Here is a 115,343-nt window from a genome sequence, read left to right on the forward strand (position 1 = left end):
CGGGTACCGCCCCGGCCGCGCCCGCTGCGCCCGCCAAGGCTTCGAAGCCTCCCGCTAAGCCCGCCGCATCCGAGGAAGCGGCGAAGAAGGCGCCTGCGAAGGCGGCTCGAAACAAGCGCGGAAAGGCGCCGATGCCGTCCTGGGAGGACGTGTTGCTCGGGGTGCGTAGCTCAGGGCACTGAGTTCCGTTGCTGCGCTGCCGGTTCGGGTGCGGGGTGGGCCTGGAGCGATGGAGTTGTCAGCGTCGGGTGGTGGATCGCGTGGTGCCGTGCGAGCCCGACCGACCACACGGCACCGCGCAATCACACCGCACAGCATGATCGCAGGGCGCGGCACGACCGCAAGGCGCAGTCCGATCACCAGCGCGGCACGACCGCATGGCGCGGCACGACCGCATGGCGCGGCACGATCACATGGCGCGGCACGATCACATGGCGCAGCACGATCACATGGCGCAGCACGATCACATGGCGCGGCACAAATCGCAGGGCGCAGCCAGCTCGCACGGCGCAGCCCGACCACACGGCGCGGCCCCGTCTTCCGTAACGGCTGATCCCTCGGCGCCACAGCGCATCCGGCCCGCTTCGGTCGACCGATCAAGATCAGGTGGACATGGTGGTGGGGCTTCTCGGGCGATGCCGCCATGGATTCCACCTGATCTTGATTTTGCGCGGCCAGCTAATTGTTTGCTGCGAATTTCTGGGGGCTGCTGGCGTGTTCGAATGCGGAAGGTGCGACGTTGGCGCGGGAGTGCGGGTAGATTTTTCGGTGTGTCGACGACTTGATAAGTCGACGTCGGGTGGTTCACGGTTGCGGGAGTTGCTAGGGCCGCTGTGGGTTGCTCGAAGTTCGCGGAGCTGTTTGGTGCAACCATCGGGAGGTGCCGGAAATGCTGTCCAAGGCTTCGTCTCTCTGGTACGTCGACGCACAGGATCCGTTGGCGGTACTCCGCGCGAACCACGATCCGGATCCAGAAGCCGCGCTCGCACTGGCGAAACAGCTGTACACAGACCGCGATGTCATGCCGATAATGGTCGGCACGCTGGGCGGTTGCGCCGGACCGGATGCCGACGAGGTGTACATCGGCTGCTATCCCGGAGTCACGGTGGTGTGTTCGGCACAGGCCGCGCGGGCACATCCGACGGCGCTGCCGGAGTTGCTGGTTCGCCCGCTCGCCTCAGAGCACACGTATCTGGTCTCGTTCGACGCGCAGCACGGCTGGGGCGCGTTCGCCCATTGGGAGCGTGGCGAATTCCGGCGCTCGTTCAGCTCGACGCGGGTGAACATCCTGGAAGACGAGGGCCTTCCGCTGGTCTGGGAGCGTTCGTATTGGGCCGGTGATCATCCGGTGCGATGGCAGGCCGGGGAGCTGCCCGACCCGCAGACCCTCCCCTTCGACCCGCCCGATTTCGCCGACGCCGCCAACAACGAATGGCTCGGCTTTCACTACCGCGCCCCCGCCCCCGAAGGCGCCTTGGTGCCAGGCGATATCGCGGTCTGCGGATTCACTCTTTACCCCAAGGGCCAAGCACCCCACCCCGCCGACCTGATCCCACTGGAAGAGCGCAACGGCGACACCAAATCGAGACGAGGTCTGTTGAACTGGCTGCGCGGCAAGGACCGTGTTTCATGATCGAGTGCAGCTGGCTTTGCCACCGCACCACGTAGACCGCGGGCCACGCTCACCGACGACGTCTACGCACGGGCAACTGGCTTTGCCACCGCACCACCTAGATCGCAGACCACACTCACCCACCACCACTCCGCGCACAACCGACTCCGCCACCGCACCACCTAGATCGCAGACCACACTCGCCGACGACGTCTCCTGGATTGCTCTGCGACCCGTCACCCACTCACGCTCTCCCGACACACTGAGATCGCGGTCTCGCGAGCTCTGAGGTCTGCTAGCTCGACAGACCGCCGATGATCAGTACCAGCCAGCCGAGCAACACACCGGCCGCGCCGCCACCGATGACCCAGCGGGTCACGGGGGCGAGGCGCCAGCGCCAGGCCGTGGGTGCGGCGCCGCCGACCGCGACGAGGTTGACCAGGATAGCGAGCAGCGGATGGACATCCGCCAGTGCCGAGCCGAACGCGTACACCGCGACGGCCGTCAACAGCGCGACCATGGTCGCGACGGTGAGTCCGGCGGCCCACGGGGTCGGATCCTGGTACGGCTGGTAGGGCCGGTACGCACCGTTCGGGAAGTAACTCACGACATCCTCCCCCTCATGACGTCCTCACCCGCTCATAGAACGCCATGGCGGCCGCGGTCGCCACATTGAGCGAATCGGTGCCGGGTGCCATCGGGATGCGGGCACGAATATCGGTGGCGCGCATGGCTTCCTCGGTCAATCCGGGGCCTTCCGCGCCGAGCAGCAGCGCCACTCGTTCCCCGGTCATCGCCGTCGCCAAATTCACCGCGGCCGGGTTCGGGGTGAGCGCGATGATCTGGAATCCCTTGCTCCGCAACATATCCAGCCCTTCCGGCCACTTCGGCAGTTGCGCGAACGGCACCCGCAGCACATGCCCCATCGATACCCGCACCGCACGCCGATACAGTGGATCGGCGCACCGATCGCCGAACAGAATCGCCTCGACGCCGAGTCCGGCCGCATTCCGGAACATCGAGCCGAGATTTTCGTGGTCGTTCACGCCCTCCAACACCGCGACCGTGCGGGCACGCTCGATGACATCGTCCACGCTCAACTCCGCGGGCCTGCGCGCCACCGCGAGCACTCCGCGATTGAGATGGAACCCGACCACCTCCGCCATCACCTCGGCGCTCGCCCGGTAATACGGCACATCGATCCGCGCCAGATCCTCGGCGAGTTCCGCCCGCCGCTTCTCCACCCCGAGCAGCGCACTCGGCCGAAACCGCGAACCCAACATCCGCTGGACGACCACCACCCCCTCCGCGATCACCAACCCCTTGCGCCCCGGCAGATCCGGCCGCCGATCCGCCGACTTCAGATCGCGAAAGTCATCGACCCGCGGATCAGCGGAATCGTCGATATCGATCACATCAGCCACGACATCATCCTGCCGCCCCAACCCCGCCCGACCACAATCGGATCCATCATCGGCCGACACTTATCGATGAGATCTCCGAGACCAGAATCACCTGCAGCGTCGACATCTCCGTCTGCGGGCGCGACAGCAACATGAACCGGCTGAACTGAGCCATGTCAGTGCGGCTCATCGATCGCCCGTCCGAGCGAAACGAACTCCGCCGATACCAGCGCGGCGGCGATCCATGGTTCCGGTTGCAGGAATCTGGTCGGTAACGTGCCGAATCGCGCCACGGCCACCGCGAGCGGGAGCAATTCGAGGTGCAGGACGGGAAGGGGCGCGGTCCGCAAGCTCGGTGCGAGAAATTCGAGTGCGGGCGGGTCGGGGGCGTGCGATCGTCGAGGGATGACGCTGATACCCGGCATCACCATTCGGTCGGCCACCGAGGATGACGTGGCGGACATTCAGTTGCTCGGCGATACCTCGTTCGGGATGCGCACCGAACCGGAGTATGCGCAATTGCGGGCGCAGGTCTTTCCGACCGAGGAGGCGATCGTCGCCATCGATGGCGGGCGGGTCGTCGGGCATGCCAGGTCCACTCGGATGACACTGACGGTGCCTGGGGAGCGCACCGTCGATGTCTGCGGAATCGCCGGGGTCGGGGTGGCGCCGACGCACCGACGGCGTGGGATTCTGCGGGCCATCTACACCGAGCAGCATCGGCGCACCGAGGCGGCCGGGCTCGCGTTGACCATCTTCACGGCGAGTCAGGGGGCCATCTACGGCAGGTTCGGGTACGGGCCGACGATTCGGGAGAACGCTGTCTCGATCGATCGGCGGTTCGTCGAATTCCTGCCGTCCACACCGGATCCGGGCGGCGTGGTGCTCAGCACCATGGCCGATGCGGGCGAGGCGGTGCGGGCGATCTACGACCGGTGGCGGCGCCTGGTGCCCGGTGCGCAGGTGCGTCCCGAGGCCCGCTGGCAGATGGACCTCAGTGATTCGCCCGCGTTCCGCGACGGCGGCACCGAACTCTTCGCATTCCTGCACCCGGACGGTTATGTGCTGTATCGCTATCACCGACGCGAACAAGGCAAGTCCGCGGTGGTCGAGGAGATGCGCGCGGTGACCCCGGAGGCGCATATCGCGTTGTGGCGGGCGTTGTTCGGGTTGGAGCTGTGCAGTCACGTGGAGGCGGCGATCACCGATAACGATCCGTTGCCCTATCTGCTCACCGATCTGCGGCTGGTGCGCACGAATGCGCGCTACGACGGACTGTGGCTGCGGCTCATGGATGTTCCCGCCGCACTGACAGCTCGCTCATACCTGCGCGATCTCGATGTCGTTCTCGCAGTGCATGATCCGTTCCGCAACGCGGGCGGCACCTTCGCACTCACCGTGCGCGACGGCATCGCCGAATGCACACCGAGCACCCGCCCACCCGACTTCGAACTCGGCATCGACGTCCTGGCCTCGATGTACCTCGGGGCGTACCCGGCCAAGGTCTTCACCGCCGCCAACCGTCTACAAGCCAAGGACGCTGTCCAACTGCGCGCCCTCGACGAGGCGTTCGGCGCGGAGCGAGATGCGGTGCTCGGCTGGTTCTTCTGAGCCTGCCCGGCCGCCGCGGCCGCACCAAGCGCACCGAGAAGGTGGCCCATCGAAGCCGTCAGAGGCCGACCATTGCGGCGTGCGTTGACGGGCGAGTGAGTGGCCGACTCGGCTTCATCGGCAGGCAAAGGGTGTGATCCACGGGTCTCAGGTCGAGGGCGAGCTCACTCAGCACACGACCACCGATCTGCTGGTGCATGTCGACGGCGACCAGGCCGCGGCCGCGGCGAACTCGCTCGTGCACTACTACCGCGACGGTCAACCGCCGCACCAAACCGGCGGCCTGTGCCTGGCCGCCACGGTGCTGCGAACCCCGATGGGCTGGCGACTGGGCGAGGTGCGGATCATGCTCGCCTGGATGCGCAAGGATTGATCTCTCGTACGCCGACGTGGCCGGATGCGTGCACTGGTCGGGGATATCCCTGAGTCCACCTCGTACTCCGGAGTGATGTCCGGATGCCGAGTGGCTGGCATGCTTGGTTCATGAAGCCGATTCAGCTGGTGCTCAATATCCTGTGGCTCGTATTCGTCGGGTTCTGGATGGCGCTCGGCTACATCGTCGCGGGCATCATCTGCTGCATTTTGATCATCACGATCCCCTGGGGCATCGCCTCGTTCCGGATCGCGACCTATGTGCTCTGGCCATTCGGACGCACCACGGTCGAAAAGCCTTCCGCGGGTGTCGGTTCGATGATCGGCAACATCATCTGGTTCATCGTCGCCGGTTGGTGGCTGGCGCTCGGCCACCTGTTCACCAGCATCCCTCTGTTCATCTCGATCATCGGAATCCCGTTCGGCTGGGCGAATCTCAAACTCATCCCGGTCTCCCTGTTCCCTCTCGGCCGCGAAATCGTCGACAGCGATCAACCATTCGCCGCTCGTTACGCCCCTCGCTAGCTGCCGAACATCCTGGAACCGCATCGGATTCCGGCGATGAGCAGGGCGGTGGCCTCGAACGATGCTGCGGGGCATTCGACCGGTGCGCCGGAGACCAGCACCGGTATTCGCCCAGCACGTTCGGGCGATCCGCCGATGCTAGTCAGAGCGCACCGTCAACGGAATACGAGTTGCCAGCCACGCCGGAGATGATCGAGGCAGGGCGGCGGTGTCGATATCGGCACCCGGGACGGTACCGACGATGCGCAGTGCACCGTCCGCCACTCGCCGGGTCCTTCGGTTACTCCGAGTCGTCGACGAGTTGCTTCATGATGCCGACGGCGCGGGTCAGCACGACCAGTTGCTCATCAGTGAGGGTGGAGAGCTGTTCGGTCATCCAGGCTTCGCGGGCGCTGGTTTCGTCGGCGATCAGTGCGCGGCCCGCATCCGAGAGCGAGACGATGATCTGGCGGCCATCGGTCGGATGCGGTTTGCGCTCCACCAAGTCCAGATCGCTGAGCGAGGCGATCACGCGCGTCATCGAGGGAGGCTGCACGCGCTCCTTGGCGGCCAATGCGCCCGGCGTCATCGCCCCTTCGCGGTGCAGGGTGGCGAGTGCGGAGAGCTGCGTCAGCGAAATCTGCGCGTCGGCTCGCCGTCCCCGCAGATGTCGCGTCAAGCGCACCACCGCGAGCGACAGCTCACCAGCGAGAGCTCGAACATCCGATGGCGTTGTCACAGAGCAGAACGATACGGGACACGCTGGCCGGTGACCGCCTGTTCCCGCAGCTACGCTGTGATCGTGATCGAGCGTAGCGAGAGAACCAAAGACACAGCACCCTTGGTCGCAGCGGAGCCGAGCGCCAGCGAGGCGCAGCTGTGACCGAGAATGTCCCGCAGATCCCGCCGCGCTTCACCGATCCACGGCCGGTCCTAGCGGTCGGCAGCACGCTCTGGCTGATTGCCACCGTCATCGTGTGGACCTGCGACCGCTGGGAATCCGCCCGCCCGGTGTGTCTGATGGGTCTGGCGGTGGGCCTGCTCGGCTATACGATCTTCGCGATCCAGCGCCGGGGCGCCCGCCGCGGCGACAAAGGGGCCCAAACCGGACTTTGACCGCTCAGCTCACTTCGAACTCGTTGGTGGTGCCGGTGAACGGGTGCAGGGTGCCGTCGAGGCTCAGGCTGTCGGCGAAGTGCTGCATGCGGTAGGTGCCGGGGGTGGCGTCGGTGGGGATATCCCAGGTGAAGCGGGCTACGGATTCGGCAAGTCCGCGCTTGCTCCAGTAGAACCGGACGGCCCATTCGCCCTCGTTGGCGACGCGGACCCAGTCGCCGGATGCGTTGCGGCGCTGCACTTCCAGGAAGGTGCCGTTGCGGCGCGGGTTGTGTTTCGGGTGGGCGGAGACGAATTCGGCGGCGGCCTGGGTGCCCGGGGCGTACGACGCAGCGGGCTGGGTCAGGACATCGCCGAATCCACGGCCTACCGGTGTGGCGTCCGGGCCGGGCGCGGGCTGCAAGCTCGGCTGCAGGTTGGATATGTCGCGCGGCGCCGGTCCGCGCGGAACCTGCTGGCGGGCGGCGAAAGCCGTTGCCAGACGGGTGAACTCCTGCTGGTAGGCGGGCAATGTGTAGCGGCCGAAGAGGGTTGAGCCGCCCTCGTATTGCTGGGAGTCGTATTCCTCCGGGGTGGTGACGTATTCGTGATACGCGTTCGCATACCCCTGCATCAGCACCTGCTCCAGTGGGACGCCGAGCGCGGCCGCAACCGACCGACGAACGCGCAGTCCGGCGACGATGGTGAATTCCGCACCGCCGCAGGCCAAGTAGAGCTCGCCGATTCGAACGAGCTGAATCGGAACCACATTCGGCACCCACGGCACCGGCGGCAACAGCCCGAGCGGCGCGATGATCGCCTTGGGCGCCTGCGCATCCGCGAGCCACGACGGTGCGGGCTGACGCGGATCGCCGAGCGCATCGATGAACGGGTTCCGCACACCTTCCGGGATCGGCAGGCCCGGCAGTCCCGGACCGTCCTCGACGCTGCCTGCGATGAGGGAAACACCCGCGGCGGCGGGCGCGGTGTGGCGCGGTTGGCCGTCGGATGTGAATCGGCCGTCGACGGCGGTATCGGCCAGGTCGATATAACAGAGCATCGAATCGACCGGACCGCTGATGGGGTGTGTGCTCGCCAATGCGGTTTTCGATGCGGCGTACTGGCGCTCGCCGATGATGCGGGTGTTGTCGAACTCGTTCTCGGTGGGGCCCGAACCGGGTTGCAGATTCAGATTGGGGGACATATCGCCCGCGTTGGTCTGTGCGAATGCGGCGACGAAATCGGTGCGGCCATCGAGATAGCGCACGCCGTGCTCGGTGTGTTCATAGGAGAACGAGGCATAGCCCTTGTTATCCGCGCTGATCAGTCGGTTCTGGTTGGTCATCGAGGTGTTGTGTGTGGCGAACCAGGTGATGGCGCCGACTTGTTTGCCGCCCTTGACGAATGACAGCGCGGTGACCGCCGGGTCGATGGCATTCGGGAAGTGCTGTTTATCCACATCCGGATTGCGTTCGAAGGCAACTCGCGATCGGTTGACGCTCGCGTCGTGCAGTTCGGCGCGCCCCAGTGAAAGCGTGCCCGGTCCGAGATCGGCATGCGCGGCGGCGATCGCCTCCACAATGCCGTTCACCTCGGCGTCGTATACCTGCTGTTGAAAACCCGGAATCGACAGGTTGTACGCGTAATCGTTGCTGGAGCCGCCACAGGTCGCATGCGAATGCGTCGAGGTGAGCACGACGTTCTGTTCGGTATACAGATCACCGAAGCGGCGGGCGAGTTCGAGCATGACGCCACGATGCACGGACTGGAAAATCATGCCGTTCTCCGCTACCGCGAACACGATTCGGCGTGCACCACTGTCGATGATGAATGCACGAGCACGTGGGCGCAGATGGATGCCCGCCGTCTGCTGCTCGAACTGTGAATAGCCCATCATTCCGCATTCGGCGGCCGGGCCGGTGATATCGGAAAGACCGAGTCCGATGACGTAGCCACGTGATTCGGCGGCCGGTGCGCCGAGCGCCGCTGTCCCACCTGGCATCGTGGCCGCCGCCAACGTGGCCGATCCCACCGCGGTTCGGGCCAGCACTGTTCTGCGCGACACCGGCATACGCGTCTCCCTTCGATCCCGTGCTGAAGCGAACCACACAACTGGACAATCGTCCAGTCAAGATTTTCGGCCCTGCGAATTGACTGTGGCGAAGTTGCGGACTTAACTCCCTTGGGTGTCCTCCCGATTGAGCGTCGAAGAACGACGGGCCCACCTTATCGAGGCAGCCATCGGCCTTGCCGAGAAAAAGGGCGTCGCGGGCGTGACCACGCGCGATGTCGCTCAGGCAGCCGGTGTTTCGCTCGGTGTGGTGCATTACTGTTTCGAAAACAAGGACGCGCTGATGACCGAGCTGGTCAAGGCGTTGTCGATGGAATTGCGCGATTCCGTTGACGCCAACGAAACAGTTTGGCAAGACGTCGGAAGTGGAAAAGAAGCGCTTCAAAAATTGGTGCGCGCCGGACTCGAACTGATGTGGCTCAACATTGAAGCCACACCCGAACGACAACTACTCACCTACGAAACCACGACATATGCGCTACGCGAAGGAGAATCGACTCCCGCAAAACTCGCGATCGCGCGCGAACAGTACGCATTCAACGACACCACCGTCGCCGACATCCTCGACCATGCCCGCGATGCCACCGGTTGCCAGTGGTCCGTGCCGGTGCCGACGCTGAGCCGCTTCACCTTGAACGTGATCGACGGCATCGTCTTGCGCTGGCTGGTCGACAACGACAGCGAAAGCGTCCGCGCCCAACTGGATCTCCTCAGCGAAATGGTCGCCAACTACGCGACCTAGCAACCTCGACGGAACGCCCCTATCCCACCCCCTCGACGCGCGAGCGATCAAGATCAGGTGGAACTGGCGGCGGTGGCTACTCGCGGTTTGCCGCCATGGTTCCACGTGATCATTTGTCCAGCCGGAACCCAGGGGGTTCAGGGTGGGGGGTGGGGGGTTTGGATGTGGGTGGTTGTGTTGTCGTGCCACCAGGGGACGGAGATGGTGGCTTCCAGGGCGCCGGTGAGGTGGATCTGGAGGGTGTCGTGGAGGACCAGGTCACCTTCGGCGGGGAGGGTGAAGAGTTGGCGGAGAACGACTCCCAGTGGTTCGGCGGACCATGTGGTGTGGCGGCCCTGGGTTATCACCTCGGCGGTGATCACGTCGGAGACCATGGGGAGATCGAGCAGAGTCGCGAGGGCGGGTGCGGTGTCGGTATCGCCTGCGACCAGGTGATCCGCGGGAACGGCGAGGCCGAACCAGGGCTGGTCGAGTACCCAGGCATCGTTGGGGTTGACGACTGCCGAGGACAGGGCGCGTACCCGCTCGGGGGGTTCGAGTTCGGTGAGGTCGAGGTGGTTCACGGCGGCGGCGAGGCGGGCGTGGGTTCGGGAAACCACCTCGGGCGTAGGGGTTTTCGATGGGTCGGCGAGGGCGTCCAGTAGTGCGGCGGCAAGGTCCTGGGTAATGGCGTTCGGGTTTGCCAGGACCGCGCGCAAGGCTGCGGAATCCAAGTCGGACAGCTCGAATTCGGGCAGGAGACCGGCAAATTCGGTGTCGGTGGGGTGACGGAACAGGCCGAGGGGGGTGCCGTCGATGCGCGCATGTCTGCGCAACCACCAGGCGGTGTAGCCGTCGGGATCGGTGAGCAGTTCGCGGGTGCGCTGACTGGACGCCAACTGCCGCAACGCCGCTGGCCAGGCTGATTCGTCGACGAGATCCAGGTCGCGGACGGCGGCCAGCTCGGGCGGATCCTCGGGCAGGCCCGACCACCAGCGCTCCTCATCGTCCAGATGGTGGTCGGGGCCGGTGGGATCGGTTTCGACAACGATGCTGAAGTCCCAGCCGACGCCTACCGCACGCAGCGCCTCGGCGCCATAGCGGTCCACCAGATCCGGTGCGACGGTGCCGAACGGCGAATCCGACACCAGCAATGCGCTCAGCGGTGCGTCGGGGAGCAGCAATTCGTCGGCGGGGAGCAATTCTCCGGTGGTGTCGGGTAATTCGAGCAGGCCGAGCCAGGATGGGAGTGCCGACGGATCGGCATGCACGGCGAGCCGCAGCACCGCGTCGGTGGTATCCGGATCGCCCGGCTGGTCCTCCAGTTCCGCGCGTAATCCGGGATCGCTCAACAGATCCTCGGCGGTGGCCGAACGGGCGCCGAGTCGCGCCAGGAGCGGATGAACTGCCTCGGGATGCGCCAAACGCGCCCAGTGCACCGGAATGGCGACATCGAGCTGATCATCCAAAACCACTGTGCGCGGGCCGGTTACCAGTCGACCATCGGCCAGCGGAACGGCGAGCGCTCCGAGCTCCTCAGCGGCGAGCGGGTCGACGACGTACGGCTCCAACGCCGCATACAGCGACTGCCACCACTTCGGGGACCGTTCGAGCCCGCTCGAAAGTTCCGCCAGACGAGCAAGTCCCAGTCTGTGCACGTCCAGTACACCCAGGGCCTCGCTATGTGCTCGCCCTGATAATTCAGGTATCACCAGGGGGCCGACGATGTCATCGAGTAGATCGGCCAATTCCCCACTCAGACCGGTGAATACGCTTGCTCGGGTAGGTACTGCGGTTGCGTCAGGGATTGTCCGCGGAGGCGCGTCGCCGGTAATTTCCGCGGCGGTCCAGTTGTCCTCGATGTCGAGTAGTCCGGCATCGCTCTCAGTGGCCGCTGAAAAAGCTTGACCTGCAACGCCTGTCGACTGTGTGGCAGCTTTGCCAGAGGCTTTCGAGCGAGCGGTGACAACCGGGAGCCACGGGTGGGTCTGTAGTTCGCGAATCAGGGCTTCGCGCAGAATGCCGTCGACCTCACTACGGGCGAATCCCGGGGTGGGAACCAGGACGAGGCGGTCGCGCGGCGGGAGCGCGCGGGCGAAATCGGCGTAGCCCGCAGCGAATTCGGCAAGTCGCGCACCGGGGAGGACGCGTCGCCGGTCCGGCTGCATAGGGATGTCGGCGATCAGCAGCGCCGGTAACGACAGCTCCTCGTCGGAGCGCGTGGGAGCGCGCAACACATCATGCGCGGCGGACACCGGCCTGCCATCCCGAACCGGCAGCAACCAGCGCGCCCGGGCGGTTCGGTACTCCCACCAAACCCGTCGCGCCGATCCGGGGCCATCGATGCGCAGTTCCTGGAGCCCCGCGGAAAAGCGAGCGCTCAGGGTTGGACCTGTGCTGGCGAATTCGGCGTCGAGGGTTTCGTGCGGGTTGATCGGGTCGGCGTGCCTGTCGCTTGGGTGGGCGTGCTCGGGCTCGTGTGGGTGTTCGTTCGGCAGATCGGTGCGGGTGCTGGTGATTTCATCGTCGCCGATTTGGATGCTCTTTAGGGCGGGCAGTTCGAGGAGGAGGTCGACGGCTTCGGCGCGCATGGCGGCGAGTAGGGATTGGGCATCGACGTCGGGGCGCAGACGCAGGACGATCTCGGTGTCTGCTTCAGGTGGCGGGGTCGCTTCGATGGGCCAGGCCAGGCGCAGGACGGGTGGGGTGAAGGTTTCGGCCGAGTCGGGGACGGTGATCGCGTTGTCGCGCAGGGCTTTCCAGGTGAGATCGCGGGAGAACCGTATCGCGCCGGTGGTCGATCGCACCTCGATCTCGTCGCTTACCGTGCGTACGGCGGTGAAGCCGACGCCGAAGCGGCCGACGCTCGCGGTCGGATCCGCCTTACCGGATGCGCGCAGTGCGGTCAGCGCGTGCACGCCCGGAAGATCCAGCGGTGCACCGGTATTCGAGATGTGCACGTCGCGGTCGACAAGACGCACCACCACTCGGCCCGCGACACCAGCCTTGGCCGCCGCATCCGCGGCGTTCTGCGCCAATTCGGTCAGCAGCCGATCCCGATACCCCGCCCGCACCAGATCCGCCTCGGTCGCCGCGTCCTCCCGCAGCCGAGTAGGCGAATCCCGCCACGCGGCAAGAACCCCCGCCCGCAGCCCCGCCGTCCCGAACGGATCCGCGGCCCCGCCCGCCGCACTCACCCCTGCAGCGATGACCCGAACTCCGGCCGAGCCGCAGCCCCAGGCCCACTCCCACGCTCGTTGTCAGCAGGCTCGCCACCGACACCCGCGGCCCCGCCGTCAGCGTCGGCATGCCCACCAGCAGCGTCCGCAGTCGCGCCGCCTGCATCGATCACGGCATCACGAACCGCGGAAGCGCCGCCATCAGCACCCGCATTCGCACTGTCGTCCTCGCCGCGAGCACCTACAGCCTCACCGTCAGCCTGCGCAGCACCACCATCGATGCCCCCACCCGCACTACCTACGTCGACGCCTTCGCCGCGAGCACCTACAGCCTCATCGTCAGCCTGCGCAGCGCCACCATCGATGCCCGCGCTCGCACTATCTGCGCTGGCCGCCACGCCATCAGCACCCGCGGTCGCGCTGTCGGTATCGACAGCGCCACGATCGGTGCCCGCCCCGGTCGCGATATCAGCATCCGATCCGGGCTGCGACACAGCAGCTTCAGCACCCGGCTCGACGGAAGTCGGGACGCCGGTCACCGTGGGCTCAGGGGCCGCCACGCTCTCAGTAGCCGCATCATTCGCCCCGGCCTCGCCACCGGCACCTGTGGCATCGAGATCGTCGCCACCATCGGTACCCGCACGCACGCCGTGAGCGTCGGCCGCCTCGCCATGAACGGCGGAAATCTCGCCACCCGCAACGTCAGCTTCGCCTGCGAAGTCTGCCACCCCACCCGCCGCGTCGGTATCCGATTCCGGCTGCGCCGCAACAACTTCAGTGCTCAGGTCAAGCACTGCGGCGTTAGCTTCAACCGCCCCATTGGCACCCAACTCACCCACGCGGTCGACGCCCGGCGCCACACCAGCAGCCGCCCCGGACACAGCCGCATCGGCACTCGACTCGCTCGCAGCGACGCCACCTTCCACACCGTTGGTCGCCGAGGCTTCGTGAATTGCCGCATCGGCAGCGTCACTCGCAGCGCCCGCCTCAATCGCGACATCAGCATCCGATCCCTGGTGCGACGCAGCAGCTTCAGCGCTCGGCTGCACGGCAGTGGGGGTGCTTGCCAGGCCCGCGGTCGCTGTAGTCTCGGGGCCTGTCACGCTTTCGGTGGTGGCGTTGTTCGGCTCGGACTCGCCACTGGCGGATGGATCCATGGTCGAGTCTGCCGCGCCGCCGATCGGCTCGCGAGCCACATCGGACGCGTCAGCAGCAGATTCGATCACCGTGCTCGGATCGGCGACCACGTCAGCGGCCGAACCGAATGCGGCTGCGGTGCTGGATCTGTCGGCCACGCCCTGGGCGACGGCGTTGGGCTCGCCCGAGGTATCTGTCGCAGCAGAGCCCGACGCCTTGCCCGACTCGTCCGCGCCGGTCGACAGGGGGGCGATATCCGCTGCGGTGGTGCTGTGCTCCGGCGGCTCAGCAGTCCCCGCAGTCCGGGCCGCATCTCTTGCCTCGGTACCGACACTCGGCACCGCAGCGTCCTCGGAACCAGGCTCAGTCGGCGAGGGAGCCGTCAGATCTGCGACAGCCGCATCGCCGGGCTCGCTGACCGCACTCCCCAGGGAAGCATCGTGCGTGGTGACCGTATTCGGTTCAGCCGTATCAGCTTCCGACGAGCTGGGGGCATCCGGCTCTACCGAACTGGCCGACTCGACCCCGACACCCGATATGGCAACGCCCGGCTCCACTGCGGGCGGCTCAACCACCGGAGCAGTCGCGCTCGCGCCGAACCCAAGACTGGGCTCGCTACCTGCACCAGAAGCGGAGACATCCGGCGCGTCGACCGTATTCGACTCAGCCACAACATCGTCCGACGCGGTGGCACTCGGTTCCACCGCGCTGGCCGACTCAGCCATATCGCTCGACGTGTCGGTGCCCGGCGCGACCGAGGTCGGCTCGGCTATATCTTCAGCGGCCGCGGGCTCGCCGGGCAACGAGACGTCGTGGGCAACCGGCTCAGCCGCAACGTCATCCGACACGGCGGCAGCCGACTCCCCCGAGTCGGTCGCGACCTTGCCCGCTGCGTCGCTCGGCTCAGCGGCAGTGTCGGATGTGCGGTCGCTCGGCTCGGCCGTGGCCGCGGCTTCGCTGGTGCCGGTCACCGCATCCGGTGCGGCTTCGGTCGTGGGCTTTCGCAGCGCATCCGCCGGGATCACATCGAACGCGGCGTCGTCATACGCCTCGTACAGCGGCGATCCTCCGCCGGTCGGGACTTCTACGTCCGAGTGCGCGCCGCAGCCGTATTCGGCGTGGACTACGTGGCCGTCGGCGCCCATGGCGTTTCCGCAGACGCCGAAGGCGGAGCGGAGGGCACCGGCTAGCGGGAGGTAGAAGCCGCAGCGGCCGCAGGTGGAGGGGGCGGCCTTGGCCATATCGGTTTCGGGGCCGTATTCGGAGTACCAGCGTTCGGCGGCTTCCTCGCGACCCTCGCGGCTGAGCACCTTGGTGCGACCGAGGCCGATTTCCACCGCGACCTCGTCGACGGCCGGATCGCCGCTGGCGACATAGCCGGGCACCAGCCGCGGATCGTCGGCGGGTGGGGCGAGCAGGTCGCCGGGCGCCAGATCGCCGGGGCGCACGCGCTGCTCCCACGGGACGAACTCGGGTGCGACCAGCGCGTCCGGACCGGGCAGCAGAGCCGATTCGCTCACCGTCGCGTACAGCGCGCCGGGCGGGGCGGCCACCACGACCGCCCACTGCCAGCCGCGGTAACCGGACAGGGTGGCCTCGAACCGGTGGGTCGCCGCGGTCTCGTCCTCGGCGGTGACACCGAGATGCGCGCCGACGCCGGTCGGTTCCAGCTCCAGGAGCGCACGGCGGGCCACGTCGACGGCATCGGCAAGGATCGGCCGCACGCCGGACTGCGAAACAGATACTGCGCTCACGGCCTACATTTTGCCGTATGGAGCGCAATCGGCGTTCGCTGGCCGTCGTTGTCCTGGTCAGCATGCTCGGAATTACCGGCTGTGGGGCCTCGGACGACGATTCGCCGCGACTGCACATCGAGGTGGTCGGCACCCGTCCGCACGATCCGCGGGCGTTTACCGAGGGTCTGGAGGTCGACGGCAATGTGCTCTACGAAGGCACCGGCATGCCGGGCGCGTCGGATGTGCGGGCCACCGATCTGACGACCGGCAACGAACTGACCCGCACCCAACTGCCCGCGCCCTACTTCGGTGAGGGCATCACCAAAGCCGGTGCCACGCTGTGGCAGCTCACCTGGCAGAACCGGGTGGCCATCGCCCGCGATCCGGCGACGCTGGCCGAACGCGGCAGGGCGTCCTACGACGGCGAGGGCTGGGGTCTGTGCACCCGCGCGGACAGATTGGTGATGAGCAACGGCACCGACACCTTGACCTTCCGCGATCCGGTGACCTTCGCGACTACCGGCACCGTCACCCTCACCTCCCGCAACCGCGCCAGGCTCAACGAACTCGATTGCGCCGCAGACGGTTCCGTCTACGCCAATTCCTATCCCACCGATGAGATCCTGCGCATCGATCCCGAAACCGGCCACGTCCTCGCGGTCATCGATGCGCGCGGCCTGCTGCCCGCGACCGTGCGCGCCGGCACCGATGTGCTCAACGGCATCGCCCAACTCCCCGGCACGGATCACTTCCTGATCACCGGCAAATACTGGCCGACCATCTTCGAGGTCCGATTCGTGCCCGACTGAGCGAGCCAGGTCACCTTTCCGGACGGCTTGGAGCGGCAATTGAACCCAACTCGCCGATGTACGACAGAATTGAGGTTGTGACTACTCCCCGCGATCCCTCCGGTTCCGACCGTGGTCCGTGGGATGGCGAGGAGTCCCCACCGATTCAGCGTCACCCCGGTTACGACCGCTACCCGCCACCCCATGCCCCATCGCGTCGGTCCCCCCTTCCGCCTCTACCACCCGAGCCGCCGCAACGCCGAGAACCACCGCCGACAAGGCCGCTCGCGAACCCGGCGGAACCGCCGCCGGAGCCCGAACCCCCGGCCGAGCCGCAGCGCATCCCGCGCAAGCTGACCGTCACCCGCGTCGCCGCCATGCGCGGCCGCGAACTCACCCACCGCGGCGTCGCCAGCTTCCAGCGCGCCGCCAAAGCCGACGGCGCCGACAAATCCGGCCTGACCGCGCTGACCTACGCCACCATGGCGAATTTCGCCCTGGACGCCGCGATCGCGGTGGCCTTGGCCAACACGCTGTTCTTCGCCAGCGCAACCGCCGAGAGCAAGACCAAAGTCGCGCTGTACCTACTGATCACGATCGCCCCTTTCGCGGTGATCGCCCCGCTCATCGGACCGATGCTGGACCGCCTGCAGCGCGGCCGCAGACTCGCACTGGCCACCTCCTTCGCGCTGCGCGCGGTGGTCGCGGTGGTGCTGATCATGGCCTTCGACAGCTGGGCGCTGTACCCGCTCGCCCTGTGCATGATGATCGGCAGCAAATCGTTCTCCGTGCTCAAGAGCGCGGTGACGCCGCGCGTGCTACCACCGGAAATCGATTTGGTGCGCACCAACTCTCGGCTCACCGTATTCGGTCTGGTCGGCGGCACCATCGGCGCGGGCGCGGTCGCCGCACTCGCCGCCGCGATCGCCGGTTCCAATGGCGCACTTGTGCTGGCCGCCGCGATCGCGATCGCGGGCACCTTCCTGAGCCTGCGCATCCCGCGTTGGGTCGAGGTCACCGAGGGCGAGGTCCCGGCGACCCTCAGCTATCACGCGAAAACCGAATTGTTCAGTCCGGCAACCGAAGCCACGGTGCCACCGCGCAAGCGCAGGCAGCCGCTCGGGCGCGCGGTGGTGACCGGCCTGTGGGGCAATAGCGCCATTCGCGTATTGACCGGCTTCCTGACCTTCTATGTGGCCTTCGTCGCCAAGGCGACCGAGCACGGCGGCTGGCAGCAGGCCGCCATGCTCGGCGTGGTCGGCGTCGCCGCGGCGGTCGGCAATTTCGTCGGCAATGCGACCGGGGCCAGGATCAAACTGGGCAAGCCGTCACTGATCGTGCTCGGCTGCACCGCCGCCTGCTGCGTGGTCGCCCTGCTCGCGGTCTTCCTGAACAATCTGCTCGGCGCCGCGGTGGCCACCCTGGTCGCGTCGGGTGCGAGCGCGCTGGCGAAGGTCTCGCTCGACGCCTCCATCCAGGACGATCTGCCGCCGGAATCGATCGCGTCCGGCTTCGGCCGGTCCGAGACCGTACTGCAGCTCAGCTGGGTCCTCGGCGGTGCGGCGGGCGTGCTGATGCCGACCACCTACTGGCAGGGTTTCGCGTTCATCTCCGCGGTCCTGCTGTTCGGGCTGCTGCAGACTTTCATCAGCGACCGCGGCCATTCCCTGCTGCCCGGTCTGGGTGGACATCGCCCAGAACATGCGGAGCAGGAAGTCGCGACTTCCCGACACGCCGACGCCGACCGAGCCGCGCAACGCGGCAAGGAGCGCGGTGGCGACACTGAACACATGCAACGAGGCACAGGAGACCCGATCTGGTGAGCAAGCCAAGTACCCGCACCGTCGTCGCGCTATGCGTGGCGGCCCTACTGGTGTTCACCGTCGCCTTCGTCGGCGTGTTGACGGTGCTGGTCCGCAATGCGGACCACCCCGACCCGACCGTTACCGCATACGCCCACGGCAAGACCGTCACGGTGTCCCCATTCCTGTACTGCACAGTGAAAATGGAGGACTGCAAATACGGCGAGACGGTCACCCTCGACGTCCCCGCCGGATATCCGCTGCAGCTGTCCCTGCCGAAGAAGATCGCCGACGCGCCCTGGCTGGCGCAGCTGGTCTACGCCATGCCCACCGGCGAGAAGGTGGATCGGGTGGTGAGCCGCAACGACTTTCCGGCAGGCGCGCGCGCCGTCACCATCGACTCGAAGCCGGAGCCCGAATTGCGGCTCGTCGGTGTCGAATTGCAGCTGCCGATCCTCGCGCGTGACGAGACCGGCCGGGAATTCTACGTCCCGCACGCGGCCTGGTCGATCAGCACCTCGTCGTAGCGACACTTGCGGGTCGCTCGCAAGGGTCGGCAGCGACTGCTTGCAGGTCGCTCGAAACGGTCCGAAAACGCTTCGCGCGCTGCCCAGTAAGCCGGGCAGCGCGCGAAATGCGTTCTCCGCGAACGTCAGTGATCGAGTTCGCGCGCGACCGCCCGCACCACTTCGGAAATGCGCTGCGCGGTCTTGCGATCCGGGTACTTACCCTTGCGCAGATCCGGCTGCACCTTGGCCTCGAGCAGGGTGATCATGTCCTCGACCATCCCGTGCAGTTCGTCCGGCGTGTGCTTGCGCGCGGCCGGTTCCTTGTGCGCTCCGCGATCGCGGTCCTGGCCCTGACGGACGGAAGGCGGCGATTCGAGCACCTTCAGACTCAGTGCCTGCGGCCCACGACGACCGGCGGCCATCCCGAATTCGACGCGCTGACCGGGCTTGAGCCCATCGACGCCAGCGGGCAGCGCGGACGAACGGACATAGACATCCTCACCCTCGTCCTGGGAAAGGAAGCCGAAGCCCTTTTCGACGTCGTACCACTTCACCCTGCCGGTCGGCACTGCACTCACCCGTTCGTCATCGAAACCCGGACCCCAGCGGCCCGAGCACATCCGTCTGCCCAGGTGCTGGTCCGGCATACCGCCTCGGACAGCGCCTGTCAGTTTGCGAAAAGAACGCGCCCCACAGCTATGCAGGACGCGATAGACACCGAGTCTACCCCGGTGCGAATAACGCAAGCACATCAGTTTTACGGTCGAGCAGTGACGAACCCATCCGCGCCACCGCCCCCGAGCCGCTCACCGCGCCGCGTCGGCGACCGGTTGCTGTACGTGGCACTCGGTCTGTTCGCGATCGGCTTACTCGCGATCGTCGCCATCTTCCTGACACCGGTGCTGAGCGATTCCGACCCCGGTCTGTGGCTATATCTGCTGGCGATGTTGGCGCCGCTCGGTTTCCTCTGCGCGATCGTCTTCGCACTGTGGTCCGGCCGACGTTCGCGGTAAACCGGTTACCCGTGCTAATCGTTACCGAACCATCAGTGTGATCCTCGTCACATAACAGCGCGGTAACGGAGCGGCAGCCGCCCGCGACCGGCCCGTCCGCACCGTGTCTCAGCTGCGCGGAAGCTTCTCCGCCGCAACCGATACCGGTCCGAGACCCGCGCGGACCCGCCGGTTACCAAATAGTGATTTTTCCCGCGGATCGTCGTACGGTCTTACCCAGCCGGGACAACCGGCAACCACCGGCCCGCCGCATCAGCCTCACCCCGCGGGTACCGGACCCCAACGGAAGCAGGGGTGAGGGCGGGACGGACGACCTCTCAGTCCGGACCACTTGCAGATGCGTACGAGAGGCAGAAGAACCCGATATGAGTGGACGCCATCGCAAGCCAACCTCCACCGGGCGCACCGTAGCCAAGGTCGCCGTCACCGGCGCGATCATCGGCACCGCTGGTGTGGCTCTCGCTGGAAACGCCAGCGCGGCACCCGACCAGGATTGGGATCGCCTCGCGCAGTGCGAGGCCGGCGGCAACTGGGGCATCAACACCGGCAACGGTTTCCAGGGCGGACTGCAGTTCTCCCCCTCCACGTGGAATGCTCATGGAGGCGGCGAATACGCCGCGACCGCCAACCAGGCCACCCGCGAACAGCAGATCGCAGTCGGCGAGAAGGTGCTCGCCAGCCAGGGCTGGGGCGCCTGGCCCGCCTGCTCCTCCTCGCTCGGCCTGAGCAGCGGATCCACCCCGCGCACCGCCCCCTCCTCCACCGAGACCCCCCGCTGGAACGCGGCCCCCGCGCCCGAGCAGGCCGTCGCCGACTCGAGCCAGCAGGTGTTCGACGCGATCGACCGTGCCGTCGCCGTCGTCCAGGGCCAGGGCGTGCAGATCCCGCAGGAAGCCCTCGACTTCTTCAATGCCGCCAAGGGCACTCAGCTCGACCCGTCAGTCGTGAACTTCTACGAGGCGAACAAGAGCCTGCTGCCCTCCTGAGTCCGCACGCAGACCATACGAAGAAGGTCCCCGCATCCATGTGATGCGGGGACCTTCTTCGTATCCGCGGGTTTTCCGTCCGGTTGCCGAGCGATTCGCCGCTCAGCGGTTGATCACCGTGTTCGGGTGCATGTAGGGCAGCTGATCGGCCGGGACCGGAAACTCGGTGTCCTCACCGAACGGCGAGAGCCCACCGGAACGAGTCGACGACAGTTCGGTGACCGCGTGGCCACCGTCCTCGAGCGAGGGCCAGCCATTGTCGACATAGGGTTTCTTCGATTTGTTCACCACGACCACATTGTGGCACGCGAGCGACCCGCCAGCACCCTGCCCCTCCGTCGCTGCCCACGCCCCGCGACAGCTGAACGACATCTACTAGGCTGACAGAATCGACAATTTTCGGACTGCGACGCAACGATTGATCTCGAGAGCACATGGGTAACTCGTCGGGGACGCCCAAAGCCGGACCGGGCACACGACCGCAGGCCAGCGACGGCACTAACGCGGCACTCACAACCGGCAAAGGGCCCGGGAAGCCCGCGACCGAATCCCTGGCCGGGTGGCTCGCGGCCCGCAGCGATGCGCAGCTGGTGGCGCTGCTCGAACTCCGGCCCGATCTGGCCGTGCCACTTCCCTCCTCCATGGCCGTGCTCGCTGGCCGCGCCGAGCAGCGCGCGTCGGTCCTGCGTGCCACCGATGACCTGGACACACTCGAGTTCGCGATCGTGGAAACCCTTGCGGTGCATCGGGCGACGGGCTCGGGCGGGACGCCGATGAGTCGCAAGGCATTGCGCGTGCAGTTGAAAGATCGGGTGAGGGTCGCGGCGATCGATGCCGCGCTGACCAGTCTGTCCGATCGTGCGCTGGTCTGGAACGACGGTGACGACCTACATCTGATTCCGGCCACCGCCGAGGCGCTGCCGTGGCCGATCGGCAGCACCACCGAACTTCCGGATGCGCTGACCGAGCCCGAGGTGGTCGCGGCACTGGCGGCGGTCTCCCCGGCCGAACGCGCGCTGCTCGACAAGCTGGCCAGCACCGGCCCGCGCGGACGCACCAGGGACGCCGCACCGGGCACACCGGCCGACCGCCCGATCCAGCAACTGCTCGGCCGCCGATTACTGCACTGGATCGACGAGGAGACGGTCGAACTACCGATCACCGTCGGCCAGGTGCTGCGCCGGGAACCGGTGACCCATCCGCACGCGCTGAAACCACCGGAGCCGACACCGACCGAGTACACCCCCGCTGAAGTGAATGCGGTCGCGGCGGGCGAAGTCGGTGAGCTACTACGGCACTGTGCCGACATCCTGGAGGCACTCGGCCAAGCGCCCGCGCCCGCATTGCGCGCGGGTGGGCTCGGCGTGCGGGAATTGCGCCGCATCGCCAAACAGACCGGTATCGATGAACCACGTGCAGGACTGCTCGTCGAACTGCTCGCCGCGGCCAAACTCATCGAGAAGGGTATGCCGGACCCGCCACCGGAATTCGACTCCACCGACGACTTCTGGGCGCCGACCCCGGCCGCCGACGGCTGGCGCGACGCTCCGCCCGCGCGGCGCTGGGTTGCGCTGGCCCAGGCCTGGCTGGACCTGGACCGCATGCCGTGGATGATCGGCATGCGCGACGCCAATGACAAACCGCTGGCGGCATTGTCGATCGAACTGCGCACCCCGCACGCGCCACGCGACCGGCGCGCCATGCTGAATCTGCTCGCCGAATATCCGACCGGCACCGCATTCGACCCCACCGATATCGGCCGACTGCTGGCCTGGCGGCAACCGCGGTGGCGCAGGCACTTTCGGGCCGAGGCGGTCGAGCACACGCTGCACGAAGCCGCGACGCTCGGCTTCATCGGACGCGGTGCGCTCGCCGCACCGGCGCGGGCGCTGCTGCACGCCTCGCCGACCAGCGCCTCCGATGCCGAGGCCGAAATGGAATCGGCACTGCCAGAGCCGATCGACCATGTGCTGGTCCAGGCGGATCTGACGGTCATCGCGCCCGGTCCGCTGACCCCGGAGCTACAGAGCCGGGTGGCACTCGTGGCCGATATCGAATCCGCGGGTGCGGCAACGGTTTATCGGATCAGCGACACATCGGTGCGGCGCGCGTTGGATGCCGGGATGACCGCGGCCGAGCTGCATACGCTGTTCACCACGCATTCCCGCACGCCGATCCCGCAGTCGCTGACCTACCTCATCGATGACGTCGCGCGCCGACACGGCCAGCTGCGGGCCGGTATGGCGCAGTCGTTCGTCCGCAGTGACGATCCGGCACTGCTCGCGCAGGTGCTGAGTTCGCCGGTGGCGAGCGAACTTGCGCTGCGGGCCATCGCACCCACCGTCGCGATCGCCCAGGCCCCGCTCGGCGAATTGCTCGAGCGGTTGCGCGCGGCCGGATTCGCCCCGGCCGGTGAGGATTCCGCGGGCACCATTGTCGATCTACGCCCACGCGGCGCCCGGATCGCGGTGCGCCCGCATGCCAGGCAGCCGTATCGCCCGACGCCGCCGAGCACCGAACAGCTGACATTGCTCGTCGCGGAGCTGCGCGCGGGTGAGCGGGCCGCCAGCGCCCGCAATGGCCAGTCGGTGCGTCCCGACGGCACCAGAACCAGTACCGCCGCAACCCTGGCGCTGCTGCAATTGGCGGCGCGGGTGCGGCGGTCGGTCAATATCGGTTATGTGGACGCCCAGGGCGTCGCGTCACAGCGCGTGGTCGAACCGCTCAAGGTCGGCAACGGCCAGCTCGACGCACTGGACCCGGTCACCGGCACGATCCGGCATTTCACCCTGCACCGGATCGCGTCGGTCGCCCTACTCGAATAATCAGCCCTTGGCAGCGCCGAGGCAGAAGGTGACCTTCGGGTCCGGAACGGTCACGAAGCTGGTCGCGTCGGCGCCACACTGCAATTCGTCGGCCTGGCCGTCGATGCGCTGCACCACCTTGAAGGTGGCTTCGGAGGAGGAGCAGTCTACGTACTTGTACGGGTTGGTGCCGACATCGGCGTAGCAGCTGCCCTGCTTGAAGTTCGGCGCGAGACACATGTAGGCCTGGCCGCCACTGACCAGGTCCTCGGTGTAGGTGGTGTACTCGGCCGCGCATTCGAGCTTCTGGTCCGCGGTCTTGAATACCTTGTAGACCGCCTTCGGCGACGAGCAGTCCTCCGGTTCGGATTTGGTGGCCGATGACGAACTGTCGGTGACATTGATGCAGTCACCGACCTTCGCCTTGGCGGTGTCGGACTTGCTTGCATTGTCGAGCGCCGAACAACCGGTCACCGCGGCCACCAATGCGCCCACCGCCAGGAGGGCGAGCACAATGCGTGCCAGCAGCCTCATTCCTGGGAACTTCAACGTGAAACCCTCTCTCACCGAACGTGTTCACAGCAGTTGTGAACGCGGTGAGAATACCGTTCCGGTCGCCCGAACCGCATCAGCGGTTCGGACGACCGACCAACAGGAGGCGCGGCTCAGTACTGCGCGAGCAGCCCACTCAGTCCAAGCAGTACGAGGCCTACGTATTTCGGGATCAGGGTAGCGATGACCGTGAGTCCGGAACTGTTCACTATCAATGCCTTTCGCATTACAAACACGTGGACTTTTGTCCAGTATGTGCACTCTGTCGCTGGCGGAGACCCGGCCGTTACGCTTGGCACGTATGAGGCTCGAAGAGGTCGCCGTCGACTTGTACGGACTCGACCCTGGTGAGTTCGTCGCCGCCAGGGCGGCACGCGTGGCCGAGGCCAAGAATGCGGGCGATAAGGAACTCGCGGTCGCCATCGGCAAACTGCGCAAGCCGACGGTCGTCGCCTGGACGGTGAATCTGCTGGCCCGCGCGGCGCCCGATGATGTCGATGCGCTGCTACAGCTCGGATCCGCACTGCGCAAGGCGCAACGGGAATTGTCCGGCGAGCAGTTGCGCGCACTGACCACGCAGCGCCAGCAGGTCGTCAATGCCCTTGCCAAGCGGGCGGGCGCACTGGCCGCCGATCGCGGACATCCGGTCACCGAGGGGGTGCTGCGCGAGGTGGGCCAGACGCTGACGGCGGCACTGGCCGATGACACGGTCGCCGAGCAGGTGCGCAGCGGCACACTGGTGACAGCGGCGAGCTATGCGGGTTTCGGTCCGGGTGGTGGTGCGGCACTCGCCTCGGTAAAGGGCACGGGCACAAGGAAATCCGCTGAGCCTGTGGCCGAGGACAACGCGCAGCAGGAACTCGATGACGCACTCGAAGCCCTCGAATCCGCCCGTGCGGCATGGGATTCGGCGCAAGACGAAGCCGACGCGGCGGCAAACCGGTTGGCCGAGAGCGAATCCCGCATCGAAGCACTACGGGAAAAGCTTGCCCATGCCGAACAGCAGAAACAGTTCGCCCGCACCGCCGAGCGCGGTGCGCAGGAACAATTGCGCGCGGCCCAGAAGCAACTCGATCGGGCCGAGCGCTGGGTGAAACGGGCGCGCGAGCGCGTCGACTGAACCTCAGCCGCGCAGTGCACCCGGGTAGAGATACACGTCCGGGGGCATTGTGGTGCGGTTCAACCAGGCGTCGAAAAAGCCGGTCAGATCGGTCGGGGACTTCAACTGTATGAAGGTGCGGAACTCCGGCATCGAGGCATTGCCGTAGGCATGGATGGCATTGAATTCCCGGACGGCCGTGAAGAATACGTCGTCGCCGAGCTGTTTGCGCAGGGCGTGCAGGAACAGCGGGCCGCGATAGTAGACGGCGATGAATTCATTTCCGACCCCCGGATTTTCCAGCGGAATATCCCAGAATTTCTGGTTGTCACGCTGTTTCTGAATGGTTTCGCGGTAGGCCGCGTCGACGTCCTTGCCCTCCTTCTGCTCCGGCCACAGATAGTCGGCGGTGTAGCTGGCGAAGCATTCGTTCAGGCAGATATCGGACCATTGCCGCACCGATACCGAATCGCCCCACCATTGGTGTGCGATTTCGTGCACGACAGTCTGTAGGTCGGTCCACGGTGCGTAGATCGGACGGGTCTGGGTCTCCAGCGAGAACTCCAGATCCGCGTCGACGTAGATGCCGCCCGCGGCGTCGAAGGGATAGCGGCCGTAGAGCGCCTCCTCGAAGTCGAGGATTTCCGGCAGGCGCTGCTCGGTTTCCCAATTGCGCTCCGCTTTCGGGGCGAATGCGCTGATCAGCGGGGTGCCGTTGGCGCGGCGCTGCTCCAGGTAGCGGTAATGATCGATCGCGACGGTGGTCAGGTAGCCGAGCACCGGTTGGTGCGACTCCCACGTGACATTGCGCTTGGCGCCGATGACCGCATTCTCGGTCCGCACACCATTGGAAACCACCTCCCATTCCGCGGGAACCGACGCGTGCAGGGTGAAGGTGGCCTTGTCCAGCGGAGTGTCGTTGAGCGGATACCAGGTGGTGGCCGAATGCGGTTCACCGGAGACGAAGGCCCCGCCGCTGGGCGAATAGGTCCAGCCCTCGCCCTCGGTGTTCCTGGCCTGCCCGGCATAGTCGACGGTCACGATGAAGGGCAGGCCGGGCAGCAGCGGCAGCAGTGGGGTCACGGTCAGTTCGTGCTCGCCGTTGCGATCGAAGGCAGCGGGCAGGTTGTTCACCGAGACCATGCGCACATCCGGGCCGTCGAAGTCCAGATTGAACATTCGCAGCGGCTGGGTGGCGGTCGCCTCGACCCTGGTGGTGCCGGTGAGCTGATGGCTCGCCGGGTCGTAGTCGATACCGACCTCGTAATGGCCGACGTCGTAGCCGCCATTGCCGTCCAGCGGGTAATACGGATCGTCCAGCCCCGGCGCACCGACGAGCGGATCAGCGTTCGCCGGAATCGGGGCGGCGACCAGCGCGGCGACCATGGCCGCGCACAACCAGCCGGACCACCTCATGCGACCACCACCCCTTCCACCGTCCCACCCGACCTCGGTGGATGGTAGTCGCTTCAGTCGGCGCTACCGCTGAGCGCCACCGACGCGCCGAGCCCGAAGATCATCGCACCGCCCGCACCGCCGACCGCCTCCAGTCGCTGCGGCGAGCGCGCGAACCAGGCGCGGGCGGATGCGGCGAGCAGCCCCCACGCGCTATCGGAGACCAAGGCGATCGCCAGGAAGATGGTGCCGAGGATCAGGAATTGCAACTGCAGCGAACCCGCCGACGGTTCGGCGAAGTGCGGCAGTACCGCCGAGAAGAAGACGATCGCCTTGGGATTGGTCAGCCCGACGAACACGCTCTGCCGAAACACCTTGGCATCGCCGGGGTCGATCGGCGCGTTCAGCGCCGCCCGCAACGCCTTGCGCTCCCGAATCGCCTGGATCCCCAGGTACATCAGATAGAGCGCACCGACGAACTTGACCACGGTGAGCGCGAGCGCCGAGGCGGCGAGCAGAGTGCCGAGGCCCACCGAGACCAGCAGTAGCGCGATGAAAACGCCCGCGGCATGACCGAATACCGAGACCAGAGCGGCGCGGCGGCCGAGCGCGAGGGCCCGGCCGATGGTGAAGAGCACACCCGGTCCGGGGATGACGATGATGACAAACGATGCGGCGGTGAAAGCCAGCAGGTTGGAGACCGGAACCATTTATCGAGTCTATTCGGCGGCGCAAGGGAATTCGGCTGATCAGGAACCCAGGTCGCCGGGCAGCTGGTGCGGGTCGAGCAGCAATCGTTTGGCGGAGGTGCGCCGCACCTTGTCGGCGAGTTCCAGATTATCGGTGAGCAAACGCCATTCGACCTCGCTGATGGCCGCGCGCGCTCGATCGATGACGGTGCCGTCGCGGGTGCCCCAGGCGATCGGCATGGCACTGACCGACTGCCAGCGCTCGCCGACCTGACGGGGTGCGCGATCGGTGCGCACCGCGACCGACGGCACCCGCTCGCCCGCGCGCTTCTCGTGGCCGGGCAGATCCCTGACCTTCCTGATCACAAGCGCATAGCGCGGTTCGTGGGTCTCCGAGACATCGACCAGTGCGAGCAGCACGACGCCACTCGGATGCGTTTCGGAAACCACCGCGGGGACCAGCTCACCGTCGGCGTAGAGCTTGTCGATGCTGGAGCGGTGCGGTGTCCAGAACGCCACCCACAGCGCGACCACCGCGCCGAGGGCGAACGCGATCGCCAGCAGATAGGCCCACGGATGGTTGAGCCAGATCAGATAGGCGGTGCCGGTCGCGGCGATGACGGCGGCCGCGATCGCCATGACACGCAGTCGACGTAGGTCGGCGAAGACTTCGTTGACCGCATGGGCGTGCTGCCGGTCCACCGCGAATTCGAAGCGTCGCACGTTCCATTCCTAGCACACGTATCGGAGCGAATTCCTCCGCTTATCCGATGGCCGGTCCCAGCAAGTCATCGGCATCCGTAATGCGATAGGCGTAACCCTGTTCGGCGAGGAAACGCTGACGGTGCGCGGCATATTCGGCGTCCAGGGTGTCACGTGCGACGACCGAATAGAAGTGGGCTTGGCCACCATCTTGTTTCGGCCGCAACAGTCGACCGAGCCGTTGCGCTTCTTCTTGGCGCGAACCGAATGTTCCCGAAACCTGCACCGCGACAGAGGCTTCGGGCAAATCGATGGAAAAGTTCGCGACCTTGCTCACCACAAGCACCGGAATCTCACCGCGCCGGAACGCATCGAAAAGTTCTTCGCGCTCTTTGGTTTTCGTCGAACCTTGAATTACCGGCGCATTGAGATCGGCACCGAGTTCGTCGAGTTGATCCAGATACGCGCCGATCACCAACGTCGGCGCATCCTTGTGCTGAGCCAGAATCGATTCCACCACAGGGATTTTCGTGCGCGCGGTCGAGCAGAGCTTGTAGCGCTCCTCGGGCTCGGCGGTGGCATAGGCCATCCGCTCGGCATCGGTGAGGGTGACCCGGACCTCGATGCAGTCGGCGGGGGCGATCCAGCCCTGCGCCTCGATGTCCTTCCACGGCGCGTCGTAGCGCTTGGGGCCGATCAGCGAGAACACATCGCCCTCGCGGCCGTCCTCGCGCACCAGGGTCGCGGTGAGACCGAGCCGACGCCGCGATTGCAGATCGGCGGTCATCCGGAAGACCGGGGCGGGCAGCAGGTGCACCTCGTCATAGATGACCAGGCCCCAGTCCCGGCTGTCGAAGAGTTCGAGATGTTTGTACTCGCCCTTGGTGCGACGGGTGATCACCTGATAGGTGGCGATGGTGACCGGACGGATCTCCTTGCGCTCACCGGAGTACTCGCCGATTTCGTCCTCGGTCAACGAGGTTCGCGCGAGCAGCTCACGCCGCCACTGCCGTCCGGCCACCGTATTGGTGACCAGGATCAGCGTGGTGGCCTGCGCCTTGGCCATCGCCGCCGCGCCGACCATCGTCTTGCCCGCACCACACGGCAGCACCACGACACCCGAACCACCTGCCCAGAACGAATCGGCGGCCATCTCCTGGTAATCGCGCAGATGCCACTTGCCGCCGGTGTAATCCAGCTCGATCTGATGCGCCTCGCCGTCGACATAGCCCGCCAGATCCTCGGCGGGCCAGCCGATCTTCAGCAGCATCTGCTTGATCCGGCCGCGCTCGGACGGATGTACGACGACGGTGTCCTCATCCACGCGCGCGCCGAGCATCGGGGCGATCTTCTTGTGCCGCAGCACTTCCTCGAGCACCGCGCGGTCCAGACTGACCAGCGTCAACCCGTGCGCCGGATTCTTCACCAGCTGCAACCGGCCGTAGCGGGCCATGGTGTCCACGATGTCGACAAGCAGCGGCTGCGGCACCGCGTACCGCGAGTAGCTGACCAGGGCATCCACCACCTGCTCGGCGTCATGCCCGGCCGCCCGCGCATTCCACAGCGCCAATGGCGTCACCCGATAGGTGTGCACGTGCTCCGGCGCCCGCTCCAATTCCGCGAACGGCGCGATGGCCTGCCGTGCCACCCCGGCCAACTCGTGGTCGACCTCGAGCAGCAGCGTCTTGTCACTCTGAACAATCAGCGGACCGTCGGTCACAGCTCCGCCTCGCTCGCGCTCAGCTCCGCTGCGACCGGAGGTGCTGTGCATATGGTGCCCTCGCTACGCTCGGTCACGTTCTCTCCTCGTATACGGCGTCCGGCTTAGTACCCGATCGCTCGTGCGACTCCGGCTCATTCTCCCCGACACCACCGACAACCCATCGGATGCGGCATCGATCCTGCCCCCGCCGACGGGCGTTGCTCGCGTCGGCCTCGACATACAGCGTCCGAGCGGCCTGTTTTGTTCCTGGTGGGAATGCACTGACCGCCTATTGTCGCCCGGATCTCACCAGAGCGAGATGGGCGGTCACGCCAGTCCACCGCCGCTCAACTGGACCGAGACGGGGCCGCCGCATGTGCGTGAGGATCGAGAACATGATCCAAACTGCGGCGATTCTGGGTGTGGCGGCGGCCGCCTTGGGGATGGTGCTCACGCCGGGACCGAACATGATGTACCTGGTGTCACGCAGTGTTTCACAGGGACGTCGGGCCGGATTGGTGTCGCTCGGCGGTGTCGCGGCCGGATTCGGCGTCTACTTGGCGGCGGCCACGGCAGGGATTACCGCCGTGTTCGCCATCGTTCCCGGCCTGTATCTGGCGGTGAAGCTGGCCGGTGCCGGATACCTGTTGTGGCTGGCCTGGCAGACGATGCGGCCCGGTGGGACCTCGGTATTCGCGCCCGCCGAGCTACCCGCGGATCCGACGCGGCGATTGTTCACCATGGGGCTGGTCACCAACCTGCTGAATCCGAAGATCGCGATCATGTACATGGCCTTGATTCCGCAGTTCGTGGCGCCCGAGCACGGCCGGGTCTGGTTGCAGAGTCTGTGCCTGGGGACGGTCCAGATCGCGGTGGCCTTGACGGTGAACGGGCTGATCGTGCTCGGGGCGGGCGGCATCGCCGCCTTTCTGACCGCTCGGCCGCTGTGGTTGCGGATCCAGCGCTATTTCATGGGCACCATGCTCGGCGGCATCGCGGTACTCGTCGCGACCGACCGCGCGCGGCCGATGCCTGCCTGAAGGCGAGCACCGCGGAATATGTGATCGTGTGCGCATGGCGCATTTCGATTCCGCTGTGAATACCGCCCAGCATGTCGGGGAGTTGTTCGGCGTCTTCGCCTTCGCGACCTCGGGGGCGCTGCTCGCGGTGCGGCGCGGATTCGACGTCTTCGGGATCGTGGTGCTGGCCTGCAGTACGGCGCTGGGTGGTGGTGTCATTCGGGATCTGGTGATCGGTCGGACACCACCGGCGTCATTCGTCGATCTCAGTTACCTGTGGACCGCACTGATCGCCGCCGCGGTCATCTTCTTCTGGCATCCGTCGCCGCGGGTGACCGGCGGTCCGCTCGGTGTGGCCGATGCTTTCGGGCTCGGGCTGTTCTGCGTGACCGGCACGGTGATCGCCTACAACCACGGTCTCGGCGCGCCATCGGCCACACTGCTCGGATTGGTCACCGCGATCGGCGGCGGGGTGATCCGCGACCTGCTCGGCGGGCAGACGCCGAGTGTGCTGGTACCCGAGCAGATCTATGCGGTACCAGCACTTTTCGGTGCGGCAACGACCGCGACGCTCTTGCATCTCAATGCCTACAACCCGATTACCGGCGCCTGCGCCGCCCTCGGCGCGATCGTATTCCGGCTGCTCGCGATGCGGTACGACTGGCACGCACCACAGGCCCGACGTCGCCCGCAGGACCGGGCCTAGCCCACTCGAACACCGGCACGGAGTCGGCGTACACCCTCTTCGAGGGTTTCGTCGCGTTTGCAGAATGTGAAGCGCACCAGGTGATTCCACGCCTCCGTGTGGTCGGCGAAGGCGATCAGCGGCACGGCCGCGACACCCAGCCGAACCGGCAGTTCCCGGCAGAAGGCCAAGCCGTCGGTTGCGCCGAGCGGCGTGATATCCGCGCAGACGAAATAGCCTCCCGCACTCTCCTTCACCCCGAAGCCGGTGTCCTTCAGTGCGGCGGCGAGCCGGAGGCGCTTGTCCGACAGCGTGTCTCGCAATCCCGCGACCCAGTCGAGTTCATTGTTCAGCGCGTATGCGACGGCCGGTTGGAACGGCCCACCCGCCACGAAGGTCAGGAATTGTTTGGCCGCGAGCACACCGTCGATGAGTTCGGTCGGGCCGAGCGCCCAGCCGGTCTTCCAGCCGGTGACGCTGAAAGTCTTTGCCGCACTGGACACCACGACGGTGCGCTCGGCCATACCGGGCAGGGTGGCGAGGCTGATGTGCTCGTTACCGTCGTAGACGAGGTGTTCGTACACCTCGTCGGTGAGCACCAATAGGTCGTGCTCGCAGGCGATTTCGGCGATCGCGGTCAGATCGGCGCGGTCGAGGACGGTGCCGGTCGGGTTGTGCGGTGAATTGACGATCAGCATCTTGGTCGCGGGCGTGATAGCGGCGCGCAGGCTGTCCAGGTCGAGTACGAAGCGGTCACCGTCGGCGACGAGATGGGCCGTGCGCCGCCGCGCTCCGGCCAGGGCGACCGCGGCCGCATAGGAGTCGTAGTAGGGCTCGATCAGCACGACCTCTCGGCCGGGCTCCACCAGGCCGAGCACGGCGGCGCTGATCGCCTCCGTCGCGCCGACGGTGACCAGGACCTGGCTGTCCGGGTCGTACTGGGTGCCGTAGCGGCGGGCGCGGTCGGCGGCGATGGCGCTCCGTAGGATCGGCATACCGCGGCCGGGCGGGTACTGGTTCAGCCCGTCGGCAATGGCCTGACGCGCGACCTCGAGCATGCCCTCGGGCCCGTCGGTATCCGGAAAGCCCTGACCCAGGTTGATCGCCTCGTGACGCACGGCCAATTCGGTCATCTCCGCGAAGATGGTGGAGGCAAAGGGGCGTAGGCGGGCGACGGTCGCGGGTTGCGAGGACATATCCGGAGAGTAGCCCAGCGGTCGCCATTGTTGCCATCAGATAGCGAAAGGCTATATTTCACTTTCGGATTGAGCCTTCTACCTGCATAGTTGTGCGTTCTCCCAGTGGCGGCTAGCCTCGCCGTGTTCTACCTCACAAACCGCCGACCTGCGGCGGTATCTCGAAAGGGGCGCTTATGGCCTCGTATCTGGACCTGGTACTGCAACCGGCCGCGTCGGAGGTCGCCGGAACGGTACTGGGTTTCCTGCGAAATGTCGCACACGACCTGATCGCCGGGTTCGGCTCCTCCACCGGCGATTGGTTCAACGGCTCATCGACCGGCAATAGCGGTGCGGGATCGTCTACCGGGGACTGGTTCCTCGGCTCGTCCACGCCGTAATCCGGAGGCGGTGTCAGGCCTGGCGATGAGGGCCCGGCCTGGCATCGCTTCACCCGAGGCGGACGTGCGATAGTTTTTCCGGATTCGCGAGATCGTAGGTGCCGCAGACCAATCCGTCGCGAACCGCGAATCCGATCACCCTTGGCGGACCATCGAGCCGCCCGTAACCCGGGCCGACCCGATACACGACCAGACCCAATTGCCCATTGACCGTGGCGAATTCGAATTCCAGCGTCGGCTCCGATGAGCCGTCCAAACCATACTTGCGCACCAGCCCGAGGAGAAAACGGGCGACCTTGTCCGCACCGGCGATGACATTGATCGCGGTGGCCGTGGTGCCGTTCGCATCGCCGATCATCACCGAATCCGGGTGCAGCGCAGCTGTTATCGCGCCGATATCACCGGCCGACAGCGCGTCGATGAACTTGCGCACCGCGGCCGCGTGCTCGACATCCGGGACGGGCGGCGGGGCCTGTGCGACGGATTTCCTGGCCCGCACGGCGAGTTGACGCGCCGCCTCCACCGAAATGCCGAGGATCTCGGCGATCTCGTCGAATGGCACCGAAAGCCCGTCGTGCAGCACGAATGCCACCCGCTGCGGCGGCGTCAGGCTCTCCAGCACCACCATGGCCGCGAGACTGCATTCCTGTTTGCGGACCACCGCCTCCAACGGATCCGGCATGGTCGATGGGTTGATAGCCGTCACGACCGGCTCCGGAAGCCACTGCCCCACATAGGTTTCCCGGCGCACCGCGGCACTGCGCAAGCGGTCCAGGCAGATTCGGCTGACCACGGTGGTCAGCCAGCCACGCAGATCCTCGATCTCGGATTGATGCGCACCGGCCAGCCGCAGCCAACTCTCCTGCACCGCGTCCTCGGCGTCGCCCGCACTGCCCGTCAGCCGGTAGGCGACCGAGAGCAGATGCGCCCGATGCGATTCGAACAAGTCGGCGAGAAGAGCGGCAACCATTGAGCTGATTCTACGTTCCGCGCTGATGGGCCCGACGAGCCGGTCATGACACCATGCTCATATGGAGGATCATCCGCTCTCGGACACAACCATCTGGTTGTCGCGGCCTACCGAGGCCGATATCGACGATATCGTCGCATGCTGCCAGGAGCCCAGCATTGCCGAGTGGGTGACGATTCCGGTGCCGTATCACCGGAAGAATGCCGAATCCTTCCTCGACGATATGGTCGCCCCAGGCTGGGCCACCCGCAGTCCGATCTGGGCGCTGCGCACGCGCGCGGACGGACCGGTCGTCGGCATGATCGATCTCAACGCACGCGACGACTCGGCATCGGAGATCGGCTTCTGGCTGGTCTCCGCGGCACGCGGGCACGGACTGATGTCGCGTGCGGTCGCCCTGGTGTGCGAATTCGGTTTTCAGCCAGCAGGATTGGGGCTGAGCCGGATCAGCTGGCGGGCCTTCGTCGGCAACTACGCCTCGGCCGCGGTGGCTCGCCGCAACGGTTTTCGCTACGAGGGCATGGCACGACTCGGCAGTATGCAGCGCGGCAGCCGCCGCGATACCTGGCTGGCTGGACGGCTGGCGACGGATCCGCCCGGACCGGCGCCGAATTGGCCGCCCGATGTATTCGGCAGCGCGTAGCGATTCGATAAGGGGTCGGGCGACGGGTAGGACCGAACCGGCGACGGGCGCGGCACAACAGTCGTAGATTGCGAATATGGCGGCCGATGCCCGATTCGAGTGGATCGCCGAAACCATGCACCTGCGGCCCGACGACCGGATCCTGGAGATCGGTCCCGGCTCCAGCGACTCGATCGCTTATCTGGCCGCACGGCTGGACGGCGGTCGGATCGTCGGCGTCGATCGTTCCCCGGCGGCCATCGCCCGTGCGAGCAAACGCCATGCCGCATTGATCGAATCCGGCAAGGTCCACCTGCTGCACGCCGGACTCGAACAGCTCGACCGTGCCCGGGTACTCGCCGAAATCGGACCGGCCCGCGGCTTCGACAAGGTTGTCGCCGTCAATGTGAATCTGTTCTGGACCAGACGGCCCACCGCCGAACTGACGCTGATCCGGCAGGTCCTCACGCCCGATGGCGCGCTGTACCTGTTCTACGGATACGGACAACCGGACGGACCGCCCGGCGCCGGTCCCAAGCCCGCACCCGGACATCTCATCGATTATCTGGCGACCGCGGGCTTCGACGGCACCACCGTGTGCTCCGGCGATATTCTCGGCGTCGTCGCGAAACCGCGCTGAATCCGAAGCCGCGCCCCGGCTTTCACCGGGGCGACAGGCTCGGAGTTTCAGTGATCGCGGCGCTGCCGCACCGCATCGGCCAGGCAATCGAGTTGGGCGGCCGTGGTCTCCCAATCGATGCAGGCATCGGTGATGGACTGACCGTAGGTCAACGCGTCGGCGTGCCCGAGGGTCAGATCCTGGCGGCCCGCGACGAGGAAGCTCTCCAACATCACACCGACCACACCCGGCTCGCCCGCGGCCAACCGGCCCGCGATATCGGTGACCACATCGACCTGCTTGTTGTGATCCTTATTGCTGTTGCCGTGGCTGGCGTCCACCACGATCCGCTGCGGTAGCGATGCCTTCTCCAAGCGGATGCAGGCCTCGCGGACCGAGGCGGCGTCGTAGTTCGGGCCGGTGCTACCCCCGCGCAGGATCACATGGCAGTCCGGATTTCCGGTGGTGCGGATCAGCGCCGAGCGGCCGTCCAGATCGGTGCCGGGGAATACGTGGCTGGCCGCGGCTGCCCGTACACCGTCGACGGCCACCTGCACATCGCCGTCGGTGCCGTTCTTGATGCCGACCGGCATGGACAGCGCGCTGCTGAGCTGGCGGTGCACCTGGCTGGCCGCGGTGCGCGCGCCGATCGCGCCGTAGGAGACCAGGTCCGCGATGTACTGCGGGGTGATCGGGTCGAGGAATTCACAGGCCACGGGCAGACCGAGCGCGGTGATATCGACCAGCAGCTTGCGGCCGATGCCGAGGCCGGTATTGACGTCGAAGGAGCCGTCCAGGTGCGGATCGTTGATCAGCCCCTTCCAGCCGAGGGTGGTGCGCGGCTTCTCGAAGTACACCCGCATCACCACGTGCAGCCGATCGTCGAGCTCGGCCGCCTTGGCGGCGAGGCGGCGGGCGTAGTCCAATGCGGCGGCCGGATCGTGGACCGAACACGGCCCGACGATCACCATCAGGCGATCGTCGGTGCCATCGAGCACATCGACCGTGGCTTTTCGACCGGCTCGGACCACGTCGGCCAGCGGATCGGTGATCCGGTGCACCTGGCGCACCTCGGCGGGTGAGCGCAACGGGCTCACACTCAGGGTGCGCTGGTCATCCAGATCGAACAGCATCGCGGAGCGATTCGATGAGGGGTGGTGGTCGGGTGACGGGTGGGCATGCCGCGCGTCGACGTCGGCTGCGGTAGTCATCGCTTGTGGGTTCCTTTTCGTCAAGGCCGACCCACGGACGTGAAACCCGTCGAGCCGGTCCATCATCCGGCTCGGGGTTGGAAATGAGGTCAGCGCAAATGGTTGCCGCAGACCGACCCACCCTGGGCCGGTTCGCTAAACCAGAAATAGACGCGCTGCACGACGGTGACTGTACCAGGGACTATCCGCAGGGCCGACTTTCGTGCCGAAGCTCACCCGAACTGACCCGGGACGTAGTCACCGGCCGGGGTGCGGGCGATCACATTCATCCGGTTCCAGGCGTTGATCGTCGCGATGGCCGCGATGAGTGCCGCGGTCTGATCGTCGTCGTAGTGCTTGCGCACCTGCTCCCAGGTCTCGTCGCTGACGCCGCGGCCGTCACCGATGCGGGTGGCCTCTTCGGTCAGTGCGAGGGCGGCCCGCTCGGCCTCGGTGAAGACGGTGGCCTCGTGCCAGGCGGCGACCAGGTTGAGTCGCACGGAGGTCTCGCCCGCGTGCGCGGCGTCCTTGGTGTGCATATCGACGCACATGCCGCAGCCGTTGATCTGGCTGGCGCGGATCTTGACCAGCTCGTAGGTGGCCTTGGGAAGAGAGGATCCGTCGACGACCTTGCCCGCGGTGATGAGGCGCTTGACGTAGCTGCCCGCGACAGGGTTGGCGTAGAGGTTGAAGCGCTGTTCCATGATCTGTGCCTTTCCATTCGGTTGGGTTCACAGAGAGGACGACGCGGCCCACCCCAGTGTGACAGGCCCGAATGTGACCCGCATCACGCAACATCACCGACTCGGCCGGACCGAGTCGACCCGCGCCGCAATGGATTCGGTTACTTGCCGAAGGTGTAGGTGACGCCGGTCAGCTTCTCCGACAGGTCCCACAGGCCGCGCGCGACCTGCTCGTCCTTGGCGGCCGCGGTGGAACCGGACAGCCCCGGATAGCCGCGCATACCGCCCCATCCGACCGGACCGTAGAACGCGCCGGGCTCGACCTGTTCGGTCGCCGCGTAGATCTCCGGCAGCGCACCCATTTCGGCGCTCTGCGCCAGCAGCCGGTTGCCCAGCGCCATGACCGTGTCCAGGACGGACTCGGTATGGGACTGCAGTTCCGTTGCGGCATAACCGGGATGTGCGGCCACCGAAATCTTCGACGAACCCGCCGCGGTGAGCCTGCGCTGCAGTTCATAGGCGAACATGAGGTTGGCCAACTTCGCCTGACCGTAGGCGGACCAGCGCTGGTATTTGCGCCGCTCCCAGTTCAGATCGTCCAGATCGATCTTGCCGACCCGGTGCGCACCGCTGGAGACGGTTACCACGCGGTCCGAAATCTTGTCCAGCAGTAGCCCGGTCAGCGCGAAGTGACCGAGATGATTTGTGCCGATCTGCATTTCGAAGCCGTCGGCGGTCCGCTGCTGCGGCACCGCCATAACGCCCGCGTTATTGATCAGCACGTCGGCCCGGTCCACCGCATCGGCGAACGCACGCACCGAGGCCAGATTCGCGAGATCGAGTTCGCGCACCTCGGCCCGCGCCCCGATCTCACCTGCCACTTTCTCGCCCTTGGCCACATTCCGACAGGCCAGGACCACCTGCGCACCCGCCCCGGCCAGCGCACGCGCCGCCACCGCACCCAGCCCGCTGTTCGCGCCGGTGACGATGATCGTGCGGCCAGTCTGATCGGGAATGTTCGAGGTATCCCAATGGCTCATGATCGCCAAGTCTAGTGCGCGCGGCTCACGCCTGGGCGAGGATCTCCTCGTCGGTCATGGCCAGCACCTCGAGGTACAACTCGGCGACGGCATCCAGCCGATCGGGCGTGCCACGGCCGGTCTCCCGCTCGACCAGTCGCCCCGCCAACCCGGCCACCGTCCGACCGACCAGCAGGTCGGCGACCAGCGCGTGGTCGACCTCCAGCCATTCGCGGATCCTGGCGACAGCCGTGGTGGCCAGCACCGAGTCACCGCCCGCGCCGAAGAAATCATCGTGCACGCCGATGCGATCGGTACCGAGCACGTCGGCGACAATGGTGGCCAGCGCGGACTCCAGCGGCGTGCGCGGGCGCGCGTCCACCGCGTCGGCCGCATCGGGCTCCAGCAGCGCGACCACCGCGCGGCGATCCAGTTTGCCGTTGTCGGTCAACGGCATCTGCTCGAGGATCTCGATGCGAGTGGGAATCATGTAGCTGGGCAATAGATCTCGCACTGCCGCGATAATCTCTTCGACGGACCCGACCTCCCCCGAGACCGCCGCGACCAGCTTCGGCGCACCCGTGCCGACCACCGCGGCCATCGCGTGCCGCACACCCGGCGCGGTGCGCAGTCCACTTTCCACCTCGCCCAATTCCACTCGATATCCGCGAATCTGGACCTGATGGTCGGCGCGACCGAGGAATTCGATGGTGCCGTCCGGCCAGTAGCGGGCTATATCACCGGTGCGGTACCAGCGCAGATCGTCGTGGACGACGAACCGCTCCGCGGTGCGCTCCGGGTCATTGCGATAGCCCGCCGCGACATTCGCACCACCGACCCACAATTCGCCGGGCACCCAGTCCGGGCAGTCGCGGCCCGCCGAATTCACCACGCGGCAGCGCACATTGCGCAGCGGAACGCCGAACGGAACGGTGGCCCAATGCTCGGGCGGGTCGGCGACCTCGCAAATGGTGTTGTGGATGGAGGTTTCGGTGGCGCCACCCAAACCGGAGAACCGGCAGCCCGGCACCTGCCTGGCCAGCCGCCGCGCCAGATCCGCGCCGACCCAGTCACCGCCGAGCGTGGCCGCGCGCAGCGAATCACCAAGATGGTCACCGCCGATCTCCAGGATCATATCGAGCATGCTCGGTACGCAGTTGAGGATCGAAACCCGGTGCCGGGTCAGCAATTCCACCCAGCTGGTCGCCTCCTCGCGTTGCGCGGCCGACAGCGCGACCACCGAACCGCCGACGGCGAACATGCCGAACATGTCGTAGACGGAGGCGTCGAATTCCAGCGCGGACAGTCCGAGCACGCGGTCGGCCGGGCCGACCTCGAACCACTCGTTCACCGCGTCGATGGTGTTCATCGCACCGCGGTGCGGCACGTCGACGCCCTTGGGCACACCGGTGGAGCCGGAGGTGAAAAGCACATAGGCGATCGACTCCGGATCGGGAATCACCGGCTCGGACAAGGGATTCCGATGGATACGCGCAGCCGAGAGCGGCAGACAGGTGATCTCCGGGCGACCCATATCGGCGCCGTCGACGGTGAGCGCGGCGACCACGTCACCGGTGCGCAGGATCTCCGCGCGCCGCCCGACCGGCTGATCGAAACCGATGGGCACATAGGCCGCACCCGCCGCGAGCACACCAAGTACGGCGACGATCTGATCCGGCCCCTTCGGCAGCTGCACCGCGACGGTTTCACCCGCCCGCACCCCGATATCGCGCAGCGCCGCCGCGACCGAAAGCGCTTGTGCGGCAAGCTCGCTATAGCTCCAGCCGTCATCCACGCCGTCGCGCTGCCACAGCACCGCGGGTGCGTCGGGCGCGCTGCGGGCGTGGTCGAAGAAGCCCTGGTGCAGCGCCCGTCCGGAGACCGGCCCATCGGTCGCGTTCACCGTTGCGCGCACCGCAGCCTGGGCGACCGGCAGTTGCACCGCGGCCTCCGCGCTCCAGCCCGCCTCGCCCGCGCCCAGCCTGCCGATCGCCTCGGTGTAGCTGGTGAACATGGCGTCGATCATGCCCACGGGGAATGCGGATTCGCGCACGTCCCAGTTGAGCAGCAGTCCGCCGCGCACCTCGGTGACCTGCGCGTCCAACAGCACCTGCGGGCCCTGCGAGATGATCCACACCGGCTCGCCGAAGGTCTCGGTGACCGAGTCGGCGAACAACTCGCCCAAGTTGAGCGCGCTGGTGTAGACGATCGGCGCGAGCACCGGTTCGCCGCACTGCCTGCCCAGATCGCGTAGCACCTCCAACCCGGAATACGCGGTGTGCGCGCCACTTTCGTGCATCGCCCGCTGCAGTGCCCTGGCCCGCTCGGTGACCGTCACGTTGTCGGTGACATCCACCTCCAGCATGATCGAGGAGGTGAAATCGCCGATCACCCGGTCGATATCCGGATGCACCGGTTCCCGGTGGAACAGCGGCACATTCAGCAGGAAGCGGCTGCACGCCGACCAGCCGCCGATGGTCTCGGCAAAGACCGCGGCCAATGCCATCGCTGGGGTAATCCCACGGGCATGTGCGGCCGCGAGCAATCGGCCCTTGGCTTCTGGCTCCAACCAGTGGTTATAGCGCACGGTCCGATGCGGCTCGGCGCGTTCGCCGACCGGAACGGTCGGCAGTTCCGGTGCGCCGGGCAGCTCCGGCAGCCGATCGCGCCACCACTGCTTATCGCGTGCCCTGGCAACGGGATCCACCGTGCGCTCGGTGCGATAGCGGCGATAGCTGTAACCCTGCGGCGGTACCGTGCCGCCGCGGTAGAGCTCGGCGAGGTCGGCGACGAGTACGCGATAGCTCATCGCGTCACCCGCGATCATGTCGACATCCAGATGCAGCCGGGTGCGGCCGTCGGCGAGCAGGCTCAGGGTCACATCGAGCACCTGGCCGTCCTCGATGGCCAGCCGCTGATGAGTCTTGTTGTCGCGCAGGCGATCCAGCTCGGCCTCCGCCTCGGCATGCGTGCGTAGATCGACGACCGAGAATACCGGTCGGCCGGGAGTGCGGATTGTCTGCTGGGTACCGTCGGGGAGGAACCTGGTGCGCAGCATCGGATGCACCGCGACCAGATCCGTCACGGCCCGCGCCAACCGTTCGGGATCGACGGCGGCACCGTCGAATTCGACATACAGGTGCGCGGCGACACCACCGAGATCCTGCTCCTCGGAGCGACCGATCCAATAGGCGTGCTGCATCGAACCCAGTGGGAACGGTGCGAATTCGTCTTCGGAGTCGACGTTTTCAACGGGCCCGGGTGCGACCACCGTCGCGACAGACTCCTCGACGCCGAGCAACCGCGCCCACTCCGCGACCGACGGTGCCGCCGCCAGCTGCGCGAAGTTGATCTCCAGCCCGCGCTTGCGCCAGCCGCCCGCCAACTTCATGGTGCGAATCGAGTCCAGTCCGAGCTGGATCAGATCATCGCCGTCGGCGATCGTCTCCACCGGTACGTCGAGCTGTTTCGCGATGGCCGCGCGAATTTCGTCCCGGCCGATTCCCGCCCCGTCCTCCGGTCGCTGTGCTGGCTCCATTTGGCGCTGTCACTCCTTGGTCGCCGCCGCATCCGGCGGATCGAGACTGCTCGGCGGTAGCCTATCGCATTGAGATAGGGTTGCCTAACCTAACACTAATCAGGCAGCAGAACCTTGTGAGGCAGACCGTGACTTCGACATCCACCTCGCCCACCCATCGCGACGGCTACATCCCTTTCCCGTCCGCCGACGCCGCGACCTACCGCGCGGCCGGTTACTGGACCGGCCGCCCACTCGGCGACCTGCTGCGCGCGACCGCGACCCGGCACCCACACCGCACCGCACTGCTCGATACCGACTGCACGCGCACCTACGCGTGGGTGGATGCCGAGGCCGATCGGATGGCGCACGGACTACTCGCACTCGGCATCGCGCCGGGCGATCGGGTGGTCGTCCAACTGCCGAATGTGCCGGAGTTCCTGACGGTCCTGTTCGGATTGCTGCGCGCCGGAATCATTCCGGTGCTGACCCTGCCCGCCCATCGCCGCGCCGAAATCGAGCATCTGGCCAGACTTTCCGAAGCGGTCGCCTACATCGTGGCGGACCGGCTCGACGACTTCGACTACCGCGAACTGGCCGAAACGGTCCGCTCGGCCGTCCCCATCCTGCGCCACATTCTCGTACTCGGCGATCCGGGCACCCTCACCGATCTGAATTCGATTCCCCGCGACGGTGGTTCACTCCCCGACATCGATCCGAGCGATATCGCGTTGATGCTGGTCTCCGGCGGCACCACCGGCCTGCCGAAGCTGATCGCGCGCACCCACGACGACTACGTGTACAACGCCACCGCGAGCGCGCAGGTCTGCGCACTGACCGCGGACGATGTCTACCTCGCGACCCTGCCCGCCGCCCACAACTTCCCCCTCGCCTGCCCGGGCATCCTGGGCACGGTATCGGTCGGCGCGGCCGTCACCTTCGTCACCGATCCGAGCCCGGAAAGCGCCTTCGCCGCCATCGAACGCCATGGCGTCACCGTCACCGCGGTGGTGCCGCCGCTGGCCCAACTCTGGTGTGCGGCAACCGAGTGGGAGGACGCCGACCTCGGCTCACTGCGCCTGCTCCAAGTCGGCGGCGCGCGGCTGGCCGAAGGGAACGCGCGTGCGGTGGCGCCCGCTCTGGGCGTGCGACTGCAACAGGTCTTCGGTATGGCCGAGGGCCTGCTCAACTACACCCGCCTCGACGACACCGCGGATATCGTCTGCACCACCCAGGGCCGTCCGCTCTCGCCCGCCGACGAGGTGCGGGTGGTGGATGCCGATGGCAACGACGTCGCCCCAGGCGAAGAGGGCGAACTACTCGCCAAGGGCCCCTACACAATCCGCGGCTACTACCGCGCCCCCGAACACAATGCCCGCGCCTTCACCCCCGACGGCTACTACCGCTCCGGCGATCTCGTGCGCCGACTGCCGAGCGGCCATCTGATCGTCTCCGGCCGCATCAAGGACGTCATCAACCGCGGCGGCGAGAACATCTCCTGCGACGAACTCGAGGAACATCTGCTCGCCTTCCCGTCCGTCCGGCATGCCGCCGCCGTCGGCCTTCCCGATGCCGCATTAGGTGAAAAGGTCTGCGCCATCCTGGTTGTCGACGGTGAGATGCCGACCCTGGCGCAGCTGAAGTCGTTCCTCACCGACCGCGGACTGGCGACCTACAAACTCCCGGACCTGCTCCGCCCGGCCGACGAACTCCCGATCACCGCTGTCGGCAAGATCGATAAGAAGGCCCTGCGCGCCAGCCAGGGCTGAGCGGAACGATCGGGGGTGGCGTGAGTCCGATATCGCCACCCCCGATCCGAACCCCGGATAAACCGGGTTGCCCCACCAGATGATTCGGAATGTGGGTCCACCTTGATGGGTATGACTTCGAATTGCTAGGCCTTGACCACGTACGGCGCGACACTGCCCAGCTTTTCGCAGGTCTCCTCGAATTCCCGCTCCGGCCGCGACTGGCCGACAATGCCAGCGCCCGCGCGCAGCCACGCGCCCTCGGTGGTCTGGTAGACCGCCCGCAGTACCAGCGTCGCCTCCATCGCACCGCTCGGCGCAATCGTCACCACGGCACCGGAGTACAGGCCGCGCGGCGCACCGTCGAGGCGGAATACCGAATCGACACCTTCCCGCTTCGGAATGCCGGACGCCGTGACCGACGGGAACAAAACCTCCAGCGCATCCCAGCTGGAACGGTCCGCGGCCAACCGTCCGCGCACCGTGGAGGCCAGATGCTGCACGCTGCCGCGTTCCCGAACCGCCATGAAATCGGAGACCGCGGGCGTGCCGGGATCGGCCACCTCGGCGATCTCGGCGAAGGAGGTCTGCACCGAAATCGCGTGCTCCACGATTTCTTTGGGATCGGTGACGAGTTCGGCGCGTGCCGCCATATCAATGGCCTCGCCGAGTCCGAAGGCGCGCGTACCGGCGAGCGGCTCGGTGGTGACCACCCGATCCTCGTCGACGGAGGCGACCAGCTCCGGACTGAATCCGGCCGCCTCGAGTCCACCGAGGCGAAGCAGGAACGAGCGCGCCGGAGTGTTGTTGGCGCGGCCGAGCCGGTAACTGGCCGGGATGTCCACCGCGAACGGCAGATCGACCTTCCTCGACAGGATGACCTTCTGATACTGGCCGGAACGGATTTCCGCGACCGCCTCGGCGACCCGCTCGCGATATCCGGTCGGATCGAGACGCACGTCGACCGGATGCGCCTGCGGCAGTTCGGTTTCCTGCGCGGCGGCGATGAGATCGTGAATGTCGTCGGCCTCGGCCGGTGTCGCGCCGGAGATCCGGATGCCGAACCCACCGACCCGCACCTCGATGCGCGGAATCATCAGATGGGCCAGTGCGGTTCGCGGATGCAGATGCCGCGTCGCATCCAATGCCCATGCGCAGAACTCGAATCCGATCCAGCCATAGGCCCGCCGCCCGCCGAGTGGCAGCGTGGCGAGCGCGTTGTCGATGACCTGCGCCGGGCTGCCTTCCCAGGCACTGGTGGTGTCGCGCCCGACCCAGGACATGCGCAATTCGTGCGCGTCGAGTTCGACGCTGCCGAGCGGATCCGCCGCGAATACCCATTCGCCGGGCCGTTCGTACATCACGTATTCGCCGAAGCGCTCGGCCGCCGCCAGCCGGGACATCGCTGCCGCCGGATCGGTCACATACTCACCGCGCAAGCGCTCCGTGGTCGACAACGATCCTCCAAGGTTATGCTGACCTAACTCAGAAAAATAAGGTTAGCATTACCTTCCTAGACCGCTACTGTGCTGCAGACCACAGCAATTGGCTATTCCGCGGGCACCGCAAGCGCCGACCGCTCGACGCTCAGCAAACTTTCCGTGCTGTGCTCCGCGTGGTACGCGGCCCCGCCGCCGCGCACTCCGAACAACCGCTTGCTGTAGACCAGCCAGACCACCGCGGCGATATTGATCAGCAGTGCGCCGATGCGCAGCACGGTGATCTTCTCGGTCAGCTCGTAGATCTCCAACGGCAGGAAAATACTGGTCGCGACCACCGCGAAGTACTCACCCCAGCGCTTCACCAACCACAGCCCAACCGCCTCGATCGCCTGCAGCGTCGCATAGGCGAGGATGCCGATGGCAACCCACAGCAGCGTGGTATTCGACAGCGAGAACGCGTCATCGATCAGATGCACGATCTTGGATCGGTCGATATCCCAGCCGATCTGATCGGCCAGCGGACGCAGCAGCGGCAGTTCCTCGTCGAAGGCCGCCCGCATATCCTCGCGCGAGGACCGGAATTTGAAGACCGCGAGCGCGGCGACCACCAAGAGCAAGCCACGCGCCAACCGTTCGATCGCCAATGCCCGCATCAGCCAGCGGTCCCGCAGCAGTCGCCCGCGCGGCACCTCCGGCGCATGGTCGGCGGGCCCCGAGCCGACCGGTTCACCGGGTACGAAAGTGCCGCAGCGCAGACACCGCCACGCGACACCGGCCACCGTCTGAACATGCAGTCGCTGCGCCAGATCCTGCTCATCCGGCGCATAGGTGTAATGGCCGTGCCAGCCGCACGCGCGTAACGCCCAATCCATGCGCGCAGCCTAGTTCGCGAGCGCGATCGGCCGCGATTGCAAACGCCGTGTCGAGGCCCCGATGCCAACTCACCCACCGGAGTTCCTGCGCGGAATCCACTGGCGGGCTTCAATAGGAGTCATGATCGATCACCGCGGGGATTCGCCCGCTCCGGCTCGAGCGGCGGCACCCGATTCCGTGGTGGCACTGATCGATGCGGGCTCCGGCGTGGAACGTGAACTCGTCGGCACCTGGCTGGCCGAGGGCGGCATCAAACACGAACTCGGCGTCGACGCACCCATCACCCAGTTGGATCTGGATGCGGATGCGATCGGCGATCGGCTGGTCGGACGGCGCGACGATCCGCTGGTCGTGCCGATCCGGGTGCTGTGGCTGCCGCCGGAACGCGACGGGGTCCGCCGCATCACCTTCGCCGACCTGGCCATGCTGACCAATCCACGCCAGCCGCACCGATTCGCTCAACGCCGGTTGGTCGGCAAATCGCCCGACCGGCACGTGGTGCTCACCGGCCAGCCCGCCCTGCTCAGCGAATTGCGCGCCAATAATCCGGAGGCGGCGGCGCTGCTCATGAAGGGCTCCGCCGAGCCGTTCGCCCGCGCCATCGTGCGCGCGGCGGTCGTGGCCCTGGAACGCGCCGAACGTTCCGTCATCGGTGACCGATACAAGGTGCCCCGCCTGGTGGCCGAGGAGATCCTCGACTCCCCCGACTTCCTGCGCAGGCTCGAACTCATCGCCGACCAACTCGGTACGAGTCCGCACGAGGTGTATCGGCGGACCGAGAAGGCGCTGAACGAACTCGTCGCAGCCCAGAGCAGGCTGGTCTCGGATCTGTTCACCCAGGCGATGCGCCCGATCCACGCCTCGACCTGGAAGGTCGACTCCGACGACTCCGGCCTGGACGGGCTGCGCGCGTTGAACCGGAACCATCCGCTGGTCTTCCTGCCATCGCACCGGTCCTACGTCGATGCGTTCGTCCTCGGTGATGTATTGGCCCGCAATGACTTTCCACCGAATCATGTGATCGGCGGCGCGAATCTGAGCTTCTGGCCGATGGGTCCGATCGCCAGGCGCACCGGCACGGTCTTCATCCGGCGCAGCTTCGGCGACGACGAGGTCTACAAGGCGGTGGTCGAGGAGTACTTCGCCTACCTGCTGGCCAAGCGATTCAATATGGAGTGGTATTTCGAGGGCGGCCGCACCCGCACCGGCAAGTTGCGGCCGCCGCGCTATGGATTGCTGAATTACCTTGCTGCCGCGGTCCGTTCGAATCGGATCGACGATGTCATGCTCGTCCCGGTCTCGATCACCTATGAGCGACTGAACGAACTCGGCGCCATCGCCACCGAACAAGTGGGCGGGAAGAAGAAGCCCGAGGGGCTGGCCTGGCTGGCGCGTTATGTACGCAGCCAACAGCATTCGGCCGGACACGTCTATGTGCGATTCGGCGAACCACTGTCGGCACGCGATCGCCTTGCCGCATATGGGGATCCGCTCACCCCACCGCCGACGATCATTCCGCTGCACCACACCGAAGCGGCGGGAACCGAGCCGAAAAATGACACCGCGTCGGCGGAGGTCGCCGAGCTGGAGCGAAAGGCCGTGCAACGGTTGGCCTTCGAGGTTGCCGTCGGTATCAATGCGGTCACCCCGATCACGGTCAACGCGCTGGTCACGTTGGCGCTACTGGGTGTGCACGAGCGCGCGCTCACCCTTGGCGAGGTGCGTACCGTGCTGGCCCCGGTGCTGCGCTATATCGACAAGCGTGGGTTGCCGAGCGGCGAGTTGGCGGCGCTGCGCGACGAGCAGAGTCTCGCGGTGGTACTCGAGCAGTTGTCGCTGGCCAGGGTCGTGACGGTGTATCGCGGCGGGCTGGAACCGGTGTACTCGATCGAATCGGGTGCGCATCTGGAGGCCGCGTTCTACCGCAACAGCGCGGTGCACTGGTTCATCAACCGCGCCATCCTCGAATTGTCCATCCTGTGTGCCTTGGAAACGCAGGCGCCGGATCAGCTGCGGACCGGCTGGGACGAGGCCTTCCGACTGCGCGATCTGCTGAAGTTCGAATTCTTCTTCCCGGAGCGGGCCGAGTTCTCGGCGCAGATGACCGCGGAAATGCTGCTGGTGGACCCGGATTGGCACCAACACACCGCGGCGGACACCCTCGGCGAGGATATTCTGCACAAACTCACCGCCTCCGGGTTCATTATGGCGCACCGCGTGCTGCGCGCATTTGTCGAAGCGCAACTGGTGGTGGCCGAGCGGCTGGCGGCCCACGACAGTGCCGAAGAGATCGATCGCAAGGAGTTCATCGACGAATGCGTCGCGGTCGGTAAGCAGATGCTGCTGCAGCAGCGCCTGCACAGCCCGGAATCGGTCTCCACCGAATTGTTCTCCAGCGCACTCAAACTCGCGGATAACCACGGCTTGTTGACCCCCGTGAGTCACGACTCGGCCAAGCCGAGGGCCGAATTGACCCGGCGCAGAACCGAATTCGCCGGTCAGCTGCGCATCATCGCGACCCGGATCTCGCAGGCGGCCGCATTGGATCCGTCCAACATTCCGGTGCGGGGGGCCTGATGGCCGAACAGAGCCCCGCGGTCCCCCGGGACCTCGCGGGCGCCATCGCCGCGATCCGATCTGGACCACAGGGTCCGGAGGTGGCCGCGGTCTTCGACTTCGCCGCCGTTGTGGATGGTTTCGGGCGGCCATCGCTGTGGCGGCGGACATTCCGGAGCAATAAGGGCGCAACCGCCACGGACACACTCCTCGACAGCATCCGCAACGAACTCACCGATGGCGAATACAGCCGGTTCCTCCAGCAGGCCATGCGGACACTGGCCGATCAACCGGAAGCCGAGCTGGACGAGTTGGGCACGCACCTGTTCCGGAAAAAGATCTACGGACATCTGTACCCCGAAGCATGGCAGCTGATCCGGACGCACGAGGCCGCGGGGCACACCGTGGTGCTCGTCACCGCGCTGACCCGATTCCAGGTCGAACCCGCCGCGGCCGAACTCGGCATCGAGTACGTGCTGTACACCCGGATGGCGACCACCGATGGTGTGCTCACCGGCTACGCGGACGGGAAAACTTTGTGGCGCAACGGCAAGGCCGATGCGGTCCGCGAATTCGCCGCGGCGCACGCGCTGGATATCACCCACAGCTACGCCTACGCCGACAGCATCGCCGATCTGCCGCTGCTCTCGGTGGTCGGACATCCGGTGGCGGTAAACCCGGATCGCCAGCTCGCTACCGCTGCCGTAGAACAGAATTGGCCGGTACTGACGTTCCGTCCGCGCCGACCACCGCGCCCGATCGACTATCTGCGCACCATCGCCGGATTCGCCGGGCTGCTGGCGGGCGCATTGGTCGGTGTGCTGAGCAAGTCGTATACGCGCCAGCGCCGGAAGATGGCCGATGCGCTGATGGCCTACGGAACCGGCGCGACGCTCGGCACGACCGGTATCCGACTGCGGGTCAGCGGTGCGGAAAACGCCCGCGCCCCGAGGCCCGCCGTCTTCCTGTTCAACCATCAGAGCCAATTCGACGTGATCATCGTGCCCAAGGTGCTCGAAGGCGGTGTCACCGGAATCGGCAAGAAGGAGTTGACGAAGAACCCCATCTTCGGCCCGCTGATGCGCTTCGTCGGCGTCACCTTCATCGATCGTGCGAACACCACGCAGGCCAAGGCGGCGCTGGCACCGGTGGTGCAGACGTTGCGTGACGGGCTATCGATCGCGGTGTCACCCGAAGGCACCCGGTCGTATACGCCAGGCGTCGGCCCGTTCAAGAAGGGGGCCTTCCATATCGCGATCCAGGCCGGGGTGCCGGTGATCCCGGTGGTGATCCGCAATGCCGGTGAAGTCAACTGGCGCAACTCGATGGTCGCGCGCAAGGGCACCGTCGATGTGGCCATCCTCGACCCGATCGACGTCAGCAGCTGGGACCCGACCGATATGGACGGCAACGTCGAAGCGGTTCGTCAGCTGTACACCGACACCCTGCTGAACTGGCCGTCGCCGGACCACTGACGCGATCCGCGCCTTCACTTATGCACCCGTGCGCCGAGTGCTCCGTACTGCCGGATCCTCGGCTGACGACGGTGGCCGGAAGAGGAGCCCAGCTCACGGACGAATGCCCCGTTACTCGGCGGACCGGGTGCCCAGCTCACGGCCGGTACTCGGTTGCTTGCCGGACGGGATGCCCGGCTCACGGACAAGTGCCCCGTCACTTGGGGGCCAGGGCGACCAACTGGCGGAAGGATGCCCGGTTGGATGGCAGACGGGTGCCCGGCTGCGAACAGGCGCCCCCTGAGTTGGCGGACGAGTGCCCTGGCGGACGGGGTGCCCAGTCGTCGGTGTGTCAGACCGAGCGGCCGAACAGCAGCTTCCACGGCATCAGGGCGGATTCCAGCTGCACCTTGAGGCTCATCTTGGAGGCGCCGAGGGTGCGCTCCTCGAACCGGATCGGCACCTCGGCGATCGTGATGCCCTTCTTGACGGTGCGGTAGTTCATCTCGACCTGGAACGAATACCCGTTGCTGCGAATCGAGGCGACGTCGATGGCGCGCAGCGTGTCGGCCTTCCACGCCTTGAATCCGGCGGTCGCGTCCTTCACGCCCAGGCGCAGGATCAGGTTCACGTAGAAGTTGGCCCAGGCGGACAGCGCCTTGCGGTACCACTTCCACTCCTCTGCGGTGGAGCCGCCGGGCACGTAGCGGGACCCGAGCACGACACCGGCATCGGTGGTGTTCAGCTTCTCCAGCATCGCCGGAATGACCTCGGCCGGATGCGAAAGATCGGCGTCCATCTGGATCACCACATCGGCGCCCTCGTCCAGCGCCCGGGTGATCCCGGCCACGTAGGCGCGGCCCAATCCGTCCTTTTCGGTGCGGTGCAGTACGCCCACGACATTCGGCAGCTCGACCGCCAGCTTGTCGGCGATCTCACCGGTCCCGTCCGGCGAATTGTCATCCACCACGAGCACATGCAGATCGGGCACCGGCAGCGCCGTCAGCCGCTCCACCGCAACCGGCAGATTCTCCCGCTCGTTGTAGGTCGGCACAACAACGGTAACCCTCAAGGGTCGCCCTCCCTGCTCACCTGTTCCAGCCCGCAGACCCACGACTGGACCCGGAGCACTCGTCTGATTGCCAAGAACCGTACTTGATCGAACTGAAGCCCACCTGAGCGCCCGCACGCTCCCGCCGCCACCCGAATACCCGCGACCTGCCGACTACCTCGCGAATCGCGTCACCCACCCCACCGACTCGCCCCCGAAATCAATTGCCGCGCACCACCCCTGACGCCCCCTCACTTATCCCCATCGCGCCAATCCCGATCCCGTGCGTCCTCGCGAGCATTGCGCGCATGCACGATCTCCAACGCCCGCTCAGCAGTGGCCTGATCCGGATACGGCCCCATCCGATCCCGAAACCAACACTGCTTCCCACTCTCGGCCCGCTGATGCTTCAAGCAGTAATACCACTTCTCCGCCATCCCACCAGCATCCCACCACCATGATCAACAGACCCCCAATTTCCACCCCAACCTTCGAGATCCGCCCCCCTGTAGGCACGAGATGGCCACACCCGAAACGCCAGACACGGGAAGCGGCTCCGCGCGTAAGACACCACACCGGACAACGAGCACACCTGCACCACGCCGCTCCCTGGGACAAGGTCACACAGAGGAGCGGCCACGCCGCAGTGCGCAAAATGGGAGCGCCCCAGCCTGCAAAGCGCAGTACCAGCAGGACGGCCCGATCGCGCAACGCCGTACCTAACACCCCCGGAGACACGCTCGCGTCCTGAACCGGCCACAACGAGGAGACACCGCGCCCTTTACGGCGGGCCATCGCGTGGATCGGCGGCTAACGTTCTCGAACGTCCTCGCCCAAGGCGCACTGGCTCCGGATGAATGCGCCCGCTTGGAGGGGGTGGCAGCCCGTTCGAGCCGGGCCGAGTCCGAGGGGAGTCCACTCGATGTGGGCTCCTCTAAGCCTCACGGGCCAACTCGCTCATGCAATGCTGTCAGACATCGTGTTGGAGGAGCGACACGAACCCCGCCAGCAGACCACGAATCTCACGCCTAGAGAACCACATCCCGGCTTGGGTTCCCGCCTCCTCATGGCCCCATGATCTGACTTCAGTCCGGGTGAGCGCTTCGCGTCGCTACGCGATGCCTACGGCACCTTTGACTAACCCTGCACAGCACAGGACGGCCAGTATGAGGAAGCCGGGGAAGTAGGTGTCGGACGGACAGGTGATCTATCCGCGAGAGCTCCGAGTTTCCTCGGCGTAGATCCTTATGCCCTCGGCGATCTTCCCAGCTGCGTTCTCCAATTGGTCGGGAGTCATCCATTTGCCGAACGCAGCGGCGTCCAGGAGTTGCCCGCGCACCTGCTCCAGGTTCATCCGTGCCCAGTCCAGGCGAGAGAATTCCGGCATAGGCGGGAGACTACTCCGAATCGAACAAAGTTTCGATAGCGCGGTTATCGATGAGCGAACCAGCCAAAGAGGCGAATATCACAATTCGGGCGTGCACCGCACGTGCACCAAGCCCCGGTTCGCGGCGGTCGACAGCGGTCAACGATGAGCCGATGCCCATACAGGGGATGAGACCAAAAATCCCCCCGACCTGGTGATATGTCGAGAGGATTTGGTGGCCAGGGCCGGGATCGAACCGGCGACCTTCCGCTTTTCAGGCGGACGCTCGTACCAACTGAGCTACCTGGCCGCAGGCACCGTGGTGAATGCCATACGCGAAACGCCGGATTGCTCCGGCGCTTACTTTGCGACCCTGACGGGACTCGAACCCGCGACCTCCGCCGTGACAGGGCGGCGCGCTAACCAACTGCGCCACAGGGCCTTGCGTTGCTTCCAACGATCCTTAGACCGTACCCCCTACGGGATTCGAACCCGCGCTACCGCCTTGAAAGGGCGGCGTCCTAGGCCGCTAGACGAAGGGGGCTCGCCCCGGATTTCTCCGGACCGGCTTCAACGGCTGTCCGTTGGGAGCTGGGATAGCTTATGACAGACCGGCCACGTTTCCCAAATCGGCTGTTCAGGCTCCCAAACCGAGCTCTTCGAGTCGGGCCTGCGCACGCCAGCCGTCGTTGCGGAACTTCTCGGCCCATTCCGGGGTGGCCATCGCCTCGACCACGACCTCGAGCGCCTCCTGGAAGCGGGACCGCAGATCTACCCCGCTGCCGAGGATGTCCATCAGATAACGCTGACCGGCCAGGGCAGCGGAAATGGTGCGGGTGAAACGGTCCGGGTCGGCGTCGGCGCGCAGCTGCCCCTGATCGATGGCGCGGACCGCGAGCGCCCGGGTGGCGCGGCCGAGTATGCGACCGCCCCCGGTCTGCACATCGCGATAGAAGTCGGGTTCGATGATCAATCGGAATTCGGCCTGCACGATGATGTCGTGCTCGAGTCGCAGTGCCACTTCGTCGACCATCCCGTGCAGGACGTCGAGTGGGCCGAGATCCGTTCTGGCAAGCCAACGCTCGGCCGATGTGCGGTATCGGTCGACCGCGGTCTCGAGTACCGCGCGTGCGAGATCTTCCTTGGAATCGAAATGAAAGTACATGGCGCCCTTGGTGGCGCGTGAACCTTCCAAAATGCGGTTGAGCGATGCAGCGGCATAGCCGCTCTTCCCGAACTCAACGGCGGCGGACCTGATTATCGCCGCGCGTGTCCGGCGGGCCCGCTCTTGCTGCCGTGCCATGCTCGAAACGCCTCCGAAGCCTACTCGTCGCCAATCGGTGCCCCAAAAGGAACGGACCCTTGGCGCGAAGTTATGAGTTTTATCAATACTTCAAACCGGGATTTCGCCCCGTTTCAAACTTTCGGTACGAAAACTTGCGAAAATCCTGAAACACACCAGCTGGTATAGTTTTCTTGCCCAGGTGCGCCGCAGGGGGTGCGCACCTGGGCATTACTTCGTCTCGGATCTGCCTCCCCCGGCGTCGACTCGTAGGAAGTCGCGATCGGCCGTACCGGCCGCGACACGTTCGGGCACACCAACGATAAGCCGAATTCCGGATCGCCGGGTAAGTCGGCGATTCTTCCGTAATTCACCAAGTCGTCACCGTACCCGGAAACGCCATCCGACACGCGGCAAACCGAAGACTCCAGCGGCCGAAACCTCCGGATATCTGTTACAGCAAACTTCACGCAATCGATCAAAGTGATGCCTCGGATTTCCGAATTCGCCAGCGACTCAGCACTGTTCACCCGAGTCGACCAGCGACCCGGTCGCCGCGACGCCGACCGCGCGATACCGGCCAGTCGCCTCGCTGCGTTCCCCCGCGCACTGGCCCGACTCCCCCGCAAATCCAAAGACATTGGTACGCAACATGATTGGATGGTAGCCCGGCGCGGTAGGAATGAACAAAGCTGGGTACCAAATGTTTACCGGCAGCATCGCTGCCCGCACGCATCGTGTTACCCCGTGCGCCAGCACCACTCGACACCGGTACCCGATGGCCCCGAGCGATCCCACACCGAGCCCCCGGACCGACGCGCCCCGCCCCCGGTTACCCGATCCGCGCTCGGCCCACTACACTGTCCATCCGCGCCCCTATAGCTCAGTTGGTAGAGCTACGGACTTTTAATCCGCAGGTCGTAGGTTCGAGCCCTACTGGGGGCACCTTGTCAGGCGTCCGGTTTATACCGGACGCCTGAGTCGTTTTCCGGTCAACTCATGGCACCGCGCATCCGCCGCACGGCGATCGAACACCACATTCCACGCGAGCTTTCCCATATTGTGGGCGCGATCCGCACGGGGCATCCCTGGGCAACAACCGATGACTCGATTGATTCTCAGGTTCCCATTACTCAGATCGCAGACAAGTCGACCACGCACCGCGACGAATGCGGTAAAGGTGGGCGTGCCGACATTGCGCAGCGGAGCCCGCAGGTGCGGGTTTGTCGGTCGTCGCGCTGGATCGACGCTCGATGTGACGGATGGCACCGATCTGATCGCCGATGCTCGATCCGATCATGCTGGGGCCTATCCGGCCGAGGCGAGCGGTGGCATACACCACAGACACGGTTCAGCGACGGCATCGGCGACAAACCTGGCGGTCTCCTCGGCTGCAGCGGCAAGTTCGGGCGGCATCAGCGCCGCGCTCGGAGAAGCGTTGGCCGAGAACGCAGCTGGTCAACTCGAGATGTGCTGCCGACGTTTCGGCCGCGAACGCTGAAGGAGAGCCGACCGCCGGACCGGCGGCTTTGTGCGTTACAGCACGCTGGGCTAACAGCTCTCGGCCCCTGACGATAAACCCCTTGCTGCGGGCCGAGCCCCTACACTCGGTGTGGTTGTCGAACGCCGACATCGGCATATGACCTCTATCACGAGGTCTCTTTTGTCAGCCAGATGCGTTTCGCATCACACCTACGGTGCCGTAAGGTATGGCCGCATCGGCACACGGTCTACCCCGGGGAACTGACCAGCAAGACGCACACACATGAAGGGCTTGTATATGGCAAGGGATCTGACTCAACTCGAGCTGCTCACGGAGTTGGAGCCGGTTGCCGAAGAAAACGTCAACCGGCACCTCTCCCTGGCAAAGGAATGGCATCCGCACGACTATGTCCCGTGGGATGAGGGCCGCAACTTCGCGGCACTCGGCGGGGTCGACTGGGACCCTGAGCAGTCCCGATTGAGCGAGGTCGCGAAGGCGGCCATGATCACGAACCTGCTCACCGAGGACAATCTGCCCTCCTACCACCGCGAGATCGCCGAGAACTTCTCGCAGGACGGTGCCTGGGGCACCTGGGTGGGCCGCTGGACCGCCGAGGAGAACCGCCACGGCATCGTCATGCGCGACTACCTCGTGGTGACCCGTGGCGTCGATCCCGTGGCGCTCGAAGAGGCGCGCATGATCCACATGACCAACGGATTCGCTTCGCCGACCGAGGCCGATGCGGGCTTCCTGCACTCGGTTGCGTACGTCACCTTCCAGGAGCTGGCCACCCGGGTCAGCCACCGCAACACCGGCAGGGTCTGTGACGACCCGATCGCCGACCGTATGCTGCAGCGCGTCGCCGCCGACGAGAACCTGCACATGATCTTCTACCGCAACATGTGCGGCGCGGCCCTGGATCTGTCCCCCGACCAGGCACTCGAGGCGATCACGCTGATCCTGGAGAACTTCCAGATGCCCGGTGCCGGTATGCCCAACTTCCGCCGCAACGGCGTGCTGATGGCCAAGCACGGCATCTACGATCTGCGCCAGCACCTCGAAGACGTGGTGCAGCCGGTGCTGAAGAAGTGGAACATCTTCGAGCGCACCGATTTCACCGCACGCGGCGAGGCCGTGCGCGAGCGGCTCGGCCTGTTCCTGGAGAAGCTGAGCCAGGATGTCGTCAAGTTCGAAGAGCAGCGCGATCGCATGCTCGCCCGTGAGGCGAAGAAGCGCGAGCTCGCCGGAATCGCTGGCTGATCTCGCCTCCGCAAAACGTAAACGCGCCGCCGCCGGAGAAATCCGGCGGCGGCGCGTTTATGTTCGGCAACGCCGATCTCGGTTGCGAACTTATAGCTTCAACCGTCGAAACTCGTTGCGGCGCTACTTGACCGGCAACGCGCCGTCGACACCGCCGACATCGGTGATCTTCCAATCCGTGTTCTTATCCAGAGTGACGTTGTAGGTCACCGTTGTCTGCGCGCCCTCCGGACTCTGCGCATTCGTCGAACTCACATTTACGAACACATCGACCTTGTAGATTCCGCCTTGCTCCGACATCACCTTTGCGGTAATCGGCGCGGCGGTGGAGGTCCACTTCAGCGGAACCAGAATCTGTTCGAGCTTGGGCGCGGTCGCATCGAACTTATTCGCAAGCTGCGGAACGGTATTCGCCTTCAGCTTGGCCACCCAGGACGGTATGTCCTGATAATTGACGGTGGCCGCACCAACCGCGTATTCGGTGCCCACCTGCTCGGCCTTCTTATCCGCGGCTTCCCGATCGTTTCGATCGGCGAGATCGCCGCGGGCCGAGACGAGAAAGCCGCTCAGTACGGCGACCGCGATCACCAACGCGCCGATAACCGCGCCGACGACCACGGTGGATACGCGAATCGACAGGGTGCCCGGCCGCCGGTCCGACGGTCGCCCGGACGTGCCCGCCCGGGTATCGGATGCCTTCGCCTCGGTCGCCTTGGCCAGCTCCGCGCCGGAGTCGCGGTCCGCACCCGATCCGGCGCCTTCGATCCGTTCCGTCATTGGCCCTCTCCGATGAGTCTGGTGGTCACGGGGTATACCCGCGAGTAACAGGCTACTGAGAGCGTCTGAGAAGGCTGTCGCGCCCTCGGCGCACGAGATGAGCCGGGCAGCTCGCGGCCTATGCCGAATCCGCCGACGATCCGGCCGAAAACCTCGACACTGAAGGTATTGCCGCCGAACCAGGCGGTGCGACTGGCCGCCGACAGTGCGCTGCGCCGACCGGCCAAAGCTCATAGGACCGTAGGAGGCCGAGGACATGTCCAGCACATCGAAGGGCGATGGGACGCTCACCGGCAAGGTTGTCGCGATCACTGGCGGGGCGCGCGGCATCGGTCGCGCCACCGCCGAGGCATTTCTCACCGCGGGCGCCGCGGTCGCGATCGGCGATATCGATGTCGAACTGGTGGCCAAGACGGCGGCGGAGTTGGGTGCGGACCCGGAAGCCAAGATCGTCGGCCTACCGCTCAATGTCACCGATCGCGCCTCGTTCGCCGCCTTCCTCGACACCGTGGACAGCGAGTTCGGGCCAGTGGATGTGCTCGTCAATAATGCGGGCATCATGCCGACTGGTCTGTTCGTTGACGAGGACGAGGCGATGACCGATCGGATCATCGACATAAACCTGAACGGGGTGATCCACGGTTCCCGGCTTGCCGTCCAACGCTTCAGGGACCGCGGTAGCGGGCATCTGATCAATATCGCGTCTTTGGCTGGGACACAGGGCTTTCCCGGTCTGGCCACCTACTGCGCGACCAAACACGCCGTGGTCGGATTCACCTCGGCGCTGCACCTCGAGATGAAGGAGCACGGTGTCCACGTCGGCGCGGTGCTGCCCGGCATCGTCCGCACCGAACTGTCGGCCGGTGCCAATATGCCGAACTGGATTACGCCGCTGACCACGGTTGACCCGGAGGATGTCGCACAGGCGATCGTGCAATCGGTACGAACGAACAAGCCACTGACCACCGTCCCCCGCAGGCTCGCCGCCATTATCAAGTCGGCCCAGCTACTGCCCTACCGCGCCCAGCTGCTCGTCGCCGAATTCACTGGAGCGACAACGGCTTACGCCCAAGCCGACCCCGCCGTACGCGAGATCTACCACCGCAGACTGCGCGACCAATAAGCGCGCAGATCGGCCGCAACGATTCCGTTCTCCACCATGCCGCCTGGCCATTGCCGCCGCTCGCGATGGCCTGCCCATGATTCGCGGCCAATTGAGCGCCTTGATCGTCGAGCACGCCTACGCCCGGCCAAAGCCGAACACCCCACATGCGCCAGCGCACATCGGACAGCGCGGCATTGATTCGCCGGAGTGAATCAGCGCACGTCGGCCCCACAGCTTGGGGCCGTCCCGGGAGCGAATGAGACACTGGTGGGCGTGACGATTACTGCTGAGGCCGAGAGCACGCTGCGGATCGGACCGTATCCGGTCGATCCGGCGGTGGTGCTCGCGCCGATGGCGGGCATCACCAACCTGGCGTTTCGGAAGTTGTGCCGGGAGTTCGGCAGCTCCACGTCGATCTATGTGTGCGAGATGATCACCGCGCGGGCGGTGGTCGAACGCAATGAGAAGACGCTGCACATGATGTCGTTCGACGAGGACGAGCATCCGCGCTCGATGCAGCTCTACGGTGTGGATCCGGCCACACTCGGCGAGGCCGTGCGGATCATTGTCGGCGAGGGCTGGGCCGACCACATCGATCTCAACCTCGGCTGCCCGGTGCCGAAGGTCACACGACTGGGTGGCGGTGCGGCACTGCCGTACAAGCGCGCGCTGTTCAGCAAGATCGTCAAGGCGATGGTTTCCGGCGCCGAACCGGCCGGTGTCCCGGTGACGGTGAAGTTCCGCATCGGCATCGACGACGAGCACCTCACCTACTTGGACGCGGGCCGCATCGCCGAGGCCGAGGGCGCCAAGGCCGTCGCACTGCATGCCCGCACCGCCGCACAGCGGTATTCGGGCCAGGCCGACTGGACGGCGATCGCTCGACTCAAGGAGGCCGTCACCACCATTCCGGTGCTCGGCAACGGCGATATCTTTTCCGCCGCCGACGCGGTGCGGATGATGGACGAAACCGGTTGCGACGGAGTCGTTGTCGGCCGCGGCTGCCTCGGCCGTCCGTGGCTGTTCGCCGAATTGCAGGCGGCACTGCGCGGCGAAGCACTGCCCGAGGCACCGAATCTCGGACGCGTCGGCGAGGTGCTGTATCGGCACGGCGCCCTGCTCGCCGAACACCTCGGCGAGGACAAGGCCATGCGCGATCTGCGCAAACATATGGCCTGGTATCTGATGGGCTTCCCGGTCGGCGCGGACCTGCGCCGGTCCTTCGCCACCGTGTCGAGCCTCACGCAATTGCAGGATCTCATCGGCGAACTCGACCCGACCGCGCCGTTCCCCCGCGACGCCGAGGGCCCACGTGGACGCCAGGGGTCGCCGGGCAAGGTGGCGCTGCCGCACGGCTGGCTCGATGATCCCGATGATCCGGCCGTGCCCGCGGGCGCGGATCTGATGCACAGCGGCGGCTGATCGGTCAGTGCAATCGCACTGTGACCCGAGTGTCAGAAGCCCTCCGACCAGCGCACATTCTGATTCGCAACGGAACATCGGCCCGTCGATTTCGCACTGGACTGGCTCGCCGTGGCGGAATCGTTATCATTGGCGGAATCGGTCATGCCGGTCGAAAGCGGCCGAAACGGCAGCGAAGACGAAAAGCGAGGTTCGTTGGTGGGTGACGATCGGCACGGGCAGTCGCCACGGCCCGGAGGTCGCGCCCCGTGGGAGCGCTATCCCACGGCGGATTACACCGAACGCGACGGTGCACGGTCGTCCCGCAGAGCCCGACATAACGATCCCGACTCCAGCTCGGCACCGCTGACGGTTCAGGACCTGGTCCAGAAGGTCGACAACGAACGCAGCGGGCGCAGACGGCGGTCCACGACACCGGACGCACCGCCCACGCACGCGAACCGGGCCGCGCCGACGCCGCCCGAACGTCAAGCCGATACCCCGCCGCGCAAATCGAGCGCCGCATCCGCGCGCCAAGCGGACGCGCCGCCGCGCACCTCGGCCATGCCAGCCGGACGCAAAGCCGACGCACCTCGTACCTCGAGCAACCCGGCCGCGCGCAAAGCCGACGCGCCGCGCACCTCGGCCATGCCCACCGGACGCAACGACGCGGCGCCTCGCACGTCGAGCACCGCGGCCGGACGCAAGGCCGACGCACCCCGCACCTCCAGCACCCCCGCCGCACGCAAAGCCGACGCACCCCGCACCACGGCCACCCCAGCTGCGAGCCGTTCCGCGTCCTCTCCGGTCGTCGACGACATCGCGGGCACCCCGACAACCGCGCGCACCGGAAAACGCCGCGCATCAACGGTTTCCGGGAAAGAGCCACCCGAGGTCGTCACCGACGTAATACCCCCGGTCGAGGAAGCCCCGCGCCCGAAGAAGCGTGCCAATGGCTGGCCGACCACCGATCCGGACGCCCCGAAAACCGCGGCCGCGTCCACCCGCGTCGGCCTGTCCCGGCTCGCCGCGAGTCGGCAGCGCCGCAATAAGCGGCTGCAAGTCGCGGGCCGGGCCGGGCTGACAATCTGCGCGGTGGTCGCACTGCTGGTCACCGGCGGCGGCTGGAGTTATCTACGCTCGACCGCCAATGGCTTCACCCAGGTCTCCGCGCTCGACGACCACCCGGAAGACGTCCTCGATTCCGGCGCCCAGCTGGGCGACGAGAACTACCTGCTCGTGGGCACCGACACCCGCGCGGGGGTCAACGGTCAGGTCGGCGCGGGCACACTGGACGATGCCGAGGGCTCCCGGGCCGACACGGTCATGCTGGTGAACATCCCCAAGAACCGCTCGCGCGTCGTGGTGGTCTCGTTCCCCCGCGACCTCGATGTCAGCCGTCCGCAGTGCAACGGCTGGGACAACGACAAGGCCGAGTACACCAACGAGGTCTTCCCCGCGGCCATGGGCGACAAGCTCAATGCCGTGTACGCGCTCGCCGGACCGAAGTGTCTTGTCAACGTGATCCGCAAGATGACGGGTCTGAGCATCGGACACTTCATCGGCATCGACTTCGCCGGATTCGAGGCCATGGTCGATCAGGTCGGCGGTGTCGATGTCTGTACGCCGAAGCCGATCATCGACGGCATCCTCGGCACCGTGCTGGAAAATCCGGGCCGCCAGCACATCAACGGCGAGACCGCGCTCAACTATGTGCGCGCCAGGCACGTCTACGGCGAGGAACGCAGCGACTACGACCGGATCAACCGGCAACAGCGCTTCCTGGCCTCGCTGCTGCGCGGCGCGCTGTCGAGCCGGGTGCTCTTCGATCCGGGCAAGTTGAACGGCTTCATCTCCGCGTTCACCAGCCATACCTTCGTCGACAAGGTGCAGCCGACCGACCTGCTGACCCTCGGTCGTTCGCTGCAGAAGGTCGACGCGGGCGCGGTCACCTTCCTGACCATCCCCACCGCGGGTACCACCTCATACGGCAACGAGATCCCCCGCGATTCGGATATCAAGGCGATCTTCCGCGCCATCATCGATGACCAGCCGCTGCCCGGCGAGAAGAAGTCCACCCCGGCCCCGGGTTCGATCCCGTCGTCCCAGCCCGCGCCGCCGAAGCTGACGGCGGTCGATCCGAGTTCGGTATCGCTGCTGGTCTCCAATGGGTCGGAGACGCCGGGTGCGGCCAATAAGGCGGCGACCAAGCTCGGCAACCAGGGCTTCCAGATCTACAACACCGGCAATTACTCCGGCGGAAATTCCGAGGTCGCCACCAAGGTGCGCTTCGGGCCCGGCCACGAGGCCGAGGCGGCCACGGTGGCCAGTTCCATTCCCGGGGCGACCATGGAACAGGCGAACTCGCTCGGCGGCATCGTCGAGGTGGTGATCGGTGCCGATAATCCGACCGTCCGCACCCCCACGCCGGTCGGCGACCCGATCCAGAATGTGTCCGTCACCGTGTCGAGTGCGGAACCGGTCACACTGCCCTCGGACCTGGAGCACGTCAACGCCGCGGATGAAACCTGCAAGTAGGGGCGGGCGCTAGCTGGGGCAACACCGTCGCAATCGTGCGGCACCCCCCATTAACCCTGTGTTGGTGACTAGGTCAGCACCTGGCATTAGTGTCTCTTTTCATGCGTGTCATCTACAACGAGCAAATGGCCGACCTCGCCCACCTGCTGGGCGAGATGGCCGGACTGGCGGGTTCGGCAATGGAACGGGCCACCCAGTCGCTGCTCCAGGCCGATCTCACTCTGGCTGAATCGGTGATCAGCGAGGGCGACCGGATCGCCGAAATGATCACCGATGCCGAGGAGAAGGCGTTTGCCCTGCTTGCGCTGCAGGCGCCGGTGGCGGGTGATCTGCGGCAGGTAGTGAGCGCGATCCAGATCGTCCAGGACGTCAACCGGATGGGCGCGCTGGCGCTGCACGTCGCCAAGGTGACCCGGCGGCGTCACCCCAACCACGCGCTACCCGAAGCGGTGAACGGCTACTTCGCGGAAATGGGCCGGATCGCGGTGAATATGGGCGCCGGTGCCAGGGAGGTGCTCGAGTCCCGCGATCCGCAGCGCGCCGCACAGCTCAACGAGGACGACGAGGCGATGGACGATCTGCACCGTCACCTGTTCACGCTGCTGATGGACCGGGACTGGAAGTACGGCGTCGCGGCGGCCGTCGATGTGACGCTGCTCGGGCGCTACTACGAGCGCTTCGCCGACCATGCCGTGGAGATCGGCCGCCGGGTGATTTTCCTGGTCACCGGTGAGCTGCCGCCGGATCCCGACGCGGAGCTGTAGTTCCGGTTGCTGGACAACAATGAAGGCCCGCATTGCTTATGCGGGCTTTCCCGTCTCCCGCACCTTCAGGCGCCAGACTCATGTGCCTGAAGATGACATCGGCGGACCGACGGTACGAGCGGATCGTGTCAGCCCGTCCCCGCGAGTTACCCAGGTACTCACGAAATCAGTTGAGTCGGCTGGAAATAAAGGCCCGCGCTTGGCGGGCCTTTCGTAATTCTGCTATCCGAAGCGACCGGAGATGTAGTCCTCCGTCGCCTTCTGACCCGGGTTGGAGAAGATCTTCTCGGTATCGTCGATCTCGATCAGCTTGCCCGGCTTGCCCTGCGCCTCCAGGTTGAAGAACCCGGTCTGATCGCTCACGCGCGCGGCCTGCTGCATATTGTGCGTCACGATGACGATGGTGAATTCCTTCTTCAGCTCGGTGATCAGGTCTTCGATCGCCAGGGTGGAGATCGGGTCCAGCGCCGAACACGGCTCGTCCATCAGCAGCACATCGGGCGATACCGCGATGGCGCGTGCGATGCACAGGCGCTGCTGCTGACCGCCGGAGAGGCCGCCGCCCGGCTTGTCCAGCCGGTCCTTGACCTCGTTCCACAGGTTGGCGCCGCGCAACGAACGCTCGGCGACCTCGTCGAGCTCCTTCTTGTTGCGCACACCCTGCAGCTTCAGTCCGGCCACCACATTGTCGCGAATCGACATGGTGGGGAACGGATTCGGGCGCTGGAACACCATGCCGATGGTGCGACGCACGCCGACGGGATCGACGGTGGAGCCGTAGATGTCCTCGCCGTCCAGCAGCACCCCGCCCTCGACGCGGGCATTCGGGGTCACCTCGTGCATCCGGTTGAGCGAACGCAGCACGGTGGACTTGCCGCAACCCGACGGGCCGATGAAGGCGGTCACGCTGCGCGGCAGTACCGACAGCTTGACATCGGCAACCGCATGGAATTTGCCGTAGTAGATATTCAGGTCTTTGACGTCGATCCGCTTGGCCATTTTTCCGTTCGCTTCTATCGGTTCCGCGTGAGCAGCTTGTTGACGACCGCGGCCGCCGCGTACAGCAGGGCGATCAGCAGGATCAGTGTCAGCGCCGCACCCCACACCCGCGCCCGGCCCGCAGGCTCCGGATTCGCCAACTCTTGGTAGATCAACAGCGGCAGCGAGGCCATATTGCCGTCGAAGAGATTGGTGTTGATCGACTTGCTGTAGCCGACCAGCACCAGCACCGGCGCGGTCTCACCCATGACGCGGGCGAGCGCGAGCAGGATGCCGCTGATCATGCCCGGCGCCGCGGTCGGCACTACGATCCGAACGATGGTCTTCCACTTGGGAATTCCGAGTGCGTAGGAGGCCTCACGCAACTCGTCGGGAACCAGCTTCAGCATTTCCTCGGTGCTGCGGATAACCACCGGCAGCATCAGCAGTACCAGCGCCAGCGATACCGCGAAGGAGCTCTGCGGGAAGCCGAATGTCGCGATCCACAGTGCGAAGATGAACAGGGCCGCGACGATGGACGGCACGCCCGCGAGGATGTCCACCATGAAGGTGGTCACCTTGGCCAGCACGCCACGGCCGTATTCGACCAGGTACACCGCGGCCATGATGCCCAGCGGCACCGCGATGATCGCGGCGACGACGGTCTGCACGATGGTGCCGTAAATCGCGTGGTACACACCGCCGCCGGACTGGTCAGGCAGGATGCCCTTCTGCGATTTCTGCCACCAGTCCGGCGAGACGACGGACTCCAGGCCCTTCGATATCACCATGAACAGCACCCAGATCAGCGGCACGAGTGCGATCGCGAAGCAGAGCCAGACCACCGCGGTGGCGATGTTGTTCTTGATTCGTCGCCCGGTGCTCACATGCCGGAAGGTGGGCGCCTTGACCGGCTTGTCGAGAGTCGTTGTGGTCATTACCCGTTCACCCTTCCACCGGATACGAGCCGCGCCAGCGCATTGACGATGAAGGTCAGTGCGAACAGCACGAAGCCCGCCGCGATATAGGCACCGGTCGGCAGCGGCTGACTGAATTCCGAAGCGGCGGCGGCGATTTTGGAGGCGAAGGTGTAGCCGCCGTCGAACAGCGACCAGTGTCCGGCCTGCGCCGAGGTACGCAGGATGACCAACACCGCGATCGTCTCACCGAGCGCACGGCCGAGGCCGAGCATGGATCCGGCGATCACACCGCTGCGGCCGTAGGGCAGCACCGTCATTCGCACCATTTCCCATTTGGTCGCGCCGAGCGCCTGCGCGGCCTCGATGTGCGAGACAGGCGTCAGGTTGAAGACCTCACGCGAGACCGAGGTGATGATCGGCAGGATCATCACCGCGAGCACCACGCCCGCGGTGAAGACGGTGCCGCCACCGGAGATCGACACATTGCCGTCGGCGAAAAGGAAGAACCAGCCCAGCTTTTCGTTGAGGAATGTCTCCACGGGCTCGAGCTTCGGCGCGAGCACCAGGAAGCCCCACAGACCGAACACGATCGACGGCACCGCTGCCAGCAGATCGACCAGCATCGCGAACGGACGCGCCATCGGCTTCGGCGAATAGTGCGTCAGGAACAGCGCGATGCCCACACCGATGGGCACCGCGATGGTCAGCGCCAGTATCGAGCTCAGCACCGTGACCATGAGCAGGTCACGGATACCGAACCGCAGGTGGTCGGCATTGGTGGTGTTGAACTCGCTACTGGTGAAGAAGTTCGCCTCGTTCGCCATGATCGAGGGCCACGCCCGGATCAGTAGGAATAGGGCGATCAGTGCGATGGCCGCCACGACCGTGGCACCCGCTGCGGTGGCAAGCGACCGGAAGACGACCTCGGCCCCTTGGTTGTGGCCTTTCCTGGCCGGTGTCGCGGCCGGATCTTTCGGTGAGTCCGGTTCGGTGCTCGGTTCACTCGACATAGGGGCAGTATCTCCAGCCGCCAACGGACCAGTCGAGTCCGACTGGTCCGCGGCGGACACCTCAGGGTGCACGGTCATGGCGTTGCGGCTATCAGTTGATGGCGTTGATCGCGGTGGTCAGCTTGGTCTTGAACTTGTCCGGGATCGCGACGTAGCCCGCGGTGTCCAGACCCTTCTGGCCGTTGTTGACGGCCGAGGTCAGGAATGCCTTGACCGCCTTGGCGGTATCGGCGTCGGCGTACTTCGAGCAGACGATCTCGTAGGTCGGCAGGATGATCGGGTACGCACCGGCCGCGGTCGGCTTGTAGAACGAGGAGGTGTCGAGCACCAGGTCGTTGCCCTCGCCCTTGATCTTCACGCTGTCGACGGCCTTGGCCGCGGACTCCGGGGTCAGCTTGACCGGGTCCTTGGATGCCGAGGTGACGATCTGCGCGATGGACAGGTTCTGCGCCTTGGCGAAGGACCACTCGTTGTAGGTGATCGAGTTCTTGGTGCTCTTGATGGCGGCCGAGGTGCCCTCATTGCCCTTGGCGCCCTCACCGATACCGCCGTTGAAGGTCTTGCCCGCGCCCTTGCCCCACGCGCCGTCGGCGGCGGCGTCCAGGTAGAGCTGGAAGTTGTCGGTGGTGCCCGACTCATCGCTGCGGAAGATCACCGAGATCTTGTCCGAGGGCAGCTTGGCGGTCGGGTTCAGCGCCTTGATCTCCGGGGCGTCCCAGGTGGCGATGGCGCCGTTGAACACCTTGGCGGCGGTCGGGCCGTCGAGCACCAGATCGCTCACGCCGTCGATGTTGTAGGTGATGGCGATCGGGCCGAAGACGGTCGGCAGGTTCCACGCCGGGGCGCCGCAGCGTTCCTGTGCCTTGGCGGGCTCACCCTTCTTCTCGCTCAGCGGCGAGTCGGACCCGGCGAAATCGGTTTGGCCGCCGAGGAATTCGTTGACGCCAGCGCCGGAACCGCTGGAGGTGTAGTTCAGTGTGGAGCCGCTGCAGTTCGCCTCGTAGGCGGCGACGAAGCGGTCCATGGCGTTCTTCTGGGCCGAGGAACCGCTGGCCTTCAGGGCCTTCTTACCGCCGCAGGCGACGTCGACCTTGGCGCCGGAATCGCCGGTGGCAGAGGTGTTGTCGTCACTGCCACAGGCGGCCAGGGGCATGGCGACGGCGGCCAGCACACCGATCAGGGCGCTGCTGCGCTTGAAGTTCACTTATTCCTCCGGGGAATCGCGTTCGACACGCCCGGTCCCTCACCGGCCCGGGCGGGTTTCGTGGTGCCGTTCGCGGGGAACTTGCGCACCAGGCGGCAACGGTGCCGCCCTTATGTAACGTAAGGTCGCTCGGTTGACAGTTGGACCAAGCTGGGTGAACGGAGGGTGAACACCCCGGCGCGAATGCGTCCCTAGTGTGTGACATTTGCCCCAGTGTTACTCGAGTAACCCCGGCGGTCCGCCTGTTATTCAGTCGGCGGCCGAATACGCGACATCGATATGCGCCGCTGCGAAGCCGAGTCGCGTGTAGGTGCGCACGGCCGCGGTGTTGTCCGCCTCGGTGTAGAGCAGAACCTCCGGCAGGCCGCGTTCACGCAGGTAGCGCAGGCCCGCGAGGGTAAGCAGGCGGCCGAGTCCGCTACCCTGTGCGGCCGGGTCGATGCCTACTACATAAACCTCGCCGACCGGCGGGGTCTGCTCGTAATGCACCTTGGTCCAATGAAATCCGAGGATGCGGTCCGGATCGGCCGGATCCACGGCTATGAACAGCCCCTTCGGATCGAACCAGGACTCCGCACGCCGGACCGCGATCTCGCGATCGGTCCAGCCACCCTGTTCCGGATGCCAGGCGAAGGCGGCGTTATTGACACGCAATAGTTCGGCATCGTCGGCGGAGCCCTCATAGGTCCGCAGCGCGAGACCTTCCGGAACCGCCAGCTCCGGTAGCTCCGGTGTTGCCATCGACCGTCGCATCTGCCACAACTCCCGTACGACACGCAGTCCGAGCCTGGTCGCGAGCGCCGCCGCGGCGGGCCGATTTCCGTGCGCCCAGACCCGAGCACCCGATCCGCCCTTCGCCAGTGCGGCCGAGACCAATTCGGCACCGATGCCACGGCCACGCGCTGCCGGATCGACGGCGACCTCGGCCATTGCGGGGTGTTCGCCATGTGCGGGAACGAGATTCGCGTAACCGGCGACGACACCGTCACGCAGCGCCACCAGATGTTCGGCCGCGGAATCTGCCGCGGCCAGCGAGAGTACGGCCTGTTCGGAAACCGGCGCGACACCGTCGGCGGCACTCACTCGCTCGAGCAACTCACGCACCGCCCGCGCCACCTCGGCATCGAGCTCGGTGCTCCAGCGCAGTGTCGTATCAACCATGAGCATCTCCCTCGTCGATCCGGTACCGCGAGGAACGCGCGAATCCCCCGCGCGATTCCATCCGACCGAGATCAGGTGGAACTGGTGGCGGCTTCTCGACGAACGCCGCCATGGCTGTCCTCGACCAGCTACGGCACGGAACCGTTGACGGTGACGGGTGGGGAGTCGTCGGTGCCCTCGGCGGATTCGTCGTCGTGGAAGGTGACGTGGTCGCCCTTGTTGGTGCGCGCTGGACGGACGGCCTTGTAGCCGACATTGCGGACGGTGCCGATCAGCGATTCGTATTCGCTGCCGAGCTTGGCGCGCAGGCGTCGCACGTGCACGTCGACCGTGCGGGTGCCACCGAAGAAGTCGTAACCCCACACCTCCTGCAGCAGCTGGGCCCGGGTGAAGACCCGGCCCGCGTGCTGTGCGAGGTATTTGAGGAGTTCGAATTCCTTATAGGTGAGATCCAGCGGGCGACCGCGCAGCCGGGCGGTATAGGTGCCCTCATCGATCACCAATTCGCCGAGGGTGATCTTGCCGGTGTTCTCTGGGCTCGCGACACCGCCATTGCGGCCGACCAGCAGGCGCAGCCGGGCGTCCAGCTCGGCCGGTCCGGTGCCGGGCAGCAGGATGTCGTCCAGGCCCCAGTCGGCATTGACCGCGACCAGTCCGCCCTCGGTCAGCACGGCGACCACCGGCACCGACGAGCCGGTGCTGCCGAGCAGTCGGCACAGGCCACGGGCCGCCGCCAGGTCGGTGCGCGCGTCCACCAGCGCGACATCGGCGGTCCCCGCCTCGAGCAGGGACGCCACCTCGGTCGGCGCCGGGCGCACACTGTGCGCCAGCAGCGACAGTGCGGGCAGTACCGACTCAGGGTTGGGGTCGGAGGTCAGCAGGAGCAGCTCCACAGGCTCTCCTCCCATCTAGTAGCTCCGGACAACAGCCACACCGCCGGGGCCACGTCGCTAATCACAGGTAATCGGATGCAAGATTAGCGCGTGAACACCGATGACCTCGCCATCCGGGGTTAGTGTGGCACCTCGACGCCGGACGTGCGATACCCGAATCGCACCGCCAAGTAGTGTTGCCCGCATGCGCAAGCTGATCATCGGGCTGCTGTGCCTCGCGGCACTGGCGGTAGTCATCGATTTCGGCGCCGCCGCCTACTCCGAGTATCGCGTGTCGCGTGCCCTGCGTGTCGGCGCCGATCTCACCGCCGATCCCGATGTGGTCATCTATGGGTTTCCCTTTCTCACCCAGGCGCTCGACGGCCGCTACCAGACCGTCGATATCCGCGCGCGCGTCATGCGCCCCGATATTCCCGGTGAGATTTCGGTCGGTGCGACGCTGACCGGAGCCCACCTTTCCCTCGGCGATCTCACCGACGGGAACGTGCGCGCGGTGCCGGTGGATCGGGTCGAGGGACAGATGCGGCTCGAGCCGACCGAACTCGGCAGGCTGTTCAAAATCCCTGACCTGCAAGTACATTCGGCACCGGGGAACAAATCCGACGGAACGGGCGGATCGGGCGGGTCCGGCATGACCACCGGTGGGCAGCTCCTGCTCACCGGCACCATGCCCGGCAAGACGCCGAGCAAGCCGGGCGGACCGCTCGGCGGTGACAATGTGAGTGTGACCGCAGACCTCGTTGTCGACGGTGATCAGGTGAAGATCATCGCGACCAGCATCTACCGTGGTACGGGTGATGCCACGACGACCGCGGTCGTCACCGATACCGAGCGCCCCAAGGTGCTCGAGCAGTTCACCCGCACCATCGATACGAACGAACTGCCGTTCGGGCTGCGGCCGACGAAGGTCTCCGCACAGGGCGGCCAGATCGTCATCGAGGCCAAGGCGGAGAACGTGACCATCGACCTGGACAGATTGCGGCGACCATGATTGAAATCACAATCCTGCTGGTGGTGGTGCTTGCCGCGGTGGCGGTCGGGGTGCTGCTGCGGCGCCGCGACGGCAAGTTGCGCGCGAGCGATACCGAGGCACAGGCCGAATCGGCGCGCACCGATCTGCTGGCCTCGGTCGGCGCCGACAACTCGGGCCCGGCGGTGCTGCACTTCTCCGCCGACTGGTGCGGACCGTGCGCCGCGGTGCGCCGGGTGGTCGCCGGGGTGACCGAGGAATTGTCCGGATCGCCGCGCCCGCCGCTGGATATCGAGGTCGATATCGATGCCGAACCCGCGCTGGCGAAGGAACTGAATGTGCTCTCGCTGCCGACCACCTTCGTCTTCGATATCGAAGGGCGGGAACGATTCCGGATCTCCGGCGTTCCCAAATCCGCGGACCTGCGCACCGCACTCGAACCGCTGACGGTGGGATAACTCTTCCGGTGGATCGCCGCTAACGGTGGAAAAACAGGGCGTGACAAGGGTTCATAGCAACTGTGACGAACCCCGGGTCCAATTCCCCGGCCGAACCAGGTAAACTCCTCTGCGTGCAAGCCAACCACGAGCTGATGCTCACCCGACGCCGCACAGTTGATCTGTGTCGCCTCGGTGGTTGTTGCTGCCTGTGTGGCTGAGCGGTCGGCTCCGTCAGAATTCCTGATGCCGACCTGCGTCCGTCGTGCGAGTGATCTCTTGATCCCCCGGCGAACTGGCATTTTTCCCGCCAACAGCGAAATTCAGCGCAGGAGTACGCACAATGTCCACAAATTCCCGAAACACAACCGTTGAGACCGGAATTCCCGCCGTCGTCGACGTGCGCGGGCCACGCTTCGCCGCATGGCTCACCACCGGCGTGCTCGTTCTGGTCCTGCTCGCCGCCGCCGTTTCGACTCCGGTCGCCGCGGTGCTCATCGCCGCCCAGGCGGTGGTGTTCGCGATCGGCGCGGCCTACGGGCCGCGTCGGCATCCGTACGGCCGGATCTTCGCCGCGTTCGTCGCGCCGCGCCTGGGTCCGACCCTCGAAACCGAACCCGTGGCACCGCTGCGGTTCGCCCAATTACTCGGCCTGGTCTTCAGTGCCGTCAGCCTGCTGGGTTTCCTGGTCGGCTCCACCGTCGTCGGCGCGGTGTTCGCCGGCTTCGCCCTGTTCGCGGCGTTCTTGAATGCGGCGTTCGGGATCTGCCTGGGTTGCCAGATCTATCCGCTGGTCGCCCGACTCCGCCGGAACCCGTCCCCGGCGAACTGACACTGCAAGTCACCACCCCGAAAGGAACAACATGGCTCGCTCCGATGTCCTGGTCTCCGTTGACTGGGCCGAAGAGAACCTCAACGCCCCCGGCGTCGTCTTCGTCGAGGTCGATGAGGACACCTCCGCCTACGACGGCGGCCACATCGAGGGTGCCGTTCGGCTCGACTGGAAGAAGGACCTGCAGGATCAGGTTCGTCGCGACTTCGTGAACCAGGAGCAGTTCTCCGATCTGCTCTCGGCGCGCGGAATCTCGAACGACGACGAGGTCGTGCTCTACGGCGGCAACAACAACTGGTTCGCCGCGTACGCCTACTGGTACTTCAAGCTGTACGGCCACAACAACGTCAAGCTGCTCGACGGCGGCCGCAAGAAGTGGGAGCTCGACGGCCGTCCGCTGTCCCGCGACGCTGTGAACCGTCCTGCCACCCAGTACAAGGCCGCCGCCCCCGACCTGTCCATCCGCGCGTTCCGCGATGAGGTCATCGCCGCCATCGGCGCCAAGAACCTGGTCGACGTGCGCTCCCCCGACGAGTTCTCCGGCAAGATCCTGGCTCCGGCCCACCTGCCGCAGGAGCAGAGCCAGCGCCCCGGCCACATCCCCGGCGCCATCAACGTGCCGTGGAGCAAGGCCGCGAACGAGGACGGCACCTTCAAGTCCGATGCCGAGCTGGCCGAGATCTACGGCGAGGCCGGACTGGACGGAACCAAGGACACCATCGCCTACTGCCGCATCGGTGAGCGCTCCTCGCACACCTGGTTCGTGCTGCAGGAGCTGCTTGGCCACCAGAATGTCAAGAACTACGACGGCAGCTGGACCGAATACGGCTCGCTCGTCGGTGCACCGATCGAGTTGGGAGAGTAATCACATGTGCGCAGCACCTACCCAGGGACAGGCCATTCCGGCCGGAGTGGATGTCGAGAAGGAAACCGTCATCACCGGCCGCGTGCTGAGCACCGACGGTCAGCCGGTCGGCGGCGCGTTCGTGCGCCTGCTCGACGGCAACGGTGACTTCACCGCCGAGGTCGTTGCCTCGGGCACCGGTGATTTCCGCTTCTTCGCGGCACCGGGCGCGTGGACCGTGCGGGCGTTGTCCTCCTCGGGCAACGGCTCGGCCGAGGTTCGTCCGGAGGGCGCGGGCATCCACGCCGTGGATGTGGCAGTCGCCAAGTAAGCAATCACGTCGACGGCCCCGTCGTTTCCCGGTAACCGGGAAGCAACGGGGCCGTTGTGCTGGGCGGGACGCAACTCGTTAGACTCCAGTTGTGGTCCTCTTCTTCGAGATTCTGCTGGTGGCCGTGGCCGTTCTGATCGGCTGGTTCGGCCTGTACGTCTTCTACCGGTTGTTCACCGAATCATGAGTGAACTCGCGAGCGAAGGTTCCAACCCGGCCGAGCGAGCGAGTGAACAACTGAACGGCAACGGCCCGGCCGAGTCCGCGCCCCGCCGCAGTGGCGACGAGGCCGTGGCCGAGGCGGCCGAACGGGCGAAATGGACTGGTGCGCGCAATATTCCGGGGCTACCGGATCTGCCGCTGCCCGAGGACACCGCGAATCTGCGGCTCGGTCCGGATCTGAGTTCGTCGATGCTCGCCCTGCTGCCGATGGTCGGCGTGTGGCGCGGTGAGGGCGAGGGCAACGATCCCGCTCGCGGCGATTACCGCTTCGGGCAGCAGATCATCGTCTCCCACGACGGTGGCGACTATCTGTCCTGGGACTCCCGTTCCTGGGTCATCGAATCCGACGGTTCCTACGGCGGCCCCGATCTGCGCGAGAGCGGCTTCTGGCGGGTCGGCATCGACGGAGACGACGAGGTCATCGAACTGCTGCTTACCCACAGCACCGGCATCGTCGAACTGTTCTACGGCACCGCGCTGACCCAGTCCTCCTGGGAACTGGCCACCGATGTCGTCATCCGCAGCCAATCCGGCATCGTCGTCGGCGGAGCCAAACGGTTGTACGGCATTGTCGAAGGTGGCGACCTCGCCTACGTGGAGGAGCGGGTAGTCGCCGACGGTCCCCTGGAGCCTCGCCTGTCGGCACGTTTGCAGCGCTACATCGGTTAGTCGCGCGGCCAGATCGATGTCAGGTCGATGTCGATCGGGAAGGGGACGCTGATTTTCAGGCGGTCGCGGAAGATGCCGACCAAGCCATAAGTTGTTGTGGCAGGGTCGAGTTCGTACGCGTAGACGACGGGTTCATCGTCTCGCCGTTCGATCCGCCAGTAATGCCGAATCCCAGCCTTGGCATATTTACCCGGCTTGGTCTCGCGGTCGCGTTCCTCTGAATCCGGAGACACTGCCGCAACCGCGAGCGCAACATCCTCGGCGAAGTAGTACGTCGATGGGTCATCGCGCAGATACGCGGCCGCGGTCACGACGAGAACTTCCGGCTCGGGCATCTGACGCTTGCCCAGCCGCACCGACATCTCTCGATCGGCCCGTAGGTGCGCCGGGGTTTGCACGTCCAGCTTCTCCCAGAAGACTGAGACGACTCGACTGTGCCACTTTTCCTGCGGGCTTGCGAAGACCAGGCCGCCATCGATCAACTCGGTGTGCCTGGGCAGGCCGCGCAGTGCCAAGAAGTCCTCGACTGTGAATCCGCCGTGGGGTGGGATCAACCAGTCGGGCAACGGCTCAACGGTCATGGGCCTACCGTAGCGGCCGTCGGAGTGGAACCTCACCGGAAAACGATGGTTAGAACTATGGTGTGCGCGAATCAGGTTGGGTGCCAGGTGACGAGGAGTTCATCGGCGAGGGTTTCGATGGCGAGTTTGGATCCGTTCACCTCGAGGACGGCGGCGCGCAGGCGGTCGTCGTGCAGGCGGGATTCGGAGACGGCGGCGATGTGCGAGCCGATCAGTTGTGAGTACGGGAGTTCGGAGCCGACGTCGAAGGCGGTGTATTTGCCGGATTCGGCGACGTACTCGATGTATTCGGGTTCGGTGAGCCCGGCGAACGGGTCGCGCCACGGGGTCGATGCGACGAGAAGTTCCTCGCCGTCGGTTCCGGCGTCCAGGAGCAGCACCGAACCGTCGTCGAAGGTCAATTCGATGGGGCCTTCGGTGCGGTCGACATCATTGCCCTGAACGTAGAACATGCGGCGAACCGCCCTGATGCGGCGTCCAACCACTGCCGCGAGACCCTCCGATGGCATCGGCTACCCCTCGTGTCGAACCCGGTCGCCGGACTCTACCGTCCGAGGGAATTGTGCCGAAAAAGGAACGGCCCCCGAGCCATACCCTGCTGGCGGCGAAGCCTGCACGGGTCCCGGTCGGACTAGACCGGTAGCTCGGGGGCCGGGTGGCTGCCTGGAATTCGCTCAGCACTCGCGAACGGAATCCGTTGCAGCGGTGGCGCTAGCGGACAGCCACCTCACAAGTCCTATGAACATACATTCTTCGAACCACCTCCTTCCTTGTGTACTGACGAATCTAGTCACCGATCAGAAGGTCGGCAACGGAATTTCGCGTGGCGCTGAACCGGGGCGCTCCTCGACTTCCGCAGATTCCGCAAAAGTGGTCGTTACCTGGCCCGATGCACCTATGTGCAGCACCACTTCGGCACGGTGGTCGACTGGCAGCTGATGTGTGACGACAACCACGATTCGGTCGGGTTCGACCAGGCCGCTTTCGATGTCGAGCAGCTCGCGCAGCAGTCGGGCACCCGCCTCGGCCTCGAGATGTTCGGTCGGCTCATCGAGCAGTAGCACCCGCGCGGGCGAAATGAGCGCGCGAGCGAGCAGAATCCGCCGCCGCTGCCCACCCGAAACCGCCGCCGCTCCCCCGACCAGGTCGGTGTGCACACCATCCGGCAGCGATTCCAGCCAATCCCCGAGGCCGAGCGCGCACAAGGCACTCTCGGCCGCTTCGACCGTGAGATCCCCACGCGCGACACGCAGGTTCTCGAGCACGGAGGTGCCGAAGATGTGCGCATCCTCGGCAAAGAACGTTACGCCGGGCGCGGGCGTACCGAACAACCCGGCCCATGCCATGAGCAATGTGGTCTTACCCGCACCGCTCGGCCCGACGACGGCAATCCGCTTGCCCTCGGGACGCTCAGGCAGGTTGCCCGGCAACAGATCTCGCGCATCGCGGAAGCCTTCATCGGCAGCCAGCCGATCGGATGCCTGCGATTCGCCATCCGACGACGAACCAGCGACACCACACCCGATGCCCTCGGCAGAGCCGGACACGCTGTCCGACAACAGATCTCGCCCATCACGCGAGTTTCGAGTGGTTTCGACCGAGGGGAGTCGGTGGAGGGCGGCGCGGGCGGTGGTGAGGGCTTGGGCGGCGGTCGGGAGTGGGGCGACTGCTTCGAAGGCCGAGAGGGGAAGCAGGACGAGGATGGTGAGGGCCATGGGGGTCATCGCGGGCGGATCGGTTCCGTAGACCGCTATGCCGATCAGGAGGGCGCCGAGGACGCTGGCGCCGATCGAGAGGGGCGTCGCCGCGGCGGCCAAGGCGCTGCGTGCGGCCGCGACATCCTCGGCGGCGACCGCACGTCGTCCGGCGCGGTCGGCGGCCGCCAGTGCGACATCGAGCTTGCCCGCGACGCGGAGTTCGGCCGCGTGGTCGAGGACGGTGAGCGCTTGCGCGGTGAATTCGGCGCGGTCGGCCCGCACCGCACGCTCGGCCTCGCGGGCGGCCCACCCGGACAGCCACGGTGCGACGACTCCGGCAACGCCGAGCGATACGGCCAGAATCGCCGCCGCCCCAACCGAAATGGTGGCCATGAGTCCGACTGCGGCCGAGGACAGCACAATCGCGACCGCGATCGGCACGAATACGCGCACGACGACAGCACCGAGATCGTCGATATCGCTACCGATTCGGACCAGCAGGTCTCCGCGCCGCAACGATGCGGCACCATCCGCGCCCGCCGAATCCGTCCCGGCGACCGGCCGACCCACTCTGCGGTCCGAGGTATCTTCCGGGCCGAACGAAGTCGACGCACTGTCTTCGGGCTTACGAAACTCCTCGGCGCGCAGGCCTCCGGAACCGTCGGCGCCGTTGGCTGCTCCCCCGGTATCGCCGCCTCGCGCGTCCCGCCGCATCCAGGCATCCGATTGAGCGAGGGTCCGGTAGACCGTTGTCCGAGCGGTCGTCATCGCACGCAGCGCAACGTCATGGGTAGCAAGGCGTTCCAGATATCGGCACAGCCCGCGGGAGATGCCCAGGGCACGCACCGCGACGACGGCAACGCTCAGATCGAGCACCGGCGGCATCTGCCAAGCACGTGCGATCAGCCACGCCGCCAATGCGGCCAGTCCGAGCCCGCTGCCAAGCGCCAACACTCCCCAGCCGATCGCCACCGCGACCCGCCACGGCGACAACTCGAGCAGCCCCCACATCCGTCGCAGATCCGCCCACACCGCGCGACCGCCGCGCTCTCGCGCACCGATACTCATCGCCCATCGCCCTCGACAGCATGGCCCGGCGGGACTCCCGCCCGCTGACCGAGCAACGCCACCCGGTCAGCCGTACACGCGGCTCCCCGGCCGACCGTCCCGACACGTACCGCGCGCCGATTCGACGGGCCGTGAACACACGCTCGCCGATCGGGCCGGACTGTGCCCGGGATCCGATGGCTTCCGATATGACTGTTCATGAGGCGGCTGCCTGGGATGCGGTGGAGTGGATGGGGATTATGTGATCGGCGGCGGCGAGGACGGTTGGGCGGTGGGCTATGACGATCACTGTGGCGCCGGTGCGGGCTCGCTGCTGTAGGGCGGTGAGCACGGCGGCTTCGGCGGCAGGGTCCAGGTGGGCGGTTGGTTCGTCGAGCAGAAGGATGGGGCGGTCGGCGGCGAGCACCCTGGTGAGGGCCAGGCGTTGCCGCTGACCGAGGGAGAGGCCGATGCCGCCCGCGCCGACAATCGTGTTCCAACCGTCGGGGAGTTCGTCGAGTACCGTGTCGAATCCGGTTGCGATGCAGGCGGCTTCGAGTTCGTCGAGCACTCGGGCCGCGCCCTTCGCCGCGGTGTCGGGTGTGCGTGCGCCGAGCAGTTCGAGATTCTCGCGCAGTGTCCCGGGGACCAACACCGGGCGCTGCGGCAGCCAGGCGACGCGGGACCACCAAGTGTCCTGATCGAGGTCGCGCACGTCGGTGCCGTCGACCTTCACCGAACCGCGCTCCGGTGTTATCAAACCCAGAATGGCTTGTAGCGCCGTGGATTTCCCGCTCCCGTTGGGTCCGGTCAATACGGTCAGCACTCCTGGCCTGAACATCGCTGTCAGCCCAGCGGGCGCAAACCCGTCTCTGGCGCGCACCGAGAGACCGTATATCTCGATGCCACCCCGACCATCGTTGCCGAGTTCGTGCCCCGTTTCGATGGGATCGCCACTCGATGCCACTGAACCGAGTTCGCTGGTATCCCTACCGTCGTCCCCGCTCAACACAGCGCTCTTGCCACCGAGAACCTCGTGGCGGGGGTCGACAGCGGCCGAATTCGATTGCACCGCACCGCTATCGCCAACCACAGCGCCCTCCGCATCAGCTCCCGAAACCGACCGACCGGCACCCGCTGCCTCACCATCCGGTTCGGTCTGTCTCTGCGAAACCACAGCAGGCTCGAGAACAGCAAAGGCCTTGTCCGCGGCCGCCATTCCGTCCTGCGCGGCATGGAACCGCTCCCCCACCATCCGCAGCGGCAGATACACCTCCGGCGCGAGAATCAACGCCACCAGCCCGGCATAGAGACTCATCTCGCCGTACACCAGCCGCAGGCCGATGGAAACCGCGATCAATGCGACGCTCAACGTGGCGAGCATTTCGAGCACCATCGACGACAAAAACGCGATCCGAAGCGCACGCATGGTGCGCTGCCGCAACGCATCCCCGAGCTCGCGTACGCGGTGTTCCATCGAACCCGTCCGTCCCGCTTTCCCCTCCCGTCCCAGCGCCCGCAATGTCGGCATCCCCGCGAAAAGGTCGAGCAGTTGATCCGACAGCCGAGTCGTCGCGGCGAGCGTGGCCTGCGCCCTGCCCTGCGTGAGCAGCCCGATGAGCACCATGAACACCGGAATCAACGGCAACGTGACCAGTGCGATCACACCGGAGATCGGATCATGGAACCCGATGACCACCAGCACGATCGGCGGCACCAGGCAAGCGAGCAGCAGCGCGGGCAGATACCCGGTGAGATACGCCCGCAGCCCGGTCAGCCCGGTACTCACGACAACGGCGAGTTCGGTTCGCCGAGTGTCCAGTTCGCGGGGCGGCAGCTGCGCCCCCGCGGTAAGCACCGCGGTTTCCAATTCCGCGACCACCGCGGCCCCCGCCCGATGCGCGATCCGCGACTGCACCCAGGTGGCCAGCACCCGACAGCCGATGGCGACCGCCAGCACGACCAGTTCGAATATCCACGCGCCGAAGCCGCGCCGACCGGGATCGGTGACGACCCCGGCCAGCACCTTCGCCAGTATGACCGCCGTAACCACGATCGAACCCGTGATCACCACGGACAGCGCCACACTCAGCACCAGATAGCGGCGAGCCGAGCGCGCGTACTTCCACAACCGGGGGTCGACGGGCGGACGAGCCATGATCAGTCCTCGACGGCTTCCAACGGCAGGCCGATCGGCGCGGGAATCTGCTCGACGGTAATCCGCTTGCGGAATACCCAGTACGTCCAACCCTGGTAGCCGAGCACCACGGGCGTGACGACCACGGCGGCCCAGCTCATCACCTTCAGCGTGTACGGCGTGGAAGAGGCATTGTCGATGGTCAGATCGAACATGTCACTGATGGTGGAGGGCAGCACATTCGGATACAGCGACCCGAACAGCAGCACCGTCGCCGCCGCGGTGGTGACCGCGGTGCCGACGAACGCCCACCCGTCACGATCGGCGAAACCCGCCGCACCCGCCAGCAGCAGCCCGATCACGGCCAGCGCCAACGGAATCCAGGTCCATCCGGTTCCGTAGGCCAACTGCGTCCACACTCCGAACACACCGACCACCACCGCGGTCGGGACCAGCAGCAACCGCACCGTCTTGGCCGCGTCGTCGCGCACCACACCGCCGGTCTTCAGCACCAGGAAGACCGCACCGTGCAGCGCGAACAGCAATCCGGTCGTGAGGCCGCCGAGCAATGCGTACGGCCCGAGCAGATCCCACACCGAACCGGCGATGTGCTTCTTCTCGTTCAGCGGCACCCCGCGCACCACATTCGCGAATATCCAGCCCCACGCCAATGCCGGTACCCAGGAACCGATTCCGATCGCGGCATCACACCAGGCCCGCCACCGCGCATCGTCGATCTTGCTGCGATATTCGATGGCGCAGACCCGCACGATCAGCGCGACCAGCACCAGCAGCAGCGCGAGATAGAAACCGGAGAACAGGCTCGCGTACCACTCCGGGAAGGCCGCGAACATCGCACCGGCCGCGGTCAGCAACCAGACCTCGTTGCCGTCCCATACCGGCCCGATCGTATTGAGCACCACCCGCCTTCGGGTATCGCTGCCCTTGCCGAGGATGGGCATCAGCATGCCGACGCCGAAGTCGAAGCCCTCCAGCACGAAGTAGCCGGTGAACAAGACGCCGATCAGCAGAAACCAGAACTGTTGCAGATTCATGGTCGGCTCCTAATATGCGAACGAAAGCTGTTCGACGGCAGGTTCTTCGGCGCGATGACCGCCGCCGGTGTCGTCCGGCCCGCCGGGCGAAGTCGTCGGTGGCGCTTCGGGTCCGACCACCGTGTACCGCCGCATCAGGTAGAACCAGACCACCGCGAGCGCGCCGTACAGCAGGGTGAACACCACGAGCGAGGCGATCACGGTGCCCGAGACGTGGTCGGAAACGCCCTGCTGCACCATCAGCCGCAGGCTCTGGTCACCGGTCGGGTTCGGCGCGACAACCCATGGCTGCCTACCCATTTCGGTGAAGACCCAGCCCGCGCTATTGGCCAGGAACGGGGTCGGGATGGCGATCAGGCACAGCCACGAGTACCAGCGCTTATCGGTGATCCGGCCACCGCGAGTCAGCCACATGCCGACCAACCAGAGCAGGATCGCACCGGCCGACAGGCCGATCATGGCGCGGAAGGACCAGTAGGTGACGAACAGATTGGGTCGGTAGTCACCGGGCCCGAACTTCACGTTGTAGGCGTGCTGCAGATCGGTGACGCCGTCCAGGGTGACGTCGCTGAATTTGCCCTTGGCCAAATACGGCAACACATAGGGCACCTCGAGCACGTGCGTCACGCTGTCGCAGTTGTTGTGGGTGCCGATGGTCAGCACCGAGAAGTCCGGATCGGTCGCGGTATTGCACAGCGATTCCGCCGAGGCCATTTTCATCGGCTGCTGCTCGAACATCAGCTTGCCCTGGACATCGCCGGTGAAGAACAGCGCGACACCGGCGATCACGATCACCCACAGTCCCGCGCGTCCGCCGGAGCGCCACATCGTTTGCGCCTCGAGCACCTTGGCCACCTCGCCGCTGCGCGCATTGCGCACCATCCACCAGCCGCAGATGCCGACGACGAAAGTTCCCGAGGTCAGGAATGCTCCGGCCACCACATGCGGAAATGCCGCCAGCGTCGTGTTATTGGTGAGCACCGTCCAGATGCTGGTCAGTTCCGCTCGGCCGCGCTCCGGATTGTATTTGGCGCCGACCGGATGCTGCATGAACGAATTGGCCGCGACAATGAAATACGCGGAGGCATTCACCCCGATCGCGACAAGCCAGATCGTCGCAAGATGCACCTTTTTGGGCAATCGCGTCCAGCCGAAGATCCACAGGCCGAGGAAGGTCGACTCCAGGAAGAATGCGACGAGTCCCTCCAGCGCGAGCGGTGCGCCGAAGACGTCACCGACGAAGCGGGAGTATTCGCTCCAGTTCATGCCGAACTGGAATTCCTGCACGATGCCGGTCGCGACACCGAGTGCGAAATTGATCAGGAACAGCTTGCCGAAGAATTTGGTCAGCCGGTACCAGTGCTCTTTGCCGGTAACCACCCAGGCGGTCTGCATGCCCGCGACCAGCGGGGCCAGACCGATCGTCAGCGGTACGAAGATAAAGTGATAGACGGTCGTGATGCCGAACTGCCAACGCGATAAGTCCAGGACGCTCAAAACCGACCTCCCGCCGATCTACGACATTACGTAGTAAGAGTACGCCCGGGAAGGGGCCCATCAAGGAGGCCTACGCCACGACACACCGGCGCATACGCCCCTCAACGACCCGTTTTCCGAGCTCGCCGAGTACTCCTACGTATTGTAGTAGGACGAAGATCACGGCCCGGCGAACTCACCAATCGCCGATGGCCCCGGCCCGCTCCACCCCACGGCCCACCAATTCGATGATTTCGGCCGCATTGTCCGGTGCCATCATGCGCAAACCATCCAGTGAATTCACCCTGGCGGCGAGCGTGATGCTCGAAAGCAGCCAAATGCTGTCGCAGGTCAGCAGGTCCGCGGTGAACAACGATTCGTAACTGCACTTCCACCCGGCCTTCTCGGCCTCGGCGAACAGCGCGCGCTGGGTAACCCCCGGCAGTACGCCGTTCTTCGCGGGCGGGGTGATCAACTGCTTGTCGCGCACGATCACCACCGACGAGCGCGGCCCCTCGAGTACCCGGTTCTCGGTGCTGGTGAAGATCACGTCATCGGCGCCCATCCGCTGCGCGAACCGCAACGCCGCCATATTGGTGGCATAGGACAGCGTCTTGGCGCCGAGCAGCTGCCACGGCGCGGCCTGGGCCAGATCGACCGAGATCCCGCGCGATAGCGACACCACCGCGACACCATCGGTGCGCGCCTTGTGCACCCGCTCGGGCACCGGCAGCACCAGCACATAGGAGGTCGGCACCGGAACCGCGGCCGCGAGATCACCCGAGGTGACACTCGACGGTGCCGAAAGCTCGGTATCGCGCCCGCGGGTGAGGACCAGCCGCATCAGCCCCTCGCGCTCGGTCCCCCATTCCTTCGTCGCCGTCTCGACCGCGTCTCGCCATTTCCCCAGCTCGGGCTCGGGTAGATCGAGCGCCTGCGCCGAACGACGCAGTCGGCCTAGATGAAATTCGATGGCGCACGCGTCACCGGCACGCACCAAAACCGACTCGAAGACACCGTCACCGCGCAGCACGCCGATGTCGTCGGCAAACAACAACGGCGCGTCCGGATCCTGGACGGCGCCGTCGAGTGTTACAAGAACTCGATCCACCATGGGACGAGCGTAGGCGGTGTTCGTTGACCGCGCCTAGGACTGTGTTGGATTGGCAGCGCCTGCGGCGCTGCGTGTTCGCGGCCCCCTGATGTCTCGCGTCCGAGCCGTCGAGACTCGCGACTACGTCGCATGCGCTTCGACGACTCGGACGCGCGACGGGCCGCGAACGTCGCTCGTAAGACTCGCTCCGTTGTGGTTGGTGATGGCGGGAGGCTCGGCACTTGTTGCACGCGTGCTGGATAGGCGAGTCCGGGGCCCGCGGCACATCCGCTTCGACGACTTGGACGCGCGACCGGCCGCTCGCAAGCATCTCGTCCATTGGGGTTGCTAAGAGGCGGACGTTCCGCAGCAGTCGACAGCCCGCTGACAGCAAGCAGTCAGGTTCGCGCTTAGAGTGGTTTACGTGTCCGTGGTCGTCGCACCCAGTCCCATCCTCGCTGTCCCGGGCGCCGTCGCGGGCGCGACCGGTTCGCCGGACGCCGCCGTCGCCTGGCATTACGGGGATCCCTTCCGAGAGCAGCGCGCCGCCGCGGAGCGGGTGGCGATCGTCGACCGATCGCATCGCTTCGTCCTGAAGATCACCGGCGCCGAACGGCTGACCTGGTTGCACACCATCAGCAGCCAGCACATCGCCAGCCTCGGTGACGGTCGGTCCGCCGAGAACCTGGACCTCGATCTCAACGGCCGGGTGCTGCACCATTTCGTGCTGACCGAACTGGATGCCACGGTGTGGATCGACACCGAGGCCGAACGGGGACCGGCACTGCTGGAGTACCTGGCGAAGATGGTCTTCTGGGCCGATGCCAAACCGGTCGAGGCCGCCGATCACGCGGTGCTGAGCCTGCTCGGCCCGCGCAGCACCGAATTGACCGAAGCGCTCGGCATTTCCACCCTCCCGCAGACCTACGACGCGGTGCCGCTGCCGGACGGCGGATTCCTGCGCCGGATGCCGTGGCCGACCGCGGACTCCTTCGATCTGGTCATCCCACGCGACCAACTCGCCGACCGCTGGGCCAGCCTCACCGCCGCCGGTGCCGAACCGGCGGGCATGTGGGCCTTCGAGGCACTGCGCGTCGCGGCGCTGCGCCCCAGGATCGGGCTCGACACCGACGAACGGACCATCCCGCACGAGGCCCGCTGGATCGGCGGCATCGCCGAACACGGTGCGGTGCACCTGGACAAGGGCTGCTACCGCGGCCAGGAAACCGTGGCCAGGGTGCACAACCTAGGCAAGCCACCGCGCCACTTGGTGCTGCTGCATCTCGACGGCTCCGCCGACGAACGCCCGGCCACCGGCACGGACGTCACAGCGGGCGGTCGCGCCGTCGGCCGACTGGGCACCGTCATCGACCACTACGAATTCGGCCCCATCGCACTGGCTTTGATCAAACGCACCGTCCCGACCGATACCGAACTTGTCGCGGGCCCGACCGCCGCCGCCATCGATCCGGATTCGGTCCGAGCCGACGACGCACCCCAGGCGGGTCGGATCGCCGTCGACCGGTTGCGTGGCCGTTGATGCAGTCCGATAGCGCTCGGGTGCTTGCCGTGTGCGTCGTCCATGCCGAACTGGAGGTGCCGACCCGGGTCGGCCGCACGGCCATCGACAAGCGCCCTGTTCCCCATCGCGTCGCCGCGCGGGCCCACGGTCTCGACGGCGATTATGTGTGCGACACCAAAAATCACGGTGGCGTGCATCAGGCCGTCTACGCCTACGCCGAGGAGGACGCGCGGCGCTGGAGCGAGGAACTCGGCCGCGACCTGCCAGCGGGTTGGTTCGGCGAGAATCTGCGCATCACCGGACTCCCGGTCAGTGATGCGGTGATCGGTGCCCGCTGGACCATCGGTGACACCCTGCTCGAGGTGAGCGCACCACGCGTGCCGTGCTCGACCTTCCAGCACTGGTCCGGCGAATCGCACTGGGTCAAGCGGTTCACGCTGCGCAGCGATACCGGCGCCTACCTGCGCGTACTCACCGAGGGCTCGATCGGCGCCGGCGACGAGGTCCGCATCGTGCACACCCCCGAGCACGGCATCACCGTCCGGGACCTGTTCACCGGCCACGATCCCGATCTCCTCGCGATTCTGCTCGCGGCCGAACCGACCATCTCCGATGATGTGCGCATGCAGATCGAGCGGCACGGCCGCCGCCACGCCAATGCCAGTCGTGCGCGTGCGCAGCGCGGCGAACCGACAGGAGCCGAGCTATGACGGTCGAACTGGTCGAGGTCGTCCGCTCCGGCTTCCGCGAATGCGTGCACAGCGGTTCGGTGGTGATCCTCGGCGCCGACGGCGAACCGACCCTCGCGCTCGGCGAGGTGCACGTCCCGATCTTCCCGCGCTCCACCAATAAGCCCATGCAGGCGATCACCTTGCTGCGCAACGGCTTCGAACCACTCGATGATGCCGAGCTGGCTATCGCGACCGCATCGCACTACGGCGAACCCGATCACGTCGCCCTGGTCGAGCGCCTGCTCGACCGTTTCGGCTTCGACGAGAAGGCCCTGGAATGCCCACCCGACCTACCGCAGGAGGAGCGCGCACGGGCCGAGGCGCGGCACGAACCGCGCCGCGTGTACATGAACTGCTCCGGTAAGCACGCGGCCATGCTCGCCACCTGCGCGGTCAATGGCTGGCCCACCGAGGGCTACCTGGACCAGGCGCATCCGCTGCAGCAAGCGGTGATCGCCACCGTTACCGACCTCACCGGCGAACCCGAGACCGACCTCGGCATCGACGGCTGCGGACTGCCGATCATCCCGGTATCACTGGTGAATCTGGCCCGCGCGTTCGCGGCCATGGCTACCGCCGCGCCCGGTTCGCCGCAGCGGCGCGTCGCCGATGCGATCCGCACCAATCCGCGAGTGATTTCCGGCACGAACGCTCCCGATTTATTGACCATGCAGGCCACCCCGGGCCTGGTCTGCAAGATCGGCGCGGACGGTGTGCACGCGGGTGCGCTACCGGACGGAACGGCCTTCGCCTACAAGATCGCCGATGGTCACGACCGCGCGCGAATCCCCCTGACGCTGGCCATTCTGCATCGCATGGGCATCGAATGGACCGCCGCGCACGCCGAACTCGCGGCGCCGCCGGTGCTCGGCGGCGGTGCCAGGGTCGGGGTCATCCGAGCGATTCCCGGGGTCCTCTGAGCGGCGGCCCGGCGGCGACAAGCGGGCAAACGGCACCACTTCGGGAGTTCTTCCGCCACTCCTGGAAGCGCGACTGCCGGACACACGCTAAAGTGTCTGTCAGGAAGAGTATTAATTCGAACGGGGCCGCCAACAAACCCCAGGCCGCCCCGCAGTGACGCGAGGGGGTCAGCCATGGGCCGTGGCCGGGCTAAGGCAAAGCAGACCAAAGTCGCACGCGAGCTGAAGTACAGCTCCGCGCCGACTGACTTCGCGAGCCTTCAGCGCGAGCTTTCGGGTAGCCCCACCTCCCATCGGAGTGGTGTGCTGTCCGATGAGCATGACGCGGACGAATCCTCATCCCGCTGGGACGAGGACGACGACTACAAAGACTGGCGCCGCTGACTCGGTAGACGATGAAGGGGGAGGCCGACGGGCCTCCCCCTTCACCCGTTGACGCCGCGTGACCGGACTAACCATTCGAGGCTTGCACAGCAACAGCGTCCCGCATCCGACGATGCGGGACGCTGTTGTGAATTCCCGTGCGCCACAAGCGCCAACCACATCGCGCGAGTCTTACGAGCGACCGTTCGCGGCCCGTCTCGCGCCCGAGCCGTCGAAGCGCATGCGACGCAGACCCCGGCACCCGATCACTCCGCACGCGTGCACCAAGTGCCGAACGCTGCGCCGTCGCCGACCACGACGGAGCGAGTCTTACGAGCGACCCGTTCGCGGCCCGTCTCGCGTCCGAGCCGTCGAAGCGCATGCGCCGCAGGCGCGGCCAAAAACTCAGACTCAGAAGCGCGGGTGCTCGCCGACCAGAACGGCGCGTATCGCGTCGGCGTCCTTGGCCTTCTTGACGGTGCCGAGGGTCCAGCAGACGATGTGGCGTGCCGTCAGCACGGCCAGCGCCCGGTCGACGTCCTCGGGCGCCACCACGGCGACCATGCCGACGCCCATATTGAAGGTCTTCTCCATCTCGACCCGATCGACCCGGCCGCGCTGGGCGATCATCTTGAATACCGGCGCCGGATTCCAGGTGCCACGATCCAGTTCGGCGACCATGCCCGCGGGAATCACCCGGCCCAGATTCGCGGCCAAGCCACCGCCGGTGACGTGCGCGAAGGTGCGCACATCGGTTTCCGCGATCAGCGCGAGGCAGTCCTTGGCGTAGATGACCGTCGGCTCGAGCAGTTCCTCACCGAGTGTGCGGCCGAACTCCTCGACATGGCCGGTCAGCGACATCCGGTCGATATCGAGCAGCACCTTGCGGGCCAGGCTGTAGCCGTTGGAGTGCAGACCCGAGGAACCCATGGCGATCACCACATCGCCGGGACGCACCCGGTCCGGACCGAGCACCGAATCGGCCTCGACTACGCCGACCCCGGTCGCGGACAGGTCGTAGTCGTCCGGATCCATCAGGCCAGGATGTTCGGCGGTCTCGCCGCCGAGCAGTGCACAGCCCGCACGCACGCAGCCCTCCGCGATGCCGGAGACCAGTTCGGCAACCTTCTCCGGGACGACCTTGCCGATGGCGATGTAGTCCTGCAGGAACAGCGGCTCGGCGCCACAGACCACCAGATCGTCGACCACCATGGCGACCAGGTCGAGGCCGACGGTGTCGTGCTTGTCCATCGCCTGGGCGACCGCGATCTTGGTGCCGACCCCGTCGGTGGAGGCCGCGAGCAACGGCTCACGGTAGCCACCCTTCAGTGCGAACAGCCCGGCGAATCCGCCGAGCCCACCCTGCACCTCGGGTCGGCTGGCCTTCTTCGCCAATGGCCCGAACAACTCGACTGCGCGGTCACCTGCCTCGATGTCCACGCCGGCCGCGGCGTACGAAGCACCGGCACCACTGGGGGTCTGCTCAGTCATTTTCGGGGAAAGCTCCAAACCGAATCGGCGGATAGATGCCAGCTCACGCTACCGGAGTCACATAACAACCTTGCAGCGGACGTCGCGCTGGACGGCCACCACCAGTGCCAACGCGACGGCTCCCAGCCTTCCCGGAACTTCGGCCGGATGTGAGTTCCAGCAGACATGGTCAGCGGGCCGATGGTCGGGCGCGCGAATCTCGCGCGCACTCGACCAGTTACCCATGTGCTCGCGAAATCTGTCGGCACCTGCACAGTGGGCGCTACCGCCCGGCAGGCGGTATTCGAGCCTGCTCGGTGGCGAACAAGGCAGCCGACTCTGCGCGCCGCCGCCTTTGCTCCACCGGATCGGGTACCGGGACCGCGGCGACCAGTCGCCGGGTGTACTCCTGCTCCGGTCGGCGCAGAATGCGATCACGATCACCCTGCTCGACCACCGCGCCATTGCGCAGCACCACGATTCGGTCGGCCAGCTGGTCGACGACCGCGAGATCGTGGCTGATGAACAGGCAGGCCCAGCCGCATTCCTGCTGCAGCTGACCGAACAGCTCGAGCACCGCCGCCTGCACCGAGACGTCCAGTGCGCTGGTCGGCTCATCGGCCACCAGCAGGTCCGGATCGAGGACCAGTGCTCTGGCCAGGCTGGCGCGCTGCCGTTGTCCGCCGGACAGTTCGTGCGGATAGCGGCGTTCGGTGCCAGCGGGCAGCCGCACGTCATCGAGGAGTTTGCGAACCCGCGCCCGGATCTGCGCGGAACTGCCCGCCTTGTGCACGATCAGCGGTTCGGCCACGCAGTCGCCGACGGTGAGCCGCGGATTCAGTGAACTGGCCGGATCCTGGAAGACGAATCCGAAGCGGCGGCGAATCGGCCGCAGCTGCCGCTGGGACAGCTCCGCGATGTTCTGTCCACGCACTTTGACCAGCCCGGAGGTCGGGCGCTGCAGCGCCGCGACGCAGCGGCCGATGGTCGACTTCCCGGATCCGGATTCGCCGACCAGGCCAAGGGTTTCGCCGGGCCGAATGGACAGACTCACGTTGTCCACCGCGCGGAAGGGCGGTCGGCCGAACGGTCCGGGAAACTGCACAACCAGATCGGTCACCTCGAGCACCGGCTCGGCGGCGGCGACCTCCTCGACGGCACCGTGCTCCAACTGTTCGGTACCCAGATGCGGTACGGCGGCGAGGAGTTTGCGGGTGTATTCCTGCTTCGGCGCCGCGAACAGTTCGTCGACCGGCGCCTGCTCGACCACCTTGCCGTCGCGCATCACCACCACCCGGTCGGCGATATCGGCGACAACACCCATGTTGTGCGTGATCAGCACGATCGCGCTGCCGATGCGATCGCGCAGATCCCGCAGCAGCTCCAGGATTTCGGCCTGCACGGTGACATCGAGTGCGGTGGTCGGTTCGTCGGCGATGATCACCTTCGGCTCGCAGGAAATCGCGATCGCGATCATCACGCGCTGCTTCTGGCCGCCGGAGAGCTGATGCGGGTAGTAGTCCACCCGATGCTCCGGATCGGGCAGTCCGACCATGCGCAGCAGTTCGATCGCCCTGGCCTTGGCGGCCTTGCGGCTCATATCGCTGTGCGCCCGCAGTGCCTCGGCGATCTGATAGCCCACCGTGAACAGCGGATCGAGTGCTCGTCCCGGCTCCTGGAAGATCATCGAGATCGCGCCGCCGCGCAGTGCGGTGAGCTGCCGCTCGCTCATCGAGGTGACCTTGTCCGCGCCGAGCGTGACCAGGCCATCGACCCGAGCGGTATTCGGCAGCAGTCCGATCGCGGTACGTGAGCTCACCGATTTGCCCGAGCCGGATTCCCCGACGATGGCCAGCACCTCGCCGGGGAAGACCTCGTAGGAGACATCGCTGACCGCGTATACCGGACCGGCGTCGGTCGCGAAGGTGACCGATAGCGATTCGATGGACAGCGCCGCCCGTTTCTCGGCTACCGCTTCCGTCATCGTGCTTGTCCTTCCCGGTCGGAATCGGCCTCGTCCACGAGGTCGAGTTCTGCTGCGGTGAGTTCCGCTGCGGGAACGTCTTTTTCGAGGACGGGAACGGTATCGCTGGCGATGGTCGCCGGGCTGAGGGCGCGACGGGTGCGCAGCAACGGATTGAGCACCTCGTTGAGGCTCTCGCCGACCAGCGTCAGGCCGAGCACCACCAGAACGATGGCCGTACCCGGGAAGATGCCCGTCCACCAAATCCCGTTGGAGACATCGGAAAGCGCCTTGTTGAGGTCGTAGCCCCATTCGGCGGCCTGGGTCGGCTCGATACCGAAACCGAGGAAGCCGAGCGCAGCCAGCGTCAGGATGGCATCGCCCGCGTTCAGCGTGACGATCACCGGCAGCGACTGGGTGACGTTGGCGAGGATGTGCCGGAACATGATTCGAGTCGTGGACGCACCGGTAACCCTGGCCGCGTCCACATAGGGTTCGTTCTTCACCGCGACGGTCGCATTGCGAACCACCCGAAAGTATTGCGGCACATAGATCGCCGTGATCGCGACGGCCGCGGACAGCACACCGCCGAAACTGCTCGACTGCCCACCGGCGACCACGATGGATACCACGATCGCGAGCAACAGGGTCGGGAACGCGTAGATGGCGTCCATGAACAGTACGAGCACCCGGTCGAGGGCACGTCCGATGTACCCGGACACCAATCCCAGCGGTACTCCGACGATCAGTGACATCACCAGCGAGATCGCGATCACCAACAGCGCGGTTCGGGCACCGAAGATAACCCGGGACAGCACATCCTCACTGCGCACCGATGTGCCGAACCAATGCTGACCCGACGGCGGTTGCTGTGCGACGAAACCCACACCGTCCGAGGAGTTCTGGGCCAGCCCGTACGGTGCGATCAGCGGAGCGAAGATCGCCACGAATACGAATATCGCGACGAGGCCGAGTCCGACGATCAGCGTCACCCGCTGCAATCCGGCGGTCATGGTGAACAGCCGCAATCCCGGGATCCGCCTGCGCTTGGTCGGCGGCACCGGCGGCATCACCACTGGCTCGTTCGCCAATTCCGGAGCGGTCATCAGAACCTCACCCTCGGGTCGATCAGCGCGACAACGACATCCACCAGGAAGCTGATGACCGCGACGGCCAGCGCCAGGAACGCGACAATCCCCTGCACCGCGATGAAATCGCGCTGATGCAGGTATTCCGCGAGCTGATAACCCAGCCCCTTCCATTCGAAGGTGGTCTCGGTGAGCACCGCACCGCCGAGCAGCGTCGCGATATACATGCCCATCACCGTGATGATCGGGATCATGGCGTTGCGCACCGCATGTCGTCCGGTCACCACCCGCGCCGAAAGTCCGCGTGCCCGTGCGGCATCCACGAATTCGCTGCGCAGCGTCTGGATCAGATTGACCCGCACCAGGCGCAGGAAGATGCCCGCTGTCAACAGTCCGAGTGCGACTGCGGGCAATATCGCGTGCTTCAGCACATCGATCAGATAACTGTTGTCCCCGTAGAGGATCGCGTCGATCACCATGATGTTGGTCTTCGGCGAGACATGCTGTAGTTGCAGCTCGACCGGAGTGCTCGCTCGACCGGCGACCGGTAGCCACTCCAGCTTCACCGCGAAGATCAGCTTCAGCAGCAGACCGACGAAGAAGACCGGCGCCGCGTAGGCCAGGATCGCGAATAACCGCAAACCGGCATCCGCCGTCGAATCACGATGTGTCGCAGCGTATCTGCCGAGCGGAACACCGACCGCGAAGGCGACGAGCAGCGCCCAGAACACCAGCTCGAGGGTGGCCGCGCCGTAGGTTGTCACCACCTCGCTGATCTGCCGATTGTCCTGGGAGTGACCGAAGTCCCCGTGCATCAGCCCGGAGATGTACTCCCAATACTGGGTCAGGATCGGCCGGTTCAAACCGGCCGCCTCCTTGCGCACTTCGATCTGTTCCTGGGTCATCCGTCCACCCATCGCGGCGCTGATCGGATCGCCGATCACCCGCATCAGGAAGAACACGACGGTGACCAGGATCCACGCCGTCGGCAGGATCAAGAACAGTCGAACCACCAAGTACCGCAACAACGCCAGCTGCCGGGAATCCCCACTCGACTTCCCGAACCCTGGCAGCCCGAAGCGCCGGGCCCGAACCGGTGCCTGCTTTTCAGCGGCGGCAACAGTTTCGGGCCCGGCTTCGCCCGAGGTCACTTGCTCAGCACCGTGTATCGGAACTTGAACGAGGCGTCGAGTGTGTCCGACACACCCTTGACGCTCGGATTCGACACCGCGATCTGCTTACCGGACAGCAGCGGCAGGGTCGGCAGGTAGTTCTGCGCGAGATCCTTCTGCACATCCTCGATCAGCTTGATCCGCTTGGTCTTGTCCTGCTCGGTCGTCTCCGCGGTGAGCTGCGCGGTGATCTTCGGGTCCTCGAAATGCGACTGCAGGAAGTTGTTGGGCGCGAAGAACGGGGTCAGGTAGTCATCGGCGTCCGGGTAGTCCGGGAACCAGCCGAAGTGATAGAGCGGGTAGCCGTCGCGGGCCCGTTCCTTCTGATAGGTAACCCACTCGGTGGACTGCAGATTCACCTTGAACAGTCCGGTCGACTCCAGCTGCGATTTGATCGCCGCATACTCCTCGGAGCTGCTCGAACCGTAGTGATCGGGGTTGTACTGCAGGTTCAGCTCCACCGGTGTCGCGACGCCCGCGCCGGAGAGGAACTTGGCGGCGGCATCCTTATTGGGCTTGGCTCCGTAGAGGTCCTTCAGCGGCTCGGCCGCACCCGGCATACCTTGTGGCACAAAGCCGTACGCGGGCTGATAGGTGTTCTTGTAGACGCCCTCGGCCAGCGCGGGCCGGTCGATGGACGATGCGATGGCCTTGCGCACCGCGAGCTTCTGCTCCGGGGTACCGCCCGGCATGGTGTTCAAATTGAAGACGATGTAGCGCAGCTCGCCGCCGGGTCCATCCGACACCGTGACCTTGCTGTCCTTGCGCAGCGATTCGATATCGGTCGGCGTGAAGGACCGATACGCGACATCGAGCGCACCGCTCTGCAGATCGAGCTTCATATTGTCGGAGGTCGCGTAGTACTTGGTGGAGACCTGCGCGGTTTTCGGTGTGCCGAGGATGCCCTTGTAATCCGGGTACGCCTTGTACTCGACCAGCTTGTTCTTGTCGTAGCTGGCGATCGTGTAGGGACCCGAGTAGCCCTTGGTCTTCACCACCTCCTCATCGGGCAGCACCTTGTCGGCCGGGAAGACCTTCTCGTCCACGATCGGACCGGCCTGAGTCGGCAGGATCGCGGGGAAGGTCTGATCGTTGGCGACCTTCAACGTGAAGTTCACCGTCAGATCGTCGACGGCCTCGGTTTTCTCGAGGTTGCCGAGCAGCGAGGCGGGACCGTTCGGGTCGTTGATGCCCTGCATGCGATCGAAGGAGAACTTGACGCTCTTGGCGGTCAACGGGTTGCCATTGGCGAACTTCAGCCCGGACTTCAGCTTGCAGGTGTAGATCGTCGGGGAGCTGAAGTCGCACTTCTCCGCGGCGTCCGGTTTCGGTGTGGCATCGCCGGGCGCGAAATTCAGCAGATACGAATAGATCTGGGTTTCGACCAGCAGCGAACCGTTGTCGTACGCGGCCGCTGGATCGAGTGAGAAGATCTTGTCCGTGGTGCCCGCCACCAAACCGGCTCCGTCACCACCCCCACCGGTGCGGCCCGAACCGCATCCCGCGATCGCGGGTACGGCCAGTGCCGCCATCCCGACCGCCGCGATTCGTCGCGTCCGGTCCCGCTTGTTCGAAACCCTCATCATCAGGCCCCACTTCTCGAGCGCGCCCACCGCGTGTGCTGGATCACAGCACTGCGATGGGCACGGTGAACTTCCGATATGTCGGGCACCGTACCCAGGATCCATTTCTGGGATGTTGCGTTTTCAAAGAAAAAATGACGGGGGTGTTAGCGGATGTTGCGAATGGTGCGCGGACAACACCGGATCACCGGACGAATGACCAGGTTCGCCCCGAATGCGTCATCGGCGCGTCTCGAGGAGGCCACGGCACGGCAGCGGACAGATCGCGTCGAAGGCGGACCCGAACAAAATCGGGCCCCCCGACATTCGCCGGGGGGTTCGGGATCGTCGAATGGCGTCAGGGACGGCTCAACGCACTCGCATTCGCGTTCTCGCTCAACAACATTGCCTCGGACTGGCCGGTGAGCATGCCCTCGAGCACGTTCTTGCCGATGGCCGCCTCGGTGGGCAGCGGAATCGGGTAATCGCCGTCGAAGCAGGCGCAGCACAGGCGCGAGCGCGGCTGTTCGGTGGCCGCGATCATGCCCTCGGTGGAGATGTAGCCCAGAGTGTCCGCGCCGATCGAACGGCGCACCGTCTCCACCATGTCGTCGTAGCTGTCATCGGCGCCCGCGCCATTGGCGATCAGCTCCGCGCGCGAGGCGAAGTCGATGCCGTAGAAGCACGGCCACTTCACCGGCGGCGAGGCGATCCGCACATGGATCTCCAACGCGCCCGCCTCGCGCAGCATCCGGATCAACGCACGCTGGGTATTGCCGCGCACGATCGAGTCGTCCACCACGATCAGCCGCTTACCGCGGATCACCTCGCGCAGCGGATTCAGCTTGAGCCGGATGCCGAGCTGGCGGATGGTCTGACTCGGCTGGATGAAGGTGCGCCCGACGTAGGCGTTCTTCATCAAGCCCTGCCCGTAGGGCACACCCGAGCCCTGCGCGTAACCGACCGCGGCGGGAGTGCCGGACTCCGGCACCGGGATAACCAGATCGGCCTCGACCGGATGTTCCTTGGCCAGGCGACGGCCGATCTCCACCCGGGTGGCGTGCACCGAGCGACCGGCGATGGTGCTGTCGGGCCGGGCCAGGTAGACGTATTCGAAGACACAGCCCTTGGGTTCGGGATTGGCGAAGCGCATGGACCGCACGCCGTCGGCATCGATCGCCAGCAGTTCGCCCGGCTCGATCTCCCGGACGAAGGCGGCGCCGACGATATCCAGCGCGGCGGTCTCACTCGCTACGACCCAGCCACGCTCGAGCCGACCGAGGCATAGCGGACGAACGCCGTGCGGATCCCGCGCGGCGTAGAGGGTGTGCTCGTCCATAAAGGTCAGACAGAACGCGCCCTTCAGCGTCGGTAGCAGCTTCATCGCGGCCTGCTCGATGCTCGAATCCGCGGCGGCGTGCGCGAGCAGCGCGGTCATCACATCCGAGTCGGAAGTGGCGGTTATCGGGGCGGGGCGACCACCGGAGACCGGCGGCATGCCGATCAGCCCGAGTTCGCGTGCGCGCGCGCTCAATTCGGCGGTGTTGACCAGATTTCCGTTGTGGCCCAACGCAAGTCCGGAACCGACCGAGGTGGTACGGAAGATCGGCTGGGCATTTTCCCAGGTGGTGGAGCCGGTGGTGGAGTAGCGACAGTGACCGATGGCGATATGCCCCGGCATGGCGGCCAGTGTCTGCTCGTCGAACACCTGGCTGACCAAGCCGAGATCCTTGAAGACCAGAATTTGTGAGCCGTCGGAGACGGCGATCCCCGCGGCTTCCTGACCACGGTGTTGCAGCGCATACAAGCCGTAGTACGTGAGCTTGGCCACGTCCTCGCTCGGCGCCCAGACTCCGAACACACCACACTCTTCGCGTGGTTCGTTCTCGACCTGATCGGGGGTAGTTTCGACCGGCATTTCGGCGTTGGTCACCGTTTGCTCCCTGTTCGGGCGGGCTGGGGGCAATGGCCATTCTACGGGTGCATGATGCGCGGCGATCACCGCCACCGGGGAGGTACAGCAATCGCCGAGCGACGCTGCCGTTTTTCCGCGCGGCACGGTGTTACCGTGGCCAGCCGTGACGACTTCGGACAGCGCGAGCACCCGTGGGTCGGTTACCCGGTTTACCGCGCGCATGTGGCTGGTCCCGATCGCGGTGCTGACGCTGTTCACAGCGCTGCTCGGCACGCTGTATCTGGATTACGTCGTCGATCCCGAACAGAACCTGCACGACTTCCCGATCGCACTGGTGAATCAGGATGTCGGCGATACGGTCGGCGGGCAGCAGGTGAATTTCGGCACACAGATCACCGATGCGCTGCGGCAGGGCATTCCGGCGGACAAGGTCGATCTGCAGGTGCTCGGCATCAATGAGGCCGAACTGAAGATGCAGTCCGGTGCCGTCTACGGGACGATCCTGATTCCCAGCGATTTCAGCAAGCGCCTCGGCATTCTCGGCGCGGGCAGTGTGGTGCCCGGTGATATCCAGCGCCCGACGCTGACGTTGCAGACGAATCCGCGCAGTGGTGCGTTCGTCACCGAGATCGTCACGACCATCGGGACCAGGGCGCTGACGCAGGTGAACGAGCAGGTCGGCAAGCAGCTGACCGATCAGGTGCGGACGCAGTTGACGCCGCCGGGCGGCGGGGCCGCGCCCGAATTGACGGGTGCGACACGGGTGGCGCTGGCGGATCCGGTGCACATCGTCATCTCGCCGTTCCGCCCGCTGCCATCCGGCACCGGGCAGGGTTTGACGGCGTTCTTCTACGCGCTGCTACTCCTGCTCGCCGGACTGGTCGGCTCGATGACCATCCACACCATGATCGATGCCGCGCTCGGATTCGTGCCGACCGAATACGGGCCGTGGTACGTGCATTTCCCGATCACGCCGATCTCGCGGTTCAACACGCTGCTGATCAAATGGGGTGTCATGGTGATCACCGCGAATATCGTCGCGGGCGTATTCCTCGGGGTGGCGAAGCTGCTCGATATGCCGATCGATCATCCGCTCACGCTGTTCCTCTACAGTGCGCTCGCCATCATGGCGGTCGGGATCACCGGATTGTCCGTGCTCGCGGCGGTCGGCTCGGCGGGTCTGCTGATCAATCTGATCCTGTTCATCATTCTGGGGCTGCCCTCCTCGGGCGGCACCGTGCCGATCGAGGCGACGCCCAAATATCTCGGCTGGCTGGCGAAATTCGAGCCGATGCATCAGGTGTTCGTCGGTGTGCGCGCAATTCTGTACTTCGACGCAAACTTCCCGGCGGGGTTGGGGCGTGGGGTGTGGATTTCGGTGCTCGGACTCACGATCGGGCTGGTGCTCGGTTTCTTCATCACCCGGTACTACGACTACAAGGGGCTGCACAGGCGCGATCTGTCCCGCGACTGAGGCGGGGCTCGTGGCGGGTGCGCCCGGGTTCGCGGCATGCACCAAGATGATGGTGTGAATTCGTGGATCGAACACGCGCGATATCTGGCCGACGAGATTTTCGCACCGCAGGCCGACGCGGTCGACCGCAGCGGCGAAATTCCCGGCACCCATTTCGACCTGCTCGCCGAGTACGGGTTCTACGGCGCGACCATGGCCGACGATATGGATATCGCCACCTTCACCCAGGCGGGTGAGATCCTGGTGGCCGGATGTCTGGCGACCACCTTCGTCTGGGCGCAGCATCTCGGAGTCGCGCGACGGATCGCCACCTCACCGAATATCGAACTGCGCGAACGACTTACCGAGGATCTGCGGCACGGACGGGTGCGCGCCGGTGTGAGCTACGCGGGCGCGAACGACCAGCCCGGGTTGATCGCGCGCCGCGTCGACGGTGGGTATGTGCTCGACGGCACCGCACCGTTCGTCACCGGATGGGGTCTGGTGGACGTTCTCGGTGTGATGGCGCGCGATGCGGACGACGAGGGATCGCTGATCAGCGTGCTGGTGCCCGCCGAACCGGGACCCGCGCTGCATGCCACTCCGCTCCCGCTCATCGCCGCTGATTCCAGCAAGACCGTGACGCTCAGCTTCGAGGGGGTTCGAGTGCCGGATTCCGCTGTGGACAACCGGATTTCGCTGCGCAACTTCCACGCCTCCTTCATCTTGGCCGCCTGGCGCAACGGCGCGCTCGCCCTCGGCATCGTGCGCCGCTGCCTCGGCGAACTCACCCGCCTCCGCATCGACACCACCGCACTGGCCGCCGAATCCGCCCGCATCCGAACCGAACTCGACGATGCGCTCACCGGCCAGTCCGATGTCTACCTGGCCCGCGCCCGCGCCTCCGAACTCGCCGTCCGCACCGCCACCGCCCTGGTGACCGCGGTCGGCAGCGCGGCCGTCACCCGCGGCAACCTGGCCGAACGCTCCGTCCGCGAGGCGACCTTCACCCTGATCTTCGGCTCCCGCCCTGGCATCAGGACCGCGCTGCTCGACCGGCTGACCCAGGCCGCCGACGCCCTCTACCCCTAACCCGCGAATCCTCGCACCTCGCATCGGGATTCAAATGTGGGCACACAGTGGGGAAGCTTGTACGCCAGAGCCATGTTGTGCGAGAGGCTGTCCCGGGCATCCCTTTATCCTGCGCAAGACCCCTCGTGCGGAAATCTTTCAACTGGTGATGATGCCTTCCAGGATTCGATCGAAGACGTTGGTGCCCTCGACCTCATCACCGTCCAGGATGGAGTCCAGAATGGGCGCGTCGAGCAAACACATTGAGCCGATGGAGTTCTCGCGGGCGCTGGCCAGGACTTCATAGATGACTGCGGCATAGATTCGAGCCTTGGGCACGCTGAGTTTCCGAGTGCCCGCCATCGCCGAGATCCGCTTGTCCACCGCGTCGATGACTTCACGGATCACGGCCGCTTCGACCTGCGCCTTCTCTGCGATATCCATGATCAGAATCCGAAGCGGTCGCGGGAGTTGGTTCGCGGCTGCAGCAGCCCGTGGTGCACCAGGTAGAGCTTGGCCTGAAGCTTGGCCGCGCAAACGGTTGCCGGACACTCCTTGTGGTCTTGCATGATCGTGTGAGCGTCTGTGCTGCTATTGATTTCGGTTGCGCGGTGATCGAGAAGGGGGTCCACGTCGGCACTTCCCTCGGTTCGGTTGGAGGCACCTGGCGACGGGCCGCAGGGGTCGGCCACCGGAGGCAACGACGGTCGGTGTCGTTTGTCGGTGTCCCGCAGTACCCTTCAGCTGGGAGAGCGTGGGGGTTTCAACGGATTTCCGTTCACCAGGTGCGCACTTAGGAAATCACCAGGTCTCACGGTTTTACAGCACAAATGGGCCGTCCAAGAAGATCCATCCGTTTGTCCAGCAAGGCATCCGAGCCGGATGCGCGATGTCATCCAGGCAACTCCGATCGACACACCCATCAACCAGGCGCTATGCCATCCAAAGATTCGGGAGCAAGGCTAATGACAGGCAAGAACCCGACCACAATCCCTCGTCGCCAGCTCGGACGCCAGCTGCGTGAGCTGCGACAGGCGGCAGGGCTGTCTATATCCGACGCCGCCCGTCTGATCGAGCGAGGGGCTGGAACGCTACAGCGGCTCGAGAAGGGTGAGAGCCCCCGGATTCGCCAGCTCGACATCGAGGCCCTGTGCAAGATCTACAGCGCCACCAACCGTATGAAGGCGCTCAAAGCCCTTGCCGCGCAGGCAGATGAGCGAACCAGGCCCGTCGACGATTCGTGTTGGTGGCAGCGCTACGAGGACCTGATCCCGGAGGACTTCGGGACATATCTGAGCTTGGAGTCAGCGGCGGCCAAGGTGGTCATGTATCTGGCCGAGGTCGTTCCGGGGATCGTGCAGACAGCCGACTACGCGCGGGCACTGGACCGGTTGTTCTTCGAGTCCGACACGCCGATGGAGCTGGAGCAGCGAATACAGGTACGGATGCGGCGGCAAGCCGCCCTCACGCGCGGGATGTCCCCCGTGGAATTGGACGTTCTGCTGGACGAGTCCGTCCTTCGGCGCGTTGTGGGTGGGAAAAGGATCATGGCCGCACAGCTCCGCAAACTGGCCGACACCCCGCCGAACGTCCGAGTTCGGATCGTTCCGTACTCGGCGGGTCTGCCGCTCGGAATCCCAACCGGGCCATACGTGATCCTGCACTTCCCCACCGATCCGAGCACTGAAAAGCCTGTGGAGCCGACCACGGTTTACGTGGAGACCTACGGGTCTCGGCTGTACTACGACCGCGCGAACATCGTGGCTCGATATCTGGAGACGCACGAGAAGATCGGCCGCGTAGCATTGTCCGAAGCAGACAGCAAGCGGCTGCTGAGGCAGGTAGCGAAGGAGTACGAAACGTGAAAAACGTTGATCTGTCCCGGGCACGCTGGTTCAAGAGCAGCTGGAGCGGCGGGGGTGAGCATTGCGTTGAGATCGCACACCTCGACGGCGGCATGATCGGCGTACGCGACTCCAAAGACCCCTCTGGCCCCGCGCTGATCTTCACCCCAGCCGAATGGGACGCATTCCTCGCCGGTGCCAACGATGGCGAATTCGATCGGCCGTAATCCTCCCATTGGAACCCCCGGAAATCCGGGGGTTCAGTCGTTTCTTGCCTGTCCTTCGCTGCGCGCACTGCGCCCTTACCGCCCCCACATGAACTCGCTAGTGCCACATCCAGATTGCTTGCGCCATTCCGCTCCGGCAGCTCGCCGAGCGTAGTAATACGGCGATCAAATTCGGTGTAGCGACCACCATATGACTACGTTCGACGGAACCGGGGTCCGAGCAAGTAGACCGCACGCCCTGTGCCACCGTGAGCGGAGGACGAATCCCGACCAGTCCGCACGTGGACGGTGCGATCGGCCAGGACGATCATCGGTCTCCGGACGCACGCGTGATGGGCAGCCAGTGGGCGACTTCGACAGCCCGGCTACCAGAAGCGCTGACCACGCCCGACGCCACCGCAACGTCGAAGTCGAGCAGGCCGGTGGCGAGCAAAAGCCAAGTGCGCGGATCGGTTTCGACGACATTCGGCGGTGTGCCCCTGGTATGCCGTGGACCCTCGATGCACTGCACCGCCACGAACGGTGGGACGCGGACCTCGACGGAATGGCCGGGCGCGGCGGCGGCGAGGGTGCGGGCGGTGGTGCGGACCGCAGCCGCGAGTTCGGGCCTGGTGGGTGCTGGCGTCGAGTCGTCACGCAGCCAAGCACCGACTGCCTCGACCGCCGCCCGCATCTGCGCTGGATCCACCGCTCCTCGTCCCGCCACAGTGCCGAGATTACTGCCGAGCTCCGACAATGCTGCTGGAGCGGGCCGGTTGGACCGGTGCCATGTGTGCAGCGCAATTCAGCCGAAGCAACCCGGGTTCTACGGCGTCATCGGTCGAAATGGGGCGGAGCGGGCGAGGCCGATCAGCCGGTGGCGGACCAGACGGTCACCACGCCCGTGTAGGCGTGGATGGCGTCGCTGAGCGAAAGTTCGGTGATGAAGGCGACGCGATGGGCTGCGGTCTCGACGCAGTAACTGCTGTTCTTGCTGAGAGGCAGGGAGTCGACGCCCTGGGTGGCGATGAGGTCCGCGCACTGCTGCCGGGTCGGCTTGGTCGGATTGCTCCAGGACGCGATGGTGGGCTGCACGGTGAGGAAGTCGCCGCGCCGACCGTAGAGCGTGGCCTCGGAGAATTTTTTCGACGAAGAGTAGTTGTAGCTGGCCCACACGCTGGCGCCATTGTTCCCGGATACCACCTTGGGCGGGACGGAGTCCAGGTCGAGGTAGGTCAGGTTGACCGTGCCGGACCACCTGACGTCCTCCGACGGGGTCGATGTCGACGAAGTAGCTGGCGCGGAGACAGTGGTCGGTCGGTCGGCGGGCTCGGTCCGGGCCGGTGGTGGGGACTGTGCGGAGGAATTACCGTCCTGCTTGGCATCGAAGAACTTGTCCGGTACGAGGACGATCAAGCCGACGATCAAACCGGGAATGACCGGCAGGAGTATCGCGCTGAGAACGGGGTGGCGGCTGATCCAGCTGCGCTGCTCGAGGGGAATTTCCTGCTGGGGTCGGCTCGAGTTCCGAGACTCGTCGTCGTGCTGGTCGTCCCCCATGATCAGCCTGGTCTCCTTTGCCGTGGCCGACGAAATCTCGCGCGTGTGTGGCACCGAGTACCGCAGCCATGCTGGTCGACCACCCTTCAATTGTCAATGGCGGCAACGAGTTCGGTCGTCACGGCCAGATATGCACGTTCGGGCTCGTTGGCGCAGGAATGGGTGGTTCGGCCACAAGCTTGGAGCCGCTACGTGACAGCGGCCGAAGCCGGTCGACCGCTGGGCGAACCGGCCGCGGCGATTCGCGGTGCGACCGCACCGCCTGCGTTCACGGCGAAGTGCAGCAGAGCGGGAGCGGTGGCGCTTTCGGTACGGCGACGGAGAAATCCGAAGATGAGGCCAGCGGTCGCGGTTGCGGCGATCGTCGCGGGGACGCTGTCGCCTGCGGCGCGTGCCGGTCGGATGTGCCAGAGGCCGAAGGTCGCGGCACCGATCAATGAGCCAGAGCGGACGCCGAAAGTCTTGTCCAGCAACGGATCCAGTGTGGCGCGGAAGATGAGTTCCTCGCTGTAGACGGTGCCGATCGGGATATGTACCCAGACCCACTCTTCGAGTGGAACGTCCGGAGCCCGGTCGGTGAATCCGCCGAGGCGCTCGCGCAATGCCGGAATGGCGACGGCCGCACCGTAACCGGCGGCCACCACGCTCGCCGAGGCGAGTCCGTAACCGAGACCACGCGCGGACAACCAGTTCGGTCGGCCGCGGAAGGCCAGTGCGTAGCCGGTCGCGAATCCGGCATTCGCAGCGGTGCGTCCGCGCAGATCGAGCGGCAAACGCGGCAACACCCAATTGCTCCATGCCAACGGAGTGCCAACGGCAACAACAGTTTTCGTAATCCGACCGATCAATGTCATTTGGTCTCGCGCTCGTAGTCCTCGGCGGCCTCGATCTGGGTCCGGATCTTGTCCGACTGTTCCACGGTCCAATCCGGCGGCGCCGCAACGGCGATCCAGCCGTCCAACACCAGACTGCCGTACCGATGCCCGTGTCCGTCGGCGACGCCCTGCGCATTGGACAGGTCACAGGTGACCTGCCAGAAGGTAACGAAGGGCCACCAGCGCATCTGCGAGGAAACATCGGAGCCGCGTGGTTCGGACAGCCAATCCGGTTGGGAGAAGATCAGATCCGAGGACCACCAGACGATCGGGTCGGAGGCGTGCTGCAGATAGGCGATGCGCGGCGCCCGCCATTCGGTCGTCGGACGCGCGAGATCGGCACTGTCGGAGGCGAATCGGACCACCAGACCATCCGCGTACACCGGTTCGACCTCGCGCGATCCCGGATCGCGTCGCGAAACGAACTGCTCCCACAGTCGATTCGAGTTCGGCGGCCCGACCCACAGCGCACCCTCGACCTTGGAGCGCAGATCGGCGAGTCCGTCGAAGGCCGCCTCCGAGCCCTGCGAGCCCAGACTCTCGCCGTATACGAGCAGCTTCGGCCGCGCGCCCTCCGGCCGTGCCGACCAATGCTGGTACACCGCGTCGAAGAGCTGCCTACCCGCATCCGATGCCTTGCCGCGGTCCGCGAGGAAGGACAGCACGCTGGGCAGATACGAATACTGCGAGGCCACGATGGCGGTATCGCCGCCGTACATGTACTCGATGGCACCGGCCGCCATGGAATTCACCCATCCGGTGCCGGTCGTGGTGACCACCACGAGCACCTTCCGGTCGAATGCTCCGGTGCGCTCGAGTTCGGAGACCGCGAGCTCGGCCCGCGCTTCACCGCTCTGCGCCGACTCCAGACCCACATACGCCCGGATCGGCTCGCGCGCGGACTTACCGGTGATCGAAGTGATCCGGGCCGCGGAGGGGCCGTGCGAGACGAACCAGCGACCCTCGAATCCGAGCGAATCCCATTTCGCCAGCGAGGCGGGACTGCCCGACCGTTCGGGCTGCACCGGCTGGACCGCATTCGGCGAGGTGTGATCGTTCTGCACGCTGAACGCGGAGTTGGCCACCGCGAAGAAGGCACGCGAGGCCACGCCGTTGAACAGCGTGACGGTCAGCACCACCAGAACCAGGAATCCGGCCGATGGGGCCAGCTCGCGCGGTACCCGCACCCAGCGGTTGAGCTGACGCGCCAGGAACCGGATGATCTCGCGCAGCGTCCGATACACCGCGACCACACCGGTCGCCACCGCGATACTGAGCAATCCCGTGCGCAGATAGGCCGGGGTCGTGGTGCCCTCCATACCCATGAGCGCGGTGATCTCGCGCTGCCAGCGGGCCGACTGCACCAGCATGAAGGCCGCGGTGACCACAGCGGTGAAAAGGATCGCCGATTTCACGGCGTAGCGCACCCAGGTCGGCGGCGGCGCGATCCGACCGCGCAGCAGCTCGGCCAGCCGCGGCCGAGCCCACAGCCGGAACAACCACTCCAACAGGCACCCGAGGCCATAGCCAAGCGCGGCATTGATGCCGCTGATCAGGCCCTGGAAGAGCCAGTCGCGCGGTACCAGCGACGGCGTCACCGAGAGTGCGAAGAAGATCGTCGCGAAGACCAGCCCGACATAGTTCAGATCGATGATGTCCTCGGCACGGCGCACGACCACCACGCCGCGCGCACGCAGCTTCTTCAGGGTGGTCGCGGTTTCGAGCATCGGTCAGCGCGACGGCGCGATGCCCGGATCGTGGCGGTTGGGATCGGGCACGGGCGTCAACGGGTCCGTAGCGATCATCACCCGAACAGTATGCGGGTGTGCTCGGGTCGGCGTGTGCGTAGCCCGCAGCGCCACGCGGTATTGCTGGCACAGATCACAGCGGCGCTCGGCCGACCGAACCGACTCGATCCGCGAATCATCCAGCGGCAGTGTCCCTTACCCGCATTGTCCGGCAACTACCCAACGCGCTCGAGTAGTTGTACGCGGTTGTGCCGCGGGCCGAATCAGCAGACTTCTTGTTCATGAGCCATCCCAACGCCCGGCCGAAAACCTCGTCGGCCTTCCTCGCGCAAGCCGCGATCGCGTTCGGCGTCAGCTTCTTCGGGACCGGCGTCGGCATCTTCTATCTGCCACTCGATATCGCACAGCGCGGCTTCCTCGGCATGTCCGTGCTGTTCCTGGTGTCGAGTGCCTTCACCCTGGCGAAGGTGGTTCGCGACCAACAGGAATCGGCGACCATCAGCCGCCGCTTGGACGAGGCGCGGATGGAAAAGCTGATCGCGGAGCATGATCCGTTCAAATCCGTCGGCTGATGCCGCGCATCTGGACGAGTCCGGCAACGAGGGGTTCGGGCCCGCCCAGGTGTGTGCCTTATTTCAGTTGGTGCTCGCGAGCCGAGGAAATGGTCAGATAATCGCGGACTCGATCCGCCAACTCGGCCGACCAATCCGGCGGCTGCGCGATCGCGGCCCAGGCATCCAATACCAGGTTGCCGTAGTTGTGCCCGTGTCCGTCGCTGACGCTCTGTGCTCTGGGCAGATCCGCGGCGACCTGCCAGAACGTGACGATCGGATACCACGCCATCCGCGAGGACACATCCGGACCGCGCGATTCGCGCAGCCAATCCGGTTCGCTGAACAGCAGATCCGCCGACCACCAGACCACCGGATCGGAGGCGTGCTGCAGATAGGCGATGCGCGGCGCCAGCCAGTTGTCCCCAGGCTTCCACAGGTCGGCGCGGCTGTCGGAGAAGCGCACTACCAGTCCGTCTGCATAGGTAGGCAAGATCTCCGGCGTGCCGGGATCGCGACGGGCGGTGAATTCGCTCCACAGTCGGTTGGAATTCGGCGGTCCGACCCACAGCACGCCGTCGGTCTTCGATCGGATATCGGCCAAGCCGGTGAAAGCACCTTCGGAACCCTGGGATCCCAGGCTCTCGCCATAGACGAGCAGCTTGGGCCTGGCATCCTTCGGCCGGGCCGACCAGTGCTCATAAACCTTGTCGAAGACCAGTTTTCCCATCTGGGTCGCCTTGTCCTTATCGGACAGGAACGACAGCACACTCGGCAGATACGAGTACTGGGTCGCGGCGATCGCGGTGTCGCCGTTGTACATCAGCTCGATGGATTCGGCGCTGGACGAATCGACCCAGCCGGTGCCCGTCGTCGTCACGACCACCAGCACCTTGCGCTCGAATGCCTTGGTGCGCTCCAACTCCGCCGCGATCAATTCCGCCTGCGCCTCGGGCCCGTCGGCCGATTCCAATCCGGCGTAGACCCGAATCGGTTCACGCGCGGGCTTTCCGGTGACCTGGCTGATATCGGCTGCGGTCGGCACGAACGAGACGAACCAACGCCCCTCGGAACCGAGAGTGTCCCAGGCCGCCAATGAGTTCGGACTGCCTGAGCGCTCCGGAAGCTGCGGCTGTACGGCATTCGGCGAGGTGTCGGTGTTGCGCACGCTGAACGCCGAATTCGCCACATCGAAAAAGACTTTGGTGAGCACGCCGTTGAACACCAGCACCAATGCGATCACGACGACGAGCACACCGGTCGGGACGGCCAGTTGGCGCGGAAAGTGGGCGCGCCTGATCAGCTCGAATGCGATCGTACGGACAAGCCGCCGCAGTATCCGGAATACCGCGATGACGATCGCACCGACCAGTGCGCTCAGTGCGCCGGTGCGCAGAAACCCGGAGGTCGTGGTGGGTTCCATGCCCATGAGCGCGGTGATCTCGCGCTGCCAGCGGGCCGATTCGATCAGCAGAAAGACGGCGACGCCGAGACAGCCGAGCACAATCGCGGTCTTGACCGCGCCGGACAGCCACTCGGGCCGCTTCGCCCACAGCCGCCCGACCGCTGGCGGCAACTGAGCGACCTTGCGGCGCAACGGTTTCCGCAACCACTTGCGGTAAACCCATTCGAACAGACAGCCGACGCCATAGCCGATGGCCGCATTGATCCCGCTGACCAGTCCCTCGAACAGCCAATCGCGTGGCAGCAATGAGGGCGTCAGCGACCAGCCGAAGAACACCGTGGCCACGATGAGCCCGACGTAATTCGGATGGAAGAAGCGCTCGACGACGCCGACAAGTTTGCCGACGCCCCCGCGGCGTGAGCTCAGGCCCCGGAGGCGGTAGCGGAGCGTAACCACGGAGGGGACAGCGCACGCCGCGAATCGAGCACCGCGGCGGGCTACCGAGACTTCACCAGCCTCCGGCGCGCTCAAACGGCACTGGCCCCGAACAGCTTCGGCAGCGTGCCCTCGTGCGCCTCGCGCAGGTCGTCCAGGGTGATCGAGAACTGGCCCTGCACCTCAACGGAATCCGATCCCTGATCGACCACACCGATACGCACCCACGGCAATTCGCGCGCGGTGCACATCTTGGTGAAGCGGGTCTCCTCCGAGCGCGGCACCGCGACGAGCACCCGGCCCGCCGATTCCGAGAACAGCTGCACGAATGGATCCGAACCCTCGGGAAGCAGGATGCGGCAACCGGTTTCGCCCGCCAGCGCGGCCTCGACCACGGTTTGGATCAGGCCGCCCTCGGAAAGGTCGTGTGCCGCACTGATCATGCCGTCGCGCGAACCCGAGGTCAGTACCTCGGCGAGCAGTTGTTCGCGGGCGAAGTCGACCTTGGGCGGTACGCCGCCGAGATGATCGTGTGCGACCTGCGACCAGATCGAGCCGCCGAATTCGTCGGCGGTCTCGCCGAGCAGGATCAGCGTTTCGCCCGGCTCCAGGCCGAGGCCGGTCGGGATGCGCCGGTGCACATCGTCGATGACGCCGAGCACGCCGACCACCGGCGTCGGCAGGATGGCGTCCTGACCGGTCTGGTTGTAGAAGCTGACATTGCCGCCGGTGACCGGAATGCCCAGAGCCACACAGCCGTCCGCGAGACCGCGCACCGCCTGTTGGAACTGCCACATCACGCCCGGATCCTCCGGGGAGCCGAAGTTGAGGCAGTTGGTGACGGCCTTCGGCATCGCACCGGTGGTGGCCACATTGCGGTAGGCCTCGGCCAGCGCGAGCTGCGCGCCGGTGTAGGGGTCGAGCTTGGTGTAGCGGCCGGACGCGTCGGTGGCCAGCGCGATGCCGCGGCCGGTCTCCTCATCGATCCGGATGACACCCGCGTCGGCGTGTTCGGCGAGCACGGTATTGCCGCGGACGTAGCGGTCGTACTGCTCGGTGATCCACCGGCGGCTGCACAGCTGCGGGCTGGCGACCATCTGCAATACGGTGGCGCGCAATTCGTCCGGAGTCTTCGGGCGGGGCAGCGTGTCCGGGGTGTCGGCGATGAGCGCGTCCTGGAAATCCGGACGCTGCACCGGCCGCTCATATACCGGGCCCTGATGTGCGACGGTGCGCGGCGGCACATCGACGACGGTCTCACCGTGCCAGCTGATCACCAGCCGGTCGCCCTCGGTGACTTCACCGATGACCGTGGCCAGCACATCCCACTTGTGGCAGACGGCCATGAACGCGTCCACATTCTCCGGCGTGACCACCGCGCACATGCGCTCCTGCGATTCGCTGGAGAGCACCTCGGCCGGGGTCATGCCCTTGGCGCGCAACGGCACCTTGGTCAGGTCGATATGCATGCCGCCATCGCCCGCGGCAGCGAGTTCGGAAGTGGCACAGGACAATCCGGCGCCGCCGAGGTCCTGGATGCCGACCACCAGCTTGGCCGCGTACAGCTCGAGACAACACTCGATGAGCACCTTCTCGGCGAACGGGTCGCCGACCTGGACGCTGGGCAGCTTCTTGCGGCCGGTGCCGGATTCGTCACCGGAGAAGGTGTCCGAGGCCAGCACCGAAACGCCGCCGATGCCATCGAGTCCGGTGCGCGCGCCGAACAGAATGATCTTGTTGCCCGTGCCGGAAGCGAAGGCAAGATGCAGATCCTCGACCCGCATGACACCGGCACACAGCGCATTGACCAGCGGATTGCCCTGGTAGGAGGCATCGAAAACGGTCTCGCCGCCGACATTCGGCAGGCCGAGCGAATTGCCGTAGCCGCCGACACCGCGCACCACACCGTCGACCACGCGCCGGGTATCCGGCGCGTCCGCCGCGCCGAAGCGCAGCTGATCCATCACCGCGATGGGCCGCGCACCCATGGCCATGATGTCGCGCACAATGCCGCCGACACCGGTGGCCGCACCCTGATACGGCTCCACATAGGAGGGGTGGTTGTGGCTTTCCACCTTGAAGGTGACCGCCCAGCCCTCGCCGATATCGACGACGCCCGCGTTCTCACCGATGCCCGCGAGCATCGCGGACTTCATTTCGTCGGTGGTGGTCTCGCCGAAGTAGCGCAGATGCACCTTCGAGGACTTGTAGGAGCAGTGCTCGCTCCACATCACCGAATACATCGCCAGTTCGGCGTCGGTCGGCCGACGGCCGAGAATTTCCTTGATCCGCGCGTACTCGTCGTCCTTGAGACCGAGCTCCTTGTACGGCTGCGGGGCGTCGGGAGTTGCTGCGGCTGCGCTGACGGTGTCGACCTGCGGAGTCACGGAGTACCAGGGTCCTTTCGGGCCGGAGCGCGAAGCTGGGGATTCGCCATGAAGTTTAGCCGTGGCCCTCGATGGGCAGCCGATCGCATCGACCGGGCGTCCGGATCGCCGGTTTTCCGGCCCGGATGCCTCGGGTCGGCACCCATCGCGCGAGCTCGCAACCGCTACGCTTTGGCCGTGAACGATCGATCGGGGGTCGCGGATCCGGCCGAGCAGCCCGTCACCACGCAGGACATCCGGCTCGACGCCGACCCGGACCTCTCGCCGCGATTCTCGATGTCGAACCCGCAGGTGCGCTGGCTGCTGATCGCCGTCGCGATGTTCGCCGTGTCGGCCATCGTCTCGCTGGTGGTGCACTGGTGGAACGGATATATCGATCTTCAGGTCTATCGCAACGGTGCGCGCGTCTGGCTCGACGACGGTGAGTTGTACGGACCGATGCCCCCGGTCGAGGGGATCGGACTGCCGTTCACCTATCCCCCACTGGCGGCCCTGTTCTTCGCACCGCTCGCGCTGATGCCGCTGCCGCTGGCCGAGGTGCTGGTGACCGCCACCTCGGTGCTCAGCCTCGGCATCACGCTGTGGCTGGTGCTCGTGCGGCTGCGCCCTACCCTCGAGCGGCGGACCGTGCTGGCGCTGGTCATCGGTGTGGTCGCGGTGGCGCAGATGTCCGAACCGATCCGGCAGACCTTCGGTTTCGGCCAGATCAATCTGGTGCTGATGGCCGCGGTCACCATGGATTGCCTTGTCCGCAAACCGGTCTGGCCGCGCGGCATGCTCATCGGCATCGCGGTCTCGGTGAAATTGATTCCGGCCGGATACCTGCTGTACTTCCTGCTACGCCGGGATTGGAAGGCGGCGGGCACGCTGATCGTCTCGGCGATCGTCGCGGTCGGACTCGGATTTCTACTGTTCCCGAGCGATTCGGCCGAATACTGGTTCCACACCCTGGCCGATACCGGCCGCATCGGACCGCCCTATTTCGCGGGCAATCAGTCGATCAAGGGCATGGCCTTCCGCCTCGGCGTCTCCGATTCGCTGGCCACCATGATCTGGATCACGCTGTCGCTCATCGCGATTGCCCTGGCGGCGGTATGGATGCACCGGCTACTGGAAGCGGGACAGCAGGTCGCCGCCCTGATGGTGAACGCTGCCGCCGTCTTGCTGGTGTCCCCGGTTTCCTGGTCGCACCACTGGGTTTGGATCGCCCCCGCAATCCTGGTCACCGCCGACGCCATCGCCCGCGGCACCCGCAACCGCTGGTTCATCGGCTCGGTCGCCGCCTTCACCGTGCTGTTCATGATCGGCCCCCAATGGCTCCTGCCGCATTCGAAGGACCTGGAACTCGGCTGGGCCTGGTGGCAGCAGATCATCGGCAGCAGTTACGTCCTCGCCACCCTGGCCGTCTTCGTGGTCGCCGTCACCACCTACCACCCGACGCACACCCCGGTACCCGAGAAGACCACCGCCGCAGCCTGATCGCGATCGCCCTTCCCCTGAGCTGTCGCATAGCGAGTGAGACCCTCGCACAGGGTATGAGCTATGCGACATGCCCATTGTCTATGCGACGGGTTCGGAGTGCCGTTTGGCATTTCAGGCCTGCGGAAATGCCGCGCGGATTCCCAATCGCGAAGTGTCGCAGTAGGAACCCGCCCGGACTGGTCAGCCGAATCGGCATGCCCGTATACGCCCATGAGGGCGCGAAACTGTGGGCTCCCCAACACGAGCCCGCACCGGACTCATCAGCCGATTCGGTGTGCTGGTGGGCACCCGGGGGATGCGCGGAACTGCGGGTCCCTACCGGTCGAGTGGTGTGGGGGTAAGGAAGGCGGCCAGGGCGGCGGCATAGGACGAAACATCTTCTGCGCCCATGATTTCGCGGGCCGAATGCATTGCGAGTTGTGCGGCGCCGACATCGACGGTGGGCATGCCGGTGCGCGCGGCGGTCATCGGGCCGATGGTGGAGCCGCAGGGGAGATCGGCGCGGTGCACGTAGCGTTGCAGGGGGACCTCGGCTTGGGCGCAGGCCAGGGCGAAGGCACCCGCACCTGCCGCGTCGGTGGCGTAGCGCAGGTTCTGGTTGACCTTGAGCACCGGACCGCCGTTGACCTCGATGCGGTGCGCGGGCTCGTGACGCTCCGGGTAGTTGGGATGGGTCGCGTGCGCCATATCGCCGGAGGCGCAGACGGATCCGGACAGTGCGGCAAGGTATTCGGCGCGGCCGCCGCCACGTGCGAGCACGATGCGTTCGAGCACCGTCGGCAACAGATCGGATTGCGCGCCCCGATCGGACTGGCTGCCGACCTCCTCGTGATCGAACATCGCCAGCACCGGAATGGCCGCACCGGGTTCCTCGATCGCCGCCAGGAAGGCGCTCAATCCCGCATAGCAGGTGCCCTGATTGTCCAGGCGAGGCGCGCTCACCAGATCGCGGTCCCGGCCGACCAACCGGCTCGGCGCCAGATCATGGGTCATCAATTCCCAGCCGAGCACCGACTGCGGATCCACCTCGGCGTATTCGGCGACGAAATCGAGGAATGAGCGCGGCTGCGCGCCGAGACCCCAGATCGCATTGACGTGCCGCTGCGGATCCAGCGTGACACCGCGGCGATCCTCCGAGAGGTGGATGGCCAACTGCGGCACCCGCAAGATTGGTTCATCGATGCGAATCAGCTGTTCGCGCACCACATTTCCGTCGCGCACGCTGAGCCGACCTGAGATGCCGAGTTCCCGGTCCAGCCACGAATTCAGCCAGGCGCCGCCATAGGGCTCCAGCCCGACCAGCTGCCAGCCCACCGCGGCCAGATCCGGATACTGCTTCACCCGCAGGTTCGGACTGTCGGTGTGCGCACCGACCACCCGGAACGGCGTCACCCCCGCGGCATCGGCCGTCGCCCACGCGACGAGCGAACCGCCGCGCACGACGTAGTGGCGGCTCGGCCCATCCGCAGGCCACGGCGCCGACTCCGCGAGCGGGGTGAAGCCGTTGGCGTCCAGTTCCCGCGCGACCGTCCGGCATACGTGGAACGGCGACGGTGAATCGTCGATGAAGGCGCACAACCCGGCGGCCGTGGCAGCGGTAGTGGAAACGGGCATGCCTGCGATCCTATGCAGACGCGGCGCCGGGATCCGATCGGCTCGATCTCGAAGAGATCCCGCAGGCTGCTCCTTCGCCTCGAGCGGGTCGTTGCTCCAGATTCGATGGAAGTCGAGCAAGCCGTCCGTTATCCCGTACGCAGCGGGCGCATGCCTCCCGGTTCAACAACCCGTAAGAAACGGTGGCGGTCGAAGTGCCGCCGATCCACCGAGAACCGCGTTGCGGCCGCATACATCGGCAAAGCCTGGTTTCGTCGCCGGAACCACCACCGCGATGGAGCAACTCGGTCTCATCTTGCGGCTATGGCCGAATATTCGAACACCATAATGAGGTCTATTCGGAACATAACCGAAGGAATGGTAATTGCGCACCCAGACAGCGCAACCGAACATTCATGGGATTAATTCATCCGACGACTACCCCAGTGCCAATTTGAACTACTCCGCGGAAACGAGTTCCAGCAAACGCATCAGCTCGGCATAACGCCGCGCACCGATACGCGAACGCAACTCCTGCTCCACGCGTTCCTCTTCGATGCGCACCGCGTCGACCAGATCCGAACCGAGCCTGCTCAGGCCGATCAGGATGCGGCGGCGGTCGTCCTCGGCGGCCACCCGGAAGATCAGGCCGCGTTCGGCGAGTGCGTCGGCATGCCTGGTCGCCGAGGACGGCGGTAGCTGCGACCTGGCCGCTAGCTCACTCATGGTGACCCCGAACTCGGCGGACAGATTCGACAGCATCGACCATTGATCGGCTGTCAGTTGCCTGGCGCACAGGGCGGCGTCGAGGTGGTCCAGCCAACGCCGTTCCGCGGCACGCAGCACACCATGCAGCGTGGAATATCCGCTTACAATGGTCGTCATTATTTCCTGCCTGCCATGAATTTCGCTCGAACGAGAAGAAGAGTACCGAATGTCAGCGTTCGGCGAGAGCCCAGACGGCACGATCGAGATACTGAACATAGTCCCTATGCAGGGACCGGGCGGTATCGTAGCGGCGTCGTGCGATGCGGCGGTTTCGCTCGCGGTCGACGAAATCAATGCTGGGACAGGTTTTCTGGGCCGCGAAATTCGTACTACGAATATCGATGGCGGGCGGAATCCGCGCGAGGTCGCCGAAGAGGTTTCCGCGCTGCTGGCCACCGGGATGGTGGACGCGATCACCGGCTGGCACACCTCGGCGGTGCGATTGGCCGTGGCGCGCGCCAATGCCAGTCGGGTGCCCTATCTTTTCGCCACCGGACACGAGGGTCTCACCAATGAGCTACCCGGGGTGCTGATGCTCGGCGAACATCCGGCGGGCCAGACCCTGCCCGCGGTGCACTGGCTGCGGCGCGAATACGGTGTGCGCCGCTGGGCGATCATCGGCAACGACTACATCTGGCCGCGCGAATCGGCCAAGGCGGTGCGCCGCAGCCTGACCGATCCGAGCGCCATCGTGCTGGAACGATTCGTACCGCTCGGCGCACCGGACTTCACAGAATTCCTCGACCATCCCGCACTCGACCACGCCGATGCCGTCATCATCCTGATGGTCGGCGCGGACGTCTCCCGCTTCAACCGGCAGTTCGCCGCCACCGGACGCGCCGACACGCTGCTGCGCATAAGCCCGGCCGCCGACGAAAACGTGCTGCTGACCGCCGGTCCCGAGGCCAACCACAACTTCTACGTGGCATCCAGCTACTTCGTGGACCCACGCACCGACGACGGCCGCGACCGGCTGGCCCGCTACCGCCGACTACACGGCAGCTTCGCGCCCGCACTGACCAGCTTCAGCAATATGAGCTACGAGGCGATCCACACCCTGCGCGCGATCGGCGAGACGGTCGGATCACTGGACGTACCCGACGTACACGCGGCGCTCGATCAGGGTGTGCGGCTCGAAACACCAGGCGGTTCCCGAAGTTTCGTCGGAAACCAGGCCCAGCAGCACGGCTATATCGCGTTGGCCGACGGCGTCGATTTCGACATCATCGCCCGGATCACTTGAGTGAGAGTCACCCGACACGGTTACTACGACGGAGCGAGGGCGACCGTTCGCGTGTCCGAGCCGTCGAAGCGCGTGCCGCAGGCGCGGAACCCGACCATCCAGCACACCACCCTGACCAACCACGACGGAGCGAGAACGACCCGTCTAGCGTCCGAGCCGTCGAGCCGCAGGCGCGAGTCTCGACGGAGCCTGCAGTTCGCTCGAAAGTGTCAGCCGCGAGACGCCAGGCGCTACGAAGCCGCGACCAAGGTGTCGAGCACCGAGAGGAACAGGCCGAGGCCGTCGTCGCTCGGGCCGGTCAGCGGCTCGGTGGCGTGTTCGGGATGCGGCATCAGGCCGACGATCCGGCCATCTGCCGAGGAGATGCCCGCGATATCGCGCTGGGAGCCATTAGGATTGTCGCCCGCGTAGCGGAAGACCACTCGGCCCTCGCCCTCGAGTTCATCGAGCACACGCTCGGACGCCTGAAAGCGCCCCTCGGCGTTCTTTACCGGGATGAGGATCTGGGCACCTGGCTCGAAACGCGAGGTCCACGCGGTATTCGCGGTTTCGACGCGCAGCCATTCGTCACGGCAGACGAAGTGCAGTCCCTCGTTGCGGGTCAGCGCGCCGGGCAGCAGGCCCGCCTCGCACAACACCTGGAAACCATTGCAGATACCCAGGATCGGCAGGCCGCGACCCGCGGCCTTGACGACCTCACCCATCACCGGGGCGAATCGGGCGATGGCACCGGCGCGCAGGTAGTCGCCGTAGGAGAAGCCGCCGGGCACGATCACCGCGTCGACCTGCTTCAGGTCGGCATCGGCATGCCACAGGCTGACCGCCTCGGCGCCCGCCAGCTTGACCGCCCGAGCGGCGTCGACATCGTCGAGCGTGCCAGGAAAAGTAATGACCCCGATCCGCGCCGTCATGAAACGCGCACGACCTTCCAGTCCTCGATCACGGTGTTGGCGAGCAGCGCCTCGGCGATCTGTTCGAGCTCCGCGTCGCTGACACTGTCGTCGACATCGAGCTCGAATCGCTTGCCCTGCCGCACATCCGACACTCCGGCGAATCCCAGGCGCGGGAGCGCGCCGGCGATGGCCTGACCCTGCGGATCCAGGATCTCGGCCTTCGGCATCACCTCGACCACGACTCGTGCCACGCGTTGCTCCTCAGGTGGTGTTGGGGTTACCTGAGCAGCGTAGTTGTCCGGGTTGTCCGAGCTACGGTCGGGGTCGAGTCAAATAGCATGGCCCCATGCGCATAGCCCACTTCGGCCACTCCTGCATCCTCGTCGAATTGCACGGCAAGAAGGTGCTGTTCGATCCGGGCACCTTCTCACACGGCTTCGAGGGCATTACCGGCCTGGACGCCATCGCCGTCACCCACCAGCATCCCGACCATATCGATCCGAGCCGGATCGAGGCACTGCTCGACAACAACCCGAATGCGCGCCTGTTCAGCGATCCACAGACCGCACAGCAGCGCGGCGAACCGTGGGAGGCGGTGCACGCGGGCAATGCGATCACCCTCGGCGATCTCCAGATCACCGGTGGCGGCGGCAGGCATGCGGTGATCCACCCGGAGATCCCGGTGATCGATAACACCGTCTTCCAACTCGGCACCCCGGACGACCCGGCCCAACTCGTGCACCCCGGCGACTCGCTCTGGGTGCCCCCGGTCGAGGTCGGCGTCCTCGCTGTCCCCGCATCCGCGCCATGGATGCGCATCAGCGAGGCCGTCGACTACCTGCGCGCGGTCGCCCCGGCCACCGCCTTCCCCATCCACTTCGGCATCATCCAACCCGAAGCCCAAGGCATCTACTTCGGCCGCCTATCCGAAATGGCCCCCACCACAACAGAATTCACCGTAATCGCCCCCGAAACCCAGCGCGACCTCTAACCCTGGACGGTTGATCACCATGTATCCAGGGCGGCAAATGTCGAGAGGGATCCGCCACGGATACATGGTGATCGGACGTCCAACACGCTGTCA

The 115,343-nt window shown here is 65.9% G+C and carries 101 protein-coding genes, 4 tRNA genes and 2 pseudogenes (1 of these 107 running past the window's edge); 46 read left to right on the forward strand and 61 right to left on the reverse strand.

The window, feature by feature from the left end:
• Together NA5_RS42330 and NA5_RS19895 are read left to right on the forward strand one after the other, a co-directional pair.
• Positions 1-182, forward strand: a pseudogene (locus NA5_RS42330) (septation protein SepH); the annotation flags it as partial.
• Between the two features lie 707 nt (positions 183-889).
• On the forward strand, positions 890-1,633 hold the full coding sequence (locus NA5_RS19895; RefSeq protein WP_062988409.1) for a DUF6928 family protein: 744 nt from the start codon (positions 890-892) through the stop codon (positions 1,631-1,633).
• Positions 1,634-1,907: 274 nt separating this feature from the next.
• Here NA5_RS19895 and NA5_RS19900 read toward each other — a convergent pair whose 3' ends face one another.
• From NA5_RS19900 to NA5_RS40525, 3 genes are all read right to left on the reverse strand, one after another.
• Complete coding sequence (locus tag NA5_RS19900; protein WP_040686452.1) at positions 1,908-2,219, reverse strand: DUF2537 domain-containing protein; 312 nt, start codon at positions 2,217-2,219, stop codon at positions 1,908-1,910.
• Between the two features lie 13 nt (positions 2,220-2,232).
• Positions 2,233-3,036, reverse strand: coding sequence for a TrmH family RNA methyltransferase (locus NA5_RS19905; RefSeq protein ID WP_062988411.1), 804 nt, complete (start codon positions 3,034-3,036; stop codon positions 2,233-2,235).
• A gap of 155 nt (positions 3,037-3,191) precedes the next feature.
• Positions 3,192-3,440, reverse strand: a complete 249-nt coding sequence (locus NA5_RS40525; protein WP_157110533.1) for a hypothetical protein — start codon at positions 3,438-3,440, stop codon at positions 3,192-3,194.
• Between NA5_RS40525 and NA5_RS19910 the strand changes: the two genes are divergently transcribed.
• The 3 genes from NA5_RS19910 (at position 3,421) to NA5_RS19920 (ending at position 5,523) form a co-directional block, all read left to right on the forward strand.
• Complete coding sequence (locus tag NA5_RS19910; RefSeq protein WP_062988240.1) at positions 3,421-4,626, forward strand: GNAT family N-acetyltransferase; 1,206 nt, start codon at positions 3,421-3,423, stop codon at positions 4,624-4,626. The genes NA5_RS40525 and NA5_RS19910 overlap by 20 nt on opposite strands.
• Before the next feature lie 133 nt (positions 4,627-4,759).
• Positions 4,760-4,999, forward strand: a complete 240-nt coding sequence (locus NA5_RS19915) for a nuclear transport factor 2 family protein (protein WP_084484273.1) — start codon at positions 4,760-4,762, stop codon at positions 4,997-4,999.
• A gap of 110 nt (positions 5,000-5,109) precedes the next feature.
• Positions 5,110-5,523, forward strand: a complete 414-nt coding sequence (locus NA5_RS19920) for a YccF domain-containing protein (RefSeq protein WP_062988242.1) — start codon at positions 5,110-5,112, stop codon at positions 5,521-5,523.
• A gap of 280 nt (positions 5,524-5,803) precedes the next feature.
• On the opposite strand, the gene NA5_RS19925 is transcribed toward NA5_RS19920, so the two are convergent.
• Positions 5,804-6,241, reverse strand: coding sequence for a MarR family winged helix-turn-helix transcriptional regulator (locus tag NA5_RS19925; RefSeq protein ID WP_062988244.1), 438 nt, complete (start codon positions 6,239-6,241; stop codon positions 5,804-5,806).
• A 140-nt stretch (positions 6,242-6,381) separates the two neighbouring features.
• Here NA5_RS19925 and NA5_RS19930 point away from each other — a divergent pair, with 140 nt between their 5' ends.
• Positions 6,382-6,618, forward strand: a complete 237-nt coding sequence (locus tag NA5_RS19930) for a DUF2530 domain-containing protein (RefSeq protein ID WP_062988246.1) — start codon at positions 6,382-6,384, stop codon at positions 6,616-6,618.
• A 4-nt stretch (positions 6,619-6,622) separates the two neighbouring features.
• Here NA5_RS19930 and NA5_RS19935 read toward each other — a convergent pair whose 3' ends face one another.
• Positions 6,623-8,668, reverse strand: a complete 2,046-nt coding sequence (locus NA5_RS19935; protein ID WP_062988248.1) for a neutral/alkaline ceramidase — start codon at positions 8,666-8,668, stop codon at positions 6,623-6,625.
• A gap of 127 nt (positions 8,669-8,795) precedes the next feature.
• On the opposite strand from NA5_RS19935, the gene NA5_RS19940 reads away from it, so the two are divergent.
• Positions 8,796-9,410, forward strand: a complete 615-nt coding sequence (locus NA5_RS19940) for a TetR/AcrR family transcriptional regulator (RefSeq protein WP_245672309.1) — start codon at positions 8,796-8,798, stop codon at positions 9,408-9,410.
• Positions 9,411-9,547: 137 nt separating this feature from the next.
• Here NA5_RS19940 and NA5_RS19945 read toward each other — a convergent pair whose 3' ends face one another.
• Together NA5_RS19945 and NA5_RS42335 are read right to left on the reverse strand one after the other, a co-directional pair.
• Positions 9,548-12,586 (reverse strand): sacsin N-terminal ATP-binding-like domain-containing protein, encoded by a 3,039-nt coding sequence (locus NA5_RS19945; RefSeq protein WP_062988252.1) that lies wholly within the window; start codon positions 12,584-12,586, stop codon positions 9,548-9,550.
• Positions 12,587-14,508: 1,922 nt separating this feature from the next.
• Positions 14,509-15,429: pseudogene (locus tag NA5_RS42335) on the reverse strand (DUF3027 domain-containing protein); the annotation flags it as partial.
• A 47-nt stretch (positions 15,430-15,476) separates the two neighbouring features.
• Here NA5_RS42335 and NA5_RS19955 point away from each other — a divergent pair.
• From NA5_RS19955 to NA5_RS19965, 3 genes are all read left to right on the forward strand, one after another.
• On the forward strand, positions 15,477-16,250 hold the full coding sequence (locus NA5_RS19955) for a glutaminyl-peptide cyclotransferase (protein ID WP_062988254.1): 774 nt from the start codon (positions 15,477-15,479) through the stop codon (positions 16,248-16,250).
• Positions 16,251-16,327: 77 nt separating this feature from the next.
• Positions 16,328-18,052 (forward strand): MFS transporter, encoded by a 1,725-nt coding sequence (locus NA5_RS19960; protein WP_062988415.1) that lies wholly within the window; start codon positions 16,328-16,330, stop codon positions 18,050-18,052.
• Positions 18,049-18,558, forward strand: a complete 510-nt coding sequence (locus tag NA5_RS19965) for a DUF2771 domain-containing protein (protein ID WP_062988256.1) — start codon at positions 18,049-18,051, stop codon at positions 18,556-18,558. The genes NA5_RS19960 and NA5_RS19965 overlap by 4 nt, the downstream gene beginning before the upstream one ends.
• A 125-nt stretch (positions 18,559-18,683) precedes the next feature.
• Here the strand turns inward: NA5_RS19965 and NA5_RS19970 are convergent, their stop codons facing one another.
• Entirely contained in the window at positions 18,684-19,109 is a 426-nt protein-coding gene (locus NA5_RS19970; RefSeq protein WP_062988417.1) for a cold-shock protein, read from the reverse strand.
• 201 nt (positions 19,110-19,310) lie between these two features.
• Between NA5_RS19970 and NA5_RS19975 the strand changes: the two genes are divergently transcribed.
• The gene (locus tag NA5_RS19975) at positions 19,311-19,553 is read left to right on the forward strand and encodes a hypothetical protein (RefSeq protein WP_062988258.1); all 243 of its coding nucleotides are present in this window, start codon (positions 19,311-19,313) and stop codon (positions 19,551-19,553) included.
• A gap of 365 nt (positions 19,554-19,918) precedes the next feature.
• On the forward strand, positions 19,919-20,539 hold the full coding sequence (locus NA5_RS19980) for a resuscitation-promoting factor Rpf1 domain-containing protein (protein WP_062988260.1): 621 nt from the start codon (positions 19,919-19,921) through the stop codon (positions 20,537-20,539).
• A 102-nt stretch (positions 20,540-20,641) separates the two neighbouring features.
• On the opposite strand, the gene NA5_RS19985 is transcribed toward NA5_RS19980, so the two are convergent.
• Positions 20,642-20,830 (reverse strand): hypothetical protein, encoded by a 189-nt coding sequence (locus NA5_RS19985; RefSeq protein ID WP_062988419.1) that lies wholly within the window; start codon positions 20,828-20,830, stop codon positions 20,642-20,644.
• 143 nt (positions 20,831-20,973) lie between these two features.
• On the opposite strand from NA5_RS19985, the gene NA5_RS19990 reads away from it, so the two are divergent.
• Positions 20,974-23,364: a helicase-associated domain-containing protein gene (locus NA5_RS19990; RefSeq protein ID WP_084484275.1), complete on the forward strand. Its 2,391-nt coding sequence runs from the start codon at positions 20,974-20,976 to the stop codon at positions 23,362-23,364.
• Here NA5_RS19990 and NA5_RS19995 read toward each other — a convergent pair whose 3' ends face one another.
• Positions 23,365-23,877 carry an LppU/SCO3897 family protein gene (locus NA5_RS19995; RefSeq protein WP_062988263.1) on the reverse strand — a complete coding sequence of 171 codons (513 nt, stop codon included), beginning with the start codon at positions 23,875-23,877 and terminating at the stop codon, positions 23,365-23,367.
• Between the two features lie 319 nt (positions 23,878-24,196).
• Between NA5_RS19995 and NA5_RS20000 the strand changes: the two genes are divergently transcribed.
• On the forward strand, positions 24,197-25,015 hold the full coding sequence (locus NA5_RS20000) for a hypothetical protein (RefSeq protein WP_062988265.1): 819 nt from the start codon (positions 24,197-24,199) through the stop codon (positions 25,013-25,015).
• 3 nt (positions 25,016-25,018) lie between these two features.
• Here NA5_RS20000 and NA5_RS20005 read toward each other — a convergent pair whose 3' ends face one another.
• From NA5_RS20005 to NA5_RS20020, 4 genes are read right to left on the reverse strand one after another with little or no spacing between them, the layout of a single operon-like run.
• Complete coding sequence (locus NA5_RS20005; protein ID WP_062988267.1) at positions 25,019-26,410, reverse strand: M1 family metallopeptidase; 1,392 nt, start codon at positions 26,408-26,410, stop codon at positions 25,019-25,021.
• A 53-nt stretch (positions 26,411-26,463) separates the two neighbouring features.
• The gene (locus tag NA5_RS20010; protein ID WP_062988269.1) at positions 26,464-27,099 is read right to left on the reverse strand and encodes a LysE family translocator; all 636 of its coding nucleotides are present in this window, start codon (positions 27,097-27,099) and stop codon (positions 26,464-26,466) included.
• A 39-nt stretch (positions 27,100-27,138) separates the two neighbouring features.
• Positions 27,139-27,801: a DUF3239 domain-containing protein gene (locus NA5_RS20015; protein ID WP_062988271.1), complete on the reverse strand. Its 663-nt coding sequence runs from the start codon at positions 27,799-27,801 to the stop codon at positions 27,139-27,141.
• Positions 27,802-27,841: 40 nt separating this feature from the next.
• Positions 27,842-29,500 carry a DNA repair helicase XPB gene (locus tag NA5_RS20020; RefSeq protein ID WP_062988273.1) on the reverse strand — a complete coding sequence of 553 codons (1,659 nt, stop codon included), beginning with the start codon at positions 29,498-29,500 and terminating at the stop codon, positions 27,842-27,844.
• 377 nt (positions 29,501-29,877) lie between these two features.
• Between NA5_RS20020 and NA5_RS20025 the strand changes: the two genes are divergently transcribed.
• Positions 29,878-30,522 carry a LysE family translocator gene (locus NA5_RS20025; protein WP_062988275.1) on the forward strand — a complete coding sequence of 215 codons (645 nt, stop codon included), beginning with the start codon at positions 29,878-29,880 and terminating at the stop codon, positions 30,520-30,522.
• 34 nt (positions 30,523-30,556) lie between these two features.
• Positions 30,557-31,207, forward strand: coding sequence for a trimeric intracellular cation channel family protein (locus tag NA5_RS20030; protein ID WP_062988277.1), 651 nt, complete (start codon positions 30,557-30,559; stop codon positions 31,205-31,207).
• Here the strand turns inward: NA5_RS20030 and NA5_RS20035 are convergent.
• Positions 31,204-32,382, reverse strand: coding sequence for a pyridoxal phosphate-dependent aminotransferase (locus tag NA5_RS20035; RefSeq protein ID WP_062988279.1), 1,179 nt, complete (start codon positions 32,380-32,382; stop codon positions 31,204-31,206). The two genes, NA5_RS20030 and NA5_RS20035, sit on opposite strands and share 4 nt — an antisense overlap.
• A gap of 176 nt (positions 32,383-32,558) precedes the next feature.
• On the opposite strand from NA5_RS20035, the gene NA5_RS20040 reads away from it, so the two are divergent.
• Positions 32,559-32,762 carry a hypothetical protein gene (locus tag NA5_RS20040; protein WP_062988281.1) on the forward strand — a complete coding sequence of 68 codons (204 nt, stop codon included), beginning with the start codon at positions 32,559-32,561 and terminating at the stop codon, positions 32,760-32,762.
• A 49-nt stretch (positions 32,763-32,811) separates the two neighbouring features.
• On the opposite strand, the gene NA5_RS20045 is transcribed toward NA5_RS20040, so the two are convergent.
• Positions 32,812-33,732 (reverse strand): sigma-70 family RNA polymerase sigma factor, encoded by a 921-nt coding sequence (locus NA5_RS20045; RefSeq protein ID WP_062988283.1) that lies wholly within the window; start codon positions 33,730-33,732, stop codon positions 32,812-32,814.
• A gap of 61 nt (positions 33,733-33,793) precedes the next feature.
• On the opposite strand from NA5_RS20045, the gene NA5_RS20050 reads away from it, so the two are divergent.
• Positions 33,794-34,375 (forward strand): GNAT family N-acetyltransferase, encoded by a 582-nt coding sequence (locus NA5_RS20050; protein WP_062988285.1) that lies wholly within the window; start codon positions 33,794-33,796, stop codon positions 34,373-34,375.
• A gap of 76 nt (positions 34,376-34,451) precedes the next feature.
• Positions 34,452-34,994, forward strand: a complete 543-nt coding sequence (locus tag NA5_RS20055; RefSeq protein ID WP_062988287.1) for an SAM-dependent methyltransferase — start codon at positions 34,452-34,454, stop codon at positions 34,992-34,994.
• A gap of 47 nt (positions 34,995-35,041) precedes the next feature.
• Here the strand turns inward: NA5_RS20055 and NA5_RS20060 are convergent, their stop codons facing one another.
• The 4 genes from NA5_RS20060 to NA5_RS20075 form a co-directional block, all read right to left on the reverse strand.
• Positions 35,042-36,184: a 3-deoxy-7-phosphoheptulonate synthase gene (locus NA5_RS20060; RefSeq protein ID WP_371856441.1), complete on the reverse strand. Its 1,143-nt coding sequence runs from the start codon at positions 36,182-36,184 to the stop codon at positions 35,042-35,044.
• A gap of 212 nt (positions 36,185-36,396) precedes the next feature.
• A complete protein-coding gene (locus NA5_RS20065; protein ID WP_062988291.1) occupies positions 36,397-36,867 on the reverse strand; it encodes a carboxymuconolactone decarboxylase family protein in 471 nt (156 codons plus the stop codon).
• A gap of 140 nt (positions 36,868-37,007) precedes the next feature.
• The gene (locus NA5_RS20070) at positions 37,008-37,886 is read right to left on the reverse strand and encodes an oxidoreductase (protein ID WP_062988293.1); all 879 of its coding nucleotides are present in this window, start codon (positions 37,884-37,886) and stop codon (positions 37,008-37,010) included.
• 25 nt (positions 37,887-37,911) lie between these two features.
• Positions 37,912-41,403, reverse strand: coding sequence for a non-ribosomal peptide synthetase (locus tag NA5_RS20075; RefSeq protein WP_062988295.1), 3,492 nt, complete (start codon positions 41,401-41,403; stop codon positions 37,912-37,914).
• A gap of 128 nt (positions 41,404-41,531) precedes the next feature.
• On the opposite strand from NA5_RS20075, the gene NA5_RS20080 reads away from it, so the two are divergent.
• Positions 41,532-43,151, forward strand: a complete 1,620-nt coding sequence (locus NA5_RS20080; RefSeq protein ID WP_062988423.1) for a (2,3-dihydroxybenzoyl)adenylate synthase — start codon at positions 41,532-41,534, stop codon at positions 43,149-43,151.
• A gap of 125 nt (positions 43,152-43,276) precedes the next feature.
• Here NA5_RS20080 and NA5_RS20085 read toward each other — a convergent pair whose 3' ends face one another.
• Positions 43,277-44,587, reverse strand: coding sequence for a salicylate synthase (locus NA5_RS20085; protein ID WP_062988297.1), 1,311 nt, complete (start codon positions 44,585-44,587; stop codon positions 43,277-43,279).
• Between the two features lie 92 nt (positions 44,588-44,679).
• On the reverse strand, positions 44,680-45,444 hold the full coding sequence (locus tag NA5_RS20090) for a DUF2127 domain-containing protein (RefSeq protein WP_062988299.1): 765 nt from the start codon (positions 45,442-45,444) through the stop codon (positions 44,680-44,682).
• Between the two features lie 121 nt (positions 45,445-45,565).
• Between NA5_RS20090 and NA5_RS20095 the strand changes: the two genes are divergently transcribed.
• Entirely contained in the window at positions 45,566-48,022 is a 2,457-nt protein-coding gene (locus NA5_RS20095) for a glycerol-3-phosphate 1-O-acyltransferase (RefSeq protein WP_062988300.1), read from the forward strand.
• Entirely contained in the window at positions 48,022-49,476 is a 1,455-nt protein-coding gene (locus tag NA5_RS20100; protein WP_062988302.1) for an HAD-IB family hydrolase, read from the forward strand. The genes NA5_RS20095 and NA5_RS20100 overlap by 1 nt, the downstream gene beginning before the upstream one ends.
• Before the next feature lie 331 nt (positions 49,477-49,807).
• On the opposite strand, the gene NA5_RS20105 is transcribed toward NA5_RS20100, so the two are convergent.
• The 7 genes from NA5_RS20105 to NA5_RS20135 all read right to left on the reverse strand — a co-directional run bounded on the left by NA5_RS20105 (position 49,808) and on the right by NA5_RS20135 (position 53,175).
• A complete protein-coding gene (locus NA5_RS20105; protein WP_281201729.1) occupies positions 49,808-50,527 on the reverse strand; it encodes a polyprenol monophosphomannose synthase in 720 nt (239 codons plus the stop codon).
• A 230-nt stretch (positions 50,528-50,757) separates the two neighbouring features.
• Entirely contained in the window at positions 50,758-50,943 is a 186-nt protein-coding gene (locus NA5_RS20110; protein WP_062988306.1) for a hypothetical protein, read from the reverse strand.
• 770 nt (positions 50,944-51,713) lie between these two features.
• Entirely contained in the window at positions 51,714-51,893 is a 180-nt protein-coding gene (locus NA5_RS20115; protein ID WP_062988307.1) for a DUF6374 family protein, read from the reverse strand.
• A 212-nt stretch (positions 51,894-52,105) separates the two neighbouring features.
• Positions 52,106-52,182: transfer RNA gene (locus tag NA5_RS20120), tRNA-Phe, on the reverse strand.
• A 58-nt stretch (positions 52,183-52,240) separates the two neighbouring features.
• Positions 52,241-52,314: transfer RNA gene (locus NA5_RS20125), tRNA-Asp, on the reverse strand.
• Positions 52,315-52,343: 29 nt separating this feature from the next.
• Positions 52,344-52,416 (reverse strand) — tRNA-Glu (locus tag NA5_RS20130).
• A 93-nt stretch (positions 52,417-52,509) separates the two neighbouring features.
• On the reverse strand, positions 52,510-53,175 hold the full coding sequence (locus tag NA5_RS20135; RefSeq protein ID WP_062988309.1) for a TetR family transcriptional regulator: 666 nt from the start codon (positions 53,173-53,175) through the stop codon (positions 52,510-52,512).
• Positions 53,176-54,026: 851 nt separating this feature from the next.
• On the opposite strand from NA5_RS20135, the gene NA5_RS20145 reads away from it, so the two are divergent.
• Together NA5_RS20145 and NA5_RS20155 are read left to right on the forward strand one after the other, a co-directional pair.
• Positions 54,027-54,099 (forward strand) — tRNA-Lys (locus tag NA5_RS20145).
• 835 nt (positions 54,100-54,934) lie between these two features.
• Positions 54,935-55,897 (forward strand): acyl-ACP desaturase, encoded by a 963-nt coding sequence (locus NA5_RS20155; RefSeq protein ID WP_062988425.1) that lies wholly within the window; start codon positions 54,935-54,937, stop codon positions 55,895-55,897.
• A 123-nt stretch (positions 55,898-56,020) separates the two neighbouring features.
• Here the strand turns inward: NA5_RS20155 and NA5_RS20160 are convergent, their stop codons facing one another.
• Positions 56,021-56,674 (reverse strand): hypothetical protein, encoded by a 654-nt coding sequence (locus NA5_RS20160; protein WP_084484276.1) that lies wholly within the window; start codon positions 56,672-56,674, stop codon positions 56,021-56,023.
• 256 nt (positions 56,675-56,930) lie between these two features.
• Here NA5_RS20160 and NA5_RS20165 point away from each other — a divergent pair, with 256 nt between their 5' ends.
• The 4 genes from NA5_RS20165 (at position 56,931) to phoU (ending at position 62,482) form a co-directional block, all read left to right on the forward strand.
• Positions 56,931-57,797 carry an SDR family oxidoreductase gene (locus NA5_RS20165; protein ID WP_062988315.1) on the forward strand — a complete coding sequence of 289 codons (867 nt, stop codon included), beginning with the start codon at positions 56,931-56,933 and terminating at the stop codon, positions 57,795-57,797.
• Positions 57,798-58,052: 255 nt separating this feature from the next.
• Positions 58,053-59,201 carry a tRNA dihydrouridine synthase DusB gene (dusB, locus tag NA5_RS20170; RefSeq protein ID WP_084484277.1) on the forward strand — a complete coding sequence of 383 codons (1,149 nt, stop codon included), beginning with the start codon at positions 58,053-58,055 and terminating at the stop codon, positions 59,199-59,201.
• Positions 59,202-59,399: 198 nt separating this feature from the next.
• The gene (locus tag NA5_RS20175) at positions 59,400-61,718 is read left to right on the forward strand and encodes an LCP family glycopolymer transferase (protein ID WP_062988431.1); all 2,319 of its coding nucleotides are present in this window, start codon (positions 59,400-59,402) and stop codon (positions 61,716-61,718) included.
• Between the two features lie 101 nt (positions 61,719-61,819).
• A complete protein-coding gene (gene phoU, locus NA5_RS20180; protein WP_062988317.1) occupies positions 61,820-62,482 on the forward strand; it encodes a phosphate signaling complex protein PhoU in 663 nt (220 codons plus the stop codon).
• 222 nt (positions 62,483-62,704) lie between these two features.
• Here phoU and pstB read toward each other — a convergent pair whose 3' ends face one another.
• The 6 genes from pstB to NA5_RS20210 all read right to left on the reverse strand — a co-directional run bounded on the left by pstB (position 62,705) and on the right by NA5_RS20210 (position 68,648).
• A complete protein-coding gene (pstB, locus tag NA5_RS20185; protein WP_062988319.1) occupies positions 62,705-63,481 on the reverse strand; it encodes a phosphate ABC transporter ATP-binding protein PstB in 777 nt (258 codons plus the stop codon).
• A gap of 14 nt (positions 63,482-63,495) precedes the next feature.
• The gene (gene pstA / locus NA5_RS20190) at positions 63,496-64,398 is read right to left on the reverse strand and encodes a phosphate ABC transporter permease PstA (RefSeq protein ID WP_062988321.1); all 903 of its coding nucleotides are present in this window, start codon (positions 64,396-64,398) and stop codon (positions 63,496-63,498) included.
• Positions 64,398-65,390, reverse strand: coding sequence for a phosphate ABC transporter permease subunit PstC (gene pstC / locus NA5_RS20195; RefSeq protein ID WP_062988322.1), 993 nt, complete (start codon positions 65,388-65,390; stop codon positions 64,398-64,400). The genes pstA and pstC overlap by 1 nt, the downstream gene beginning before the upstream one ends.
• Before the next feature lie 91 nt (positions 65,391-65,481).
• Complete coding sequence (gene pstS / locus NA5_RS20200; protein WP_157110535.1) at positions 65,482-66,594, reverse strand: phosphate ABC transporter substrate-binding protein PstS; 1,113 nt, start codon at positions 66,592-66,594, stop codon at positions 65,482-65,484.
• 249 nt (positions 66,595-66,843) lie between these two features.
• The gene (gene mshD / locus NA5_RS20205) at positions 66,844-67,755 is read right to left on the reverse strand and encodes a mycothiol synthase (protein ID WP_062988435.1); all 912 of its coding nucleotides are present in this window, start codon (positions 67,753-67,755) and stop codon (positions 66,844-66,846) included.
• A gap of 128 nt (positions 67,756-67,883) precedes the next feature.
• Complete coding sequence (locus NA5_RS20210) at positions 67,884-68,648, reverse strand: winged helix-turn-helix transcriptional regulator (RefSeq protein ID WP_062988324.1); 765 nt, start codon at positions 68,646-68,648, stop codon at positions 67,884-67,886.
• A 184-nt stretch (positions 68,649-68,832) separates the two neighbouring features.
• On the opposite strand from NA5_RS20210, the gene NA5_RS20215 reads away from it, so the two are divergent.
• The 6 genes from NA5_RS20215 to NA5_RS20240 all read left to right on the forward strand — a co-directional run bounded on the left by NA5_RS20215 (position 68,833) and on the right by NA5_RS20240 (position 72,953).
• Positions 68,833-69,639, forward strand: coding sequence for an LmeA family phospholipid-binding protein (locus NA5_RS20215; protein WP_062988326.1), 807 nt, complete (start codon positions 68,833-68,835; stop codon positions 69,637-69,639).
• Positions 69,636-70,076, forward strand: coding sequence for a thioredoxin family protein (locus NA5_RS20220; protein WP_062988328.1), 441 nt, complete (start codon positions 69,636-69,638; stop codon positions 70,074-70,076). Before NA5_RS20215 ends, NA5_RS20220 begins: the two co-directional genes overlap by 4 nt.
• A gap of 322 nt (positions 70,077-70,398) precedes the next feature.
• Complete coding sequence (locus NA5_RS20225) at positions 70,399-70,887, forward strand: DUF4395 domain-containing protein (RefSeq protein WP_062988330.1); 489 nt, start codon at positions 70,399-70,401, stop codon at positions 70,885-70,887.
• A gap of 31 nt (positions 70,888-70,918) precedes the next feature.
• Positions 70,919-71,752, forward strand: a complete 834-nt coding sequence (locus tag NA5_RS20230; RefSeq protein WP_062988332.1) for a sulfurtransferase — start codon at positions 70,919-70,921, stop codon at positions 71,750-71,752.
• A gap of 4 nt (positions 71,753-71,756) precedes the next feature.
• Positions 71,757-72,062: a DUF1416 domain-containing protein gene (locus tag NA5_RS20235; protein WP_062988334.1), complete on the forward strand. Its 306-nt coding sequence runs from the start codon at positions 71,757-71,759 to the stop codon at positions 72,060-72,062.
• A gap of 183 nt (positions 72,063-72,245) precedes the next feature.
• Entirely contained in the window at positions 72,246-72,953 is a 708-nt protein-coding gene (locus NA5_RS20240; RefSeq protein WP_062988336.1) for a heme-binding beta-barrel domain-containing protein, read from the forward strand.
• Here the strand turns inward: NA5_RS20240 and NA5_RS20245 are convergent.
• The 7 genes from NA5_RS20245 to NA5_RS20275 all read right to left on the reverse strand — a co-directional run bounded on the left by NA5_RS20245 (position 72,950) and on the right by NA5_RS20275 (position 82,060).
• Positions 72,950-73,534, reverse strand: coding sequence for a Uma2 family endonuclease (locus tag NA5_RS20245; protein ID WP_062988338.1), 585 nt, complete (start codon positions 73,532-73,534; stop codon positions 72,950-72,952). The genes NA5_RS20240 and NA5_RS20245 overlap by 4 nt on opposite strands.
• Positions 73,535-73,605: 71 nt before the next feature.
• Positions 73,606-73,986: a hypothetical protein gene (locus NA5_RS20250; RefSeq protein WP_157110536.1), complete on the reverse strand. Its 381-nt coding sequence runs from the start codon at positions 73,984-73,986 to the stop codon at positions 73,606-73,608.
• A gap of 345 nt (positions 73,987-74,331) precedes the next feature.
• Entirely contained in the window at positions 74,332-76,299 is a 1,968-nt protein-coding gene (gene cydC, locus NA5_RS39420; RefSeq protein ID WP_443093741.1) for a thiol reductant ABC exporter subunit CydC, read from the reverse strand.
• A 196-nt stretch (positions 76,300-76,495) separates the two neighbouring features.
• Positions 76,496-78,436, reverse strand: a complete 1,941-nt coding sequence (locus NA5_RS20260; protein WP_062988342.1) for an ABC transporter ATP-binding protein/permease — start codon at positions 78,434-78,436, stop codon at positions 76,496-76,498.
• Between the two features lie 2 nt (positions 78,437-78,438).
• Positions 78,439-79,470 carry a cytochrome d ubiquinol oxidase subunit II gene (cydB, locus tag NA5_RS20265; protein ID WP_062988344.1) on the reverse strand — a complete coding sequence of 344 codons (1,032 nt, stop codon included), beginning with the start codon at positions 79,468-79,470 and terminating at the stop codon, positions 78,439-78,441.
• 9 nt (positions 79,471-79,479) lie between these two features.
• Positions 79,480-80,967 carry a cytochrome ubiquinol oxidase subunit I gene (locus NA5_RS20270; RefSeq protein WP_062988346.1) on the reverse strand — a complete coding sequence of 496 codons (1,488 nt, stop codon included), beginning with the start codon at positions 80,965-80,967 and terminating at the stop codon, positions 79,480-79,482.
• Between the two features lie 175 nt (positions 80,968-81,142).
• Positions 81,143-82,060: an aminodeoxychorismate lyase gene (locus NA5_RS20275; RefSeq protein WP_062988348.1), complete on the reverse strand. Its 918-nt coding sequence runs from the start codon at positions 82,058-82,060 to the stop codon at positions 81,143-81,145.
• A gap of 403 nt (positions 82,061-82,463) precedes the next feature.
• Here NA5_RS20275 and ygfZ point away from each other — a divergent pair, with 403 nt between their 5' ends.
• From ygfZ to NA5_RS20295, 4 genes are all read left to right on the forward strand, one after another.
• Positions 82,464-83,579, forward strand: a complete 1,116-nt coding sequence (gene ygfZ / locus NA5_RS20280; protein WP_062988350.1) for a CAF17-like 4Fe-4S cluster assembly/insertion protein YgfZ — start codon at positions 82,464-82,466, stop codon at positions 83,577-83,579.
• The gene (locus NA5_RS20285) at positions 83,579-84,271 is read left to right on the forward strand and encodes an MOSC domain-containing protein (protein ID WP_062988351.1); all 693 of its coding nucleotides are present in this window, start codon (positions 83,579-83,581) and stop codon (positions 84,269-84,271) included. The genes ygfZ and NA5_RS20285 overlap by 1 nt, the downstream gene beginning before the upstream one ends.
• Entirely contained in the window at positions 84,268-85,212 is a 945-nt protein-coding gene (locus NA5_RS20290; RefSeq protein ID WP_062988354.1) for an asparaginase, read from the forward strand. The genes NA5_RS20285 and NA5_RS20290 overlap by 4 nt, the downstream gene beginning before the upstream one ends.
• A gap of 174 nt (positions 85,213-85,386) precedes the next feature.
• Entirely contained in the window at positions 85,387-85,596 is a 210-nt protein-coding gene (locus tag NA5_RS20295; protein WP_062988356.1) for a DUF3073 domain-containing protein, read from the forward strand.
• Positions 85,597-85,986: 390 nt separating this feature from the next.
• Here NA5_RS20295 and purM read toward each other — a convergent pair whose 3' ends face one another.
• From purM to purF, 6 genes are all read right to left on the reverse strand, one after another.
• A complete protein-coding gene (purM, locus tag NA5_RS20300; protein ID WP_062988358.1) occupies positions 85,987-87,066 on the reverse strand; it encodes a phosphoribosylformylglycinamidine cyclo-ligase in 1,080 nt (359 codons plus the stop codon).
• A 262-nt stretch (positions 87,067-87,328) separates the two neighbouring features.
• Positions 87,329-89,029: an ABC transporter ATP-binding protein gene (locus NA5_RS20305; RefSeq protein WP_062988359.1), complete on the reverse strand. Its 1,701-nt coding sequence runs from the start codon at positions 89,027-89,029 to the stop codon at positions 87,329-87,331.
• On the reverse strand, positions 89,026-90,078 hold the full coding sequence (locus NA5_RS20310) for an ABC transporter permease (RefSeq protein ID WP_157110541.1): 1,053 nt from the start codon (positions 90,076-90,078) through the stop codon (positions 89,026-89,028). The genes NA5_RS20305 and NA5_RS20310 overlap by 4 nt, the downstream gene beginning before the upstream one ends.
• A 35-nt stretch (positions 90,079-90,113) precedes the next feature.
• Positions 90,114-91,124, reverse strand: coding sequence for an ABC transporter permease (locus tag NA5_RS20315; RefSeq protein WP_371856442.1), 1,011 nt, complete (start codon positions 91,122-91,124; stop codon positions 90,114-90,116).
• A gap of 119 nt (positions 91,125-91,243) precedes the next feature.
• Positions 91,244-92,800, reverse strand: a complete 1,557-nt coding sequence (locus NA5_RS20320) for an ABC transporter substrate-binding protein (protein WP_062988442.1) — start codon at positions 92,798-92,800, stop codon at positions 91,244-91,246.
• 388 nt (positions 92,801-93,188) lie between these two features.
• Complete coding sequence (gene purF, locus NA5_RS20325; RefSeq protein ID WP_062988444.1) at positions 93,189-94,748, reverse strand: amidophosphoribosyltransferase; 1,560 nt, start codon at positions 94,746-94,748, stop codon at positions 93,189-93,191.
• 217 nt (positions 94,749-94,965) lie between these two features.
• Here purF and NA5_RS20330 point away from each other — a divergent pair, with 217 nt between their 5' ends.
• Both NA5_RS20330 and NA5_RS20335 read left to right on the forward strand, forming a co-directional pair.
• Positions 94,966-96,219 carry a YhgE/Pip domain-containing protein gene (locus tag NA5_RS20330; protein WP_062988361.1) on the forward strand — a complete coding sequence of 418 codons (1,254 nt, stop codon included), beginning with the start codon at positions 94,966-94,968 and terminating at the stop codon, positions 96,217-96,219.
• 54 nt (positions 96,220-96,273) lie between these two features.
• Positions 96,274-97,290 carry an acyl-CoA dehydrogenase family protein gene (locus NA5_RS20335; protein WP_245672310.1) on the forward strand — a complete coding sequence of 339 codons (1,017 nt, stop codon included), beginning with the start codon at positions 96,274-96,276 and terminating at the stop codon, positions 97,288-97,290.
• Positions 97,291-97,428: 138 nt separating this feature from the next.
• Here the strand turns inward: NA5_RS20335 and NA5_RS20340 are convergent, their stop codons facing one another.
• Positions 97,429-97,713, reverse strand: coding sequence for a hypothetical protein (locus tag NA5_RS20340; protein WP_062988364.1), 285 nt, complete (start codon positions 97,711-97,713; stop codon positions 97,429-97,431).
• Between the two features lie 521 nt (positions 97,714-98,234).
• On the opposite strand from NA5_RS20340, the gene NA5_RS20350 reads away from it, so the two are divergent.
• Positions 98,235-99,134, forward strand: a complete 900-nt coding sequence (locus tag NA5_RS20350) for a helix-turn-helix domain-containing protein (RefSeq protein WP_062988368.1) — start codon at positions 98,235-98,237, stop codon at positions 99,132-99,134.
• Positions 99,131-99,340 (forward strand): DUF397 domain-containing protein, encoded by a 210-nt coding sequence (locus NA5_RS20355; protein ID WP_062988370.1) that lies wholly within the window; start codon positions 99,131-99,133, stop codon positions 99,338-99,340. The genes NA5_RS20350 and NA5_RS20355 overlap by 4 nt, the downstream gene beginning before the upstream one ends.
• Before the next feature lie 307 nt (positions 99,341-99,647).
• Here NA5_RS20355 and NA5_RS20360 read toward each other — a convergent pair whose 3' ends face one another.
• The 4 genes from NA5_RS20360 to NA5_RS20375 all read right to left on the reverse strand — a co-directional run bounded on the left by NA5_RS20360 (position 99,648) and on the right by NA5_RS20375 (position 103,481).
• Positions 99,648-100,046: a sterol carrier family protein gene (locus tag NA5_RS20360; protein WP_157110538.1), complete on the reverse strand. Its 399-nt coding sequence runs from the start codon at positions 100,044-100,046 to the stop codon at positions 99,648-99,650.
• 143 nt (positions 100,047-100,189) lie between these two features.
• Positions 100,190-100,879: a hypothetical protein gene (locus tag NA5_RS20365; RefSeq protein WP_157110539.1), complete on the reverse strand. Its 690-nt coding sequence runs from the start codon at positions 100,877-100,879 to the stop codon at positions 100,190-100,192.
• A gap of 188 nt (positions 100,880-101,067) precedes the next feature.
• Positions 101,068-101,664 (reverse strand): CPBP family intramembrane glutamic endopeptidase, encoded by a 597-nt coding sequence (locus NA5_RS20370; RefSeq protein WP_245672311.1) that lies wholly within the window; start codon positions 101,662-101,664, stop codon positions 101,068-101,070.
• Positions 101,665-101,729: 65 nt separating this feature from the next.
• On the reverse strand, positions 101,730-103,481 hold the full coding sequence (locus tag NA5_RS20375) for an alpha/beta hydrolase (RefSeq protein ID WP_062988376.1): 1,752 nt from the start codon (positions 103,479-103,481) through the stop codon (positions 101,730-101,732).
• Positions 103,482-103,783: 302 nt separating this feature from the next.
• Between NA5_RS20375 and NA5_RS20380 the strand changes: the two genes are divergently transcribed.
• Positions 103,784-104,074 (forward strand): YiaA/YiaB family inner membrane protein, encoded by a 291-nt coding sequence (locus tag NA5_RS20380; RefSeq protein ID WP_062988448.1) that lies wholly within the window; start codon positions 103,784-103,786, stop codon positions 104,072-104,074.
• 58 nt (positions 104,075-104,132) lie between these two features.
• Here the strand turns inward: NA5_RS20380 and NA5_RS20385 are convergent, their stop codons facing one another.
• Positions 104,133-105,914, reverse strand: coding sequence for an alpha/beta hydrolase (locus NA5_RS20385; protein ID WP_084484280.1), 1,782 nt, complete (start codon positions 105,912-105,914; stop codon positions 104,133-104,135).
• 71 nt (positions 105,915-105,985) lie between these two features.
• The gene (gene purL, locus NA5_RS20390) at positions 105,986-108,280 is read right to left on the reverse strand and encodes a phosphoribosylformylglycinamidine synthase subunit PurL (protein WP_062988378.1); all 2,295 of its coding nucleotides are present in this window, start codon (positions 108,278-108,280) and stop codon (positions 105,986-105,988) included.
• A 177-nt stretch (positions 108,281-108,457) separates the two neighbouring features.
• Between purL and NA5_RS20395 the strand changes: the two genes are divergently transcribed.
• A complete protein-coding gene (locus NA5_RS20395) occupies positions 108,458-109,759 on the forward strand; it encodes a glycosyltransferase 87 family protein (RefSeq protein ID WP_062988451.1) in 1,302 nt (433 codons plus the stop codon).
• Between the two features lie 318 nt (positions 109,760-110,077).
• Here NA5_RS20395 and NA5_RS20400 read toward each other — a convergent pair whose 3' ends face one another.
• A complete protein-coding gene (locus NA5_RS20400; protein ID WP_062988380.1) occupies positions 110,078-111,376 on the reverse strand; it encodes a M18 family aminopeptidase in 1,299 nt (432 codons plus the stop codon).
• Between the two features lie 438 nt (positions 111,377-111,814).
• A complete protein-coding gene (locus NA5_RS20405) occupies positions 111,815-112,240 on the reverse strand; it encodes a MarR family winged helix-turn-helix transcriptional regulator (RefSeq protein ID WP_062988382.1) in 426 nt (141 codons plus the stop codon).
• 49 nt (positions 112,241-112,289) lie between these two features.
• Between NA5_RS20405 and NA5_RS20410 the strand changes: the two genes are divergently transcribed.
• The gene (locus tag NA5_RS20410; protein WP_062988383.1) at positions 112,290-113,366 is read left to right on the forward strand and encodes a substrate-binding domain-containing protein; all 1,077 of its coding nucleotides are present in this window, start codon (positions 112,290-112,292) and stop codon (positions 113,364-113,366) included.
• A gap of 230 nt (positions 113,367-113,596) precedes the next feature.
• Here NA5_RS20410 and purQ read toward each other — a convergent pair whose 3' ends face one another.
• Complete coding sequence (purQ, locus tag NA5_RS20415) at positions 113,597-114,277, reverse strand: phosphoribosylformylglycinamidine synthase subunit PurQ (protein ID WP_062988384.1); 681 nt, start codon at positions 114,275-114,277, stop codon at positions 113,597-113,599.
• Positions 114,274-114,510, reverse strand: coding sequence for a phosphoribosylformylglycinamidine synthase subunit PurS (purS, locus tag NA5_RS20420; RefSeq protein ID WP_062988386.1), 237 nt, complete (start codon positions 114,508-114,510; stop codon positions 114,274-114,276). Before purS ends, purQ begins: the two co-directional genes overlap by 4 nt.
• Positions 114,511-114,605: 95 nt before the next feature.
• Here purS and NA5_RS20425 point away from each other — a divergent pair, with 95 nt between their 5' ends.
• Positions 114,606-115,250, forward strand: coding sequence for an MBL fold metallo-hydrolase (locus NA5_RS20425; RefSeq protein WP_062988388.1), 645 nt, complete (start codon positions 114,606-114,608; stop codon positions 115,248-115,250).
• Between the two features lie 90 nt (positions 115,251-115,340).
• On the opposite strand, the gene NA5_RS20430 is transcribed toward NA5_RS20425, so the two are convergent.
• Positions 115,341-115,343 carry the 3' portion of a dipeptidase gene (locus NA5_RS20430; RefSeq protein ID WP_062988453.1) on the reverse strand. 1,362 nt of this gene lie beyond the right edge of the window, so only the last 3 of its 1,365 coding nucleotides appear in the window; its start codon lies off the right edge, out of view; it ends in the stop codon at positions 115,341-115,343.

The organism is Nocardia anaemiae NBRC 100462 (assembly GCF_001612725.1).
GTDB classification, from domain to species: domain Bacteria; phylum Actinomycetota; class Actinomycetes; order Mycobacteriales; family Mycobacteriaceae; genus Nocardia; species Nocardia anaemiae.

Excerpts from the sequence above, each read along its gene's own strand:
- NA5_RS19895 (WP_062988409.1), top strand. The coding sequence starts at position 890 with ATGCTGTCCAAGGCTTCGTCTCTCTGGTACGTCGACGCACAGGATCCG.
- NA5_RS19910 (WP_062988240.1), top strand. The coding sequence starts at position 3,421 with ATGACGCTGATACCCGGCATCACCATTCGGTCGGCCACCGAGGATGAC.
- NA5_RS40525 (WP_157110533.1), bottom strand. The coding sequence starts at position 3,440 with ATGCCGGGTATCAGCGTCATCCCTCGACGATCGCACGCCCCCGACCCG.
- NA5_RS19920 (WP_062988242.1), top strand. The coding sequence starts at position 5,110 with ATGAAGCCGATTCAGCTGGTGCTCAATATCCTGTGGCTCGTATTCGTC.
- NA5_RS19935 (WP_062988248.1), bottom strand. The coding sequence starts at position 8,668 with ATGCCGGTGTCGCGCAGAACAGTGCTGGCCCGAACCGCGGTGGGATCG.
- NA5_RS19955 (WP_062988254.1), top strand. The coding sequence starts at position 15,477 with ATGGAGCGCAATCGGCGTTCGCTGGCCGTCGTTGTCCTGGTCAGCATG.
- NA5_RS19980 (WP_062988260.1), top strand. The coding sequence starts at position 19,919 with ATGAGTGGACGCCATCGCAAGCCAACCTCCACCGGGCGCACCGTAGCC.
- NA5_RS19990 (WP_084484275.1), top strand. The coding sequence starts at position 20,974 with ATGGGTAACTCGTCGGGGACGCCCAAAGCCGGACCGGGCACACGACCG.
- NA5_RS19995 (WP_062988263.1), bottom strand. The coding sequence starts at position 23,877 with ATGAGGCTGCTGGCACGCATTGTGCTCGCCCTCCTGGCGGTGGGCGCA.
- NA5_RS20000 (WP_062988265.1), top strand. The coding sequence starts at position 24,197 with ATGAGGCTCGAAGAGGTCGCCGTCGACTTGTACGGACTCGACCCTGGT.
- NA5_RS20005 (WP_062988267.1), bottom strand. The coding sequence starts at position 26,410 with ATGAGGTGGTCCGGCTGGTTGTGCGCGGCCATGGTCGCCGCGCTGGTC.
- NA5_RS20010 (WP_062988269.1), bottom strand. The coding sequence starts at position 27,099 with ATGGTTCCGGTCTCCAACCTGCTGGCTTTCACCGCCGCATCGTTTGTC.
- NA5_RS20025 (WP_062988275.1), top strand. The coding sequence starts at position 29,878 with ATGATCCAAACTGCGGCGATTCTGGGTGTGGCGGCGGCCGCCTTGGGG.
- NA5_RS20030 (WP_062988277.1), top strand. The coding sequence starts at position 30,557 with ATGGCGCATTTCGATTCCGCTGTGAATACCGCCCAGCATGTCGGGGAG.
- NA5_RS20035 (WP_062988279.1), bottom strand. The coding sequence starts at position 32,382 with ATGTCCTCGCAACCCGCGACCGTCGCCCGCCTACGCCCCTTTGCCTCC.
- NA5_RS20040 (WP_062988281.1), top strand. The coding sequence starts at position 32,559 with ATGGCCTCGTATCTGGACCTGGTACTGCAACCGGCCGCGTCGGAGGTC.
- NA5_RS20045 (WP_062988283.1), bottom strand. The coding sequence starts at position 33,732 with ATGGTTGCCGCTCTTCTCGCCGACTTGTTCGAATCGCATCGGGCGCAT.
- NA5_RS20050 (WP_062988285.1), top strand. The coding sequence starts at position 33,794 with ATGGAGGATCATCCGCTCTCGGACACAACCATCTGGTTGTCGCGGCCT.
- NA5_RS20055 (WP_062988287.1), top strand. The coding sequence starts at position 34,452 with ATGGCGGCCGATGCCCGATTCGAGTGGATCGCCGAAACCATGCACCTG.
- NA5_RS20060 (WP_371856441.1), bottom strand. The coding sequence starts at position 36,184 with ATGACTACCGCAGCCGACGTCGACGCGCGGCATGCCCACCCGTCACCC.
- NA5_RS20065 (WP_062988291.1), bottom strand. The coding sequence starts at position 36,867 with ATGGAACAGCGCTTCAACCTCTACGCCAACCCTGTCGCGGGCAGCTAC.
- NA5_RS20070 (WP_062988293.1), bottom strand. The coding sequence starts at position 37,886 with ATGAGCCATTGGGATACCTCGAACATTCCCGATCAGACTGGCCGCACG.
- NA5_RS20075 (WP_062988295.1), bottom strand. The coding sequence starts at position 41,403 with ATGGAGCCAGCACAGCGACCGGAGGACGGGGCGGGAATCGGCCGGGAC.
- NA5_RS20090 (WP_062988299.1), bottom strand. The coding sequence starts at position 45,444 with ATGGATTGGGCGTTACGCGCGTGCGGCTGGCACGGCCATTACACCTAT.
- NA5_RS20095 (WP_062988300.1), top strand. The coding sequence starts at position 45,566 with ATGATCGATCACCGCGGGGATTCGCCCGCTCCGGCTCGAGCGGCGGCA.
- NA5_RS20100 (WP_062988302.1), top strand. The coding sequence starts at position 48,022 with ATGGCCGAACAGAGCCCCGCGGTCCCCCGGGACCTCGCGGGCGCCATC.
- NA5_RS20110 (WP_062988306.1), bottom strand. The coding sequence starts at position 50,943 with ATGGCGGAGAAGTGGTATTACTGCTTGAAGCATCAGCGGGCCGAGAGT.
- NA5_RS20115 (WP_062988307.1), bottom strand. The coding sequence starts at position 51,893 with ATGCCGGAATTCTCTCGCCTGGACTGGGCACGGATGAACCTGGAGCAG.
- NA5_RS20135 (WP_062988309.1), bottom strand. The coding sequence starts at position 53,175 with ATGGCACGGCAGCAAGAGCGGGCCCGCCGGACACGCGCGGCGATAATC.
- NA5_RS20155 (WP_062988425.1), top strand. The coding sequence starts at position 54,935 with ATGGCAAGGGATCTGACTCAACTCGAGCTGCTCACGGAGTTGGAGCCG.
- NA5_RS20160 (WP_084484276.1), bottom strand. The coding sequence starts at position 56,674 with ATGACGGAACGGATCGAAGGCGCCGGATCGGGTGCGGACCGCGACTCC.
- NA5_RS20165 (WP_062988315.1), top strand. The coding sequence starts at position 56,931 with ATGTCCAGCACATCGAAGGGCGATGGGACGCTCACCGGCAAGGTTGTC.
- phoU (WP_062988317.1), top strand. The coding sequence starts at position 61,820 with ATGCGTGTCATCTACAACGAGCAAATGGCCGACCTCGCCCACCTGCTG.
- pstB (WP_062988319.1), bottom strand. The coding sequence starts at position 63,481 with ATGGCCAAGCGGATCGACGTCAAAGACCTGAATATCTACTACGGCAAA.
- pstA (WP_062988321.1), bottom strand. The coding sequence starts at position 64,398 with ATGACCACAACGACTCTCGACAAGCCGGTCAAGGCGCCCACCTTCCGG.
- pstC (WP_062988322.1), bottom strand. The coding sequence starts at position 65,390 with ATGTCGAGTGAACCGAGCACCGAACCGGACTCACCGAAAGATCCGGCC.
- mshD (WP_062988435.1), bottom strand. The coding sequence starts at position 67,755 with ATGGTTGATACGACACTGCGCTGGAGCACCGAGCTCGATGCCGAGGTG.
- NA5_RS20215 (WP_062988326.1), top strand. The coding sequence starts at position 68,833 with ATGCGCAAGCTGATCATCGGGCTGCTGTGCCTCGCGGCACTGGCGGTA.
- NA5_RS20220 (WP_062988328.1), top strand. The coding sequence starts at position 69,636 with ATGATTGAAATCACAATCCTGCTGGTGGTGGTGCTTGCCGCGGTGGCG.
- NA5_RS20225 (WP_062988330.1), top strand. The coding sequence starts at position 70,399 with ATGTCCACAAATTCCCGAAACACAACCGTTGAGACCGGAATTCCCGCC.
- NA5_RS20230 (WP_062988332.1), top strand. The coding sequence starts at position 70,919 with ATGGCTCGCTCCGATGTCCTGGTCTCCGTTGACTGGGCCGAAGAGAAC.
- NA5_RS20235 (WP_062988334.1), top strand. The coding sequence starts at position 71,757 with ATGTGCGCAGCACCTACCCAGGGACAGGCCATTCCGGCCGGAGTGGAT.
- NA5_RS20240 (WP_062988336.1), top strand. The coding sequence starts at position 72,246 with ATGAGTGAACTCGCGAGCGAAGGTTCCAACCCGGCCGAGCGAGCGAGT.
- NA5_RS20245 (WP_062988338.1), bottom strand. The coding sequence starts at position 73,534 with ATGACCGTTGAGCCGTTGCCCGACTGGTTGATCCCACCCCACGGCGGA.
- NA5_RS20250 (WP_157110536.1), bottom strand. The coding sequence starts at position 73,986 with ATGTTCTACGTTCAGGGCAATGATGTCGACCGCACCGAAGGCCCCATC.
- cydC (WP_443093741.1), bottom strand. The coding sequence starts at position 76,299 with ATGAGTATCGGTGCGCGAGAGCGCGGCGGTCGCGCGGTGTGGGCGGAT.
- NA5_RS20260 (WP_062988342.1), bottom strand. The coding sequence starts at position 78,436 with ATGGCTCGTCCGCCCGTCGACCCCCGGTTGTGGAAGTACGCGCGCTCG.
- cydB (WP_062988344.1), bottom strand. The coding sequence starts at position 79,470 with ATGAATCTGCAACAGTTCTGGTTTCTGCTGATCGGCGTCTTGTTCACC.
- NA5_RS20275 (WP_062988348.1), bottom strand. The coding sequence starts at position 82,060 with ATGGTGGATCGAGTTCTTGTAACACTCGACGGCGCCGTCCAGGATCCG.
- NA5_RS20285 (WP_062988351.1), top strand. The coding sequence starts at position 83,579 with ATGCAGTCCGATAGCGCTCGGGTGCTTGCCGTGTGCGTCGTCCATGCC.
- NA5_RS20290 (WP_062988354.1), top strand. The coding sequence starts at position 84,268 with ATGACGGTCGAACTGGTCGAGGTCGTCCGCTCCGGCTTCCGCGAATGC.
- NA5_RS20295 (WP_062988356.1), top strand. The coding sequence starts at position 85,387 with ATGGGCCGTGGCCGGGCTAAGGCAAAGCAGACCAAAGTCGCACGCGAG.
- purM (WP_062988358.1), bottom strand. The coding sequence starts at position 87,066 with ATGACTGAGCAGACCCCCAGTGGTGCCGGTGCTTCGTACGCCGCGGCC.
- NA5_RS20305 (WP_062988359.1), bottom strand. The coding sequence starts at position 89,029 with ATGACGGAAGCGGTAGCCGAGAAACGGGCGGCGCTGTCCATCGAATCG.
- NA5_RS20310 (WP_157110541.1), bottom strand. The coding sequence starts at position 90,078 with ATGCCGCCGGTGCCGCCGACCAAGCGCAGGCGGATCCCGGGATTGCGG.
- NA5_RS20320 (WP_062988442.1), bottom strand. The coding sequence starts at position 92,800 with ATGGCGGCACTGGCCGTACCCGCGATCGCGGGATGCGGTTCGGGCCGC.
- purF (WP_062988444.1), bottom strand. The coding sequence starts at position 94,748 with ATGCCGGTCGAAACTACCCCCGATCAGGTCGAGAACGAACCACGCGAA.
- NA5_RS20330 (WP_062988361.1), top strand. The coding sequence starts at position 94,966 with ATGTGGCTGGTCCCGATCGCGGTGCTGACGCTGTTCACAGCGCTGCTC.
- NA5_RS20340 (WP_062988364.1), bottom strand. The coding sequence starts at position 97,713 with ATGGATATCGCAGAGAAGGCGCAGGTCGAAGCGGCCGTGATCCGTGAA.
- NA5_RS20350 (WP_062988368.1), top strand. The coding sequence starts at position 98,235 with ATGACAGGCAAGAACCCGACCACAATCCCTCGTCGCCAGCTCGGACGC.
- NA5_RS20365 (WP_157110539.1), bottom strand. The coding sequence starts at position 100,879 with ATGGGGGACGACCAGCACGACGACGAGTCTCGGAACTCGAGCCGACCC.
- NA5_RS20375 (WP_062988376.1), bottom strand. The coding sequence starts at position 103,481 with ATGCTCGAAACCGCGACCACCCTGAAGAAGCTGCGTGCGCGCGGCGTG.
- NA5_RS20380 (WP_062988448.1), top strand. The coding sequence starts at position 103,784 with ATGAGCCATCCCAACGCCCGGCCGAAAACCTCGTCGGCCTTCCTCGCG.
- NA5_RS20400 (WP_062988380.1), bottom strand. The coding sequence starts at position 111,376 with ATGCCCGTTTCCACTACCGCTGCCACGGCCGCCGGGTTGTGCGCCTTC.
- NA5_RS20405 (WP_062988382.1), bottom strand. The coding sequence starts at position 112,240 with ATGACGACCATTGTAAGCGGATATTCCACGCTGCATGGTGTGCTGCGT.
- NA5_RS20410 (WP_062988383.1), top strand. The coding sequence starts at position 112,290 with ATGTCAGCGTTCGGCGAGAGCCCAGACGGCACGATCGAGATACTGAAC.
- purQ (WP_062988384.1), bottom strand. The coding sequence starts at position 114,277 with ATGACGGCGCGGATCGGGGTCATTACTTTTCCTGGCACGCTCGACGAT.
- NA5_RS20425 (WP_062988388.1), top strand. The coding sequence starts at position 114,606 with ATGCGCATAGCCCACTTCGGCCACTCCTGCATCCTCGTCGAATTGCAC.